The 81,851-nt window shown below is 43.6% G+C and carries 65 protein-coding genes and 2 pseudogenes; 28 read left to right on the top strand and 39 right to left on the bottom strand.

Annotation, left to right across the window (positions count from 1 at the left end; translation table 11 throughout):
* Positions 1-148: 148 nt before the first annotated feature.
* Positions 149-1,048: a fructokinase ScrK gene (scrK, locus tag I2E70_RS08215; protein ID WP_118396571.1), complete on the bottom strand. Its 900-nt coding sequence runs from the start codon at positions 1,046-1,048 to the stop codon at positions 149-151.
* Between the two features lie 160 nt (positions 1,049-1,208).
* Positions 1,209-3,128, bottom strand: coding sequence for a sucrose-specific PTS transporter subunit IIBC (locus tag I2E70_RS08210; RefSeq protein ID WP_118396569.1), 1,920 nt, complete (start codon positions 3,126-3,128; stop codon positions 1,209-1,211).
* A gap of 379 nt (positions 3,129-3,507) precedes the next feature.
* On the opposite strand from I2E70_RS08210, the gene I2E70_RS08205 reads away from it, so the two are divergent.
* Both I2E70_RS08205 and I2E70_RS08200 read left to right on the top strand, forming a co-directional pair.
* Entirely contained in the window at positions 3,508-4,962 is a 1,455-nt protein-coding gene (locus I2E70_RS08205) for a sucrose-6-phosphate hydrolase (protein WP_155170158.1), read from the top strand.
* Entirely contained in the window at positions 4,943-5,908 is a 966-nt protein-coding gene (locus I2E70_RS08200; protein WP_024055083.1) for a LacI family DNA-binding transcriptional regulator, read from the top strand. The genes I2E70_RS08205 and I2E70_RS08200 overlap by 20 nt, the downstream gene beginning before the upstream one ends.
* Before the next feature lie 224 nt (positions 5,909-6,132).
* On the opposite strand, the gene nusB is transcribed toward I2E70_RS08200, so the two are convergent.
* From nusB to uvrA, 7 genes are all read right to left on the bottom strand, one after another.
* A complete protein-coding gene (nusB, locus tag I2E70_RS08195; RefSeq protein WP_003008602.1) occupies positions 6,133-6,564 on the bottom strand; it encodes a transcription antitermination factor NusB in 432 nt (143 codons plus the stop codon).
* Positions 6,557-6,946, bottom strand: a complete 390-nt coding sequence (locus I2E70_RS08190; protein WP_003005404.1) for an Asp23/Gls24 family envelope stress response protein — start codon at positions 6,944-6,946, stop codon at positions 6,557-6,559. Before I2E70_RS08190 ends, nusB begins: the two co-directional genes overlap by 8 nt.
* Before the next feature lie 36 nt (positions 6,947-6,982).
* Positions 6,983-7,543, bottom strand: a complete 561-nt coding sequence (gene efp, locus I2E70_RS08185) for an elongation factor P (protein ID WP_003005479.1) — start codon at positions 7,541-7,543, stop codon at positions 6,983-6,985.
* A gap of 165 nt (positions 7,544-7,708) precedes the next feature.
* Positions 7,709-8,815 (bottom strand): SPFH domain-containing protein, encoded by a 1,107-nt coding sequence (locus I2E70_RS08180; protein WP_061590914.1) that lies wholly within the window; start codon positions 8,813-8,815, stop codon positions 7,709-7,711.
* An 8-nt stretch (positions 8,816-8,823) separates the two neighbouring features.
* Positions 8,824-9,807 (bottom strand): TIM44-like domain-containing protein, encoded by a 984-nt coding sequence (locus tag I2E70_RS08175; protein WP_061590913.1) that lies wholly within the window; start codon positions 9,805-9,807, stop codon positions 8,824-8,826.
* Between the two features lie 56 nt (positions 9,808-9,863).
* Complete coding sequence (locus tag I2E70_RS08170; protein WP_195424405.1) at positions 9,864-10,931, bottom strand: M24 family metallopeptidase; 1,068 nt, start codon at positions 10,929-10,931, stop codon at positions 9,864-9,866.
* Positions 10,928-13,753, bottom strand: coding sequence for an excinuclease ABC subunit UvrA (gene uvrA / locus I2E70_RS08165; protein ID WP_125826571.1), 2,826 nt, complete (start codon positions 13,751-13,753; stop codon positions 10,928-10,930). Before uvrA ends, I2E70_RS08170 begins: the two co-directional genes overlap by 4 nt.
* Positions 13,754-13,874: 121 nt before the next feature.
* Here uvrA and I2E70_RS08160 point away from each other — a divergent pair, with 121 nt between their 5' ends.
* Together I2E70_RS08160 and I2E70_RS08155 are read left to right on the top strand one after the other, a co-directional pair.
* A complete protein-coding gene (locus I2E70_RS08160; protein ID WP_195424402.1) occupies positions 13,875-14,819 on the top strand; it encodes a magnesium transporter CorA family protein in 945 nt (314 codons plus the stop codon).
* A gap of 28 nt (positions 14,820-14,847) precedes the next feature.
* A complete protein-coding gene (locus tag I2E70_RS08155) occupies positions 14,848-15,525 on the top strand; it encodes a DUF1129 domain-containing protein (protein ID WP_195424399.1) in 678 nt (225 codons plus the stop codon).
* A 34-nt stretch (positions 15,526-15,559) separates the two neighbouring features.
* Here the strand turns inward: I2E70_RS08155 and I2E70_RS08150 are convergent, their stop codons facing one another.
* The 4 genes from I2E70_RS08150 to rpsF all read right to left on the bottom strand — a co-directional run bounded on the left by I2E70_RS08150 (position 15,560) and on the right by rpsF (position 17,279).
* Positions 15,560-16,081 (bottom strand): GNAT family N-acetyltransferase, encoded by a 522-nt coding sequence (locus I2E70_RS08150; RefSeq protein ID WP_195424397.1) that lies wholly within the window; start codon positions 16,079-16,081, stop codon positions 15,560-15,562.
* Between the two features lie 108 nt (positions 16,082-16,189).
* Entirely contained in the window at positions 16,190-16,429 is a 240-nt protein-coding gene (gene rpsR, locus I2E70_RS08145) for a 30S ribosomal protein S18 (protein ID WP_000068664.1), read from the bottom strand.
* A gap of 41 nt (positions 16,430-16,470) precedes the next feature.
* A complete protein-coding gene (locus I2E70_RS08140; protein ID WP_003008622.1) occupies positions 16,471-16,968 on the bottom strand; it encodes a single-stranded DNA-binding protein in 498 nt (165 codons plus the stop codon).
* 20 nt (positions 16,969-16,988) lie between these two features.
* Complete coding sequence (gene rpsF / locus I2E70_RS08135) at positions 16,989-17,279, bottom strand: 30S ribosomal protein S6 (protein ID WP_003005040.1); 291 nt, start codon at positions 17,277-17,279, stop codon at positions 16,989-16,991.
* Between the two features lie 304 nt (positions 17,280-17,583).
* On the opposite strand from rpsF, the gene I2E70_RS08130 reads away from it, so the two are divergent.
* Genes I2E70_RS08130 through I2E70_RS08120 form a run of 3 tightly spaced genes read left to right on the top strand, consistent with a single transcriptional unit; the run spans position 17,584 to position 19,913 of the window.
* Positions 17,584-18,636 (top strand): bifunctional glycosyltransferase family 2/GtrA family protein, encoded by a 1,053-nt coding sequence (locus I2E70_RS08130; protein WP_195424394.1) that lies wholly within the window; start codon positions 17,584-17,586, stop codon positions 18,634-18,636.
* Positions 18,623-19,525 (top strand): phosphodiester glycosidase family protein, encoded by a 903-nt coding sequence (locus I2E70_RS08125; RefSeq protein ID WP_195424391.1) that lies wholly within the window; start codon positions 18,623-18,625, stop codon positions 19,523-19,525. Before I2E70_RS08130 ends, I2E70_RS08125 begins: the two co-directional genes overlap by 14 nt.
* Positions 19,506-19,913 carry a hypothetical protein gene (locus tag I2E70_RS08120; RefSeq protein WP_195424390.1) on the top strand — a complete coding sequence of 136 codons (408 nt, stop codon included), beginning with the start codon at positions 19,506-19,508 and terminating at the stop codon, positions 19,911-19,913. Before I2E70_RS08125 ends, I2E70_RS08120 begins: the two co-directional genes overlap by 20 nt.
* A 64-nt stretch (positions 19,914-19,977) precedes the next feature.
* Here I2E70_RS08120 and I2E70_RS08115 read toward each other — a convergent pair whose 3' ends face one another.
* The 3 genes from I2E70_RS08115 to hutI form a co-directional block, all read right to left on the bottom strand.
* Positions 19,978-22,086, bottom strand: a complete 2,109-nt coding sequence (locus tag I2E70_RS08115) for a surface-anchored 5'-nucleotidase (RefSeq protein ID WP_195424388.1) — start codon at positions 22,084-22,086, stop codon at positions 19,978-19,980.
* Between the two features lie 520 nt (positions 22,087-22,606).
* Entirely contained in the window at positions 22,607-24,991 is a 2,385-nt protein-coding gene (locus I2E70_RS08110) for a phosphoketolase (protein ID WP_195424386.1), read from the bottom strand.
* A 291-nt stretch (positions 24,992-25,282) separates the two neighbouring features.
* Positions 25,283-26,530 (bottom strand): imidazolonepropionase, encoded by a 1,248-nt coding sequence (gene hutI / locus I2E70_RS08105; RefSeq protein ID WP_048716397.1) that lies wholly within the window; start codon positions 26,528-26,530, stop codon positions 25,283-25,285.
* Between the two features lie 200 nt (positions 26,531-26,730).
* Here hutI and I2E70_RS08100 point away from each other — a divergent pair, with 200 nt between their 5' ends.
* The 8 genes from I2E70_RS08100 (at position 26,731) to hutG (ending at position 36,887) form a co-directional block, all read left to right on the top strand.
* Positions 26,731-28,761: a urocanate hydratase gene (locus I2E70_RS08100; RefSeq protein ID WP_195424384.1), complete on the top strand. Its 2,031-nt coding sequence runs from the start codon at positions 26,731-26,733 to the stop codon at positions 28,759-28,761.
* Positions 28,762-28,844: 83 nt separating this feature from the next.
* On the top strand, positions 28,845-29,744 hold the full coding sequence (gene ftcD / locus I2E70_RS08095; protein WP_003008641.1) for a glutamate formimidoyltransferase: 900 nt from the start codon (positions 28,845-28,847) through the stop codon (positions 29,742-29,744).
* 12 nt (positions 29,745-29,756) lie between these two features.
* Positions 29,757-30,386, top strand: a complete 630-nt coding sequence (locus tag I2E70_RS08090; RefSeq protein ID WP_195424382.1) for a cyclodeaminase/cyclohydrolase family protein — start codon at positions 29,757-29,759, stop codon at positions 30,384-30,386.
* A 35-nt stretch (positions 30,387-30,421) separates the two neighbouring features.
* Positions 30,422-32,095: a formate--tetrahydrofolate ligase gene (locus tag I2E70_RS08085; protein ID WP_155170173.1), complete on the top strand. Its 1,674-nt coding sequence runs from the start codon at positions 30,422-30,424 to the stop codon at positions 32,093-32,095.
* 15 nt (positions 32,096-32,110) lie between these two features.
* Positions 32,111-32,689 (top strand): HutD family protein, encoded by a 579-nt coding sequence (locus I2E70_RS08080; RefSeq protein WP_003008647.1) that lies wholly within the window; start codon positions 32,111-32,113, stop codon positions 32,687-32,689.
* Between the two features lie 21 nt (positions 32,690-32,710).
* Positions 32,711-34,054, top strand: coding sequence for an APC family permease (locus I2E70_RS08075; RefSeq protein WP_031576513.1), 1,344 nt, complete (start codon positions 32,711-32,713; stop codon positions 34,052-34,054).
* A gap of 216 nt (positions 34,055-34,270) precedes the next feature.
* Positions 34,271-35,812, top strand: a complete 1,542-nt coding sequence (gene hutH / locus I2E70_RS08070) for a histidine ammonia-lyase (RefSeq protein ID WP_031576511.1) — start codon at positions 34,271-34,273, stop codon at positions 35,810-35,812.
* Between the two features lie 82 nt (positions 35,813-35,894).
* The gene (gene hutG, locus I2E70_RS08065; protein ID WP_024054987.1) at positions 35,895-36,887 is read left to right on the top strand and encodes a formimidoylglutamase; all 993 of its coding nucleotides are present in this window, start codon (positions 35,895-35,897) and stop codon (positions 36,885-36,887) included.
* A gap of 143 nt (positions 36,888-37,030) precedes the next feature.
* Here hutG and I2E70_RS08060 read toward each other — a convergent pair whose 3' ends face one another.
* The 10 genes and pseudogenes from I2E70_RS08060 to I2E70_RS08020 form a co-directional block, all read right to left on the bottom strand.
* Positions 37,031-39,967 (bottom strand): AAA family ATPase, encoded by a 2,937-nt coding sequence (locus tag I2E70_RS08060; RefSeq protein ID WP_195424380.1) that lies wholly within the window; start codon positions 39,965-39,967, stop codon positions 37,031-37,033.
* Positions 39,968-40,099: 132 nt separating this feature from the next.
* On the bottom strand, positions 40,100-40,975 hold the full coding sequence (gene metF, locus I2E70_RS08055; RefSeq protein ID WP_195424378.1) for a methylenetetrahydrofolate reductase [NAD(P)H]: 876 nt from the start codon (positions 40,973-40,975) through the stop codon (positions 40,100-40,102).
* A 113-nt stretch (positions 40,976-41,088) separates the two neighbouring features.
* A complete protein-coding gene (gene metE / locus I2E70_RS08050; protein WP_049515978.1) occupies positions 41,089-43,338 on the bottom strand; it encodes a 5-methyltetrahydropteroyltriglutamate--homocysteine S-methyltransferase in 2,250 nt (749 codons plus the stop codon).
* A gap of 315 nt (positions 43,339-43,653) precedes the next feature.
* Positions 43,654-45,261 carry an alpha-glucosidase gene (locus I2E70_RS08045; RefSeq protein WP_195424376.1) on the bottom strand — a complete coding sequence of 536 codons (1,608 nt, stop codon included), beginning with the start codon at positions 45,259-45,261 and terminating at the stop codon, positions 43,654-43,656.
* A 68-nt stretch (positions 45,262-45,329) separates the two neighbouring features.
* A complete protein-coding gene (locus I2E70_RS08040; RefSeq protein ID WP_195424373.1) occupies positions 45,330-47,561 on the bottom strand; it encodes a glycoside hydrolase family 31 protein in 2,232 nt (743 codons plus the stop codon).
* A 146-nt stretch (positions 47,562-47,707) separates the two neighbouring features.
* Positions 47,708-47,803 (bottom strand): annotated as a pseudogene (locus I2E70_RS10585) (CPBP family intramembrane glutamate endopeptidase); the annotation flags it as partial.
* Between the two features lie 345 nt (positions 47,804-48,148).
* Positions 48,149-48,823, bottom strand: coding sequence for a potassium channel family protein (locus I2E70_RS08035; RefSeq protein ID WP_009731618.1), 675 nt, complete (start codon positions 48,821-48,823; stop codon positions 48,149-48,151).
* Positions 48,824-48,832: 9 nt separating this feature from the next.
* Positions 48,833-50,215 carry a TrkH family potassium uptake protein gene (locus tag I2E70_RS08030; protein WP_195424370.1) on the bottom strand — a complete coding sequence of 461 codons (1,383 nt, stop codon included), beginning with the start codon at positions 50,213-50,215 and terminating at the stop codon, positions 48,833-48,835.
* A 31-nt stretch (positions 50,216-50,246) separates the two neighbouring features.
* Positions 50,247-51,011: a nucleoside phosphorylase gene (locus I2E70_RS08025; protein WP_195424367.1), complete on the bottom strand. Its 765-nt coding sequence runs from the start codon at positions 51,009-51,011 to the stop codon at positions 50,247-50,249.
* On the bottom strand, positions 51,008-51,577 hold the full coding sequence (locus I2E70_RS08020; protein ID WP_049474101.1) for a sugar O-acetyltransferase: 570 nt from the start codon (positions 51,575-51,577) through the stop codon (positions 51,008-51,010). Before I2E70_RS08020 ends, I2E70_RS08025 begins: the two co-directional genes overlap by 4 nt.
* A gap of 177 nt (positions 51,578-51,754) precedes the next feature.
* On the opposite strand from I2E70_RS08020, the gene I2E70_RS08015 reads away from it, so the two are divergent.
* Positions 51,755-52,498 carry a DeoR/GlpR family DNA-binding transcription regulator gene (locus I2E70_RS08015; protein ID WP_070466517.1) on the top strand — a complete coding sequence of 248 codons (744 nt, stop codon included), beginning with the start codon at positions 51,755-51,757 and terminating at the stop codon, positions 52,496-52,498.
* A 12-nt stretch (positions 52,499-52,510) separates the two neighbouring features.
* Positions 52,511-53,320 carry a Cof-type HAD-IIB family hydrolase gene (locus I2E70_RS08010; protein WP_125826582.1) on the top strand — a complete coding sequence of 270 codons (810 nt, stop codon included), beginning with the start codon at positions 52,511-52,513 and terminating at the stop codon, positions 53,318-53,320.
* A 90-nt stretch (positions 53,321-53,410) separates the two neighbouring features.
* On the opposite strand, the gene I2E70_RS08005 is transcribed toward I2E70_RS08010, so the two are convergent.
* Positions 53,411-54,358 (bottom strand): AEC family transporter, encoded by a 948-nt coding sequence (locus I2E70_RS08005; protein WP_023919058.1) that lies wholly within the window; start codon positions 54,356-54,358, stop codon positions 53,411-53,413.
* 83 nt (positions 54,359-54,441) lie between these two features.
* Positions 54,442-56,067, bottom strand: a complete 1,626-nt coding sequence (locus I2E70_RS08000) for a malolactic enzyme (protein WP_195424408.1) — start codon at positions 56,065-56,067, stop codon at positions 54,442-54,444.
* 393 nt (positions 56,068-56,460) lie between these two features.
* Between I2E70_RS08000 and I2E70_RS07995 the strand changes: the two genes are divergently transcribed.
* The 4 genes from I2E70_RS07995 (at position 56,461) to I2E70_RS07980 (ending at position 62,394) form a co-directional block, all read left to right on the top strand.
* Positions 56,461-56,811, top strand: a complete 351-nt coding sequence (locus I2E70_RS07995; protein WP_195424364.1) for a helix-turn-helix domain-containing protein — start codon at positions 56,461-56,463, stop codon at positions 56,809-56,811.
* Positions 56,812-56,922: 111 nt separating this feature from the next.
* The gene (locus tag I2E70_RS07990) at positions 56,923-57,798 is read left to right on the top strand and encodes a LysR family transcriptional regulator (protein WP_049522532.1); all 876 of its coding nucleotides are present in this window, start codon (positions 56,923-56,925) and stop codon (positions 57,796-57,798) included.
* Positions 57,799-58,099: 301 nt separating this feature from the next.
* Entirely contained in the window at positions 58,100-59,524 is a 1,425-nt protein-coding gene (locus I2E70_RS07985) for a vWA domain-containing protein (RefSeq protein ID WP_229060289.1), read from the top strand.
* A gap of 155 nt (positions 59,525-59,679) precedes the next feature.
* Complete coding sequence (locus I2E70_RS07980) at positions 59,680-62,394, top strand: DEAD/DEAH box helicase family protein (RefSeq protein ID WP_195424359.1); 2,715 nt, start codon at positions 59,680-59,682, stop codon at positions 62,392-62,394.
* Positions 62,395-62,449: 55 nt separating this feature from the next.
* On the opposite strand, the gene I2E70_RS07975 is transcribed toward I2E70_RS07980, so the two are convergent.
* The 4 genes and pseudogenes from I2E70_RS07975 to I2E70_RS07960 form a co-directional block, all read right to left on the bottom strand.
* Entirely contained in the window at positions 62,450-63,487 is a 1,038-nt protein-coding gene (locus I2E70_RS07975; RefSeq protein ID WP_070466529.1) for a zinc-binding dehydrogenase, read from the bottom strand.
* Between the two features lie 105 nt (positions 63,488-63,592).
* The gene (locus tag I2E70_RS07970; RefSeq protein WP_070466531.1) at positions 63,593-64,396 is read right to left on the bottom strand and encodes a hypothetical protein; all 804 of its coding nucleotides are present in this window, start codon (positions 64,394-64,396) and stop codon (positions 63,593-63,595) included.
* A 78-nt stretch (positions 64,397-64,474) separates the two neighbouring features.
* Positions 64,475-64,813 (bottom strand): annotated as a pseudogene (locus I2E70_RS07965) (ATP-binding cassette domain-containing protein); the annotation flags it as partial.
* Positions 64,814-64,909: 96 nt separating this feature from the next.
* A complete protein-coding gene (locus I2E70_RS07960) occupies positions 64,910-65,809 on the bottom strand; it encodes a cation diffusion facilitator family transporter (protein ID WP_070466535.1) in 900 nt (299 codons plus the stop codon).
* Between the two features lie 132 nt (positions 65,810-65,941).
* On the opposite strand from I2E70_RS07960, the gene I2E70_RS07955 reads away from it, so the two are divergent.
* Genes I2E70_RS07955 through I2E70_RS07945 form a run of 3 tightly spaced genes read left to right on the top strand, consistent with a single transcriptional unit; the run spans position 65,942 to position 67,334 of the window.
* On the top strand, positions 65,942-66,481 hold the full coding sequence (locus tag I2E70_RS07955; RefSeq protein WP_070466537.1) for a TetR/AcrR family transcriptional regulator: 540 nt from the start codon (positions 65,942-65,944) through the stop codon (positions 66,479-66,481).
* Between the two features lie 15 nt (positions 66,482-66,496).
* The gene (locus I2E70_RS07950; protein WP_024054601.1) at positions 66,497-66,967 is read left to right on the top strand and encodes an HXXEE domain-containing protein; all 471 of its coding nucleotides are present in this window, start codon (positions 66,497-66,499) and stop codon (positions 66,965-66,967) included.
* 34 nt (positions 66,968-67,001) lie between these two features.
* Entirely contained in the window at positions 67,002-67,334 is a 333-nt protein-coding gene (locus tag I2E70_RS07945; protein WP_070466539.1) for a glucuronide permease, read from the top strand.
* A 46-nt stretch (positions 67,335-67,380) separates the two neighbouring features.
* Here the strand turns inward: I2E70_RS07945 and I2E70_RS07940 are convergent, their stop codons facing one another.
* Complete coding sequence (locus I2E70_RS07940) at positions 67,381-68,319, bottom strand: AEC family transporter (RefSeq protein WP_195424355.1); 939 nt, start codon at positions 68,317-68,319, stop codon at positions 67,381-67,383.
* 214 nt (positions 68,320-68,533) lie between these two features.
* On the opposite strand from I2E70_RS07940, the gene I2E70_RS07935 reads away from it, so the two are divergent.
* Together I2E70_RS07935 and I2E70_RS10655 are read left to right on the top strand one after the other, a co-directional pair.
* Entirely contained in the window at positions 68,534-68,713 is a 180-nt protein-coding gene (locus I2E70_RS07935; RefSeq protein WP_186821447.1) for a hypothetical protein, read from the top strand.
* Entirely contained in the window at positions 68,710-68,838 is a 129-nt protein-coding gene (locus I2E70_RS10655; RefSeq protein WP_267472621.1) for a hypothetical protein, read from the top strand. The genes I2E70_RS07935 and I2E70_RS10655 overlap by 4 nt, the downstream gene beginning before the upstream one ends.
* Before the next feature lie 81 nt (positions 68,839-68,919).
* Here I2E70_RS10655 and I2E70_RS07930 read toward each other — a convergent pair whose 3' ends face one another.
* From I2E70_RS07930 to I2E70_RS07905, 6 genes are all read right to left on the bottom strand, one after another.
* A complete protein-coding gene (locus I2E70_RS07930) occupies positions 68,920-69,720 on the bottom strand; it encodes an energy-coupling factor ABC transporter ATP-binding protein (RefSeq protein WP_024054603.1) in 801 nt (266 codons plus the stop codon).
* Positions 69,707-70,543 (bottom strand): ABC transporter ATP-binding protein, encoded by an 837-nt coding sequence (locus I2E70_RS07925; RefSeq protein ID WP_070595476.1) that lies wholly within the window; start codon positions 70,541-70,543, stop codon positions 69,707-69,709. The genes I2E70_RS07930 and I2E70_RS07925 overlap by 14 nt, the downstream gene beginning before the upstream one ends.
* Positions 70,519-71,310: an energy-coupling factor transporter transmembrane component T gene (locus I2E70_RS07920; protein ID WP_171963570.1), complete on the bottom strand. Its 792-nt coding sequence runs from the start codon at positions 71,308-71,310 to the stop codon at positions 70,519-70,521. The genes I2E70_RS07925 and I2E70_RS07920 overlap by 25 nt, the downstream gene beginning before the upstream one ends.
* Entirely contained in the window at positions 71,310-71,912 is a 603-nt protein-coding gene (locus I2E70_RS07915) for a hypothetical protein (RefSeq protein WP_021153833.1), read from the bottom strand. Before I2E70_RS07915 ends, I2E70_RS07920 begins: the two co-directional genes overlap by 1 nt.
* Before the next feature lie 603 nt (positions 71,913-72,515).
* A complete protein-coding gene (locus I2E70_RS07910) occupies positions 72,516-77,915 on the bottom strand; it encodes a Cna B-type domain-containing protein (protein WP_195424352.1) in 5,400 nt (1,799 codons plus the stop codon).
* Positions 77,916-78,219: 304 nt separating this feature from the next.
* Positions 78,220-79,275: an acyltransferase family protein gene (locus tag I2E70_RS07905; protein ID WP_195424349.1), complete on the bottom strand. Its 1,056-nt coding sequence runs from the start codon at positions 79,273-79,275 to the stop codon at positions 78,220-78,222.
* Positions 79,276-79,393: 118 nt separating this feature from the next.
* Here I2E70_RS07905 and pabB point away from each other — a divergent pair, with 118 nt between their 5' ends.
* Together pabB and I2E70_RS07895 are read left to right on the top strand one after the other, a co-directional pair.
* A complete protein-coding gene (gene pabB, locus I2E70_RS07900) occupies positions 79,394-81,121 on the top strand; it encodes an aminodeoxychorismate synthase component I (protein ID WP_195424346.1) in 1,728 nt (575 codons plus the stop codon).
* The gene (locus I2E70_RS07895) at positions 81,121-81,735 is read left to right on the top strand and encodes an alpha/beta fold hydrolase (RefSeq protein WP_195424343.1); all 615 of its coding nucleotides are present in this window, start codon (positions 81,121-81,123) and stop codon (positions 81,733-81,735) included. The genes pabB and I2E70_RS07895 overlap by 1 nt, the downstream gene beginning before the upstream one ends.
* Positions 81,736-81,851: the final 116 nt, after the last annotated feature.

Here is an 81,851-nt window from a genome sequence, read left to right as displayed (position 1 = left end):
AGTAGGGCTGTAAAAGCTGATGAAATCAGCGTAGTAGAGCCCACTCAACCACTGCGTCTTGCTCGACAATCCAAAAATAATTGAGAGGCTAGGACTTTTGTCCCAGCCTCCTCGCTCTTGTTTCTAACCTCTAAGAGACAATTGCTGCTTATTTTTTAAGTTTCTCGCTCACTTCTTTTGCAAGGACAAAGTTCCCCAAGGTCGCTGAACCATTGCCAGCAACTGCAGGTGTCACAATATAATCTCTCACATCAGGTACAGGGAGGTAACCGTTCAAGAGGGCAGTAAATTTCGTGCGAACACGATCTAACATATGTTGTTGAGCCATTACTCCTCCTCCAAAGACAATGACGTCTGGGCGGAAGGTAACTGTCGCATTCACTGCTGCTTGTGCGATGTAGTAGGCTTGAATATCCCATACATTGCTGTTGAGTTCAATGTTTTCCCCACGAATACCTGTACGAGCTTCGAGACTAGGACCAGCCGCAAGGCCTTCCAAACAGCCATTGTGGAAAGGACAAACACCCTTGAATTCTTTTTCCACATCCATTGGGTGTTGGGCCACATAGTAGTGCCCCATTTCTGGGTGCCCAGCTCCCCCGATAAACTCGCCACGTTGGATGACACCAGCTCCGATTCCTGTTCCGATTGTATAGTAAACCAAGTTTTCGATATGGCCACCCGCATTATTGCGTGCGACCACTTCGCCATAGGCAGAGCTATTCACATCTGTCGTGAAATAGATAGGTACATTCAAGGCACGACGGAAAGCCCCAACGATATCTACATTGGCCCAATTCGGTTTTGGAGTCGTTGTGATGAAACCATAAGTGTTTGAATTTGGATCGATATCAATTGGTCCAAATGAACCAATCGCAAGCCCAACTAAATCCTCAAATTTTGAGAAAAATTCAATACACTTATCAATCGTCTCAATTGGCTTGGTTGTTGGAAATTGTACTTTTTCCACAACATTATAGTTTTCATCACCAACCGCACAAACAAATTTTGTACCGCCAGCTTCCAAACTTCCATATAATTTTGTCATGTTGGCTCCTTTTTTATTATGAAAAATATCCTGTATTTATTATAGCATATTTTGTAGTCAATCTTTTTCTCTTCTCTAAAGAAAAAACACACCTTTTTTTGAGAAATAAAATTCAAGGACTGGAGATGATAGACCAGTCCTTGAGAACTTATTATTTCGATTAAGCTTTGACTTCGATGATCGCATCACCCTTCGCAACAGATCCAGTTGCAACAGGTGTGACAGAAGCAAAGTCAGCCGTGTTAGTGACGATCACCATAGTTGTGTCTTCAAGACCAGCTGCGGCAATTTTCGCTGCATCAAATGTACCAAGGACATCACCAGCTTTGACTTTATCGCCTTGAGCTACTTTTTGATCAAATCCTTCACCGTTCATTGATACTGTATCAATACCAACGTGGATCAAGATTTCAGCACCATTAGCTGTCTTCAAACCGTAAGCATGACCAGTTGCGAAAGCAATAGTTACTTCAGCATCTGCTGGTGCATAGACAACGCCTTCAGTTGGTTTGATGGCAATTCCTTGTCCCATCGCTCCACTTGAGAAGACAGGATCATTCACATCAGCAAGTGCTACAGCACTACCAACGATAGGAGAGATGATGGTTTCGTCTTGAAGAGATGCTGGAATAACTCCAGTTGTTTCTTCTTCAATAATTGCACCAGCTTCTTTGTCCTCTGCAGGAACTGATGAAGCTTCATCTTCATAACCAAACATATAAGTCAAACCGAAACTTAGTGCAGTTGTAAATACAACCATAAATACATATTTCAATAATTGACCATTTAGATAGAGAAGTGTACCTGGAATAATTGTAATACCAAATCCTGTACCAGCCAGATTTAACATAGATGCAATCCAACCACCTACAGCACCTGCTCCCAAAGCAATAACGAATGGTTTCACATAACGCAAGTTCACCCCGAAGATTGCAGGCTCAGTAATACCTAGCAAAGCAGAAATAGTTGCTGGGAATGCTAAAGCTTTCACTTTTTGAGATTTAGATTTTACTGCCACTGCTAAAGTAGCACCAGCTTGCGCAGTCATAGCTGCTGTAATGATTGCATTAAATGGATCTTTTTTATCTGCAGTAATTAATTGTGATTCAAGAAGATTAAAGATATGATGGACGCCAGTAACGACAATCAACTGATGAACCCCACCGATAAGAAGCCCTGCAAGTCCGAATGGTAAATTTAAAATAAACTTAGTTGCATTCAGTACATATTCTTCAATGCTGTGGAAGAATGGACCAATAATAAACAAAGCGAGGAATGACATGATTGTTAATGTGAATAATGGAACCAATAACAAATCTAAGACATCTGGAATTTTCTTATGGAGCCACTTTTCAAGTTTCGCACCAATTAGACCAACGAAGAAAGCGGGAAGAACTGAGTTCTGGAATCCAACCACATGATGGAAGATACCAAAGTATGTTGCTGCTTTAGAAGGATCTTCCGCTACAACCCACGCATTTGGAAGTGTCGGACTAACCATCATCAAACCAATTACAATCCCAAGAACAGGATTTCCTCCGAATACTCGGAACGCAGACCATGAAATCAAGGCTGGGAAGAAGGCAAACGCGGTATCAGTTAAAATTGTTGAATATGTATAAAAATCAGTAGATTTAAATGCGTCTGCTGTTGTACCAAACAAAGCCAAAACCTGGTCTTGAGCAATAGCACCGCGAATCCCCATAAACAATCCAGTTGCAACGATCGCTGGTAAAATTGGCACAAAAACGTCTCCAAAGGTACGGATCGCACGTTGGAACCAGTTTCCTTGTTTAGCAGCTTCAGCTTTCATTTCATCTTTTGATGATGTTGGTAAGCCAAGAGCTACTACTTCATCATAGATCTTGTTTACAGTACCAGTACCAAAGATGATTTGGTATTGACCTGAGTTAAAGAAAGCACCTTGTACTTTTTCAATGTTCTCAACAACATCTTTGTTGATTTTTGATTCATCTTTTACCATCACGCGAAGACGAGTCGCACAGTGAGCAACACTGCTAACGTTCTCAACCCCACCGATTGCATCTATGACTTTTTTTGCAATTTCTGTATTTGACATTTGCAAAAATCTCCTTATTTTTTATTGTTTTGAAAACGGTTCACCCGCCTCTACGTTTTTAATTGTACCACGTATTGAAAATATGTCAACCGTTTTGCAGGATTTTTTTGAAACTTTTTTGGACTTTTTGACACATTTTGATAGCATGAAACTATTTTCATTTTAAGACAGGCCTATACTACGCTTTTTAGCACTTTAAACCAGTCTTTTATTTTCATTTTCTTTCATTTTTTCATAGATTTCCAACTTCTCCTCTTTTCTTCAAGCTACAAAATAGATGTCAATCGTTTGACATTTTTTGCCGTTTTTTTCATTTATCGCTTGCATTTTTAATAGGAAATCGGTACTATGGAAGTAAGAAAAAATTCGGAGGAATAAAATGGAATGGACAACTGAACGTCGTTACAGACGTTACGAAGACTGGACAAAAGAAGAAAAGCAAGCCATCCAAGAAAACATGGCGAAATCTCCTTGGCATACACATTATCATGTAGAGCCAAAAGCTGGTCTCTTAAATGATCCTAACGGTTTTTCCTACTTTGATGGAAAATGGATCTTGTTTTACCAAAATTTCCCATTTGGTGCAGCCCATGGGTTAAAATCATGGGTACAAACAGAAAGTGAAGACTTGGTTCATTTCAAAGAAACTGGTGTAACGCTTCTTCCAGACACAGATCTGGATAGCCATGGAGCTTATTCCGGATCAGCCATGCAGTTTGGTGACAAACTATTCCTATTCTACACTGGAAATGTTCGTGATGCAGAATGGGTTCGTCATCCTTACCAAGTCGGTGCTTTGATGGACAAGGACGGAAAGATCGAAAAAATTGACAAAATCTTGATTGATCAACCGGCTGACTCTACGGATCACTTCCGTGACCCACAGATTTTTAATTTCAAGGGTCAATACTATGCTATCGTTGGTGGTCAAGACCTTGAGAAAAAAGGATTCATCCGTCTCTATAAGGCTGTAGATAACGACTATACCAACTGGGTTGCAGTCGGTGATTTGGATTTTGCAAACGATCGGACAGCTTATATGATGGAATGTCCCAACCTAGTCTTTGTTGGAGACCAACCCGTTCTCCTCTACTGTCCTCAAGGCTTAGATAAATCCGTTCTCGATTATGACAATATCTATCCAAATATGTACAAGATCGGGGCAAGCTTTGATCCAGAAAAGGCCAAAATGGTTGATGTATCTGAATTGCATAATCTCGACTATGGTTTTGAAGCCTATGCGACTCAAGGATTTAATGCTCCCGATGGACGTGCCTATGCTGTTAGCTGGCTAGGTCTTCCAGACGTTTCTTATCCAACGGATTCCTATGACTACCAAGGAGCTCTCTCACTGGTCAAAGAATTAACCATCAAAGACGGAAAACTCTACCAATACCCAGTCGAAGCCATCAAGGACTTGCGCGCTGAGAGTGAGGCATTTGCCATCAAGGCACAAACCAAGAACTGCTATGAATTGGAATTGCAGTTTGAAAAAGATAGCCAAAACGAAATCGTCCTCTTTGCAGATGCAGAAGGAAAGGGCTTAGCTCTCTCATTCGATCTCTCTAAGGGATTAGTCACAGTCGATCGTAGCCAGGCAGGTGAGCAATATGCCCAAGAATTCGGTACGAGCCGTAGCTGCCCAATCGCTAACCAAGCCACAACCGCTAATATTTTCATTGACAATTCAATTTTTGAAATCTTTATCAATAAAGGAGAAAAAGTATTTTCTGGTCGGGTCTACCCACATGCGGATCAAAATGGAATATTGATCAAGTCTGGAAACCCTACTGGAACTTACTACGAACTTGATTATGGTCGCAAAGCTAACTGATGTCGCCAAACTCGCCGGTGTCAGCCCTACTACTGTCTCACGGGTCATCAATAAAAAAGGATACCTGTCTGAAAAAACGATCCAAAAAGTCCAAGAAGCCATGCGAGAATTGGGCTATAAACCTAACAATGTTGCTCGTAGCCTCCAAGGAAAATCAGCCAAGTTAGTCGGCTTGATCTTTCCCAACATCAGCAATGTTTTCTATGCTGAATTAATCGACAAACTAGAGCACCAACTCTTCAAACACGGCTATAAAACCATCATCTGCAATAGTGAACACGACTCCGAAAAAGAGCGCGAATATATTGAGATGTTGGAGGCTAACCAGGTAGATGGCATCATTTCAGGAAGTCATAATTTGGGCATTGAAGATTACAACCGGGTAACTGCTCCTATCATTGCTTTTGACCGCAACCTCTCCCCAGAAATTCCGGTTGTCTCTTCAGACAACTACGCTGGCGGGGTGCTTGCAGCAGAAACTTTAGTAAAAACCGGAGCCCGAAAGATTATCATGATCACAGGGAATGACAACTCCAACTCCCCAACAGGCTTGCGTCATGCGGGGTTTGCATCGGTTCTACCTGAGTCCATGATCATTAATGTTTCCAGTGATTTCTCCCCTATTCGCAAAGAAATGGAAATCAAACAGATTTTAACCCACCACAAACCAGATGCCATTTTCGCCTCCGATGATTTGACGGCGATCTTGATCATGAAAGTCGCTAGAGAATTAGATATTCAGATTCCCCAGGATTTGAAAGTGATTGGTTATGATGGAACCCAGTTCATTGAGACCTATACACCTGAACTGACAACCATCCAACAACCCCTCGAAGACATTGCTATCCTCATGGTGGATCTTTTACTCCAAAAGATCGAAGGAAAAAAAGTAGCGACTACCGGTTATTTCTTGCCCGTTAGTCTCCACTCTGGAAAAAGTGTCTAAAACAACCCCTACAGTTCTATTACTGTAGGGGTTGTTATTCGTCAAAAAAAGGCTGGGCAAAAACTGTCTAGCCTTTTATATTTAATAGAAATAACTGTATGACGCAGTGGTTGATTGGCATCTTTGTTCGCCTTTTAAGCTCCAAAGATGACCTAATCAACTGTGCGGGGGTGGGAAAACGAACTCTTTCAACTAGTTGGAGTTCTTTCCCACTCCCTTTTTACTTATTCTTCTGTCACAAATTGACTGAGGACACCGTTGACAAATCGTGAAGAGGTTTCATCTGAAAAGGCCTTGGCCAATTCCACCGCTTCATTGACTGCGACGATCTGTGGTGTATCAAACTCTGTCATTTCGTAAATTCCCAGACGAAGGATGTTTTTCTCTACCAAGGTCAAGCGCTCAACAGTCCAGCCGGTTTTCAAATGTTGACCGATTTGCTGGTCCAGTTGATCTTTGGATTGGTAGACACCCGTCACGAGATTCATGAGAAAGGCAGGAAGATCGACTTCTTTGTCTTCTGCTAGGTCCTTATCATGTAGATAAGCAAAACGACAAGCTTCAACAATGTCTCCATCGTATTCCAAGGCCATCAAGGCTTGGAAGGCGCGCTCACGCAAATCTCGACGTGATTCTAATAAAATTTCATCAGTCATTGAGGAAGTCCTCATTAAACAAATCTTTCAAGTCTGGTTTTGGAGATTTTTCCGTTGCGATACCAACAACGTGAATGTTGACAGCATCCAAGGTTACATCTGCCATATCATAAACTGCAGACTTGACCGCTTTTTGAATGGCTACAGCGACAGATGGTACAGCCACTCCGTATTCTAAATAGAGATAGATGTCTACTGAAACTTGACCATCTTCTTCTGTATGAAGGTAGACGCCACGTCCAAGGGAGCGTTTGGATAAGCTATCTGAAACACTCTTGTTTTCAAGCGAATAGACACCCTCTACTTTTGCTGTCGCAATCGCAATAATTTTTTCTAATACACGTGGTGCAATAACGATGTCACCAAATTGTTCAGTTGCCATAGAAGTTCCTTTCTATTTGACACCCTGAGATGTCTCTTATGCACGAGAAACGTAAGTTCCTTCAGTAGTGTTAATGACCAATTTTTGTCCAGCTTCGATGAAATCAGGAACGTTTACGACCAAACCAGTTTCCATTGTAGCAGGTTTACCAGAACCAGTCACTGTAGCACCTTTGATAGATGGTTGAGTTTCTGCAACAGTTAATTCAACAGTTGTAGGGACTGTTACACCGATGACTTCGCTTCCGTAGAATTGAATTTTTACTTCTGAGTTTTCAAGGATGTAAAGCAATTCTTGTTCTACGTTCACAACTGGAATTTCATATTGGTCATATGTTTCCGTGTTCATGAAGTAGGCTGTATCATCCATTTTGTACAAGTATTGAGCTGGAACAGTTTCGATAATCGCTTGTTCAAATTTTTCTTCTGGACGGTAGCTAGTATCAAATGTTGAACCAGTACGGACATCACGCAATTTCATACGCATGATAGTGTTTCCTTTACCTGGTTTGTGGTGGCTAGCTTCCAAAACGCGGATCAATTTTCCGTCAGCTGTTTCAAAAGTCATACCAGCTTTCAATTTACTTGCTTCGATCATGTTTTATTACCTCTTTTTTAAAAATAGATTACTCTTTATTGTAACACACTATTTGATTTTTCTCAAACAGCAATTTTCTCTTTTTAGGAAGGCTAGAAGGTGGAGAGCGATTGCAAGAACGAGTCCTTAGAATCTCTATACCTCCAACTCCAGCTTCACTATTCCTTATTGGTCCACAGGCACAATATTGCCATCAGCATCTTTGGTGACATGGACATACTTTCCATCTACTTCAATGTAGAAGGTATGTGGCTTGTCTTGAGCTGGAGAGGCTTGTTTTTGAAGGTCATTGCCAAGGGCTTGACCCAAGTTCATCCCCATGATCATGTTCATACCATTGCCACCTTCATTTTTAGCAGCTGCGACCAAGGCTTCATTGCGAGCACGACGTTCTTCGATTTCAATGGTATTGTACTTCATCGCTGCCAATTCACTGTCCAGTTTATTGACCTTAGCCATACTGTCTGCATCGTAGCTCAAATCTTCGATGAGGACATTGGTTAATTCGATACCATATAATTCTGTCCAAGTTTTGTTGACTTCGCGTTTTGCAACTTCATTGAAGACGTCTTGGTCCGCATTGATATTGTAAATATCCGCCTTATTTTCTGCTGTATATTTTGAAATGGCCACTGCAATTTTTGGAGCCAGGTTTTGGCGCAAGGTTCCCTGAGCCACATCTTCTAAGGTAAATGGCTTATCTGTAGTGATTTGGCGACTAACTGCACTGATGTAAAAGAGTACAGGATCTGCTACTTTAACATCATAAAGACCATAAAAACGAATGCTAAGAAGTTGTTGGTAACGGTCGCTAAAGTACTCAACTGGATTTTGAGTGCCAAATTTATTTCCTGTAAAAGGTTGCATCCGCACAAAAATAATTTCTTGTTGGGTGACCACTTGGCCTCCAAATGAGAAACGATTCTTGAACTGATCCCACGTTCCTTTCACACCACCCTTTTCAAACAACCAGGCATTTTCACCGGCTTGCCATTCGTGACTCCCTGCTTCTAGAAGGTCTCCTAGAAAAGTTCCATTATTGACCAAGAGAGCAACATAGCCTTGGGGAACGATGACGACAGAACCATCTGTCAATAGGCCCGTATTTTGGTTGCTCTGGCGAGAGCGCCCATCTGGATCTTTGGTCAAGAGCTGTCCCTTAATGGCCAAAGCTGTTGCTGGAACAGCTTCTGGCAAGGTAATGGCTTCCTTAAATTTACTATCTTGAAAACTTGAAATGCCCGCTGAAAGGGCTGCTTTAATAAATCCCATACATTCTCCTATCTGTAGAATTCAATTTCATCCACAACTTCGTAGACATCCAAGACCCAATCTTTTGGATTGTGCTTCAAGGATGCTTGGCAATATTCACACTTGTCGATTGAATCAATCGTCAATGGCGCACCACAGTTCGGACAATGATCACTAACGACTTCTGAATTCTTAATGATCTCTGTCTGAGCTCCATGTTCACGGAGGAAGACCATGCGGTAAACGGTAAAGAGATCTTTGGTTGGATCCCCTTCGATCACACGACCCGTTTCATCACTTCGGATGTAATCTCTCATCGTCGATGACAGAATGACTTCGATGCGGTCATTGCCTTCTGGATTTTCGATAAAGTCTTTGATCTTCGAATCTTCCACACGCACGCGCTCAAGAACATTGGTTGTTTTGGCGCGAATATGCTCTTGCAACTGTGTCAAGTGTTGCTCATAAAGACTCGTACTTTCTAGATTCCGCACGGAATTCCAATCTTTTTCTGTCCAGGCAGACTGCAATTGAAGATAAACCAGCTTGACTTGCGATAAGAAGCGGTCTTCATCAAACATTGGATCCAGTTTACGGATACGGCGAATCGCTTCATAGTTGTTCTCAATTGGTCGACCAGCCCGTTCTTCGGTTGTCCGTTTTGGACCACTGTTTGAAGAAAATGATTCATCACTTTCATTAGCTTCTTTTGCAATATTATAGACAAATCCAATCAATCCAACGATAGCAAAAATTGCTACTACACCACCTGAGTCTGTTCCAGAACCAGAACTGTAGCTACTGGATCCGCCAGACCAACTGCTGCCACCAGACCAACTACTTCCGCCATCGGACCAGCTACTGCCACTATCGGACCAACTGCTACCACCACCTGAATCAATCAAGCTACTGCCACCACTATCTGTATTACCGACACCAGCATGGGCAGAAGGAGCAAATACAAATAGCAAGACTACTAGAAGAATTCCAACTATTACACTTCGTTTTTTCATAGGCCTCTTTTCTTATCTTTGTTTGTTACACAGGGGTTAAGAAAATACTGTCTATTTTATAGGACAATCAATTCTTTAGGAGCAAGGGTCAAGACTTCACAGCCTTTTTCTGTGATCAAGAGGTCATCTTCGATCCGCACACCAGAGAGACCTTCAATATAAATACCTGGCTCATCTGTTAAGACCATCCCTGCTTGAATCGCTTCTTTAGACGTTTGGCTGAAGTATGGCTCTTCGTGGATATCTAGCCCAATTCCATGACCGATTCCATGAGTAAAGTATTGACCATAGCCGGCTCTTTCGATCACATCACGTGGGATTTTATCAAAATCACAGAAGCCAAGTCCATCTTTAGCCGCAGCAATCAAGGCTTGATTGGCTTTCAAAACTGTTTCGTAAATTTCTCTTTCCTTGTCGCTTACATGTCCGGCATAGATGGTCCGTGTCATATCGCTGACATAGTGGTTATACAAGCAACCAAAATCAAGGGTCAAGGCATCTCCTGCTGAAATGACCCGATCACTTGGAGTCGCGTGAGGCATGGCAGAGCGTTCACCAGCTGCTGAGATAATATCAAAAGATACACCAGAAGCTCCCAACTCCCGCATTCTAAAATCGAGGAAAGTCGCTGCTTCCAACTCTGTCGTTTTCCCTACCTTGATATAATCCAAAATATCATGGAAGGCTTGGTCAGAGATGCTACAAGCTTTTTTAATGGCCGCAATCTCAGTTTCATCCTTAATCAAGCGCAATTCCATTACAAAATTCGCTAGGGATTGAAGGCTGATGCCACTGAAAACAGAAGCCATGCGGGCATGGTAGGCCACCGTCACTTCGTCCTCAAAACCAAGTTCTTTGATTCCAAGATCCTTAACGATCTCTGCAGCTGCAGTCAACTCATCGCGTGTTTCCACAATCTCTACAAAGGGGAAACAAGTCGCATGGGCATGGATGGTGTAGCGCGAATCTGTAAAGAGGACCACGCGTTCTTCTGTCACCAAAGCGGTCCCGTTTGAACCCCAGAAATTGGTCAAATAATAAACATTTTTCAAATTGTTAATCAATACCGCTTTGAGGTTTTGGGCTTTCATTTTGTTTCTTAAGTTGCTGATCCGTTGATTCATTGTAATTTTCCTTTCAAATATTGTCCTGTGTAGCTAGCAGGATTTGCTGCTACTTCTTCTGGTGTTCCGGTCGCAATAATGGTTCCGCCACCGACACCGCCTTCGGGTCCTAAATCGATGATATGGTCTGCTGTCTTAATGACATCCAAATTGTGCTCAATCACAAGGACCGTATTGCCATCATCCACAAATCGCTCTAAGACTTTGATCAAGCGAGAAATGTCCTCGGTATGGAGTCCGGTCGTTGGTTCATCCAAGATATAGAAAGATTTTCCTGTAGAGCGCTTGTGCAATTCAGAAGCCAACTTCATCCGCTGCGCTTCCCCACCTGAAAGGGTGGTCGCTGGTTGCCCCAGCGTTACATAGCCCAAGCCCACATCCTGGATGGTCTTGAGTTTGCGTTCAATTTTTGGAATGTGCTTGAAGAATTCAACTGCTTTATTGACCGTCATATCCAGCACTTCTGCGATATTTTTTTCCTTGTAGTGGACTTCGAGAGTCTCACTATTGTAGCGACGTCCATGGCAGACCTCACAAGGAACAAAGACATCTGGCAAGAAGTGCATTTCAATCTTGATGATGCCATCTCCTGAGCAGGCTTCACAACGCCCACCCTTGACATTGAAACTAAAGCGACCTTTCTTATAGCCCCGAATTTTGGCTTCATTGGTCTGAGCAAAGAGATCGCGAATGTCATCGAAGACGCCTGTATAAGTTGCTGGATTGGAACGAGGAGTCCGACCGATCGGGCTTTGATCAATGTCGATCAAGCGATCGATATGCTCAATCCCCTGAATGGTTTTGTATTTCCCTGGTTTTTCCGAATTGCGGTTGAGCTTTTGAGCGATGGCTTTTTTCAAGATGCCATTGATCAAGGTCGATTTCCCAGAGCCAGAAACTCCAGTGACCGCAATAAATTTGCCCAGAGGAAAACGTGCTGTGATATCTTGTAAGTTGTTCTCACTGGCCCCTGTAATTTCAATAGAACGACCATTTCCTGAACGGCGCTCTGTTGGAACCGGAATCTTGCGCTTGCCGGACAAATATTGGCCGGTAATGGATTTACTATTACGAGCCACCTGCTTTGGAGTTCCCGCAGCAACGATCTCTCCACCAAAGACACCGGCACCTGGGCCGACGTCGATCAGGTAGTCTGCTTCTCTCATGGTATCTTCGTCGTGTTCGACGACGATCAAGGTATTGCCTAAATCACGCATCTTTTTGAGACTGGCAATCAGGCGGTCATTGTCCCTTTGATGGAGGCCGATTGACGGCTCATCCAAGATATAAAGGACACCCGAAAGATTGGAGCCAATCTGGGTTGCTAAGCGAATGCGCTGGCTTTCTCCACCTGACAAGGTCCCAGCTGAGCGTGACAAGGTCAAGTAATTAAGGCCTACATTGTTTAAGAAGGTCAAGCGATCTTTGATCTCTTTTAGAATCGGTCTTGCAATCGTGGCTTCATTGTCTGTTAAGACCAACTGATCCACAGCTTTTAAGTGGTCCGCAATCGATAGATCTGACACCTCCCCGATATGCATCCCTGTCTCCCCACCAACACGAACAGAAAGAGCCTGGTCGTTGAGACGGTAGCCATGGCAGGTCGCACAGGTCAATTCGTTCATATAAGAACGCATTTGGTTGCGGGTAAAATCGCTATTGGTCTCACGAAAACGACGGTGAATATTGTTTACGACCCCTTCAAAAGGAATTTCGATATCCCGAACCCCACCAAACTCATTTTCATAGTGGAAGTGGAATTCCTTGCCATTTGAACCATAGAGGACCAAGTCCTTTTCTTCTTGAGAAAGATCGGAAAAAGGCTGGTCCATATCAACGCCAAAATGGATCATGGCCTGCTCCAACATCTGTGGATAGTAGTTGGAAGAGATCGGATTCCAAGGAGCAAGTGCTCCTTCGCGAAGGGTTAAGCGATCATCTGGCACCACCAAATCCAAGTCTACCTCTAGCTTAATACCCAGCCCATCACAGTCTGGACAAGATCCGAAAGGCGCATTGAAAGAAAAGAGACGGGGCTCTAACTCAGGAACGGTAAAGCCACAGACTGGACAGGCATAATGCTCAGAAAAGAGCAATTCCTTGCCATCCATGGTATCAATCACCACATAACCATCCGCAATCCGAAGGGCTGCTTCAATCGAATCAAAGAGCCGCGAGCGGATGCCCTCTTTGATCACGATTCGGTCCACAACTACTTCAATCGTGTGCTGCTTGCTTTTAGACAGTTCTGGAACCTCTGTCACATCATAGATCTCCCCATCGACCCTCACCCGGACATAGCCGTCTTTTTGCACCTTTTCAATGATATTCTTGTGCTGGCCTTTTTTCTTGCGAATAATGGGAGCTAGAATTTGCAGGCGTTGGCGTTCTGGTAATTCTAAGACTTGATCGACAATTTGCTCAACCGAAGAAGCTGTAATCGCTCCATGCCCATTGATACAATAAGGCGTCCCTACACGCGCATAGAGCAAGCGCAGGTAGTCATTGATCTCTGTTGCCGTCCCCACTGTAGAACGGGGGTTTTTACTGGTTGTTTTTTGGTCGATGGAAATAGCTGGACTCAAGCCGTCAATGGAGTCCACATCTGGTTTTTCCATATTTCCCAAGAACTGCCGGGCATAGGCCGATAAGCTCTCCACGTAGCGACGCTGACCTTCTGCATAGAGGGTATCAAAGGCCAGACTGGACTTTCCAGAACCAGACAACCCCGTCACCACGACTAATTTGTCCCGTGGAATTTCCACGTCTATATTTTTTAAATTATGGGCGCGTGCCCCATGAATGACAATTTTATCTTGCATGTTCTTACTCTAATCACCTTTTTGTTAACCTCCATTATAACAAATTTTTTAGTATTCTTTTATCCAAAACCGTCCTTTTTCTGATATAATGTTAAGGTGTAAAAAAACAAGGGGAGGCACCATGAAACAGGTCTTTTTATCGACAACGACTGAATTTAAGGAAATAGAGACGCTGGAACCCGGTAGCTGGATCAACCTTGTGAACCCTTCTCAAAGTGAATCGATGGAAATCGCCTCTGCTTTTAATATCGATATTGCAGACTTGCGGGCACCACTCGATGCGGAAGAAATGTCCCGTATGACCATCGAAGATGAATACACCTTGATCATCGTCGACGTTCCCATCAAGGAAGAGCGGAACAATCAGACCTACTACGTGACCATTCCGCTAGGGATTATCCTGACAGAAGAGGCTATTATCACAACTTGCTTGGAGAAATTGCCACTTCTCGATATCTTTATCAACCGACGCTTGCGGAATTTCTATACCTTTATGCGGTCGCGCTTTATCTTTCAGATCCTCTATCGCAACGCTGAACTCTACTTGTCTGCGCTTCGTACCTTGGATCGCAAAAGCGAGCAGATTGAAAGTCAATTGCACAAATCAACGCGTAATGAAGAGCTGATTGAATTGATGGAGTTGGAAAAAACCATCGTCTACTTTAAGGCCTCTCTGAAAACCAATGAACGCGTGATCAAGAAATTGACCAGTGCTACTAGTAACATCAAGAAATACCTAGAAGACGAGGATCTGTTGGAAGATACCTTGATCGAAACCCAGCAGGCCATCGAGATGGCAGATATTTATGGAAATATCCTGCACTCCATGACCGATACCTTTGCATCGATCATCTCCAACAACCAGAACAATATCATGAAGACCCTGGCTCTCGTCACCATTGTCATGTCCATTCCGACCATGATCTTTTCGGCCTACGGGATGAACTTCAAGGACAATGAGCTTCCGCTCAATGGCGAACCAAACGCCTTCTGGCTGATCATTTTCATCGCCTTTGCCCTGACCGGGTCTCTCGTCGTCTACCTCATTCATAAAAAATGGTTCTAACACCTACTAATAACACTAAGGAGTATTTATGTCTCAATTTGATTTAACTCAATTAAGTAAAAAAAATCAAGAATTCGTTCGCATCGCCAAACACCAATTGCTTGAAAACGGAAAGACAGAGGAAGAAGCAGAAAGCCTCATCCAAGAAATTTTACCAGCTATCCATGAAAACCAAGGAAAAGGAATTCCGGCACGGACCCTTTTTGGTGCTCCAACTGTTTGGGCGAATTCTTTCAGCGAGAAAGAACGCTATGAAAAAGAGCATCCGAAATTAAACGATGCTCCCTCTCTCATGATTTTGGATTCCTTCCTCTTTATCTTTGGTGTTTTTGCTGCGATTAGCGCCTTTATGAACTTGGTTGCACCGCGTCGTACTGGCTATGGTTTGATCACCTTGATCCTTGGAAGTTTGACAGGGGCTCTGCTCTTGTATCTCATGTACTACTTCTTCTATCAGTATATGGATGGCACAAAAGATCGCAGTGAGCGTCCCTCTCTTTGGAAATCCATGCCGATTCTTGTTGGAGTCATGTTCCTTTGGGTCATTGTCTTGTCCTTTACTTCCTTACTCCCACAAGTTCTCAACCCAACTATTCCAGATGTTTTTGCCATCGTTTTAGGAGCTCTAGCGCTTGTCCTTCGCTTCTACCTCAAGAAACGCTTTAATATTAAAAGTTCGAGCACAGCACCTGCAACTCGACGCTAAAAAGAAACGGATGAAGTTTTCATCCGTTTTTGTTTTACTGTATTTCCCTGTTCAATCTTTTTGAAAAATAGAGGACTAAGTCATCATTGTTTTCACAAGAACTGTAAGGGGCCAAGGGGCGATCCCTAAACCAAATTCCAGATCCATCTGGGATATAGCCTCGTTTAACATACAGTCTTTGAGCTGGGCCATAACCCGAGTGTAAACCAACCCCTAAAGTAACAATCTCTGATAGTAGCCGGACTCTTTTTTCCGCCTCTTCTAAGAGTTGATTCCCAATTCCTCGACTTCTAAATGGCTCAAAAACATTAAAATCAGTTAGTTCAGGATAGACTCCCACGAAAGGGCCGTGCTTGGCAGCAGGTAATATAGTGATATAGCCTGCCACAAATCCATCCGACTCAGCTACTAATACGTCCCTTTCCCCATTCTCCTGATCCTGAAAATAGCTGGTCAAGATATCCTTTCTACCCGGCCACCCTTGGTGGATAAAGGCTTGAGAGATGTGCTCAATATCTGTCTTTATCATCCTCCTGATGATTACACCTTCCTTCATAGTTCCCTCCTTGATACATTTCTTCCCACATTATAACATGATTAGAGCTAGGGAAAGGTCAAAGAGGCCCACCCGGACCTGAAAAAAAGACCCACCCGGGTCTTTTTTTTAATCTTCGTTTACGAAAGGCATCAAAGCCATTACGCGAGCGCGTTTGATAGCTGTTGTTACTTTACGTTGGTTCTTCGCTGAAGTTCCAGTTACACGACGAGGAAGGATTTTCCCACGTTCTGAAACGAAACGGCTAAGAAGCTCAGTATCTTTGTAATCGACATATTCGATTTTGTTTGCTGCGATGTAATCAACTTTTTTACGGCGTTTGAATCCGCCACGACGTTGTTGAGCCATGTTTAATTCTCCTTTATAGTTTTAATTCGTTAAACCCATTCTTAGAATGGAAGATCGTCGTCTGAGATATCCATTGGATTCGCTCCAAATGGATTTTCTTCACGACCAAAGTTTGGCGCTGCATTGCTTGGTTCAGATCCACCAAAGCTTGGGGTTGCATTTCCAGCAAAACCACCGTTGCCTGATGAATAGCCACCACCTGCATGCCCTTCGCGTGCTGCACGGCTTTCCAATAGTTGGAAGCTGTCTGCTACGACTTCAGTGACATAAACACGTTGACCTTGCTGGTTTTCGTAATTACGTGTTTGAATGCGACCGGTAATCCCAATCAAAGCACCTTTCTTAGCCCAGTTGGCTAAGTTTTCTGCTTGCTGACGCCAGATCACACAGTTGATGAAATCGGCTTCGCGCTCTCCATTTTGACTCTTGAAGTTGCGGTTGACAGCTAGGCTGAAAGTAGCAACTGCTTGATTGCTTGGAGTGTAGCGAAGTTCAGCATCACGGGTCATACGACCGACAAGTACAACATTGTTAATCATAAGTCACCTCTGATGATTTCTTACGCGTCAACTTTTACGATCATGTGACGAAGAATGTCACCGTTGATTTTTGAAAGACGGTCGAACTCGTTAAGAGCTACAGCGTCGTTCGCTTCAACGTTTACGATGTGGTAAAGTCCTTCACGGAAATCTTGGATTTCGTATGCAAGACGACGTTTTTCCCAATCTTTTGATTCAACAACAGTTGCACCGTTGTCAGTCAAGATAGAATCGAAACGTGCTACCAAAGCGTTTTTAGCTTCTTCTTCAATGTTTGGACGAATAATATAAAGAATTTCGTATTTAGCCATTGATAATGTTCCTCCTTTTGGACTAATGACCCCCTGTCTTTGCAAGGGGTAAGTGAGGTTTACTCACAAGAAACTATTATACCAGACTTTTCGAACAAAGGCAAGAATTATCTTTAGGATTTAAAAAATGATTTCTGGACGTCCCCTTCGAGAAAAAAGAAAGAAATGTCCTAAAAAATGATATTTTATAGAAGAAACTATTCCCACTCTTCCTCTCCTTTCCTTAAAGAAAACTGATATCAGTTAGCTTTAAGCTTGAGTCTTTATACTAGCTTCAACAAATCTCAAGAAACGAGGAACGATTATGAATTATCTTATCATCCCCGCCTATCAACCGGATCTGAATCTTGTCAAACTGGTTCGCCTGGTTCACGCTAAGAGTGATCTCCACATCATCGTCGTCGACGATGGAAGTGACGACGACAAGAAAGTTATTTTTGACAAATTGGAAGGTCTTGCGACAGTCCTGACCCACGAGCACAATCAAGGAAAAGGCCAATCTCTCAAGACTGCTTATGCATACATTCTAGAAAGAGGCACCTATGGAAGCATTGTTACAGCTGATGCAGACGGTCAGCACAAAATTTGGGATATTTTCAGGGTTGTTAACCAATCTCAAGAACATCCTGGAGCACTTATTTTAGGAGCACGCGCCTTTTCTGGCAAAGTTCCTTTGCGTTCTGCTTTTGGAAACAAATTGACCCGTTTCCTCTTCAAACAACAAACCGGAGTGGCAATCAGCGATACCCAAACAGGTTTACGGGCTTTTACTACGAATCTCTTGCCTTTTATGCTTGAGGTTGACGGACAGCGTTATGAATATGAGATGAATGTTCTCCTTGCAGCAAGCAAGTCCTTCCCCATCGTGGAAGTTCCGATCGAGACGGTCTACATCAATGACAACGAGGGCTCCCACTTCCGACCTATCCGAGATGGCCTCATGATCTACAAGGACATGTTTAAATTTGCCCTCTCCTCTCTAAGTAGTTTTATCGTAGACTACTTGGTCTATGCCTTCTTCCTTTTTGTAATGATGGCAGTGCCCATTAGTCTTCGCATTCTCCTAGCAAACGGGATCGCTCGTGTGACGAGTTCCATTTTTAACTACTCGACTAACAAGCACCTGGTCTTTAAGAATAAAGACAGCGTCGCTAAAACAGGAAGTGGCTACTTTGGTCTAGCCCTCGGCCTCTTTATTCTCGATACGCTCTTGATTCGACTCTTCTATACTGCTTTCGGGCTCAATCTCCTGATCAGTAAAATTGTCGTTGGCTTCCTCCTCTTTCTGGTCTCATGGGTGATCCAGAAAAAAGTGATCTTCAAAGAAAGGACAGCTCCCCACCATGAAATTCTTTAAAAAATCCTATACCTATGCTACCTGCTTTGGTCTTCTTTTGACCAGCAGCTTTAGCTACTCAATGCTCAAGACCTTCGTCTTATCGGATGCTATCCAAACCGTTAGCGCGACCACATCGGACACCAAGGCCGCCAAAAAAGCAGTTGCTTCTGCTACAACGACCGATACTAGCTATTCAGATGACAATATCCAGGTGACTTTAACAGAAAAAACAGTTGAAAATACCCAGGTTTACATCGCAGATATCACAGTCAGTTCGGAAGATTATCTCAAAACAGCCTTTGCACAAAACACCTACGGAACAAATGTAACGGCCAAGACCTCCGTCACAGCCGCAAACAATAGTGCCATTCTAGCCGTCAATGGAGACTATTACGGAGCCAACAGCACCGGCTATGTCATCCGAAACGGAGTCGTTTATCGCGATACAGTTCGGGAAGACTCTAGCAATGGCGACTTAGCCATTTATAAGGATGGTTCCTTCAAGATTATCTATGAAGATGAGATCTCTGCGGATCAGTTGGTCAAAGACGGGGTCGTCAATCTCCTCGCTTTCGGTCCTTCCTTAGTTGAAAATGGTGAGATTACGGTAGACACCAACTCAGAAGTTGGACAATCCATGGCATCCAACCCCCGTACAGCCATCGGAATCATCGATGAAAACCACTACATTATCGTCGTGTCAGACGGACGGACTTCAGAAAGCCAAGGCCTGTCTCTCTACCAATTAGCAGAAGTGATGAAGTCTTATGGCGTCAAAACAGCCTATAACCTGGATGGGGGTGGATCTTCTACCCTTTACTTCAATGGCCAAGTTATTAATAAACCAACAACAAATGGTACTATCTCAGAAAGGGCGGTGAGTGACATTGTCTACATCGGTTACTAATCCTATTAAACAACGGTTGAAAAAAACGATTCTCTGGTACACTCTGATTTCAGCTTTCTTCTTTGTCGGAAGTCGCATCTATGAACACTTTAGTTTTGGAGAAACGTCGGCCTTCATGCACTACCTCTTCTTGATTCCTTTGATCGGTGGCGTCCTACTAGTGCTTCTACAGTTGATGGTGAAAGGCTTCTCTCGCCTGAGTCTCAATCTTTGGAATTCAGGAGTGGCTACCCTAACAGCCGGAGCCCTCTACCGAGGGATTGTCAACCTCTCTGGTCGATCTACCACAATGGATCAACCCTATTATTACCTTGGAGTTGCCTTTCTAGCACTAGCTCTGATCAGCCTCTTCTTTGTCCGCAGTGTCTGGGTGGAGAAAATAGCCTAAGATCAAAAACGTCCGTTTCTTTATAGAACGGACGTTTTTTAGGGTAAGTTAACGGATGAAGAACTTAGCCTTCGCGTTTTTTGCTGGCTACAAAGCCTGCTAAAGCTAGTGAGGTCATGCCAAAGAGGCTAAGGACGGTTGAAGCCAATTCTTCTTGACCTGTTTTTGGAAGACCGGTTGCTGGTGTAGCAACTACTTCCGCTTGACCACCTGTATGATAAGTGACAGCGACTGGTTTGTTTGTTGCCACTTCTTTTGTTTCGCTTGCAGCTGGTTGAGCTGGGCTTACTGGGCTTTCAGGTTGAGGAGTTGGGGTAACAGGAGACACTGGAGCTACAGGATGAACTGGATTTACAGGACTTACTGGATCAACTGGCGCTGGCTGTGGTTCTGGAGTTGGTTGAGGTTGTGGTTGTGGTTCTGGAGTTGGTGTTTCTTCTTCCACTTTTTCCACAAAGGTCTTATTGCCCAAGATTGAAGCAGACAACTTCTTCCCTGCCTTATTCACATCTTCGATGTATTGGATAAAGACTTCCGTATCTGGATTAATGGCACCGATCAATTTTGTATCGCGGAAGACTGAGAAGCCATCTCCGCCACCATACAAGAAGTCGTTGATAATCGCCTTGTAGGTCTTGTTGCGATCAATTTCAGTTCCATCTGCCTTGTAAGCTTTCACGACCTTATATGGATTTTCTTCTGTTGCATCAGCTGGTTTCGTATAGGTGTACTTGATCCCTGCCATTTGCAAGAAGTAAAGCTCTTTCTCATCATATTGTTGGTCCAATGCCTTGTAGATTTGGTCTCCAGTAATTTCAACTACTTGAAGGATATTTCCAAATGGTTGCACCGCTTGAGCTGCACCCCAAGTGACTGTTCCGTCTGGTTTCACCACGAGGTCTGCACGGATTCCTCCATTATTGGTGAAGGCAAAGTCAACATCTGGATAACCTGATTTTTTGGCAATATCTAGTTGCGCTGCTGTGACCAAATCTCCAACAGCACTTTCTTTTTGCGCATTCAACTCACGGGTAATATTTTCAGCCTTGTCTGCTGTACCGATTTTTGCTTCTGTTACCTTTTTAACCGTCGCATTGGCGTCATCGATGATCGCTTGAACCTTGGCATCTTTTGCTTTGCCTTTCGATGGATCCACCGCAATAATTTTAGCAGTTGGAGCTTTGACAAAGTCAGCTGTATCTGTATCTAGGACCCCACGGACATCCGAGTAAGCTTTCCCTTGAGAGGTACCTTGAACGATCAAGGTATTTCCAACCATCCCGTTTGTATATTGGTGGTTGTGACCTGCAAAGACGATATCCACTGAGTTTTCAGGATAGATTTGGTTTAATTTTTTGATCATATCTGCAGCAGGACCTTCTGCTACACCATTCTTACTAGTGGCAGCAACGTGGGCCAAGACAGCGATAGCATGCACACCTTGGTCATTTAATTCACGCGCATATTTAGCAATCGATTCTGCTTCATCCAAAACACGGTATTGTTCGTGATTTTTACGCAAAACAAGATTTGGGAATTCTGTCGTAACAACCCCGATAAATCCGACCTTAACGGTCTTGTCGTTGACTGGGATTTCTTTGATGGTATAAGGTTTCCAGTCAAATGGGATTTTATTGGTATCTTTGTCAACCAAGTTGGCAATTACAACTTCTTGTTTTGAAGCTTCATGAGGATACTCATCGACGATCTTATTGAATTGACCAGGTGTTGGGGCTTCTCCCTTCATGATCCGGTTGAATTCACCAAGTCCTTCGTCAAACTCGTGATTACCAAGAGTTCCGTATTCAAAGTTCATTTCATTGAAGACTTTTACAGTTGGTTCATCTTGAAGGAGGGCAGAGTTGGCTGGACTAGCGCCAACCATATCTCCCGCTTGCACACGGATGCTGGCATTAGGCGTTCCTGCATTCTCTGTTTCAAAGTCTTTTTGCGAATCGTTCAAATAGGTTGCCAAAAGTGGGGCTGTTCCTGCGTTTTTCACAGTTTCACCTTCTAAACGAGCTGTCCCTGTTTGTTCCAAGGCACCGTGGAAGTCATTGACGCCCATAAACTGCACGGGCAATTCGTCTGCAAAAACGCTATTGATCGCAAAAACACTAAGACCCGCAGCGACCGCTAGGATACTGCTTTTCAGGATAATTTTTTTCTTCATAGAATACTCCATTTTCTAATGTAGGATACTTCTCCAAAAAGGAGAACGCAGAACAGTTGATTTGCTGCAATCAGCTCTTCCATTTTACTATTTTTTCGTTTTTACTTCAATATTTTCCTGGAAACTCTTGCAATTTTATTTGAAAACGCTTGATTTCCGAACATCTATTCTCATCCTCTTACTTTTGTTACTTGCTGTTCATCACAAAAAAAGCCGGATTGCTCCGGATATTTAGAATGTAGACAAACTATTTTAAAGTTAAATAAGTAAAGCGATTCTGCAAAGAAATAAAAATGAGTTCCAATTTTTAAATCGATTCAAAAAAATGCCGAAACTTTCCGCTGTGAGAAAAGTGACTGAAACAATAACGTTTCAGGCACTCGGAATTATTGAGACCCTAGGCTCAATAATTAGTCATGGAACTTCGAAGAAGTTCGCTGACGTCCGTACTCACCTAAGGAAAGTTTTTAATATGACTTTGTCTTAAATCTGAAAAGCCGGATTGCTCCGGCTCTTTTTCTTATTTATTCACGTTTTCCCATTTCCAGTTTTGAACTTCTGGAATGTCGTCTCCGTTTTCACGGATGTAGTCATGGTGGAAGGCGATTGTTTCATCCATCTTCGCTGCAAATGCGCTTGCTGCATCTCCAAGAGCTGCATTAGCTGCATCTTGTGCCAAGTGGAAGCGATCCAACTCAGACATCACACGCATATCAAATGGTGTGGTGATATCCCCGTTTTCACGGTAACCATGTACACGAAGGTTATGGTTGTGACGGTTGAAGAAGATATCACGGATCATGCCTTCGTAACCATGGAAGGCAAAGATGACTGGTTTATCAGTTGTGAAGACTTTGTCGAACTCTTCATCTGAAAGTCCACGCGCATCAACGGATGGGTGACGCAATTTCAAGATGTCGATAACGTTGACAAAGCGGATCTTCAATTCTGGGAAGGCTTTGTGCAAGATTGTAATAGCAGCAAGAGCTTCTAAGTTTGGCTCTGTACCTGCAGCGGCAATAACAAGATCTGGCTCTTCATCTGCTGAAACAGTTGATGCCCAATCGATCACCTTGTATCCTTCACGAACCAATTCTTCTGCTTCAGCTGCTGAATAGAATTGAGGACGTGGGTGTTTAGAAGAAACGATCAAGTTGATCACATCTTCTCCCTTGAAGGCTTCATCCATTACCGCAAGCAAGCTATTGGTATCTGCTGGCAAGTACTCACGGATATATTCAGGAGTTTTCTCAGCCAAGTGAGTCAAGATACCTGGATCTTGGTGAGTGTAGCCATTGTGGTCTTGTTGGAAGACAGTTGAAGTTGCAATCAAGTTCAAGGCTGGGTAGTTTTTACGCCATGTTGTATGGGTCTTAGACTTACGCAACCATTTGAAGTGTTGAGTGATCATAGAATCTACAACACGAAGGAAGGATTCGTAAGAAGCGAAGAATCCATGACGACCTGTCAAGACATATCCTTCAAGCATACCTTCTGCTTGGTGCTCTGACAATTGAGAGTCAATGACACGTCCAGCTGGGCTCAAGGCTTCATCGTAGTCAGGTTTCATACGTCCTAACCATTGACGGCTTGTACGAGTGAAGACTTCTTGAAGACGGTTTGATTTGGTTTCGTCTGGACCGAAGATACGGAAGTTATCTGGGTTCGCATCTACCAAGTCTGCCGCATACTTACCAAATTCGATCATGTCTTGAGCCATGATTTCACCTGGTGTGTTGAATTGAAGGGCATGTTTCTTCCAATCAGCTGTGTTCATTGGTTTGATCACACCAGCATTTGTGATTGGGTTCATCGCCATGCGACGGTCACCTTTTGGTGCAATTTCCGCAATTTCAGGAACTAGTTTACCAGTTTCGTCGAACAATTCAGCTGGGCGGTAAGATTCCAACCATGAAAGAAGAGCATCGACATGCTCCATGTGGTGAGCATCTACTGGGATTGGAACTTGGTGCGCACGGAATCCACCCTCGATAGGTGTTCCTTCCCATGCTTTTGGACCAGTCCAACCTTTAGGAATACGAGCAATCAAGACAGGGTAAACTGGTTGAGTCGCTTCTTCAGCAGAACCTTTACGAGCTTCCGCTTGGACTTTCTTGATTTCTTCAATCGCTTCGTCTAATTTTTCTGCAAACAAAGCATGAGCTGCTTCGTGGTCGTCAGAAATAGCGGTTACGTCTGCAAAGATTGGTTTCCATCCAAGACCTTCAAAGAAGAGGGCCAATTCTTCGTCTGTTTTGCGTTCGAAGATCGTTGGGTTGTGGATCTTCCCACCATTGAGGTAGAAGATTGGAAGGATCGCCCCATCGTTGACTGGGTTCAAGAAGGTATTTGACAACCAACCAGCCATCAATGGACCTGTTTCTCCTTCACCGTCACCGATAACTGTGGCAGCAATCACATCTGGATTATCCAATACAGCACCTGCAGCGTGAGAAAGGGCATAACCAAGTTCTCCACCTTCGTGGATAGATCCTGGTGTTTCAGGCGCCGCGTGAGAAGCGATTCCTCCTGGGAATGAGAAGATCTTACACAAGTGTTTGAAACCTTCTTCATTTTGTGGGATGTTTGGATTTAATTCAGTATAAGAACCATCTAAGTATGAGTTCGATACCATTACTTGTCCACCGTGACCTGGTCCTTCAATGTAGAACATATCCAAGTCGTATTTGTTGATGGCACGGTTCAAGTGAGCATAGATAAAGTTTTGCCCTGGTACAGTTCCCCAGTGTCCGATTGGGTGAGTCTTCAAGTCGTTTTCAACGACTTCGCGCTTCAACAATGGGTTATCTTTCAAGTACATTTGAGCAGCTGAAATGTAGTTGGCTGCACGCCACCAAGCGTCTACTTTATCCAAGTAAGCTTTGCTGTTATAATCGACAGTCATCTTGTCTCCTCACAATTTCTAGACAGGTCTGTTGAACAACCTGTTCGTTTGATCAATAGTTTAAACAATCTGTTTTCACGACAAACAGATGATATTGAAGAAAATATTCAATATTGCTTCTATTCTATCAAGAATTTCCCTTTTTGTACATCAGAAAGTAAGAAAAATATTCTTTGAACGTCAAATTTTAATTTCCCACTAAAGTGGTTCCATTCCCTACAGGGATAGGTTTTAAAAAAAGACTTTGCTGATTTTTGCAAACGAGCAAAGTCCCAAATGAAATGGAGGAGGTTAAATGACTTTTTTACCATTTTTATAAACATCTGTCACTAGGTTGGTCGCAAAGAAATAGAAGAGATAATCTAGATTTGGTGCATCGTAAATAGTGATATCGGCCTGTTTTCCAGTATCAAAAGATCCAATGGTTTTGGCACGATCGACTGAATAAGCTGCATTAATAGTTACCGCATTGAGAATCTCAACTGGTGTCAAACGCATCATGAAGCAACCGAGGTGCATGGCAAACTGAAGATTGGCTGTCGGACAGGATCCTGGGTTACTGTCGGTTGTTAGAGTGATGGCCATCCCAGCATCCAGCATCTTACGAGCCGGTGCATAGGTATCTTCCATGAGGCTGAAGGTTGTAGCAGGCAACAGATTGCCGATAACTTTTGCTTTTGCTAGTTTTTGAATGCCTTCATCGGTAATCACCATCAGGTGTTCTGCGCTAGTAGATTCCAATTCAGCTGCAACATCCACACCACCGATAGACTCGATTTCATCCGCATGAATCCGCAGTTTGAAGCCCATTTCCTTGGCTTTTGACAGAAGATAGCGAGACTCATCTGCTGTAAAGACACCCTTTTCACAGAAGATATCACAGAATTCAGCTAACTTTTCTTCCTTCACTTTTGGAAGCATTTGCTCAATGATGAGATCTAAATACTCTTGAGAACGGCCCTTATACTCTGTCGGGATCGCATGAGCTGCCATAAAGGTCGAAACCAGATCAATTTCATGGTCACGGTCCAAGGCAGCTACTACATCTAGTTGGCGTTTTTCCGTTTCCCAATCCAAACCATAGCCACTCTTAGCTTCAACGGTGGTCACTCCATGACGCAACATATAGTCCAACAATCGTTTGGACTTGTTATAGAGATTGTCAAAAGATGCTTCACGAGTTGCCCGAACAGTGCTCAGAATTCCACCGCCTTGAGCGAGGATGTCTAAGTAAGAAACACCCGCTAACTTTTTCGCAAATTCATGTTCACGACTGCCTCCATAGACCAGGTGGGTATGACAGTCGATCAAACCAGGAGTCGCAACTTTCCCTTCACAAGATTTTACTTCCGTATGGTCATCGATCAGTTCTGGATCTGGTTGACCTGTTCCAACTGCAAGAATTTTTCCATCCTTAATAGCAATATAAGCATCGGATAGGATTCGCGCTTCTGCCATCTCTTTTCCATAGAGAGGATGGCCTAGATCATTTGGACAAAACAACTGGTTAAAGTGGGTTAAGATTACATCAGCAGACATATGAAAACATTCCTTTCTATTTCCATTGTTATTCATTTTACAATTCTACAGGAAAAGCGTCAAAAAAAAGTCAAAAAGTTTCTCCCTCATTATTTTTTGCTTTATTAAAAATTAAATTTATTTTTGACTCTTTATTGACGTTTCTTGGATACAATAAAGAAAATATAAATTCATAGTCTACACATAAGGAGGTTCCTACTATGTCATTTATAGACGATAAAGAAATTGCAGCTGCTATGTCTGTCAAACTTGACTTTGATGTCCTACCTGAAAAGGCAACTTTTCAAGAAGGCATCCGTCGTGCACCTGATAGAGGCTTCCGCTTAACGCAAGCTCAGACTGAGATTGCTCTTAAAAACGCTCTGCGTTACATCCCTAAAAAATTCCACCAAGAGTTGATCCCAGAATTTCTGGAAGAACTAAAAACTCGCGGTCGGATCTATGGCTATCGCTTCCGTCCAAAAGATCGGATCTATGGCAAACCAATTGATGAGTACAAAGGAAAATGCACTGCTGCTAAGGCTATGCAAGTCATGATTGACAACAACTTGAGCTTTGAAATTGCCCTTTATCCATATGAATTGGTCACTTACGGAGAAACAGGTTCTGTCTGTGCTAACTGGATGCAATACAACTTGATCAAGAAATACTTAGAAGTCATGACAGAAGACCAAACCTTGGTGGTTGAATCTGGTCACCCTCTCGGCCTCTTCAAGTCTAAACCAGAAGCTCCTCGCGTCATCATTACCAACGGTCTCTTGATCGGTGAGTATGACAATATGCGCGACTGGGAAATTGCTGAAGAGATGGGCGTTACCAACTACGGTCAGATGACGGCTGGTGGTTGGATGTACATCGGTCCTCAAGGGATCGTTCACGGTACCTTCAACACCCTTCTCAACGCTGGACGTCTTAAACTCGGTGTGCCTGATGATGGCGACTTAACTGGTAAACTCTTTATTTCATCTGGTCTCGGTGGTATGAGTGGAGCTCAAGGGAAAGCAGCTGAAATTGCAAAAGCTGTTGCCATCGTTGCAGAAGTGGACCGCTCTCGGATTGAAACCCGTCACTCTCAAGGTTGGATTAGCCAAGTAACCGACAGTGCCGAAGAAGCTGTGAAATTGGCTCAAGTAGCCCTTGAAGCGGGTGAATCTACTTCTATTGCCTACCATGGAAATATCGTAGACTTGCTTGAATATGTCAATGAACACAATGTTCACGTTCATCTCTTGTCTGACCAAACCTCTTGCCACAACGTCTATGATGGTGGCTATTGCCCAGTTGGGATCAGCTTTGAAGAACGGACACGTTTGTTGGCAGAAGACAAAGAAACCTTCCATCGCTTGGTCGATGAAACCTTGGCTCGTCACTTTGCAGTGATTAAAGCTTTGACGGCTAAAGGTACCTACTTCTTCGACTACGGTAATGCCTTCATGAAATCTGTTTACGACTCAGGCATCAAGGAAATTTCTAAGAATGGCTTGGATGACAAGGACGGCTTCATTTGGCCATCTTATGTAGAAGATATCATGGGACCTATGCTCTTTGACTATGGATACGGTCCATTCCGTTGGGTCTGCCTCAGCGGTAAACATGAAGACTTGATTGCAACTGACCACGCAGCTATGGAAGCGATCGATCCAACTCGTCGCTACCAAGACCGCGACAACTACAACTGGATTCGCGATGCTGAGAAGAACCAACTGGTGGTTGGTACACAAGCTCGTATTCTCTATCAAGATTGCATGGGCCGTGTCAATATTGCATTGAAATTCAATGAACTCATTCGCCAAGGCAAGATTGGACCTGTCATGATTGGACGTGACCACCACGACGTATCTGGTACAGATGCTCCATTCCGTGAAACATCAAACATCAAAGATGGTTCGAACGTCACTTGTGACATGGCGGTTCAATGTTACGCTGGTAACGCTGCTCGCGGTATGAGTCTCGTTGCCCTCCACAACGGTGGTGGTACTGGTATCGGTAAAGCCATCAACGGTGGATTTGGTCTCGTTCTAGACGGTAGCCACCGGATCGATGAAATCATCAAGTCTGCCATTGCCTGGGATACCATGGGCGGGGTTGCTCGTCGGAACTGGGCACGGAACGATCATGCCATTGAAACAGCCATCGAGTACAACCGTCTCCATGCAGGAACAGACCACATCACCATTCCGTATCTGGCAGATGAAGATTTGGTCAAAGAAGCCGTTCAAAAATTGTTTTAACATCAAAAAATAAAAACTGAGAAAGGGGAGGAAAATACAAAGACTCCTCCTCCCCAACTTCTCCTATAAAAAGAGGTAATCATATGGCAAAAATTGTTGAATGTATTCCAAACTTCTCTGAAGGACGCAATCAGGCTGTGATCGACGGATTAGCAGCTACAGCAAAAAGTATTCCAGGTGTCACTTTACTAGACTACTCGTCCGATGCCAGCCACAACCGCAGCGTCTTTACACTCGTTGGGGATGAAGAAAGCATTCAAGAAGTGGCTTTCCAATTGGTGAAATACGCTTCTGAAAACATCGATATGACCAAGCACGAAGGCGAACACCCTCGTATGGGGGCAACAGACGTTTGTCCATTCGTTCCGGTTAAGGATATCACTACAGCTGAATGCGTTGAGATTGCTAACAAAGTAGCCGAACGCATCAATCGTGAATTAGGTATTCCAATCTTCCTTTATGAAGATGCTGCAACTCGCCCAGAACGGAAGAACTTGGCGAAAGTGCGTAAAGGACAATTTGAAGGAATGCCAGAAAAATTGTTGGAAGAAGACTGGAAGCCAGACTACGGTGAACGCAAGATTCACCCAACTGCAGGGGTTACAGCTGTCGGTGTCCGTATGCCACTCGTTGCTTTCAATATCAACCTTGACACAGACGACCTAGAGATTGCCAATAAGATTTCTAAAATCATTCGTGGATCAAGCGGTGGATACAAGTACTGTAAAGCGATCGGCGTCATGCTAGAAGATCGCAACATCGCCCAAGTCTCCATCAACATGGTCAACTTGGAACAATTCCCATTGTATCGTGTCGTTGAAACCGTTCGTTTCGAAGCGCAACGCTATGGTGTTCGCATCATCGGAACAGAACTCATTGGACTGGCTCCTGCTAAGGCTTTGATCGACTCTGCTGAATACTACTTGCAATTAGAAGACTTTGACTACAGCAAACAAGTCTTGGAAAATCACTTGTTGGGTTAGAAAGGGAGTTCTATGAAACTAGTTGACTTAAGTATTACGGAGTTTGCCAAAGTTCTTGGTTCAGATGCTCCAGCTCCAGGTGGTGGTTCTGCTGCTGCTCTATCTGCTGCGAATGGGATTTCCCTTACAAAAATGGTCTGTGAACTGACCATTGGAAAGAAAAAATACGCAGAATTTGAAGACCACATCAAAGGGGTTCATGAAAAAAGCGCTCAACTCCAAGACCAATTACTAGAAGCCATCGATAAAGATACAGAAGCTTTCAACGTCGTATCAGCTGTCTTTGATCTTCCAAAAGAAACGGAAGAAGAGAAAGCCGCTCGTCGTGAAGCCATGCAAAAAGCTTTGAAACATGCGACAGTATCTCCTTTCTCTATGATGGAGCTCATCGTTGAAGCTCTTGAAACCACCAAAGAAGCTGTTGGCAAGTCCAACACCAATGCGGCTAGTGACCTAGGGGTAGCTGCTCTGAATCTTAAAGCTGGCCTTCAAGGTGCTTGGCTCAATGTCTTGATCAACATTTCAGGAATCAAGGACCAAGACTTCGTCCAAGAATACCACGGCAAGGGACTCAAACTTCTCCAAACCGGTTCTGATCTTGCAGATAACATTTACCAAAGCATTTTAGAAAGTCTATCTTAAACCTAGCAAATAAAAATAAAGAAAGAAGGGATTCTATGGTTTTATCGGATATTGAAATCGCCAATTCTGTCCAAATGAAGCCCATCACCGATATCGCTGCTGAACTTGGATTGACCGAAGACGATATTTCGCTCTACGGAAAATACAAGGCAAAAATTGATAGCAACCAACTGGAACAACTCAAGGATAAGGAAGATGGAAAGCTGATCCTCGTGACGGCCATCTCTCCGACACCTGCTGGAGAAGGAAAGACAACCACCTCTGTTGGCTTGGTCGATGCTCTTTCAGCTATTGGTGAAAAAGCCGTCATTGCCCTCCGCGAACCTTCACTTGGCCCTGTCTTTGGGATCAAGGGTGGAGCTGCCGGTGGTGGGTACGCCCAAGTGGTTCCAATGGAAGATATCAACCTTCACTTTACCGGAGACTTCCATGCCATTGGGATTGCCAACAACCTCCTTGCTGCCTTGATTGACAACCACATCCATCATGGCAATGAGTTGGGCATCGATTCTCGTCGCATCACTTGGAAACGGGTGGTCGACATGAACGACCGTCAACTCCGTCATATTGTCGATGGCCTTCAAGGAAAAACAAACGGAGTTCCTCGTGAAGATGGCTTTGACATCACCGTGGCTTCTGAAATCATGGCCATTCTCTGTCTCTCAGAAAATATCCTTGATCTCAAAGAACGTCTTGATCGCATCATTATCGGGTACAACTACCAAGGACAACCGGTCACAGCCAAAGACCTCAAGGCTGGAGGGGCCATGGCAGCTGTCCTCAAAGATGCCATTCATCCGAACTTGGTGCAGACTTTAGAACATACTCCTGCCATCATCCACGGCGGACCATTTGCCAATATCGCCCATGGCTGTAACAGTGTGCTGGCTACTAAACTAGCCCTCAAATATGCAGACTATGTCGTGACAGAAGCTGGTTTTGGAGCAGACCTCGGTGCTGAAAAATTCATCGATATTAAGTGCCGCATGGCCGGGCTCAAACCTGCTGCCGTTGTCCTCGTCGCAACCATCCGTGCTCTCAAGATGCATGGTGGAGTTGCCAAAGCAGACTTGGCTACCGAAAATGTCCAAGCCGTTATCGATGGACTACCAAACCTAGACAAACACTTGGCCAACATTCAAGAAGTCTATGGTCTACCAGTGGTCGTTGCCATTAACAAATTCCCACTGGATACAGAAGCAGAGCTAGAAGCTGTCTATGAATCTTGTAAGAAACGCCATGTAGATGTGGTCATTTCAGATGTCTGGGCACATGGTGGAGCTGGTGGTCGTGACTTGGCTGAAAAAGTCATTCAACTGGCTCAAGAAGAAAACCACTTCTCTTATGTCTATGACGAAGAAGACAGCATTGAAACAAAATTGACTAAGATCGTCACAAAAGTCTATGGTGGTAAAGGCATCAGCTTAACACCAGCGGCCAAACGCGAACTCAAAGAATTGGAAGTTCTTGGCTTCTCAAACTACCCAATCTGTATGGCCAAAACCCAATATTCCTTCTCAGACGATGCGAAGAAGATGGGAGCACCAAAAGATTTCACAGTTAAAATCAGTAACCTTAAGGTGGCTGCCGGAGCTGGCTTCATCGTAGCTCTCACTGGTACCATTATGACCATGCCTGGCCTACCTAAAGTTCCTGCCAGTGAAAAGATTGATATCGATGCCCACGGCAATATCACTGGTCTCTTTTAAGAAAGAAGGCGTCCTATGGTGACTCTCCTTCATCTTACCCCCGCAGATTATCAAATTTCTACCTGGTCCGGTGGCCAAACCACCCAACTCTTTCTCTCCCCAGAGGGAGGAAGCTATCCAGATCGGACCTTTGACTTCCGCCTCTCTACTGCAACGGTAGAGGTTGAAAAAAGTAACTTTACCGATCTCACGGGCTACCACCGAATCTTGATGCCCTTGAATGCCTCCATTAGGCTCACCCATCACCATAAAGAAGTGGTTTTGAACCCCTTTCAAAGCTACTTCTTTGATGGGGGAGATCCTGTATCTAGCCAAGGGACTTGTCAAGACTTTAATTTGATTTACAAACCTTCTTATCAGGGGCATATGAGTGCTATATCCCCAAAAGAGAGTGTCAAAAGTCAGAGTCGCTATCAATTGATCTACGCTCTCTGTCCACTAACACTCGAATGGGGAAACAATCATTCTCAAACTCTCCAAACTCACGAGCTCCTGGTGATCGAACAAGCATCTCCTCTTCAAGAGATGACAATCACGTTTTTACCCCATCAGTCTGGGGAGCAACCGATTGCTATCTGGACTGGACTACAATAATGTTCACAAAGGAGAAACATTATGAACGGAGCACATAAACAGTCGATTGAGGAACAAGAAAAAGCGAAATTCAGCTTTAGCGGTGCCACTCTTTACGGTATCAACGCCGTAATCGGATCTGGTATCTTCCTCCTTCCTCAAAAAATTTATTCTGGCCTCGGACCAGCTTCTCTAGCTGTCATGTTCGGGGTTGCCATTCTCGTCATGCTACTATCAGCCTGTCTGGCTGAAACAGCTGGCTACTTCGACAAAAACGGTGGAGCCATGCAATACTCAAAAGCCGCTTTCGGAGACTTCGTTGGCTTTAACGTTGGGATTCTCGGTTGGGCCGTTACTGTTATCGCTTGGGCTGCCATGTTAGCCGGATTTGCTAAGATCTTCATCATCACCTTCCCAGCATTTGAAGGCTACAACCTTCCGATCAGTATCGGTATGCTGATTCTCTTGAGTCTGATGAACATTGCCGGTCTGAAAACCTCTAAGATGTTTACTCTGACAGCTACTGTTGCAAAATTAATTCCAATTGTCCTCTTCTCACTCTTTGCCATCTTCTTCATTCCCGGTGGCGTGAGCAAGGGCAACTTCACACCTTTCCTTCAATTGGAAAGTGGAACAAACCTCTTCAGTTCTATTTCTAGTACAGCCGTCTACATCTTCTACGGTTTCATCGGATTTGAAACCATGTCTATCGTTGCAGGGGAAATGCGCAACCCTGAAAAGAACGTTCCCCGCGCTATTCTAGGTTCTATCAGTATTGTATCTGTTCTCTACATGTTGATCATCGCAGGAACAATCGCCATGCTTGGTGGTCGCATTATGCAAACTGGTGCACCAGTACAAGACGCATTTGTCGAAATGATTGGCCCTATCGGAGCTCCACTCGTTTCTTACGGAGCCCTCATTTCAATCGCCGGTCTAAACATCGGTGAATCCATCATGGTCCCTCGTTTTGGTGCCGCATTAGCAACTGAAAAACTCTTGCCAGAAGGGCTTGGAAAAACAAACTCTAAGAATGCCCCTGTCATTGCCATTATCATTTCTGGTATCTTCGCCTTCTTACTCTTGTTATCTGGCTCTTTCGAAACATTAGCAACCTTCAGTGTTGTCTTCCGTTTCTTCCAATACATTCCAACTGCTTTGGCAGCCATCAAACTCAGAAAAATGTACCCAGACAAAAAGGTTACCTTCCGAGTACCATTTGGTCCTGTTATCCCAGTTCTAGCTGTTGTGATCAGTATCTTGATGATTGCAGGGGACAACATGATGAACTTTGTTTGGGGTGCCATCGGTCTCGTGATCGCAAGTGGACTCTACTTTGTTTTCCACGGCGATAAACTACATAAATCGAAAACCCTTCCTCACTAATTTTCTTTACACACTAGATGGGAACAGAGACGGGAGTGAAGCTCGGTTTTGCTCCCTAACCCATCTAGGACTCCACGAATGTCAAACCTGAGCCCTTTTCTCTATGACTCCTTTCAATTTTTTTAGATCAATAGACAATGGGCCCATGTTTGGTATTCAAACCGAAGTAAACAACACTACTTCCACAGAACAACTATTCATAATCGGAGGTTTTATATGACTCAATTGATTCATTTAGATGGTAATAGCTTAACACTCGAAGAAGTCATCGCTGTCGCTCGGCACGGTGCCCAATGTGAGCTTGATGAACAAGCCAAAGAAGCCGTTATCGCATCCCGTAAAATCGTTGATGACATTGTCCGGGAAAAACGAGTCGTCTATGGTGTAACCACTGGCTTTGGTTCCCTCTGTAATGTCAGCATCTCTCCAGAAGATACTGTTCAACTGCAAGAAAACCTGATCCGAACTCACTCATCTGGCTTCGGTGATCCACTTCCTGAAGATGCTGTTCGTGCCATCATGCTGATCCGTATCAACTCACTCTTGAAAGGTTATTCTGGCATTCGTCTGTCAACCGTTGAAAAACTGTTAGAATTGCTCAACAAAGGAGTCACTCCTTATATCCCTGAAAAAGGCTCTCTCGGAGCTTCTGGAGACCTTGCTCCTCTTTCTCATATGGTTTTACCAATGTTGGGCCTTGGACGTGCCTACTACAAAGGAGAACTTCTCAGTGGTCAAGAAGCCTTAGATCGTGCTGGAATTGAAAAGATCCAATTAGCTGCCAAAGAAGGGCTTGCCTTGATCAATGGTACGACTGTCCTAACCGGTATCGGTGCTCTTGCGACTTATGATGGTATCCAATTGCTCAAACTCTCTGATATCGCTGGTGCTCTCTCAATGGAAGTTCACAATGGAATTACCAGTCCATTCGAAGAAGACCTTCATTCCATCCGCCCACAAAGTGGACAATTGGCAACTGCTCGCAACATCCGTAACCTTCTTGAAGGAAGTAAGAATACCACTGTTGCGACTCAACAACGGGTACAAGATCCTTATACACTTCGCTGTATCCCTCAAATACATGGAGCCAGCAAGGATTCTATTGCTTACGTAAAAGAAAAAGTTGAAATCGAAATCAACTCTGTCACAGATAACCCAATCATTACCAAAGAAGGACACGTCATCTCAGGAGGTAACTTCCACGGTGAACCAATGGCGCAACCATTTGACTTCTTAGGCATTGCCCTTTCTGAAATTGGGAACGTATCTGAACGTCGGGTGGAACGCTTGGTCAACAGCCAACTCAGTAAATTACCATCCTTCTTAGTCAAACACCCTGGACTCAACTCAGGCTTCATGATTACCCAGTATGCTTGTGCATCCCTTGCATCGGAAAATAAAATTTTGGCTCACCCTGCTAGTGTCGATTCTATTCCATCTTGTGAAAACCAAGAAGATTTCGTCAGCATGGGAACGACTGCCGCTCGTAAAGCAGCAGAAATTCTTAAAAACTCACGTCGCATCGTTGCTACTGAAATCATGGCAGCTTGCCAAGCCTTGGATCTCAAGCCAGAAAATCATGAACTTGGTAAAGGGACAAAACCAGCTTATGAGCTGATTCGTCAAAAACTGAACTTCATTGAATTTGACAAAGATATCGAAATCTTTGAAGAACTTAATAAAGCATCTGCTGTTGTCGAAAGCGAAGAATTCTTAGCAACCATCGAAAAAGCAGTTGACTTAAGCATTCAATACTGATACAGTAAGAATAAAGCAAAACAGAGGCTGGCGATCTTCTCAGCCTCTGCCTGCTTTCAGAAAAATAAGGGAGGCGACAAGCTTGCTCACAAACTACTATCCAATGACCTACAGCTACTACCAAGGTAGCATCGAGGACAATCCCTACACGGCCAAATGGGGAATGGTCACCAAATTTTTAGACCTAAACGACGAGACCCTCACTCCATTTGAGGGTATGACCTTTGGGATCATCGGCTTTAAGAGCGACAAAGGAGTCTATATCAATAATGGGCGTGTAGGAGCAGTCGAGGGTCCTACAGCCATCCGTTCTCAAATCGCTAAACTTCCATGGCACTGGGGAACCAATGTGACAGTGTATGATGTGGGAAATATTGACGGGCCTAACCATTCACTAGAAGAACTCCAAGAAAGTCTCTCACAAGCGATCCAGCGCATGTACCAACTAGGGATCCAACCCATTGTCCTAGGAGGCGGTCACGGAACTGCTTACGGCCACTATCTAGGGATTCAATCCAGTTTAGAAAAAGATGAACAACTGGCTGTGATCAATCTGGATGCCCACTTTGATTTGCGACCTTACGACCAAACCGGTCCCAACTCTGGAACAGGTTTTCGTCAAATGGCTGATCATGCGAAAGAAAAAGGTCAGGACTTCCCTTACCTCATCCTGGGGATCCAAGAGCACAATAATAACCTCTTCCTCTTTAATTACGTTGCTAAAACACCAAGCATTGATTTTTTAACTGGCCAAGATCTCTTCCAGATGAGCCACCAAGCCATTCTGGATCGAATCGATCAATTTTTAGAAAACCAAACCGCGATCTATCTGTCTATTGATATGGATTGCTTTGCGGTCGGCTCTGCTCCTGGTGTTAGCGCCATCCAATCGCTTGGTGTCGATCCTAAACTAGCCCTCCTGCTTCTCCAACACATTGCTGCTAGTGGTAAGCTAATCGGATTTGATGTCGTGGAAGTTTCTCCTCCTCATGATATTGACAACCATACTTCAAACCTTGCTGCGACCTTTATCTTTTACTTGACCCAAATATTGGCGCAACAAAAACTGAACTAAGAAGATTTCTACACACATAAAAAGCATAGAAACACCCATTACTAGGGTATTTCTATGCTTTTTCTTCGTTTTCAGGCACAATGATCTTTGCCTGAAAGGAGAACAGGCCACTTAGCCCTCTCTTATGATTTAGGCAAGAGCCACTACAGGTCTTTTAATTTCTTAAGAAACTGACGATCTCTGTATGGATTCAAGTGTTGCTCTGCCACCTTTTTGTAGTAATTTTTATCTTCTTTTAAGAAGGTGCTCAGGGCAGGAGCGAGCTCTATTCCTTTCTCCTTTTGATCAGATAAGTAAGCTAATAGATAATGAACCATCCCCTTATCCCGTGAATTGGCAGATTGTTTCATCGTCCTTTCTTTTCGAGCCAGATAAGCCGCAACCTTCTCCTGATCCCCTTGCTGGCAAGCAATTAAAGATTGGTAAAATTCGAGCAACTCTTCCTTCCAAGGGAAGCGAACACTGGACAAAATCTTCTGAGCTTTGTCAAAACAACGGCGAGCTTGGATCAAATCTCCCTTCCAATAATAGGCGATCCCAAGATCAATATCAAAGACGACACGGACGGAATCAACAGCCTGATCTCCCACCAAACGCAGAACCTCTTCTAAGTGGGTGACAGCTACTTGGAAATGGCCTCTCACTTGCTCGATTTCAGCGAGGTAGGCCAAAGAAGCCGCAATTTGAATGGCATACTTGGCCTGCATGCTATTGGTCAAACTAAAGCAATCAATGGAGCGATACAGATGCCGGGTCGCCTGCTCCTCATCCCCAACCATCAGGTGATACAAGCCCTTCAAACGCAACTGAATCGCGATGACCTCATGATTATTAGCTTGGATGGCATCTTCCAAAGCTAAATCTGTATAATAGGCCATCTCAGAGATATTTTCCGTTTGAATGCAATAATAAATGATTTGCCGATAACCCTCTAAGAGGAAGTCGGATTGCTTGAGTTCCCGCGCATAGGAGATGACTTTTTGGATATCATGAATCCCCTTTTGATACTCCCCACTTCGAATAAAATAGCGACCTTCTAGGTACAAGTAACGCAGTTGCAAATACTTGTATTCTCTATCTCTTTGGTGCCTTGAAAAGAGGTTATCTAATTCTTGGCGAATGCGGGATAGCTCTCCAAAAATGTCCAAATGACTATTTGTACCATCTGATAGGAACCCCTCATCTACCTTGGAATATATCGGAAACAGTTCATGCTCCAGCTGAAGAATTTCTTCTAAGTAGGTCAACTCAAACGATAAGGAACGCAAAAGATTTTGGGATTGCTTGTATTGGTAGGCAATTTCCTTATAAAGAAGAAGGTCCGTCGAATCTTCTAAAGTTTCTTCCAATTTTTGCGCAATTTGTTGGTGGAAGAGGCGCCGTCTAGCTGGCGAAAGAAGATGGTAAAAGTACATAGCTACCAATTGCTTGCAGAATTGAACCATGAGAGCCTCTCCTTCTTCTACGATTGAGACGATCGCTCTTTCAGATAAAGGCTCGATTAATTCTGTCAAAACAGGAAGCTCTGTAGCCGTCAATTCCGCCAAGATAGACAGAGAAATTGGCTTATGAAAACACGATAGGTAGTGTAGAAGAGCCTCTTCCTCGCTGCTCATATCCCCAAGTTCCTGAGAAAGATAAGCTTGAATGATATCAGGCAAGGGTTCTAAATTTTCATTTTCTTTCCACTCTTCGATATAGCTGGACAGCAAGAACGGACTGCCTTCACTCCATTCGACCATCTGCTCCATCACTGCCGGCTCTATTGCCCCCAGTTCCCCTTTCAAGAGAGCACGACTTTCACTTGGGGCAAAATTGGTCAACTCTAGTTGAGACAGCCTTTTCTCTACCTTCAAGCTCCCCAAGAAGTTGACGAAGGAAGCTGGCAGAGGCTCTTCAGCTGTAAAAATTAGTTGCCATTTCTCCTGGTTTCTTCGCTCCTCTAGTTGTTTCACTTTTTCTAGAGACACTGCATCGAACCACTGGGCGTTTTCAAGCAGGATCAGGAGCGGTTTTTCTTTGCTAAGGCTCTGAAGCTGATTCCATACCGAAATGAGATCATCCTCCTCTTCCAGAAGGGAAATTCCCATCTCATCCCCCATTTTCTCTAGCGCTTGTCTGAGATCATTCCAGGCGCTTCCTTCATAGCGCTGACTGGTAGCTTTTCCTTCCACCTTGATAAAGTTAAAACTGCGATTGGACATCAAGACCAACTGTCGCAAGAGACGTTTCTTACCTGTTCCAGATTGCCCCATCACCAGAAACGGTCCTACCGCTTCACCTGTCTCGACTAAGGAGAGGTATTCCTCGAGTTGCGAGAGTTCTTGTTTCCGACCAAAGAAAGAAAGTTCACGAATATTCAAGCGATTGGTCAGTTTATGAGTTCGTTTGGCTTCCAAAACGGAGTGATAAAGTTCCTCAATCGCTCGACTGGGACGCACACTGAGCTCGCGATCCAATAAATCGACTAGCTTATAATAAGTTTCAAAAAATTTTCCTAGCTGATGATGGAAGCTATAATACTCCATCAAGAGCTGGTAGTTTTTCTCTTCAAATTCATCCAGCTCTACCAAATGATGGAGCAAGAGTTCTATACTAGGATCTGCAAAACCGACCTGCTCAATTTTTTGATAGCAACTTTCGACATAGAGCTTCCTATAAGCATCTCGTTTGCGAGAAGCCCACTGATCAAAGTCTTCATCATCCTTGACATAGAAGCCCTCTAGAAAGTCTCCCTGATAGAGATCCAAGGCACTTAGTGGATCTCTTTCAAAGAGCTGAACATCCAGCGAAAGATTCAAGTCAGGATTAAGGGCCAAACTGCTCCGACTTGGCGAGACAATGATATCTCCTTCAAAGATTTTATTGGCTTGATAAACCGTATTTCGTAAGTTTTTGCGAGCTACTTGGTTTTCCTTATCTCCCCAAAGAATACCGGCGATTTCATCTCGGTTGACCTGGCCCATGACTGCCAAGTAATAAAGCAAGGCCTCCATCTTCGAGAAAGAAAACCGAATATCTTTCTGATTGAAAACAACCTTAGGGGGTCCAAATAACTTTAACGTGAGATCTTTCTTCATTGCAAGCGCCTCCAAAAACTTCATATTAATACTATAAAAAAAAAGTTGGCTTTTAGCAAGTAATTTATCCAAATAAAAAGAGACTGAGAACGATTCTTTCTCAATCTCTACACTTCCTACTAAAAGTGTTGATTAATTCACTTCAAAATTCGGTTGATGAGCAAATAAAGCCTTTGTTGCTTGGTAGACGTGGTAAGCGACATCTTCATTGTTCATGGTGTAAAGATGGACCCCTGCCACATCTTGAGTAACCAAATCAACGATTTGATCGACTGCATAAGCAAGTCCTGCTGCTCTGAGTGACTCAGGATCATGCTCATACTTGTCCAGAATGGCTTTAAACTTCCGTGGGATATGAACATTTTCACAAGTCTTAAGGAGACGAAGGGCCTGATTACGATTGAGAATCGGCATCACTCCTGCATGAATAGGAACATCGATCCCAGCCAAGGTACACTTATCTTGAAAATCATAGAAACGCTCATTGTCAAAGAAAAGTTGAGTGACCAAGCTAGAGCACCCTGCATCTACCTTCTTTTTAAGATTTTGAATATCTGAAATTTGGTTTGGAGAATCTGGGTGTCCCTCAGGATAGCAAGCACCAATCACCTCAAAATGAGGAGCTTCTGTTTTAATAAATTCAATCAGATCCGTTGCATAACGAAAGTCTTTTAAAGGTTCCACACCAGGGATAATATCCCCACGCAGAGCCAAAATCCGATGAACCCCTACTTCATCTAACTCATGAAGAGTATCGGCCACTTTTTCCTTGCTCAAATAAACGGCTGGTAAGTGAGCAATTGTCGGAATAGACAATTCATTTTGAATATAATTGGCTAAAGCAACCGTCGTCTCTTTGATATTGTATTTATTATTGCTAGCGGTCACACTAATGAAGTGAGGGGCTAGCTCCTGCATATTTGCCAAGGCACGTAAGAGCTTGGCATTGCCTACTTCAGGATTTGGAGGAAAAACTTCAAATGACAGAGACGGTGTGTGTTGTGACATATTCTATCCTTTTCTTTTGTTTCGTTGATCAAGAACTCTGAGCCACTATTTCTAGGATAAGGGAACGATTCGAAAACCCTCTACACGATGATAGAAGGTCCTCGAAACAGTTCTTACAAGTGTTCACGCGCTTCTTTAGCAGCATTAACCAGTTTGATCAAGCTTTCTTTTGTTTCTTTAATTCCACGAGTCTTCAAACCACAGTCAGGGTTGATCCAAACTTTGCCACTTGGTACTTTTGCCAAGATTGCTTCAATAGTGTGATCAATTTCACCGTCTTGTGGGACACGTGGTGAGTGGATATCGTAAACCCCAGGTCCAACTTCTGTTTGGAAGTTTTTCGCTTTCAACTCATCCAAGATTTCAAGGTTTGAACGGCTAGCCTCAAATGAGATAACGTCCGCATCCAAGTTGTCGATAGCTGGGATAATATCTGTAAATTCTGAGTAACACATGTGAGTGTGGATTTGTGTGTCTGGTGCGACAGTTGAGTGTACCAAACGGAAGGCTGGAATCGCCCAGTCAAGGTAGTCTTCATACCAGTCACTACGACGGAGTGGCAATTTTTCACGAAGAGCAGCCTCGTCGATTTGGATGATCTTCACGCCTGCAGCTTCAAGGTCAAGAACTTCATCCTTGATGGCAAGAGCGATTTGAAGAGTAGAATCCTTGATAGAGATATCTTCACGTGGGAATGACCAGTTAAGGATGGTAACAGGTCCAGTCAACATCCCTTTAACCGGTTTGTCTGTACGGCTTTGTGCGTAGCTAGACCATTTCACAGTGATTGGGTTAAGACGAGTCACATCACCCCAGATGATTGGTGGTTTCACCCCGCGCATACCGTATGATTGTACCCAACCGTTTTTAGAGAAGAGGTAACCAGACAAGTTTTGACCGAAGTACTCAACCATGTCGTTCCGCTCAAATTCACCGTGTACAAGTACGTCAAATCCAACTTCTTCTTGCCATTTGATCCATTCGTCGATCGTTTCAGCAAGGAAGGCATCGTATTCTTCTTGTGTCAATTCACCCTTACGGAAGGCCAAACGTTTAGCACGAACTTCTTTCGTTTGAGGGAATGAACCAATGGTAGTTGTTGGAAGAGCTGGAAGTTTGAAGGATTCTTTTTGGATTTCTTCGCGTTCTGCGAAAGCTGGCAAACGAGTGTAGTCTGCTTCTGTCAACGCTGCGATACGAGCATGAAGTTCAGCATTTGCTCCGACACGTTCGGTTGCGAAGAGTTCTTTGTTGGCAGCAAGAGCTTCTGCACCTTGACCATTGCGGATGGCATCCAAGTCACGCAATTCACCCAATTTTTCAACCGCAAAGGCGAAGTGGTCCAAAATAGCTGGTTCAAATTCTTCATTAGCAGTTGTAAATGGCACATGAAGAAGGGAGCAAGAAGTAGTCAAGACAACCTTTTCAGCTGGAACTTGATCCAAGATTTCTAAGCTCTTTTCATAGTTGTTGCGCCAGATGTTTTTCCCATTCACAATACCAGCATAAAGGGTCTTATCAGCTGGGAAGCCACCTTTCACCAATTCAAGTGTTTTCTTTCCTTCAACAAAGTCAAGACCAATACCATCTACTGGCAAGTTTACAAGGTCATTGTAGACATCACGAACATCACCAAAGTAGGTTTGAATCAAGACCTCAAGGCCTTTCTTGTCCGCCAAGAGTTTGTTGTAGAGGTTCAAGAAGAGGGCTTTTTCTTCAGCTGACAAATCTTTGACAAGAGCTGGCTCATCGAGTTGGATACGAGTCGCACCAAGCTCTGCCAATTTTGCAAAGACTTCTTGGTAAGCAGCAGCCAGGCTGTCGACGAAGTCTTCTGCTTTCACTCCATCTTCAAAGTCAGATAATTGAAGGAATGTGAAGGGTCCAACGACTACTGGACGAGTGTTAAGGCCCAAGTCTTTAGCTTCTTGGTACTCATCAAAAATCTTGTGACCAGCCAATTTCACTTCTGTTGTTTTTTCAAATTTAGGAACAATGTAATGGTAGTTCGTATTGAACCATTTTTTCATCGGAAGGGCACGCACATCCCCTTTTTCACCTTGGTAACCACGCGCCAAAGCAAAGTATTGTTCAAGGTCTGTCAAATCCAAGTTTTGAACAGATGCAGGCACGACGTTGAAAAGAAAGGCTGCATCAAGGAAATTGTCGTAATGTGAGAAGTCATTTGAAGGAATCTCTGAGATGCCTTGCTCTTTGACAATGTTCCAGTGTTTAGCACGCAAGTCTTTGGCAGCTGCCAAGAGCTCGTCTGCTGAGATTTCTTTTCTAAAGTATTTTTCAGTTGTAAATTTTAATTCACGGAATTCACCCAAACGTGGGAAACCGATAATTGTAGTTGACATGTTGTGTCCTCCAAAAATTCTAATTGACACTATCATATCAGAAGATAGCCGTCTTGTATAATTGCTTTTACACGAATTTTGATATAGCCAAAAACTATAACACGGATTTAATGGGCCTTGAGACCAGAGATTAAAAGCAAAAACTAGGACTTCTTATAAAGATTTCCTATAGCCCAAGCGTCCCTGAACCATTTCTGAGCGGATTTTGAGCGGATTCTGCTAGAAGAACAGCCCCTAAAAACTAAAGAAGGCCTTCTCTACTGAGAAAGACCTGCTTCTACGAGGAAGTAATTTCCTCTATTTTTCTTACTTTTATTAGGCTAGTTTGACACAGAAGGCATCCCAAGGGGCTAACTTGCCTGATTCGAGGACTTGTTCTACCTTGGTATTGGCAATGAGAACCTCTTCAACTCCATTGACAAGTGGTAAGTCTTGCTCTTGACTTGAGAGATTGACAACGACGAGGTAGGCTTGCACTCCTTCTACCCGCTTGTAAGCAAAAACCTTGTCTGTTGCGTCCACCAATTCATAATCAGCGGTCACAAGCCAAGGGTACTCTTTTCTCAAAGCAATGAGGGCTTGGTAGGTATAGAAAATAGAGTCTGGATCTGCTAGGGCAGCCTCTACATTGATCTCTTTGTAGTTTGGGTTGACAGCAAGCCATGGTTGACCTGTCGTAAAGCCAGCTTCTGCTTCATCATTCCACTGCATCGGTGTCCGCGCATTGTCCCGACCAATATGGCGGATCTGATCCATGATCACTTCGAGTGGCACTCCTTTTTCCAAGGCTTCATGGGCATAGTTGATTGACTCGATATCTTCTACATCCTCGAGGGTCTTAAATGGATAATTGGTCATCCCGATTTCTTCCCCTTGATAGATATACGGAGTCCCCTTCATCAAGTGTAGCAGAATTGCTAAAGCCTTGGCAGATTTGACACGGTAGTCGCCATCATCCCCCCAAGTTGACACAATCCGTGGGAGATCGTGGTTGTTCCAAAAGAGGGAATTCCAGCCTTCGTCTTTTCCTAATTCCGTCTGCCACTTGGTGAAAATTTCTTTCAATTTTGGCACATCCAATTCTTTAGAGTAGTGCCATTTTGGTTGACCCGGTTGGTATTGAAGACCAATGTGTTCAAATTGGAAGACCATGGACAATTCTTGATTTTTTGGATTGGAATATTGCTTAGCAATCTCTGGAGTCGCCCCCCAAGTTTCTCCCACGGTGAGCAGATCCTTATCGCCAAAGGTAGCTTGATTCATTTCCTTCAAATAAGGATGGAGCATGGGACCATTGCTGATGATTTCCTGATCTGGGATCTTACCGATCATATCGATGACATCCATACGGAAGCCACCAATTCCCTTGTCAATCCAGAAATTCATCATGTCATAGATCTGATGACGAAGCTCCTCGTTTTCCCAGTTGAGGTCTGGTTGCTTCTTACTGAAGTTATGCAGGTAGTATTGGCCTGATGCTTCATCAAATTCCCAAGCAGAGCCACTAAAAGCAGAAATAATGCCATTGGGCTCATCCCGCCAAATATAGAAATCCCGCTTTGGACTGTCTGGATTTTCACGTGCTTCGATAAACCAAGCATGCTCATCAGAGGTATGGTTGACTACCAAGTCCATAATGATTTTGATCTTGCGTTTATGGCCTTCTGCGATCAATTCTTCCATATCTTCCATGCTACCAAAGATGGAGGCAATATCCTCGTAATCCGAGATGTCATAGCCGTTATCATCCATGGGACTCTTGTAGACTGGTGAGAGCCAGATCGCTGTAATCCCTAATTTTTCCAAGTAGTCTAGCTTGCTCGTGATCCCCTTGAGATCCCCGATGCCATCGCCATTACTATCCTTGAAACTCTTTGGATAAACTTGGTAAATTACGGCATTATGCCACCATTTTTGTTCCATTTTTTCTTCTCCTTTATGATTGTGAAATCACTTTCATCATACAAAAATAGGGGTAAAATTGCAAGAATTTACAAGTCTTCATTCTCTTCACTGGAATAAATCACTTCAAAGAGACGTTGACGCAAACCTTCCTCTAAAGGCGTAATGATCTTCATCAACTGTTTCCAATCCTTGGCTGTTGAACAAGCCGCAAATAATTCATTCTTCCTATCGTAGGCCAGGTTGGCAGATTTCAAGAACTCAAACATCCGATCTTCTTTTGCAGTAGGACGCGATTGCAGCTCACCCATCGCAATCTCCTGACTGTGATTGTCCACTAAGATAGGGGCTGTCTCAAAGGTATGGAGGAAGAACCGGTGCTGTCTCTTTTCAGGAAGCAGCGTTCGATCACCTGTTAAATCCAACCTAATCTTTCTTTCATCCCAATTGACAGTTAGGCGGGTTTCAACCCTGTTATCTCCTTCTCCTTCAAGGAGCACGAAGGAACGATTGTCACCTGGGAAAAGATGCCAGTCCAGCATTTCTGGGAGCTCTACCCCTGTCTGCGGGTGTGCATCCATAGGGATGACGGCTCCTGCACGCGCAAAGACCGGAATATCCTGGCTAGCTCTAAAGACTGTAAGCTTGCCTTTTCCTTCGTACTTCCAATCATGGAAGAAATCATACCAAACTCCGTCTGGGAACCAAACACTCACAGAAGCACTATGATAGACAGGATCCAGAGCCTCTGAAATTGGGGCCACCATGAGTTCACTACCAAAGAAATATTGATTTTTACCCTCATAAGCATCTTCTTCGTTTGGATAGTGGTAATAGAGGGGCTGAACCAAAGGCAGTCCTTGTTCATGCGTCGCCACATTCATGGTGTAAAGATAAGGTAGTAAGCTGTGACGCAGGCGTAAATATCGCTTCATCCAGCGACAGGTCTCAGACGAGTAAAACCACGGTTCCTTGCTGTTAAAAGCATTACAAGAACTATGGAGACGATTGATCGGGCTAAAGACCCCAAATTGCAACCAGCGAAGAGCCAAGTCTTCATCATAGTAACCCCGCATATGGCCACCAATATCGTGACTCCACCACGTATAACCGATATTTGAAGCTGTGCTGGTAAAATAGGGTTGAAAGGCTAGGGATTCCCAAGTCACAATGGTATCCCCTGAAAAACCGATCGGATACCGGTGGCTGCCAGGACCTCCATAACGCGATAAAATAAGACCAGCTTGACCTGTACGACAATTGTCTAGATAATGATAATGATTTAACAACCAAAGGGGATCCATCTTGCCATGACTTCCCTGTTGCCAATCAATCCACCAAAAGTCGACTCCTTGATCTTCCAAGGGATGATGGACATCTTCGAAATAAGCTTCGCGAAAGGCTGGACTGTAAAAGTCAAAGCTAGCCGCTTCTTCTTTTTCCGCATCTAATCCCAAGCGTTTTGCGACCATGGGGTAAGCATGCTCGAAGGCACGAATTCCATCTGCCGGATGGACATTTAAGGTCACCTTTAAACCACGCTCATGAAGACCATGTAAGAAGGCAGCTGGATCAGGAATCAAGTCCCGGTTCCAACTATAGCCCGTCCAACCACTTCCAAAGCGAGCAGGAATCGCTGTCTTGTGCCAGTCCATATCGATCACACTGACAGCCAAAGGCACCCCTTCAGCCTTGAAACGATCCATTAAATCTGTGTACTCCTGACTGGTATAAGGCCAATACCGACTCCACCAGTTTCCCAGAGCATAACGTGGCAAGAGAGGGGGTTGTCCCGTCAGATGGTAAAAATCTTTCAAGGCCCCTAGATAATCGCGCCCATAACCGAAGAAATACAGATCCACTTCTGGACATGGCCGTGCTCTAAATCCGCTTTCGACATCATACAAGTAGGAGCTGGAATCGTCTAAAAGAGCATAACCGGCCTTGCTCAAGATCCCATCTTCCAACTCCATAGCTCCATCGACCTCGTCAAGCGTCCGACTGGTCCCTTTCAAGGTCTCAGGCTGATCACCATAGTGCCACCGGCTACCATAGACTGCATACTGACCCTTGAGCTCGATAAAAAGCCGATCCGGTGTAAAAGGTCCCTTTTCAAAATGAAGGTGGAGATGCTCCGTATGCAGATCGAGGACCTCTTCTGTCTCTACGACCTCACAGGCAACAGGTCCAAAATCACGATTTTGCACAACTTGCGTCTGACCATCTTCAAAAACACCACCCTCTGAATATTCCAAGCGCACCAAAGATTCCGTTAATACGGAGATTCGGTAGTTCTCTCCCTGTATCACTGATCCTGCCATTTGTCTTTCCTCCTCTTTTTATGGAGCATCTGACTGCCCGCTTTTTATCTGCTTCACCTCACCGTGTAAGCGTTTACGATTTTACTATAGCACTCAAAAAAAGGCCTGTCAACACCTGACAGAACCTTTCCTAAAATATTATAAGATCAACTTCCCCAATGGATCAAGAGATACATGAGACTCGATCCAAACATATCTGCCAAGACATGCACGAGGAAAAATGGCAAGAGATTCTTGACGACCTTGAGGACGGACGTTAGGTGAAATTATCCAGTGGATGATTTCAGCAATTCAGGAAGTTCCATGACTAAATTAAGATACAGAGGGCATCTGCGGAGTAAAAATTAAAAATCATATTTCTGCAGAATCATTTCACCTATTTTAGTTAAAAAATAGGTTATCAACATTCTGAGGCTGGGACAAAAGTCCTAGCCTCTTAATTGTTTTTGTACTGTTGAGCAAGACGCAGTGGTTGAGTGGGCTCTACTACGCTGATTTCATCAGCTTTTACAGCCCTACTCAACTGTGCGGAGGTGGGACGACGAAATCGAATTCTAACGAATTACCGATTTCTGTCCCACTCTCTCTCAGTTTGTTTCCTCTAAGAGGTCTTGGATTCTATCCAGATACTGGTTGTCTGTCACCGCCATCACGCGCACCCCTTCTGGCCAGATAAAGTCGGGACCAATCTGACTTCGCAAAGGCTGGTCTTCCGCATCTCGATAGCCAATAATATTGAGTTGAAATTGGTCTCTGATTTCCAAGTCTCGGATGCTTTTTCCTACCCAGCTAGCTGGAACCGTAAACTCGACCACCACCACTGCTTCATCCAACTGGAAAACTTCAATCCCATGTTGGAAGAGGATCATCTTAGCTAGAGACATGCCCGCTTCTACCTCTGGTAGGATGACCAAATCAGCCCCAATCCTCTCAAGGACTTCCTTGGTCACTTCATTTTTAACCTTGGCAATGACGTGCTCGACTCCAAGGGCCTTACAGTGCATGACCGCCAGCACACTGGACTCCAGGTTTTCACCCGTCGCGATCACGACTGTGTCACAGGTACCGATATCAGCCGCATCCAAGAGGTCCATTTCTGTAATGTCTCCAACAATTCCAGTCGTAATCATGGATTCATATTGGTTGATCACATCTGCGTGATCGTCAATTGCAATAATATCCACATCCTGATCCTGTAAGGTTTTCAGGACACTCTGTCCAAAAATTCCCAATCCTAAAATTCCAATGGTTCGATTCGCCATGAGTTTCTCCTATCCGATAATGATGTCTGCCTTGGCATACTGCAAGGTATCTGCTTTCTTGGCTTGGTAATTGTTCAAACTGACCATAAGGGTCAAAGGACCAATCCGTCCGATAAACATGAGGACCATAATAATGGCTAGTCCCGCCCCATTTAAGGTCGAGGTCACATTGGCTGTCACGCCTACTGTCGCTAGAGCGGATACCACCTCAAAGACCAAATAAATAAAGCGTTGGCCATCCGGCGTCACCAAACAGATTCCTAATAGACCCACTAAGAAGGTCAACTGGAAAATCACCGCCGTCCCAAAGGAACGTTGAACAATGTCTGGTGAAATGGTACGTTTTCCTAAATTGGTATGTGGTAGCCCCAATAGTTCCTTCCGAGCCAGGAGCAAGAGGACCAGGAAGGTGGTGATCTTCATGCCCCCTGCTGTCCCACCCGGTGCTCCACCTAAAAACATCTGCAAGAGATAGACGAAGAGCGTCACTGGCCGGACTGCTGTATAATCTAAGGATGCAAAACCAGCTGTCCGCATACTGACAGTTTGGAAGAAGCTGACCAAGATCTTCTCTCCTAATGGAAGGGACCCAATCGTTGCTGGATTATTAAACTCGGTCAAGAGACTGGTTACTGTCCCAAAGAGAAGGATCGCAGCTGTTAACCAGAGAACCACCTTGGTATGGAAGCGAAGAGTCCGCCGTCCTGATTGATTACGGGCCTTGGTAGCCAGGTCAAACCAGACCATGAAGCCCAAGCCCCCAGTAATAATAAGGGCAGACAAGGTCAGATTGACCAACCAATCGGTCTGGAAGCTCATCATACTATCGCCTCCAAAATTATCAAAGCCCGCATTACAAAAGGCCGAGACCGCAACAAAGATGGAGTTAAAGATCCCATGCCCCCAGCCAAAGCGAGGGATAAAGCGGGTCATGAGGAGCAAGGCCCCCACCCCTTCGATGGTAAAGGTGGTAATGAAGATGGAGCGGACAAAACGGGCTAAGCTCTGGTTATTGCTAAAGCTAAAGCTGTCCCGGATGGTCTGTCGGTCCTTGTAGCTGAGCTTTTGACGACCTTCCATAAAGAAGAGACCGATAAAGGTCAAGATCCCTAGGCCTCCGATCTGGATCAAGAGCATACAGATCAATTGCCCCCAACCATTATAGGTCGAAGCCACCGACTGGGTAAAGAGCCCCGTCACACAGACCATGGAGACCGCTGTAAAGAGGTGGTCGATATAGCCTGCTTTTGAGCTCGCTTGCTGGACAAAAGGCAGACTCAATAAGAGCGAGCCCACCAGGATAACCAAGGCAAAGCTGAGAAAGATTCGCCTTGCCGGAGACAGGCTTTTAATTTTGGCCTGCCATTGTTTAAAAAATAATTTGACTAACATAGCTTCATTGTATCATAAAAAGTGAAAAGACCTACAAGTGATGAACCATCTCTAGGCACAATTCTAGGGCCTTCTCAAAAGCTTCAGCCCCCCAGTCACGCTGGTCATAATTTTCTAGGTCTGCAAGAGAATCTGCGGTAAATAGGAGCAAGCCCCAAACTGCATCACGAAGCTGGGCGACTGCTGCAAGTGAGGCACACTCCATCTCCACAACACGACACCCTTCTTCAATGCGATAGGCCACCTTGTCAGGTGTTTCTCTATAAAAACCGTCCGTCGACCAGGTCATGACCTCTTGATAAGGAATATCTTTTCCTTTCAAGACAGTTTCAATGGCGGTCAGTGCACGACTGTCCACTTCGATATAACGAGAAGGCGCTACATAATGGTAACTGGCTCCCTCATCTCGCAAGGCCTTGGTCGGGATCAAAAAGGCATTTTCTTCTATGTCCACCAAGACGCCACAGCTTCCTGAGGAAATGATTTTCCTCACCCCATAGCCAATCAACCAATCCATGAATTGGGCTGCTGGTGCAGATCCAACTGGCGCTTGGGCCAAGCAGAGTTTCTCCCCTTGGTGCTCCAGAACATAGACTGGATAAGCCTTGGTAGCTGAGACAAAGGTAGCCACTTGCTCAGCTCCAACAGCTTTGGCAAAGCGATCAATTTCATCCTCTAAAAAAGCATAAACGCATTTTTCAGGCAGGTGCAGGTCTAACCCCTCATGAGTCGGCATCAGGACTGCCTGTGGGTTGTCGTCAAACTCTAAAATAGGAATTTCATGTTTATGGATCATCCCTTCTCCTTTTTAATGGGTATTTCTTTGATGACACGGGCTGGGTTTCCTGCAAGGACCACATTGTCACCAAAAGACTTGGTCACGACTGCCCCAGCGCCAGCGACCACATTATCACCCAGCGTGACACCAGGAAGGATGGTGACCCCTCCTCCTGCCCAGAAATTGTCCCCTATCGTAATCGGAGCTCCGTACTCAAGACCCGAGTTGCGCTCATCTGGATCCAGCGGGTGTAAGGGGGTCAAAAATTGGCAATTGGGACCAATCATGGCATTCTTTCCGATCGTAATGGGACAAATATCCAACATGGTCAAATTGTAATTGGCATAGAAATTTTCTCCTATATGGATGTTGCCCCCATAATCCACAAGAACCTGGCGATTGAGATAGAGGTTTTCACCGGTTGATCCAAACCACTCTTTGATGATGGATGCCCCCTTTTTAGGATCCACCTCTTGGTTAAAGGCCTCTTGTTTCTCCCGAGAGGCTTTTGCCAAAGCCCGTAATTCAGGGTCCGCAGGTCTATAATAGTCACCCGCAATCATTTTTTCATATTCACTGGCCATAAGGAAACCTCCACGTTATTTTGACATATTATAGCAGAATTTCCCCTTTAAAACAAACGTCAGAATAAGGCTTTACAAGGAAAAAGATCATAAATGCTTAAAAATAATTAAAAACACTTGCATTAACTTAATAAATGATGTAGAATATAGGCAAGAACAGAAACAAGGAGCGAGCTCATGTATCAGGAACAACGACTCGAAAAAATATTAGAACTCTTAGAAGAGCGAAAACAGCTATCGGCTAAAGAAATGGTCGACTATTTCAAGGTCTCAAAAGATACCATCCGTCGAGACTTCGCTCTCCTTAGTCAGCGCCAGCTGGTCCGCAGGACCCATGGTGGACTCCTCCCCTTAAACAAAGAACCCGGCCCTTCTTACCTAGACCGTAGTCAGAAAGCCAACAAGGAAAAGACTGCTATGGCTCAAAAGGCCCTGCAATTGATCCAAGATGGCCAAGTGATCTTTCTCGACGTTTCTACCTCGATGACCCTGCTTGCTGGCTTGCTTAATAAGGAAGTCACAGTCTATTCGCATTCCCTTGACAATACCATCCAGCTCAGTAGCCATTCCCAGGTTGACTTTCATCTTTTAGGAGGAAAATTCTACCCTAAAAACCGCTTCTACTATGACGCGAATCAAGCACAAATACTGGACAATCTTCGCTTTGATCTCGCTTTTTTTGGAGCGAGTAGCTTAGCCAATGGCGAAGTCACCTTTGAGGATGCTGAAGACGTTGCAGTCAAGTCTCTCGTTTTTGAGCGGACTCGTACCAAGGTGCTGGTGGCAGAAAGTACCAAGTTCCACCAACATGCCAACTACTATCTCGCTCGTCTCCAACAATTTGACTATTGGATTACTGATCAAAAACCAAGCCCTGACATCCTTAAACAAGTCGGCAACGAAACCACTATTCTCTATTAGGAGGTAATCTTTATGTCTCACATTCGTCTCATCATCAGCGATATCGATGGCACCATCTTAAATGACCACCATCAGATTGACCCAGAGTTGGCAGCATTGATCCCAGATTTAAAGCGTGAAGAGATCCCTTTCGTGCTAGCCTCTGCTCGCTCCCCCAAAGGAATGGCACCCATTGCCAAAGAACTCGGTATAGAAGACTGCCCCATGGCCTGCTACAACGGGGCCTTGATTCAAAAAGGCGAGCAGGTTCTGTTTGAGCATCCCTTAGACAAGAATGAAGCTCGTCAGTTTATCGACTGGGCCAACCAACACTTCCCTCAAGTTTCGATCAACCTCTATAGCGGAAAAGACTGGATGACCGATCATCTCGACCAATGGAGCCGAGAGGAAGCCCGGATTACAGGGGAAAAACCTCTTATTCTTCCCCTATTGGATCCTTTGCTGGATATGACAAAGCCCCTCCACAAATTGCTCTTAATTGGAGATGCAGAAGAGATCCAAGCCCTCTATCGTGCTATTTCTGCCGATGACTTCCCTTCTACCGCCTTTTATCTCTCCAAAGCCAACTACCTAGAAGTTACTGCTAAGCACGTCTCTAAAGAGGATGCTCTGGTTGAACTCGCCAACCACTACCACTTGAGCTTAGAAGAAGTCCTCACCATGGGGGACAACTTCAATGACCTTCCTATGCTCAAAAAAGCAGGCATCGGTGTCGCTATGGGCAACGCTCCTCAAGAGGTGAAAGACGAAGCAGCAGTCGTGACAAAGGACAATAATGAAAACGGGGCTGGGCAAGCGGTTGAAACCTATGTGTTGATCTAGTCATCCGTTTAAAAAGGACGTCGAGTATAATACCCGACGTCCTTTTTGACGAATGTATAGCACTAAAACTACATCATTTTCATATAAATGCTATCCCAACAATGTCTGCAGAATTGGAACCACAATCACAAATAAGACTGTGCTGAGAGTGACCACATTCGTTGAAAACTCAACATCGCCTTTACCTTGATTGGCAAGGATAGGAAGAACTGCCAAGGCTGGTGTTGCTGATTGAATCATAAAGGTTCTAAATTCTGGTGCCACCATATTTGGAGAGAAGAACTTCAGAACCAAGAGCATGATGACCGGTGCAAGAATAAAACGACCAACCAGTGTGATAATGGTATCTTTATCAAAGCGAATCGTCTTAAGTCCTGCCTTAGCTAGGACGATACCGATATAGACAAGAGATAAGGGCGTTGTTAAACTACCAATATAAGTTAAGGTACTTTCCGCAAAACTTGGAACAGGAATACGTAACACCAAAAAGACGAGGGCTACGAGAAAACCTAATAAAGGAGCTGGGAAAAGCTTCTTCCAATTAAATTTTTGAGCCTGTTTTGAAGCCCCTTCTTTACTATCAGAAGTCATCAGATAGACACCTAATGTCCAAGTAGATACTGTATTTGTAATATAATAAACCAAGAAGTAAGGAAGGGCTTGATTTCCAAACAAAGCGATATTTAAAGGCAAACCAATAAATATGGTATTGGCATTAACAAAGGTATTAATCATGGTTCCTCGGCGTCCTGGGCGCACTTTAAAAACTTTCACTGCGATAAAGGCCGCTAGGTAACCAAGAATGAAGGCGATAAACGTATAGAGCAAACCGCCAGACAAGCTAATCAATTTATCTAAAGTTAAATATTTAAGAACAGAGGTAAAAATTGCAACAGGCATGGCCACGTTCATAATCAGTTTAGATAAGTCATTTCCGAAGCTCTCTTGAAACCAACCACGGACTTGCAAGAAATAACCAAGAATGATGATGACGATAATGGGCACAATACTCTGAATTGAAGTTAAAAAGATTTCCATAGTCTCCCTTTCTATCTAACAGGATATACAAGAAAAGGTGTACGAGGCATCCAGTCGCACTCGTACACCCCATTCCCATTTACTTATTTATATTCTGGGTACCATTTTAAATTACGAACTGCTTTAGCCATATCTGTTTCTTGAGCACGCGCAAGACCTTGTTCTTGCGCTTTTTTAGCAACTGCTTCTGCTACTTTGATAGACACATCAGCTACATACTTGAATGGAGGTAAGACTGGTGCTCCTGGTTCGCCTGGATTGACAATACCACTCAATGAATGTGCGGCAGCTCCAATCATTTCATCCGTCAACAGACTCGCTTCAGAAGCCAGCATACCAAGTCCAAGACCTGGATAAATCAGTGCGTTATTCGCTTGACCAATCACGTAGTCCACACCTTTATAGGAAACTGTACCAGCTGGAATTCCTGTTGCAACAAATGCTTTTCCGTCTGACCATTCGATCAAATCTTTGGCACTTGCTTCAGCTAGTTTGGTTGGATTTGACAATGGGAAAATGATAGGACGTTCAGTGTTTTCACACATAGCTTCTACAATTTCTTTTGTGAAAGTATTTGGCTGAGTTGAAGTTCCCACAAGAATCGTTGGCTTAACCGTCTTCACTACTTCAAGAAGGTCCGTCAACTGATCTGCATTTGCAAAATCAGAACGTTTCTTAGCAAATGGCTTTTGTTGCGGCGTTAAGTCATCCATATCATCAAAAAGGAGACCTTGTTTGTCCACCATAAAGAAGCGTTTATAGGCTTCTTCTTCAGGCAAGCCTTCACTGACCATTTCGCGAAGGACACGAGAGGCGATTCCTGCACCAGCAGTTCCACCACCATAGCAGAGATAAACTTGATCCGTTAATTTTTCTCCTGTAATATCCAATGAACCAAAGATCCCTCCAAGAGTTACAATACCAGTTCCTTGGATATCATCGTTAAATGTTGGGATTTGTTTTCGATATTTTTCAAGGATGTTGGCAGCGTTTAAGCGACCGAAATCTTCCCAGTGAAGGTAGAGTTTAGGGAAAAGACGTTCTGCAGTTTGGACAAATTGATCGATAAAATCATAGTAACGATCACCACGTACACGTTCGTGACGATTTCCCAAGTAATTAGGGTTGTTACGCAATTCTTCACGGTTGGTACCTGCATCAATGACCAAAGGAAGTACCATTGAAGGATCGATTCCTGCAGCTCCAGTATAGACCATCAGTTTCCCAACAGAAATATCGACACCATTTGTTCCCCAGTCTCCAATACCAAGAATACCTTCTGCATCTGTCACAACAATAAGACGAATTTCACGGTCCCCTGCTGCATTTTTCAAAGTTGCTTCGATATTTTCAGGATGATTAATATCAAGATATGCGGCATATTGTGGATCTACAAAGAGGTCGCTATAACCCTCAATGGTATCAGCAATGGTTGGGTCATAGACAATGGGATTAAACTCTTCCAAATGTTGAGCAAATAGGTAGTAAAAAAGAGTACGATTTGTATTAAAAATTTCCATTAGGAACAAACGTTTTTCCAAATCGTTAACCTTCGTTTGCATTTGCGCATAAGTTTGCGCTGCTTGTTCTTCAATGGTTTGAACGTAAGGTGGCAGGAGTCCAATGAGACCTAGTTGCTGACGTTCCTCCAAGGTAAAGGCAGTTCCTTTATTGAGGAAAGGGTTGTTTAAAATATCATGTGCAGTCATCATGTGACCTCCTTATTTAGTTTATTCAATTATAACACTTATTTTCTTTAAATGACACTTTGTTATGTATATGATACAATATGAATGAATCAGGCAATGAAAGTTCAGGCGATACAACCGAAAATGATGCGATTTCAAAAGATAACAAAATAATAGGTTTATCCATCACTTCCTAGATAGTCATGGTCATCTCTTAAAAAAGCCTGTTCCTTTCCACCTTTTAGAAGGTTATTCTCATCAAAAGATCCACTGTTTTCAGGTATTCTTTTTTCTTCTTATGATGATCAATCCCTATAAAAGCCATAGATAATAAATCTAAAATATGTTTGTTATAAGATACTTTGTTTTGTTTAAGGTGTTATTTTTGTCATTTAAAACTTGTATTCTGGTTACATGAAAACAAAACATTATTTACAACGGTATATAGCGCAAAAGGTCAAATATTTGCGAAAAAAAGAAAACATGAGTCAAGAGGAGCTATCGGAACGGGCAGATCTTGGATTAAAATACATCAATCAATTGGAAAATCAAAATGTGAATCTGACCATTCACAGTCTTGAAAAAGTTATTTCTGCTCTTGAGTTAACGCCTGAAGAATTCTTCAATTTTGATTCACTCGAAGCGTCTTCAGATCCTAATGACAGCCTTTCACTTAAGAGAGTCAACATGAAAATTAAGCAACTTCCAGTTGGAAAAAGGGAAAAGATCCTGACGATTTTCGAAAATCTTCTAGATAACCTCTAATTGTCCTCTGACTCACCTCAGATTGTAACAAACAAAAAATCATATAGTCAAATTAGCTATCACGGATAATTTTTGCTTATCCATGTCTGTCTATTTAGAAAAGGGAGCCCAATGAATCTTAAGGACTTTTATTATTTTCTTGATCTTAGTCAACAGCAATCCTTTACTGGGGTTGCCCAAAAACACGGGATCAGTCAACCATCCGTTTCCTATGCGATTAAACGACTAGAAAAGGAATTTCACTGTCCATTAATCGCGCACGATCCTTCTCATCGTACTTTCAAATTGACGCCCCAAGGAGAAATCTTGCTACGACATATTCAAAAGGTCTTACCTGAGATTCAAGGGGCCAAAAAAGAGATCCTCCGGAGTCTCTCTCAATTCAATACGGTTGGTTTCCCACCAATCATCATTGACTATCTTGTCCGAAAACAACCCGCCTTTATCAGTAATGTTGCAGCTCTTCAAAGTATCCATCCTGTTCAAGAAGGATCTGTTGAACTTTTAGAAATGCTTTCCAAAGGAGAACTAGATGCTAGTTTTTTAGGGAGTTTAGAACCGATTAAAGATCATCGCTTCCAGGTAAGAGAAATGGCCAAACGAGATCTCTTCTATATCCTTCATCACAACCATCCACTAGCCTCAAAAAAAGTATTACAGTTTTCAGACGTCATCGATGAAGATTTTATCATTCCAGATGAGCACTTTGTTCATTTAAAAGCCTTTGAACAGTTGAATGAGCGCTATCACCATGAGGCTACGCCCTTCTTTCAGACGGATGATATTCAGCTTCTAAAACAACTCCTTCGTAAACAAGTGGGGATCAGTTTACTAGCAGATCTTGCACTAACAGATGGTGAAGAAGAACTGATCGCGATTCCGATGGCAGAAAATGAACGGATCAGCTTTTACGTTTCATTAGTTGAACCAAGAGAAAGTAATCTCAAACCAGAGGTCATCCAATTCTTTGAAAAATTACTAAACTAGTCGTAGTCTTTGTTCTTAGTGCTAATGCAGAAACATAAAAAAAGTGACTAGCTAGTATTTTTTACGACTAAAAAATATAGTAGAAATGCCGATAAAATAAGGATTCCTGGAAATTTGTGGGAATCCTATTTTCTTTCGCATATTTTGTATAATTAAATTATTTTGTGTATATTTTTCTTATTCGGATTTTTATTAATAACTAGAGATATAAAAAGCTCGTAAACCCTTGATTATTATACCGTTGACAAGTTTTTCAAAAACCTGTATGATAGAAAAAAGTTTATTAAAAAGGGGACGTATTTTGAAAAAATATACTATTTCACGTAAACAAACTTTAACTTTAGCATCCGTTGTTTTAGGAACTGTCTTCACAGGAACGACTATTGCTTCAGCTGATGACGTTGCACCTAGCACAACCCAAGCTGCTCCTGCAGCTACTACAGCCGCAAAATCACCTATCACGGCTGCAACAGAAGAAATCAACGCCAAAGCCAATACACCAGTTGTTCCTGCTGATAAAGCAAAAACTGGGGATATCATCGCTGTGGACGTCAAAAAAACTGGCCCATCTGCTAAAACAGACGGTGCAGACACCACCACTACTTCAACAGCAACCATCAAAACGACTAGCTTAGCAGATCCAAACACACCTGTTGGCACTTCAAAACCGGTCTCATCTACTAAGACAGCTACATCAACCAAGGAAACAGCGGACTACACTGAGACAACAACTGAAACAGTTAATAAAACAACTGTAGTCGAAGTGACAAAAGAAGCAGATGTCATCAATAAAAAAGAAGTCCAAGGAACATCAGACATCGTCTTTGTCATTGATAAATCGTTCTCAATGGACGACCATATTAATAATACGATGAAAAATGTTGAGACCTTCGTTCGCAATCTTTCTGCTAAAAATATTCAAGCCCGTTTAGGATTGGTTGAATATGAACGATCAGACCGTACAAAATACCATGATTTTAATGGATCAAAATTCACAACAGATCCAGAAAGTTTCATTTCTGCTCTGAAAACCATCAAAACTTTTGGTGCTGATGAAAATGCTACTGTTCCATTGCACCACATCGCTACTTCAGCGGACTACAACTGGGGGACTGGGGCAAACAACCATCGCTTTGCTTTCTTGATTACAGACGAGGACATTGATCTTACAAAAGATACACCAACGAAAGAAGCGACTCTGAAGGCCCTTCAAGATGCAGGTATCTCTTTGACCGTAGTTGGTAAAACATATAAATCTATTAAAACAGACTTTGATCCATTGGTCAATGGAACAAATGGTCTTTACCTAAATATTAACAAAAACTTTGCTGACTTGTTGAACGTTCAATTTGCCAATAAAGTCGTTGAAACCGTCCAAAAAGGTCGTATCTTCAAAGTCCAAACAGACAAGTATGAGTTGATTTCAAAGACCCACCGTGTGGCGAAAGCAAAACCACAAACTCCTAGCATCCAAACGCCTGCAACACCGACTCCTACTCCTCAAAAACCAGCTGTTGTAACCCCTGCGAAACCGACCGTATTCACACCTGCTAAAAACGAGCCTGCCAAAACAGCAGTCTATATCGCACCTGCAGCTCTTCCTCAAAAAGAAGCAAGTCTTCCAAATACAGGAAGCAAGACCTCAACTGCTTTGACAACTCTTGGCCTTGGTCTTCTTAGCATGAGTGCTGCCTTCGGCCTCTCTCGTAAAACAAAGAAAGACTAACATGAAAAAGCCTAATCATCTGATTAGGCCTTTTTAGCTCTGTACGAATGATTCCTGTTTGCCATTTTCATCAGGAATGTTAAAATCTTCAACTTCAACCAAGGATTCTTGTCCTCCGCTATGATATAATGGGGACAGTACAAGGGAGGAAACCAATGTTACAAGAACTAGCCTTTACAGGCCAATGGAGACACTATCAAAAACGCGTTCTCGATAAGAGTGACGCTTTTATGGCGGATGGCCACCTGCATTTGGTAGCAGCTCCTGGCTCTGGAAAAACAACCCTGGGAATCGAATTTATCAGACGCTTCGGCCAGCCAACCCTGATCTTGGCTCCAACGGTCACCATTCGTCAACAATGGGTCGACCGGATTATCCAGGCATTCTTGAGTGATGAAAGCCAAGCGGAGCAACTGATTTCTCAGGACCTCAAACATCCTAAGCTGATTACAGTGGCTACCTATCAGGCTCTACACAGCGCCATGAACCAAGTCGTCGGTCAATCACAAGCTGAGGATACCGATGACCAGGCAGAGATTGAAACATTTGATTTCAAAGGCTTTGATATCTTTACTACTTTCAAAGCCATCTCACTCGGAACCCTTTGTTTGGATGAGTGTCACCACTTGCGCAATGAATGGTGGAAGAGTTTGGAAGCTTTTCGTCAAGCCTTCCCTGACTTAAAGATGATCTCCCTCACCGCCACCCCTCCCTATGAAGGGGATCCTGCCCTTTGGGATCGCTATATCCGCATGTGTGGTGAGATCGATGAGGAAATTACGGTTCCCGAATTGGTCAAGGAAGACACCCTTTGTCCCCACCAAGACTATGTTTACTTCGCCTTTCCAACCAAGGAAGAGCAAGAGCAGTTGGATGCTTTTAGCCAACAAAAGAATGCTCTCTTGCAACAACTGACTTCCGATCCTCTCTTTTGCCAACACCTCCAAACCTGCCAGGCCTTATCGGGTCAGATCAGCGATGATGAATTGCTCAATGAGCCCAAGTATCTCTCTGCTACCCTGATCTTTCTTCGAAGCAAGGGAATTGACTTTCCCAAACGTTTCCAGGACCTTTTAGGAGCTAAAAAACTACCTGCCTTCACCATGGACTGGCTTGAAATTCTATTGCAAGGCCTGCTCTTTCAGGTACCTCATTGGTACAATCTACCAGAGGAATATGAGAAACAAGTCCTCCATGAACTAAAAGCAGCCAGCTTAATCGATCGAAAACAAGTCAAACTGGTCCGCAACAAAAAACAAGACCTCCTGCTCAATCAATCCCTTGGAAAACTCAATGCAGTTCGAGAAATTTTCAAGGCGGAATACCAGGCTCTTGGAAGCCAACTGCGCCAACTGGTTTTAACAGACTATATTCGCCAAGAGTTTGAAGTTCATCTTGGGGATAAGGATGCCCAATTCACTCAGTTGGGAGTGCTCTCTTATTTCGAATCCATTCGCAGGGAAAGCATAGAGCTAACAACTCCTCCTGCCATCGCTGTCTTAACAGGTAGTATCGTCATCATCCCAACAGTTGCTAAGTCAAGAATAGAAGAGCTTCTAGGAGCGGATCGACTGACTTACCAAAATGTCGGCCAATTATCTTCTGATGACTTTCTCAAGGTTCGCTTGATTGGTTCTCAACATGATTTGGTGACAGCCGTGACCCAGCTCTTTCAAGAGGGACTCATCCAAGTCGTGATTGGAACCAAGTCTCTTCTGGGAGAAGGCTGGGATGCTCCTTGTGTCAATTCCCTGATCCTAGCGAGCTTTGTTGGCAGTTTTATGCTCAGCAACCAAATGCGTGGTCGTGCCATCCGAGTGTGGCCTGAAGATCCAGACAAAACCAGTAACATCTGGCACTTGGTTTCTATCAACCTTTCCCTAAAGAAATGGTATGAAAAGTCCGATCTTGAAAAGGAAGAGATCGAAGCCATCACTGATCAGCTGAAAGAATATAGTCCTGATCTGGAGCTCTTAGAAAGACGGATGAAGCAATTTTTAGGCCTCCACTACAAGGAACCCTTTATCGAATCCGGTATCGAGCGTCTGGCCTTTGACAATATCCGCTATACCAAGAAACAGTTGCAGAAACTCAACGAAGAGACCTTAGAGCGCTCCACTCATCGTCAAGAACTCAGGGATGGGTGGCAAAAAGCTCTTCCGATTCTGGAGAATATGGAGATTGCAAACGAGGTCCAAGTGGATAAACACTTCCTGCCCCTGGCCCTATTTTTTGATGCTAGAAAACTAGCTCGTTGGCTGACGGCCGCTACTTTGACCGATTCTTTCGCCAACCTGATTTACTATTCACATAGAGGTGGATGGAATACAGCTTCTCTTATTCTTCTATTCGTCTTAGCTGTTCTCGCACTCCTTGCTTGGCTCCGTTACTACCTCTATAAGAGTCCTTATAAACGCATGGAAGTATTTGGAGAAGCTGTCCGTCAAGCCTTATTAGCTTCTGGACAGATTCAAACCCAAGAGACCCGTATCCAAGTGGTCAGAGATAGGAAGGATGCCATCAACACGCTGATCTATATGAAGGGCGGAACCATGCGAGAGAAAGAACTCTTCTCGCAAACCATGATCGAATTTTTTGCACCCATTGAAAATCAACGTTACATCCTAAAAGCACAAGAAAAGGTATCTGATCAGACAGAATATTTCGCTGTACCAAGCCTCTTTGACAAACGAAAAGAAGATGCCCAAGCCTTTGTGGCGCAAATCCGAAAGAGCCTGGGTAAGTATGACCTCGTCTATACCCGAAGTGCCGAAGGTCGCGCTATTCTCCTTGATGCGCGCATTAAGGCCTTAGCTAATAAACAAGAGCGCACCTTCACCAAGAAACAAGTGATGTCGAATTTGAAATAAGATTTTATTTCACTACAAAAAATTCTAGTAGACAGCCTCTACTAGAATTTTTTTGTTAGTCAAGTACAATCATAGCCTTAATAGTCTTACGTTCATCCATGTCCTTATAAGCTTGGTCGATATCTTCCAGTTTATAGCTTGAGGTAAAGACACGACCCGGATTGATATCACCATCAAGGACCGCTTTTAACAAAACTTGTTTGTCATAAGTAGTAACTGAGGCTGCTCCACCTGCCACTGAGATATTTTGAGCAAAGGTCGAACCAAGGGCACGGTTATTGTAATGAGGAACGCCCACAAATCCCATGCGTCCTCCATTATGGAGGACTCCGAGAGCTTGCTCAACAGCTGCTTCTGTACCGACACATTCGAGAGCTGCATCTGCTCCGCCTCCAAGGATTTCACGGACCTTGGCAATCCCTTCTTCACCACGCTCAGCCACAACAGCTGTCGCACCTGACTCCAAGGCCATTTGTTGACGGTCTTGGTGGCGACTCATAAGGACGATTTGCGATGCACCACGCATCTTAGCTGCAATGACAGCACATTGGCCAACAGCACCGTCACCAATAACGACAACCTTGTCACCTTTTTGCACATTAGCTACACGCGCTGCATGATAGCCCGTCGGCATGACATCAGCCAGCGTCAAGAAGGATTTGAGCATGGCTTCTGTATAATCAGATGGTTGCCCTGGAATTTTGACAAGGGCCCAATTGGCAAAGTGGAAACGGATGTACTCTGCTTGCACCCCGTCAGACCAGTTGGTGCCGATATGGCGGTCACAAGTCCCATCATAACCAGCACGACAGGCATCACACTCCCCACAACCATGGGTGAAAGGCGCGATAACAAAGTCTCCTGGTTTAACCGTTGTAATGGCTTCTCCGATTTCTTCGACGATACCAATAGCTTCGTGACCACTATTTTGATGACCTGCTTCAATATCAGGATTGCGGTAGCTCCATAGATCGGATCCACAGACACAGGTACGAACGATGCGGAGAATGACATCTTTAGCATCCATAATCTTTGGACGGTCCATTGTTGTTAACCCAATGGTTCCCGCTTCCGTATAAATCGCTGATTTCATATAATCACCTCGGATTTTTATTACATTTATTATATCAAAAAACTATATTTTTTGCTTTTCAACACAGAAAGAAGCAGCTTTCGCTACTTCTTTGACTTTTAAATATTATTGTTTCAATTCAATTCCTTTATGTCCTTTTTTCACTAGCATCATAAAGTCATGGTAATCTCCAGGCTCATCACCTTCTAGTCCTGCTTCTGTGAGGCCTACATAGTAAGAACCTTTAACCTCACTTGCGTTTGAATCAAAGAACCCTTCTCTCAAGATTTTTTGAACAGTCACGGTTTGAAAATCCATAGACTCTTTAGCAAGCTGTTGCACCGAAAACGTTACAACCAGCTGCGTTTTGTCTTTTCTATACTCGTCTTCGTCGTAAGTACCAAAAGAGTAACTAACTGGCATCGCCTTTGGAGACTCATATTCTGCTGCATCCACTGCATTGAATTTTTCTTGCACGTCTTTGATTTGTTTATCTAATTGTTCAAATTTCTTGTCTGTTTCCGAAGAAGCCTTTGCACTCAGCCATAGCTTGATGTTTTCCTTTTTCAATGACTTTATTTGAACTTCCAACTTTTCTCTGAGTTGTTGTTTTTGGCGATAGAAATTGCGTTCAAACTGTTTTTGGGCTAGTTCTAAAATTTGTTTTTCATTCTTTCCTCCTAAATCCCCGAGGTTCAAATCCAATCCTGTATAGGCAAGCACATTCCCTTTTCCATCAAAATGATAGACCGCCGTCACCGTGTTATATTGATCCAGCACTACACTCTCTCCGTGATGCACATCCATCCATACTGTATCCGTCGTTTGCAACGCTTCTGGCAGTGAGATTTTTTGCAAACCACCGCCACCGCAAGCTACAAGCGCAACGGAAACCAGTGACATCAGCGCTAGTTTCATCCATGTCTTCATTTTCTTCCTCCAACGTTCAAACTCTCATACATTATTATACTACACACAGCCAAAATCTGCTTGCTTTCTCCAAACAAAAACACCAGAGAGCGTCATCGCAATCTCGACGTTTGAGAGTGCCGTTTGATGGCCGATGAGATTATCGGACTGGAAGACGAAACCAATCGTGTGGTTTCTGTAGCTATCCCAATCGCGGTCTTTAAATTGCTTTGTTGATTTTCCTTGGATGAGTAAATCACCCGATGTGTATTGGTCGAGTCCACCGATGATATTTAATAGGGTGGTTTTCCCAGAACCCGATTGTCCGAGAATGGAGACAAACTCATTTTCACGGAAGCGAATCGAGATGTCTTTGAGCGCGTGAAACTCTTGACTAGCTGTATGATAAACTTTTGAAATATGTTGTAGCTGTAACACGGGTTCTATCCTTTCAGTGTTATAAGTAGTCTATCATAATTTCATACTGGAGTAAATATGTTAAATTTACAATTCAATAAATGGATAATCAACTTCTTATGAATGATCATGCCCATGACTTTGACTGGCTTCCAGCTCTTCGATATTTCGCTTGTGGGCGCGGTGGGTCGCCAAGTCTTCATCCACTTCGATGGTAACATTTTGAAATCCACTCTCTTTGAGCAAGGTGCGGATAGACTCTTTACAGACCTCCATATGCTTGACATGCTCCAGACAAACATGGACAATGGCGTTTTTTTCCAAACCATCCATGGTCCAAAGATTGAGCTGATTGATACTAGCGACATGGTCCAACCGCTCCAAATCACTCTTGACTTGCTGGATATCTACTCCTTCTGGCACGGCATCCAAGAAAATCTTGAGCGTGCTCCAAAAACGTGGAATGGCTTTTGACAGAATAAAGATGGAAATGGCAAGAGATAAGAGCGGATCCAGAATATACCAGTCGGTAAATCGGAGGACAATGGCCATTAGGATGACAGCCACCCAGCCCAGAGTATCTTCCAGAAAATGCAGGCTGAGAATGGATTCGTTCTTGGTTTGCCCCTTGCGAATGACGAGACTCGCTAGCACATTGATGCTGACGGCTATGATTCCAAGCCAGAGAATGCCCTCATCGTTGACAGGTTGTGGGTGAAATATTTTCGTTATATTTTCTAAAATAACCAGAACGGACCCTGTCATGAGAATCACTGCCGTTACCATGGCCCCTAAAAGGCTAAAGCGCTTGTAGCCCAAGGTATAGTGGCTGTCTTCTTCACGGTTAGAAATGCTCTCCAAAAAGGCGGAGATCCCAATAGCGATCGCATCCCCCAAGTCATGGACCGAATCCGCAAGGACAGCGCTGGATCCAAAAATCCCTCCTGCAATAAACTCAACAATGGCATAACTCAAATTCAAGAAAAAAGCGATCCAGACCGCATGTTTTGTCTTCATAATTCTAAATCCTCTGATATAATAGATTCATGAACATCATGTTCATTATCATTATCTAACAACCACAACAGAAAGGATAGGGGCAAACTGTTTAGGGTGTACGTTACTGAACAGTTTGTTCAAAGTGTCCATATGACTGCACAGGATCGTCGCATCACCAAAACTCGAAAAGCTATCTATCAAGCTTTCTTACACTTACTCAACCAAAAAGACTACGAGGCCATCACGGTTCAAGAAATCATAGACCTTGCTGATGTGGGGCGCTCGACCTTTTACAGCCATTACGAGAGTAAGGAATTATTGCTAGATGAACTCTGTCAAAAGCTCTTTCACCATCTCTTTGAGCGTGCTGAACACCTCTCACCACAAGACTATCTAGCTCATATCTTTCAGCATTTCAAGAAAAATCAAGATCATGTGACCAGTCTCTTGCTCTCTAAAAACGATTATTTCATCCGGCAACTGCGAAAAGAACTAGAACACGATGTCTACCCAATGGTAGCCGACGAACTCATCCAATCGTACCCTAACATTCCCCACTCCTATCTCAAACACCTGGTCGTCAGCCATTTCATCGAAACCCTCAGCTGGTGGTTGAAAAAAGGCAAATCTTACACAGAACAAGAAGCCGTTCAGTTTTATTTGGAGATTCTAAAAGTGGGCTCGAACTAGAAGGGAGTATTTTCAATGACCAGCGTGCAATTTTACTTTCTATTTCCATCACTCTTCATGCTTCACGAACTCGAAGAAATCGTTTGGATGCCATCCTTTGTCAAAAAAATATCAATCCAGTATCCAAACAATCGAATCCTAACTTATTACACTCCTTTTGCTTTCAACTTTATTGTCTTGGAACAATTTCTGATCCTAATGACGTCGCTATATCTTAGTTACCAGTTTAATAACTATAGCATTTACGCAAGCATCATAATCGCTTATATCTACCATGTATTCGGACATCTGATTCAAACAATCGTTATACGAAAATATGTGCCTGGATTGTTGACGGGCATTTTAACGAGTTTGTTTGCTCTTTGCAATCTCAAAAATGAATTTCCAATTAAACTTTATGGTTACTCTCTTTTTACCTTATTGGTTATTATTTTAAATCTTGTAGTATCATTTATGATTCTTCATAAAATCAGTCATAAAAAATAGCACTCAGGCAATCATATCTTAGAAAGGAAACCCTATGTTCTTCTCCATTCTTCTCGGCTTTTTGACAGCCATCTTTGCCCTTGCTTTTGTTCTTCTTCACTTATTGGCTTCTCTTTCTGAAGTTAAAAAAGGAAATCACACTCTAGGAAATACATTTCTCCTCATCGGAAGTAGTCTTGCGACCTTATCTCTCACCCTCTACTTCTTTTTACCGATTGTCTCTCTAGTCCTTTGGTTGATCGGCTGTGGTTTGATTTGCTACGGAGCCTATTGGAATGGGAAACACAAAGGAAACTTCCATCCAGCCCACCACCTGATTCGAACAGGCATCGCTCTGGTGATTACAATTTTATTATCTCTCATATAAGAAAAGCTCAGGTTTTTTCAATGAAAACTTGAGCTCTTTTTATTTATTAAGCCATCAACAGCATGAGAATAGGGATCACCACCATGGTTGCAAGGGTCGTCTCTGTCACCATGACCGCTGCATAATCACTATCAGCTCCGTAAAGTCTGGCAACAACTGGCGCATTGGTCATCACAGGCATGGCGGACTGGATGATAAAGACTTGCTTCATCAAGCTTGGAAGAGGCACCCAGTAGACGATGGAGGCCATCAAGAGAGGGGCAACCAGGAAGCGACCTAGTAGAATCAATAGCTGATCTTTTCCCAGAACCAACTGCTTCACGCCTACATGAGACACTGACAAACCGATGAATATCATGGATAAGGGGGTCGTTAAATTGCCCAGATACTGCAAATCACTGGCTAGAAAAGCTGGCAACTTGATCTGTAGCATCACCATGACTAGACCTAAGAGAAAGCCCATGAGGGGCGGAGAAAAGACTTTTTTCAGACTGGTTTTGAGATCAAACTGCGCTTCTCCCTCACCATCCCGCTGGATGAGATAAGTTCCCAAAGTCCAGAAAAAGGTCGTATTACACATGTAATAGATCAAAACATAGGGAATGCTGGCATCCCCAAAGAGGGCCTGGTTGATGGGAAGCCCTACGAAAATCGTATTGGAATTAAAAAACATGGAAATAAAGAGGCCACGACGGTCCTGTCTTACTGCAAAGATCTTGGCTACTGCTGTCGCGATGCCAAGCAAAATAACCATAGACAAGGCAGGAAACCGCAAGGCTGGCAACATTTTAAGCAGATCTGCTGCTGTGAAGCGCTGCGTGATGGTGTAGAGCATATAGCAGGGAAGAGCAACTTGAGTGACCAATTTAGCAAGTAGGCCACGTGACTTGTCATCAAACCAGCCTTTCTCACCTATGACGAAGCCCACTAAAATCATGCCCAGGATGACGAGAATCCCCGATATGCTCCTCAAAAAGATCTCCATGTTTTCTCCTTTTACTTCTTTGAAATGAGAGTTTTTCCACAAGGTCTCAAAAACTACTCTAGTATATCACAAAAAGAGGTGGGGCAACATGCCCACCTCTTGTATTTTATTGATTGTTACTAGTAGCCTTTCTTAGCTGCCTTACTCCATTGGTACCAACCAACCAGACTGTTGATAAGGTAAATCAAGAAAAACCAATAAAATGGTGGGGACTATGTCGAAAATAGATGATTCAGTTAAAAAGAAAGTTCCAGAATTGCGATTTAAAGGATTCGCGGATGAATGGGAACAGCGTAAGTTGGGAGACGAAATTCGAATAGTGACGGGACAGTCTCCTAATTCAGAAAATTATACTGATGATCCTAATGGGCGCAAAAAATGCGAAGACCTATGAAGACCTATTTTGTATTAGTCAAACAAAAGATCCAAAAGAAATGGTATATGATTATGACCATGAAACAAAGTAACATCAAACCGAGTGATCTGAGGAAGCACCCGATGATCATGAAACGTTATTAAACACAAAAGTCACCCATGTGAGTTCTTGCCAGAAGCTGAAGTTAATCCTTCAACCTGGAAAACCCGCAGAGGTGACTTTTTCTATACATCTCGATTTTTCTGGTAATAATCATTAACCGATAAATATGTCTGTGAATCACCCAGCGACTCCGCTATGTCCATAATCCGCGGTGGTAGTAATCCCACTCGCTGGACAAGTTCGTGATCGCTGAACAATTCCCGTGGACTGCCGGCGAAGCCAAACTTCCCGTGTTCCATAACATACACCGACTCAAACTCGGCGGCGACCCAATCCATGTCATGGGTGATGGTCACAACTTGGTGGCCCGAATCAGCCAACTGATGGAAAATTGCGGTCAACTTGCGCCGGCTTTCCCAATCAAGCGACATCATCGGCTCATCAAATAAATAAATCGCCGGATCCACTGCCAAAACTGTGGCAACGCTCAACAGCTTGCGTTCCGACAATGACAGGTCATATGGACTTTCAGCTGTTTTATCATCCAAGCCAACTCTTTTTAGAGCCGCTAAAGCCCGCCTCGTAATCGTGTCGTGGTCATCCATGACCTGCGCGACACTCCACTCCACCTCTCGTTGAACGGTCGGGTTGAAAAGCTGATCGTCAGGATTCTGAAAAGTAATCCCAACCTTCAGTAACTTTTCGACTGGTTTAAGATCATTAAAATTTTCTCCATCGATCTTAATCACACCGGTTTGTGGTGTCAGCAAGCCCGTCAACAATTTGAAGAGCGTTGATTTGCCGGCACCATTTTGGCCGACAATCGCCACCATCGGATCGGCGAAGAGTTTGTCTTCAACATCCAAGCTAAAGGACCGTTCCGGATAAGTGAACGTCAGGTGGTTCAGTTCAATTGTGGACATAACAAACCTCCTTCAGTTCAGCGTCATTCACCGGATACCGGCCATCAGCCAAGCGCCAATCCATTTTTTGAGCAAGTTGCTGGATTGTCGGGGCTGGAATCTGCCAGTCAGCTTCCAAATGATTAAACACCTCACCCGGCCTGCCCTGGGCTACCATTTGACCCTCGTGCAGCACCCACACAACGTCGGCGACTTCGCACAAATCGTCAATTTCACTGGTGACAATGAAGACAGTCGTCTCTTTGACTTGGGCCAGCCATTGGAAAAATTGTCGGCGACCAAGGGGATCCATCTGACTGGTCGGATCATCCATAATCAAAACAGCCGGGTTAGCCGCAATCGCCGTGGCAATTGCCAACCGCTGGCTCTGACCACCGGAAAGGCTCTCGGGACGCAAATTCAGCTGTTCAATCAGCCCCATTTGCGTCGCAACTTCTTCAACCCGTTTTTGAATCAGTCCTTCAGCCATTCCCTGATTAATCAAGTCAAAGGCAATTTCATCGGCAACCGTGTCTGCCAACCCGCTTAGTTGGCCAGCTGGATTTTGCAGTACAACTCCATTCATGGCATTATAAACGGGCCAATTGTCGGACACTCGCTGGCCAAACATGTGCCAGTCGCCCTCAATCTCAGCAGACACCATTTTGGGAATGACCCCTGCCAGCACACGGCACAAAGTCGATTTGCCGGAGTGGCTATTCCCGATAATCCCAACCACCTGGCCGGTATGAACCTCCGCGTTAATCTGACGCAGTTGTGGTTGCTCAGTACCCGGATAACGGGTGGTCAAATTTTCAATTACAATCCGTTTATCTTCGTCCATATCTTCCACCCAATCAATAAAATTGCCAATCCAGTCAGACCAATGTGCAGCGTCCGCGACAGGCGATACACGCGCTGGGAGGTTCTGACAGTCCGGTTGGGATTATCAAAACCTCTCAGTTGGAGAGAAATCGACCGCGCCATCGATTGATCCAAGGTCTTAATCACCAATGGAATTAGAACCGGCAGGACTGACTTTAATTTCTGAATCAACGTTTTTTGCGGATTGGTTCCGCGAACTTTTTGTGCCTGCTGGATTTTCCGCATATTGCGCATCATTTCCGGCAAAATATAACACACCGACATCAGAACGTAGACGGTTTTATAAGACAATCCGGACAGTTCCAAATAGGCCGCGTTTTCTGAAATACTCGTGGTCACCATAAAAAAGCCACTGGTCAAAATAATCACCAATACTCGACAACCCAGAGTGGTGGCGTAAATCAGGCCTTCTTTGTAGAACGACACCCCAAGCACAGAAAACAGCACAGTTTGATTCCGACTGTAAAATAATCCTTGGATGATCAGCATGGTGCAAATCAGAAACAGGCTGAATCCCAGCGCCTTAAAGATGGTAGAACTCAATTTGGAAAATAACAATAGCAGTGTTGCGACAAGAATTAATCCGGCCTGAAGCAATAAATTCATACTGGCAAAGCTCAACAACGTCATGTCCAAGATGAACAAGAGCTTAGTAATCGGATCGATCACCTGGTACCACTTGAGCTTGACCCGTGGCGCTCCAGAAATCAATGTTTGATCAGTCATCATTTATCACCGCTAAAGAAGTGCACCATCCGCTTCGGTAGCTGACGATAGATGAAGAATGCCAGGTAGGCCACGCAGACTTTATCCAAAATATCCAAGACAAACTCATCGGTAAATGAGGCCAGCCACACTGGTGCATGATTGGCGACCATTACCGCAAACAATGAGTCACCCCAAGCGATACCGGTCTGACCACCCCAAAAGATGACGTTGAGTGGCGTTGAAATGACAGCTGAAACGATGGCAATAATAATAGCAGAAACAAATACTCGTCGCGCTGACGAGAACCACCCATTGGCGTGCAAAACTCCGACAGCAATCCCAATTCCGATGCTGGTAATCGCATACACGGTTGAAATTGGCGATAAGGTCAGCCCATAGATCACGTTGTTGATGAAACCACTGATGGCACCGGCAACCGGCCCAGCCAACATGCTGGCAAGAAAGGTTCCCAAAGACCCCAGCCAAACGGGCAACTTTAACCCCTCCGCCAAGGCTTTGGCAACATAGTTAATCCCCACGGCAGCGGGAATCAAAGTCATGGTGGCAGCACTTAACTTAAATTTCCACATACTGGTACGATGAATCGGTTCTGTTTTCATAATCTTCTCCTTTTGTTTTTAAAGAGCCGTGTCTGTTTAGACTTTCGGACGCAACGCTCTATAGATTTTCGATTTGAACCGCTTCTCCTTTCACAGATCCCTTAGTCGACATCAGGGATTTTCTTGAAAATGATTGTTCAACAGTTCACAACTAATCATACTCCGATTTTCATAGAAGTCAAGAATTTCCTGAAATTTTTTTGGAAACGTTCGGGAATTGAAAAATAGAGCAAGCGCCCATGAGAATGATCGCTAGACGATTAAAAGAGGCTACTATAAAAAAACAAACACCATTTCTGGTGTTTGTTGTGAACAGAGAAAAATTGTTCTTTTATATAAATCTAATAACTTCTTTAAAGTTTTATTTATTAGTGTTATTCGACCATCTTCTGAAACTTTCCTCTGTGAGAAAAGTGCTAGAAACAATAATGTTTCTAGCACTCGGAATTATTGAGACCTTAGGCTCAATAATTAGTCATGGAACTTCTTCGAAGTTCGCTGACGTCCGCACTCACCTATGGAAAGTTTCTAAGATGACTTTGTCTTTAATATGAACAAACACCATCTCTGGTGTTTGTTTCATTTTATAACGGAAGCACTAGCTTATTTTTTCTTTTTCTTCAAAATATAAGCTGCAATGCTTGCCAAGACAAAGGCTAAAACAAGGCTAATAATGGAGATCGTCGTACCCGTATTTGGTAAGAATCCTAAGATTTTGCCTGGTTTTTTTGGCTCAGGTTGGCTTGGTTTTTTAGGCTCAGGTTGACCCGGCTTTTTCGGTTCAGAAGAACTTGGAGGAGTTGGTTGTTTTGGAGTTTCTTTTGGAACATGCTTGTTAGTAATCACAACATTTCCTTTACCATCCTCGTCGTTACGAGCTTCATAGCCCTTTGGAACACTGACTTCTCTCACTGTATAAGTGATGGTGTTTCCATTTGCTTTTTCATCTAAATCTGCAAAGGTATGGGTCCACTTGTTTTCAGCTGACAATTCTACTTCTTGACCGACTTTTTGATCATTGGCATAGAGTTGAACGCGAATACTCTTCGGACGAATTCCATCCTTGTCATTCTCATCATCCCACTTCTTAGTGACCGTGACGCTTGTCTTACCAGGTGCATGGGTATTGGTAATGGTATAAGCAGCCTGATCAATTGTAGTCGTATATTCAGCTACCTTCTCTTCTTGAAGAGTATAGACGATTTCTTTTCCATCCTTGAATTTTGGTAGACCTGTGAAACTTTCTTTCCAATCTGTCGCATTCGTGAGTTCTTTTTGAGCAACTTTTTCACCATTGGCAAGAAGATTCACAACGATACTTGCTGGACGAAGACCATCTTGATTGTCTTGGTCATTCCAAATCTTGGTCACTGGAATATCGATCACCGCTGGCGTATGCGTATTGGTCAAGATCGTATGAGCAGCGTCAGAGGTATCGGCAGTGACTTGGTAGCCTTCAGGAACAGAGACTTCTTCCACACGGTAGCTGATCGCTTGACCAGCTTTCTTTTCAGCTAATTTGCTAAAGGTATGAGTCCATTGATTGTCCGCTGACAATTCAACTGGGTCTCCTACTTTTTCATCCCCAGCATAGAGTTGAACCTTAATGGATTTTGGACGAAGACCATCTTGGTTGTTGGCATCTTCCCATTTCTTCGTGACTTTCATCTCTGTCAAAGCTGGTTCATGCGTATTGGTCAAGACAACATTGGCCTTGTCCTTATCATTTACCGTTACTTTGTAACCATCTGGGACAGTTACTTCTTTAACTGTATAAGTAATGGCTTTTCCAGCTGCCTTGGCATCAAGGTTTTCAAATGCACCTTTCCAGTCATTCGCAGCTGAAAGTTCTAATACTTGATCGGTCGCAAGACCATCTTTGTACAATTGAACTTGAATGCTGGCTGGACGAAGGCCGTCTTGGTTGTCTCCATCTTCCCACTTCTTGCTCACTTCTACTTTGGTCTTTTCTGGTTCGTGCGTGTTGGTCACGACTACTTGACCTGGATTGCTTGCTTCGACGGCTTGTGTGTAGCCTTCTGGAACATCGATTTCTTTGACTGTATAGTTGATAACTTGGCCAGCTTTCTTCTCGTCTAGATTTGAGAAGGTATGGGTCCATTTATTATCTGCTGACAATTCAACAGCCTTACCAACCTTTTGATCACCAGCATACAATTGAACCTTGATTGTTTTTGGACGAAGGCCATCTTGGTTATTGGCATCCTTCCAGTTTTTCGTAACAGTCAGGCTTGTCTTACCTGGTTTGTAAGTATTGGTAATTGTAGTGCCATCAATCTTAGTGGTGTAATTGTCCACTTTGTCTTCTGTCACTGTGTAGACAACCTTTTGTCCATCTTTATAGACTGGTAGATCTGAGAAGGTATGAGTCCATTCATCTCCTTCACCAGTCAGATCAAGAGCTTGAACCTCTGTTCCATTTGCCAAGAGGTGAACTTTGATGGTAGATGGGCGAAGACCATCTTGGTTTTGTGCATCATCCCAGACTTTCTTGACTGTAACCGTCGTGGTCTCAGGAGTGCGCTTGTTAGTGATGGTGGCTTTTCCATCTGTGAAGCTGGCTTCTTCTGTATCGACCGTATAATGAGTCGGAACTTTCACTTCTTTAACAGTGTAGGTATTGAGCTTGCCGTCACTGTCTTTATCTGGAAGATTCGTAAAGTGAGCTTTCCAGTCTGTTGCGGCTGAAACCGTGACTGGTTTTCCTTGAGCTTTGCCATTCTTATAGAGTTGGAATTCCACACTTTCTGGGCGAAGCCCTTCTTGGTTGTCTTGGTCATCCCAAACTTTTGAAGCTTCAAGATCGATATACTTGATATCTGCTTCATTAGCGATCTCAACTGGGACTGCTTTTGATCCAACCGCTTTTCCATCCACCGTGACGTGGTAGATTTGTTTGTCCGCATCATAGGTGACAACCACGGCATGTTCTGTTTCATCCAACTTGTAGTTTGCAGGTGCTTTGGTTTCTTTTAGCGTATAGGTTCCTTCTGTTAAGGTGTTAAAGGCAAGTTCCCCTTTTTTATCAGAAGTGGCCGTCGCAACAACCGCGCCATTTGCATCAGTTAAGGTAAATTCAGCACCTTCAAGGACTTTCTTAGGATCATCCTTGTCCACCTTCTTGACGTGGAAAGCAGCCGAGAAGATTTGTGCAGTTACGGTATTAGACTCACGATTTCCTTCGTGACCTTTCGCCTTGTAACCAAACTGGTTATGAGCTTGAACAAGACCAGAACGACCGCCGTTGTCTTCGTTGTCTTTGGTACGTTTTTGCATCAAAGCCTTGACTTCATCGGTTAATTCACTTGGATTTACGACTGGGACACCAAAGCTTGCTTCTCCACGCGCAGGAATCGTAGTACCAGCATTTGCAACTAACTTGATTCCTGTTACTTGACTGTAATCAGTCACAGCTGTCGTCCAGATATCCTTGTCAGCAGCTTGCGCCATGGTATCTGTCGTAACGCCTGTATCAGTTGTATAGTAGACCGTCCATCCTTCTGGAGCTGTCACTGGTCCACGAAGGCTGACCGTGTATTCTGTCATCCGACCAGATCCGTCTAGTGTGTTAACGTCTTTTACTTTTGGTAGGACATCATAGACGACTCCGTCTTCTACTGCCTTATCCGTATTATTTTTAATGGTGAGTTTGTAGTTAAAGGTTTCACCTGGTTTGAAGGTACGTGTCACAATCGAAGCGTCTGACAGGTCATCATTTTTAGCGATATATTTGCGTGCATAGATTCCTTCAGCAGCAACAATCGTATAGTTTGATTGAGCATATGGAATTTTATCCGTTGTTGAACCATTTCCGTTCAGATCATACACATCTTCCGTGACCCGATCAGGGTTGGCATTTTCAAGATCGTGGATCCCATTTCCAGCGACATAAACTTTATTGGTGAAGGTCCCACCATCGTCTTTCCCTTTCAGATCGGCCACGATAAATGGTAGACGCACGCGATTAAGATCTTGAAGAGAAGCTTTAATAAACTCTTTTTGATCCAAATGCATGATGAGAGCTGTCCGTCCAGAATTGTGGTAGTTTTCAATGACATCGTAGCTCTTTAAGAATTTCATACCTTTTTCATTAGAGGCAAGGTTTCTCTCAAAATCTTTATAGTCGACTTTAAGGGTATTTGGATCATAAAGATCAATGATTCGCAGGTCTCCATAATCCTTATCAGGATCTAAAACTACTTTGGTTGCCATCAAACCAAAACGAATATTTTGTCCATCAGTATAGCGAACATCATTGTAATCAGTCGTTTTTGCAATTTCAAAGCTTTCCTTCATAGGAATCAGCTTAAAGCTCCAATCTGCTGACTGATCTTTGGCAACGTTTGACTGTGTTTTATAAGTCACACGGCCTGTATTCTTGTAGACATTTTTGGTCGCATCATTTTCATCGTAACGCGTCTTTTCAGGATCCTTGAAGCTTGTATAGCTATTGAGGTAAATTCCCTGACCAGATTGAAGGACAAAATCATCCTTCATTTCCATCCGCCAGCCCACAACGGTTCCATACTTGGTCAAATCAATTAGACCGTTTCCATCTTTATCTGCTTCTGACTGGATTTCTTTGGTGCTACCATCTTCCATGGTCAAGATAATTCGTTTGACAATGGTATGGATTTGCTTCCCAATCCCATAGTTTCCTTCCATCAGGCGACTATAACCGATCTTGGTAAACTTCAAGCGAGGGTCCACAGTCTCATCATAAAAGACGAAATTCTTCTGCGGTGAAGGGGTATTGTTGGCAAATTTTAAGAGCCATTTATAATTAGCAGCCTTGTATTCTGTTGAGTCATAAACATCCCCATCCGCCTGTTTAGCAAAGCTTCCAGCCCCTTCCAGGTCACGTGAAGTCAAACGGAAAATAAGAGAATCTTCCGCAGTAATATCTGGTTCTCCCTCTCCACGGTTGGCAGGAATTCCTACGATGCTACCAGTATTGGTCAAATCCTTACTAAGAACGTCCTTAAGGGTTTGGTCTTTTTCTAAGACCAAATCAGGGAATTTCAAGTAGAGGTAACTTGTATCCTTGATTTTGGTCATAAATTCTTGGTGATAAGCTGCTGGATTGTCGTTTGCATCCGCCTTGAAAGTCTTCGTAACTGTACCATCTCCATTGTCTACCCAGCCTTCAGACTTGGTTGTATCAAGAACAGCTGTGCGAGTCTTCCCACTCTTATCTGTATAGGTTGGTAACTTATCAGTGATCGTTGCTGATTCTAACTGACGGTATTGACCACCGTATTGACCACGCATTCCGTCCAATTGGAAGGCAAATGGGACAGAAGTTGGTGTTTCAATATAGTTCTTACCATCCGCACCTTTGACAATACCTGGCATTGCTTCCGCATAGTCCTTAGACATGGCTTCGTTCAAGTTTTGGTTGATGTACTTGGTGAAGCGATAGTCGTTGTATTTCGGTTTCCAAATGATATCATTGAGCTTTGTTTCTTGCCCATTGATGTTCAGGGTCCCCGTAATATCCAATGAATAATTTGTCGGTGCATAACCAACTTTAAATTTTCCAATAAATGGCAGAGTTAGGACCTCTGACTTTTGGTAATTGTTAAAGTGAAGTGTGACTTGATAATCATCTCCAACTTTTGTAACCGTTGGTTTATCATGCTCTGAAGCACTATTGAAGTCAGGAATACTAACTTCTCGTAGGTACTTCCCAGGGACATTCAAGGTAACCGTTACCTCATTAATATCCGTTGTCAAATTCTTAGGGGTAATCTGGATGTAACCAGACATGGTGTCACCTGTATAATAGGACATTCCGTCTGGATGGTCTTGCTTATCCCCATATAAGAGAGTGACATCCAGAGCCCCATTATCTCCGACCGCTAGCTCATTAGCAAAAGCTGTCATAGCTCCTTGCCCAATTTGACCTAGCATCATGAGAATCGTTAAAATGGCAAATCCTTTTTTAAGGAAGATTTTCCATAATGAACTCATCTTCTTCATTTTGTGTCTCCTTTATTTATTGTCAGCCTAGACGAATAGGCTTTCACTCCTATTTTATCATATAGAATTACTAAATTCTCTTCTTTATAAAATAAAGTTGTAATATTTATTTTATATAGACACATTTTACAATAATGTCTATATTATAAGTCACTATCTGGTAATGATTTCCCCTTTCTTTTATCCAAGAGCAAGAAAATAAAACATCTATAAACGAGGGAATAGACCTACCAATTCTTATCTCTCCTTGATTTTCTTATTACAAAAAAACTCAAACACATCTGCTTGAGTTTTGTACACCCTACTATTGGTTGGTTAGTTTATCTAACTCTTCACCATTTGAAGGAATCTTTTGTTTTTCCCTTCTCTCTCGTACCCACAGCATGGCTAGTCCAAAGAGGTGGCTGCCAAACAAGGCGGTCACAAAAATCAGCTTGCCCCTGTCTGGATAAGAAAGAGGGAGGCTACTAAAGCCATAGCGAGCCCACTCGATAAAGATCGGATGCGAAAAGTAAAGAGCTATACTCATTTGCTTTAAATACTGTAAATCATAGCTTTTCAAAAAGGACGATCGCAGGCAGGCATTGACCAAATAAACGGTCACAAAGGGAAGAAGAAAGAAAAAGTTCTTATCAATTCCTTGGTGTTGAAAAATAATGATCCCTTCTAGACAGAGCAATCCAAAGGCAAGAGCTAGCTTTTGCCAACGGTGAATTCTAAAAGTTTGTGCATGAAAATGGTCATACAGATAATAACCCATATAAATAAAAATGGGCCTGTAAAAGAGACCATTTCGCGCTGTAAAAAATAGGTTGCTGTAGAGCTGGTAACCCTTGAGAAGACTTGTGGTATCCAGATAAGCCGAATAGGTCTCGATCAAGCCCCAGCAGTAAAGAAGAAAGGTGATCACCCCCGTCCAAACCATACCTAGGTGTTTGACCAATTGATTGACCAAAAACAAACCCAGCAAAAAGGCTGGGATATACCAGAGTTGGTAGCACATCCCCAGATAGATCAGTGCAATGAGAACACCTGCTGGAAAAAGATAGATAGGAAGATGGAGACTAGAGAAAAAGAGCCAGGCATAAGGAAGGTAAACAAAACTCCAAAACAAATAGGTTTTTACGATTTTGGCCAGATAGGTCTTCATTTTCTTAGAATTCCCTAGTGATTGCTTGAGGAAAAAGCTGGCACAGACGATAAAAAATGGCACTGCTAGCCGGCCAAGCATACTCTTGAGACCAAAATGCAGTGGCTCATAAGAGGTCAAGCGACCACTATGCACCAAAATCACTGCAATCGCAAAGAGGTATTGAAAAAAGCTGATACTAGAGGTGTTATAGAGGGGATTCTTTTGCATAGTCCTACTCCTTGCCCAAAGCAGTTTCTATGGTTATTTTAGCATGAAAGGGAAGGCCAAGCAAGGAATCTTACATCCTTATCTACCTTTTTTCCTCTATTTTTGATATACTCAAAGCATGCATAAACAAACCATTATTGATTTTAAAGAGCTTGGATTGCGACACCTTTTCACCAAGCCCATAAAGGAATTAAAAACTAGAAACCTCGACCAGGTAGAGGCTCTTCTTAGAGAAGTCGAAGCATACCAGGAGCAAGGCTTTTATGCGGTTGGCTATGTCAGCTATGAGGCTGCTCCTGCTTTTGAGAAGAAGTTTGCTGTCCATCCTGCACCTCTTATGGGAGAGTATCTCCTCTATTTTACGATCCACGAGGAGGTCGAAACCCTTCCTTTTCCAGAGGACTATGAAGCTGTGGATCTTCCAGCCAATTGGAAGGAAGAGGTAGAGGCGCCTGTTTATCAAGAAGCCATCAAGACGATTCATCACCATATCCGCCAGGGTGATACCTACCAGGTCAACTACACCGTCCAGCTTTCTCAAGAGCTAAAAGCAGATCCTTTGGCTATCTACAATCGCTTGGTGGTAGAGCAGAAAGCCCATTACAATGCCTTCATCCAGCACGATGATGTCTCCATCCTCTCCATCAGCCCTGAGCTCTTTTTTGAGCAAGACGACCGGCTACTGACCACGCGCCCTATGAAGGGAACGACGCGTCGTGGTCTCACAAACCAAGAGGATCTTCAAGAGTCTGCTTGGCTAAAAGCTGATCCGAAAAATCGAGCAGAAAACATGATGATCGTCGACCTCCTCCGCAATGACATGAACCGGATTTCGGAGATTGGAAGTGAGCAGGTAACCCGTCTTTGCCAAGTCGAGCAATACTCCACCGTTTGGCAGATGACCTCGACCATTGAAAGCCGCTTACGTCCCGAAGTCGACCTGGTCCAAACCTTCCGAGCTCTCTTTCCTTGTGGCTCGATTACAGGAGCACCGAAGATCTCCACTATGGAAATCATCCACAAGACAGAGAAGGCTCCTCGAGGTGTCTACTGTGGAACGATCGGCATCCTTCTTCCAAAAGGGAAACGGATTTTTAATGTAGCCATCCGGACCCTTCAAATGCAAGGTAATCAAGCCATCTATGGTGTGGGAGGAGGCATCACTTGGGACAGTCAATGGGAAAGTGAATACCAGGAAACCAAGCAAAAATCGGCGGTTCTCTACCGTCAAGAGCCTCGCTTTGAGCTTTTGACGACTGGCCGCATCCACAAAGGAGAGCTGACCTTCCTGGAGCAACACCTAACCCGTTTGAGAGAGGCTAGTCGCTACTTTGCCTATCCTTATGATGAACCCAAACTTCTGAAAGAACTTCAAGAAGAGCTTGCTCGTTTGGAGTCAAACCTTGACTATCGTTGTCGGATCGCCTTGCACAAAAACGGGACCTTTCACCTAGTAATCACGGAGCTGACAGACTTGCCAGCTAGCTATCTACAGGCCCAACTGACCGAGCAGAAGCTTGATTTAGCGACGCCATTTACTTATTTCAAAACGAGTCAGAGAGACCATCTCAGCCAGTCAAATAACGAGCAAATTTTCCATCTGCCAGATGGAACCTTACTAGAGACGACGATTGGCAATCTGGTGCTGGAGATAGAGGGACAACTCTATACCCCACCAGCTCACCTCCCCTTACTCGATGGCATTTATCGGCGCCATCTTCTTGAGACCCAGCAAGTTGAAGAAAAACTCTTAACTCTGAACGATTTAACAGACGCTGATCGTATTTATGCCTGCAATGCTCTTCGTGGTCTCTACGAACTCGATTTTCCAAGAAAGGATTCCTGATGAAACTAATTTTTTTACATGGACTAGGACAAGATGTCCTCTCTTGGCAAGGAGTCCAATTTGCACTTTCACCCTTGCACTCCAAAACTTTTGATATTTTCTCCCATCCAAAAGAAAGCTATCAGGAAGTCAAAGAAAGGTTGATGGAGCGCCTCCAGCAAGAAAGCGAACCCTTTATTCTGGTAGGACTCTCACTAGGTGGCGTGCTCGCTCTGGATCTCTCCAGACAAGACTTCCCGCAACTCAAGGGCTTGGTCCTTGCGGGAACTCAATACAAACTCAACACCAATCCCCTCTATCGGCTCCAGATCCTTTTCTTTCGTCTGCTTCCCAAGCATGTCTTTGAAAAACAAGATGCCAATAAACAACAGATGCTTCAAATCTTGACGGAATTAAAAGGGCTCAATTTAACCGATACCGTTAAAGTTTGCCCTCTTCCTAGCTTGGTGATTTGTGGTAGCAAAGATTGGGCCAATCAATCTTCTTCTAAAAAATTGGCCAAGCTCCTGCCCAAAGGCCGCTATCAAGAAATCGCAGACGGAGGCCATCTACTCAATACCGAGAAACCCTATGAACTCGCGCAAGCCATCAAGGAGTTTGTCGCTGGGTTTTAAAATGAAGAGGCTGGGACAAAAGTCCTAGCCTCTCAATTATTTTTGGATTGTCGAGCAAGACGCAGTGGTTGAGTGGGCTCTACTACGCTGATTTCATCAGCTTTTACAGCCCTACT

It is taken from the genome of Streptococcus parasanguinis (assembly GCF_015556095.1).
Taxonomy (GTDB): Bacteria; Bacillota; Bacilli; order Lactobacillales; family Streptococcaceae; genus Streptococcus; species Streptococcus parasanguinis_Q.
This window is presented reverse-complemented; position numbering and strand designations above follow the sequence as displayed.

Bases quoted from the DNA above. Each gene is read 5' to 3' on its own strand.
- I2E70_RS07925 (WP_070595476.1), bottom strand. From the start codon at position 70,543: ATGGACGAAGATAAACGGATTGTAATTGAAAATTTGACCACCCGTTAT.
- rpsF (WP_003005040.1), bottom strand. From the start codon at position 17,279: ATGGCTAAATACGAAATTCTTTATATTATTCGTCCAAACATTGAAGAA.
- metE (WP_049515978.1), bottom strand. From the start codon at position 43,338: ATGTCAACTACAATTATCGGTTTCCCACGTTTGGGTGAATTCCGTGAA.
- ftcD (WP_003008641.1), top strand. From the start codon at position 28,845: ATGGCAAAAATTGTTGAATGTATTCCAAACTTCTCTGAAGGACGCAAT.
- I2E70_RS07955 (WP_070466537.1), top strand. From the start codon at position 65,942: ATGACTGCACAGGATCGTCGCATCACCAAAACTCGAAAAGCTATCTAT.
- I2E70_RS08015 (WP_070466517.1), top strand. From the start codon at position 51,755: ATGTATCAGGAACAACGACTCGAAAAAATATTAGAACTCTTAGAAGAG.
- I2E70_RS08150 (WP_195424397.1), bottom strand. From the start codon at position 16,081: ATGAAGGAAGGTGTAATCATCAGGAGGATGATAAAGACAGATATTGAG.
- I2E70_RS08080 (WP_003008647.1), top strand. From the start codon at position 32,111: ATGGTGACTCTCCTTCATCTTACCCCCGCAGATTATCAAATTTCTACC.
- I2E70_RS08060 (WP_195424380.1), bottom strand. From the start codon at position 39,967: ATGAAGAAAGATCTCACGTTAAAGTTATTTGGACCCCCTAAGGTTGTT.
- I2E70_RS07905 (WP_195424349.1), bottom strand. From the start codon at position 79,275: ATGCAAAAGAATCCCCTCTATAACACCTCTAGTATCAGCTTTTTTCAA.
- pabB (WP_195424346.1), top strand. From the start codon at position 79,394: ATGCATAAACAAACCATTATTGATTTTAAAGAGCTTGGATTGCGACAC.
- I2E70_RS07950 (WP_024054601.1), top strand. From the start codon at position 66,497: ATGACCAGCGTGCAATTTTACTTTCTATTTCCATCACTCTTCATGCTT.
- rpsR (WP_000068664.1), bottom strand. From the start codon at position 16,429: ATGGCTCAACAACGTCGTGGCGGATTCAAACGCCGTAAAAAAGTTGAT.
- I2E70_RS08125 (WP_195424391.1), top strand. From the start codon at position 18,623: ATGAAATTCTTTAAAAAATCCTATACCTATGCTACCTGCTTTGGTCTT.
- I2E70_RS08005 (WP_023919058.1), bottom strand. From the start codon at position 54,358: ATGGAAATCTTTTTAACTTCAATTCAGAGTATTGTGCCCATTATCGTC.
- I2E70_RS08205 (WP_155170158.1), top strand. From the start codon at position 3,508: ATGGAATGGACAACTGAACGTCGTTACAGACGTTACGAAGACTGGACA.
- I2E70_RS08190 (WP_003005404.1), bottom strand. From the start codon at position 6,946: ATGGCAACTGAACAATTTGGTGACATCGTTATTGCACCACGTGTATTA.
- I2E70_RS07970 (WP_070466531.1), bottom strand. From the start codon at position 64,396: ATGAAGACATGGATGAAACTAGCGCTGATGTCACTGGTTTCCGTTGCG.
- I2E70_RS07915 (WP_021153833.1), bottom strand. From the start codon at position 71,912: ATGAAAACAGAACCGATTCATCGTACCAGTATGTGGAAATTTAAGTTA.
- I2E70_RS08075 (WP_031576513.1), top strand. From the start codon at position 32,711: ATGAACGGAGCACATAAACAGTCGATTGAGGAACAAGAAAAAGCGAAA.
- I2E70_RS08175 (WP_061590913.1), bottom strand. From the start codon at position 9,807: ATGAAAAAACGAAGTGTAATAGTTGGAATTCTTCTAGTAGTCTTGCTA.
- I2E70_RS07995 (WP_195424364.1), top strand. From the start codon at position 56,461: ATGAAAACAAAACATTATTTACAACGGTATATAGCGCAAAAGGTCAAA.
- I2E70_RS08170 (WP_195424405.1), bottom strand. From the start codon at position 10,931: ATGAATCAACGGATCAGCAACTTAAGAAACAAAATGAAAGCCCAAAAC.
- I2E70_RS08160 (WP_195424402.1), top strand. From the start codon at position 13,875: ATGAAACAGGTCTTTTTATCGACAACGACTGAATTTAAGGAAATAGAG.
- metF (WP_195424378.1), bottom strand. From the start codon at position 40,975: ATGTCACAACACACACCGTCTCTGTCATTTGAAGTTTTTCCTCCAAAT.
- I2E70_RS07895 (WP_195424343.1), top strand. From the start codon at position 81,121: ATGAAACTAATTTTTTTACATGGACTAGGACAAGATGTCCTCTCTTGG.
- I2E70_RS08200 (WP_024055083.1), top strand. From the start codon at position 4,943: ATGGTCGCAAAGCTAACTGATGTCGCCAAACTCGCCGGTGTCAGCCCT.
- I2E70_RS08110 (WP_195424386.1), bottom strand. From the start codon at position 24,991: ATGACTGTCGATTATAACAGCAAAGCTTACTTGGATAAAGTAGACGCT.
- nusB (WP_003008602.1), bottom strand. From the start codon at position 6,564: ATGACTGATGAAATTTTATTAGAATCACGTCGAGATTTGCGTGAGCGC.
- I2E70_RS07910 (WP_195424352.1), bottom strand. From the start codon at position 77,915: ATGAAGAAGATGAGTTCATTATGGAAAATCTTCCTTAAAAAAGGATTT.
- I2E70_RS07930 (WP_024054603.1), bottom strand. From the start codon at position 69,720: ATGTCCACAATTGAACTGAACCACCTGACGTTCACTTATCCGGAACGG.
- I2E70_RS08155 (WP_195424399.1), top strand. From the start codon at position 14,848: ATGTCTCAATTTGATTTAACTCAATTAAGTAAAAAAAATCAAGAATTC.
- I2E70_RS07920 (WP_171963570.1), bottom strand. From the start codon at position 71,310: ATGACTGATCAAACATTGATTTCTGGAGCGCCACGGGTCAAGCTCAAG.
- I2E70_RS07990 (WP_049522532.1), top strand. From the start codon at position 56,923: ATGAATCTTAAGGACTTTTATTATTTTCTTGATCTTAGTCAACAGCAA.
- I2E70_RS08180 (WP_061590914.1), bottom strand. From the start codon at position 8,815: ATGGGATTTATTAAAGCAGCCCTTTCAGCGGGCATTTCAAGTTTTCAA.
- I2E70_RS08140 (WP_003008622.1), bottom strand. From the start codon at position 16,968: ATGATTAACAATGTTGTACTTGTCGGTCGTATGACCCGTGATGCTGAA.
- I2E70_RS08035 (WP_009731618.1), bottom strand. From the start codon at position 48,823: ATGGCGAATCGAACCATTGGAATTTTAGGATTGGGAATTTTTGGACAG.
- I2E70_RS08130 (WP_195424394.1), top strand. From the start codon at position 17,584: ATGAATTATCTTATCATCCCCGCCTATCAACCGGATCTGAATCTTGTC.
- I2E70_RS08100 (WP_195424384.1), top strand. From the start codon at position 26,731: ATGTCATTTATAGACGATAAAGAAATTGCAGCTGCTATGTCTGTCAAA.
- hutI (WP_048716397.1), bottom strand. From the start codon at position 26,530: ATGTCTGCTGATGTAATCTTAACCCACTTTAACCAGTTGTTTTGTCCA.
- I2E70_RS07975 (WP_070466529.1), bottom strand. From the start codon at position 63,487: ATGAAATCAGCGATTTATACGGAAGCGGGAACCATTGGGTTAACAACA.
- I2E70_RS08090 (WP_195424382.1), top strand. From the start codon at position 29,757: ATGAAACTAGTTGACTTAAGTATTACGGAGTTTGCCAAAGTTCTTGGT.
- I2E70_RS08040 (WP_195424373.1), bottom strand. From the start codon at position 47,561: ATGGCAGGATCAGTGATACAGGGAGAGAACTACCGAATCTCCGTATTA.
- I2E70_RS08020 (WP_049474101.1), bottom strand. From the start codon at position 51,577: ATGGCCAGTGAATATGAAAAAATGATTGCGGGTGACTATTATAGACCT.
- uvrA (WP_125826571.1), bottom strand. From the start codon at position 13,753: ATGCAAGATAAAATTGTCATTCATGGGGCACGCGCCCATAATTTAAAA.
- I2E70_RS08030 (WP_195424370.1), bottom strand. From the start codon at position 50,215: ATGTTAGTCAAATTATTTTTTAAACAATGGCAGGCCAAAATTAAAAGC.
- I2E70_RS10655 (WP_267472621.1), top strand. From the start codon at position 68,710: ATGAAGACCTATTTTGTATTAGTCAAACAAAAGATCCAAAAGAAATGG.
- efp (WP_003005479.1), bottom strand. From the start codon at position 7,543: ATGATCGAAGCAAGTAAATTGAAAGCTGGTATGACTTTTGAAACAGCT.
- I2E70_RS08085 (WP_155170173.1), top strand. From the start codon at position 30,422: ATGGTTTTATCGGATATTGAAATCGCCAATTCTGTCCAAATGAAGCCC.
- I2E70_RS08115 (WP_195424388.1), bottom strand. From the start codon at position 22,086: ATGAAGAAAAAAATTATCCTGAAAAGCAGTATCCTAGCGGTCGCTGCG.
- I2E70_RS07945 (WP_070466539.1), top strand. From the start codon at position 67,002: ATGTTCTTCTCCATTCTTCTCGGCTTTTTGACAGCCATCTTTGCCCTT.
- I2E70_RS07960 (WP_070466535.1), bottom strand. From the start codon at position 65,809: ATGAAGACAAAACATGCGGTCTGGATCGCTTTTTTCTTGAATTTGAGT.
- I2E70_RS08045 (WP_195424376.1), bottom strand. From the start codon at position 45,261: ATGGAACAAAAATGGTGGCATAATGCCGTAATTTACCAAGTTTATCCA.
- I2E70_RS08025 (WP_195424367.1), bottom strand. From the start codon at position 51,011: ATGATCCATAAACATGAAATTCCTATTTTAGAGTTTGACGACAACCCA.
- I2E70_RS07940 (WP_195424355.1), bottom strand. From the start codon at position 68,319: ATGGAGATCTTTTTGAGGAGCATATCGGGGATTCTCGTCATCCTGGGC.
- I2E70_RS08010 (WP_125826582.1), top strand. From the start codon at position 52,511: ATGTCTCACATTCGTCTCATCATCAGCGATATCGATGGCACCATCTTA.
- I2E70_RS08210 (WP_118396569.1), bottom strand. From the start codon at position 3,128: ATGTCAAATACAGAAATTGCAAAAAAAGTCATAGATGCAATCGGTGGG.
- I2E70_RS08000 (WP_195424408.1), bottom strand. From the start codon at position 56,067: ATGACTGCACATGATATTTTAAACAACCCTTTCCTCAATAAAGGAACT.
- scrK (WP_118396571.1), bottom strand. From the start codon at position 1,048: ATGACAAAATTATATGGAAGTTTGGAAGCTGGCGGTACAAAATTTGTT.
- I2E70_RS07935 (WP_186821447.1), top strand. From the start codon at position 68,534: ATGTCGAAAATAGATGATTCAGTTAAAAAGAAAGTTCCAGAATTGCGA.
- I2E70_RS07980 (WP_195424359.1), top strand. From the start codon at position 59,680: ATGTTACAAGAACTAGCCTTTACAGGCCAATGGAGACACTATCAAAAA.
- hutH (WP_031576511.1), top strand. From the start codon at position 34,271: ATGACTCAATTGATTCATTTAGATGGTAATAGCTTAACACTCGAAGAA.